This is a genomic window from Mycolicibacterium elephantis DSM 44368 (assembly GCF_004014805.1).
GTDB classification, from domain to species: domain Bacteria; phylum Actinomycetota; class Actinomycetes; order Mycobacteriales; family Mycobacteriaceae; genus Mycobacterium; species Mycobacterium elephantis.
Window position 1 is genome coordinate 230,687 of the sequence record NZ_ATDN01000001.1, and the last position, 112,639, is coordinate 343,325.

General features: G+C 68.6%; 111 protein-coding genes, 1 tRNA gene, 1 other RNA gene and 2 pseudogenes (2 of these 115 cut by a window edge). 54 read left to right on the plus strand and 61 right to left on the minus strand.

Going from position 1 to position 112,639, the window contains the following annotated elements:
* From MELE44368_RS01050 to MELE44368_RS01065, 4 genes are all read right to left on the minus strand, one after another.
* Positions 1-374, minus strand: partial view of a hypothetical protein gene (locus MELE44368_RS01050; RefSeq protein WP_128106763.1) — the 5' portion only. It extends 10 nt beyond the left edge of the window; the window shows 374 of its 384 coding nt (coding positions 1-374); its start codon is at positions 372-374; its stop codon lies off the left edge, out of view.
* A complete protein-coding gene (locus tag MELE44368_RS01055) occupies positions 371-1,645 on the minus strand; it encodes an ArsA family ATPase (RefSeq protein WP_206613648.1) in 1,275 nt (424 codons plus the stop codon). The genes MELE44368_RS01050 and MELE44368_RS01055 overlap by 4 nt, the downstream gene beginning before the upstream one ends.
* 1 nt (position 1,646) lies before the next feature.
* A complete protein-coding gene (locus MELE44368_RS01060) occupies positions 1,647-2,084 on the minus strand; it encodes an SRPBCC family protein (RefSeq protein WP_064919655.1) in 438 nt (145 codons plus the stop codon).
* Between the two features lie 69 nt (positions 2,085-2,153).
* Positions 2,154-2,543, minus strand: a complete 390-nt coding sequence (locus tag MELE44368_RS01065; protein ID WP_128106765.1) for a polyketide cyclase / dehydrase and lipid transport — start codon at positions 2,541-2,543, stop codon at positions 2,154-2,156.
* Between the two features lie 93 nt (positions 2,544-2,636).
* Here MELE44368_RS01065 and MELE44368_RS01070 point away from each other — a divergent pair, with 93 nt between their 5' ends.
* A complete protein-coding gene (locus MELE44368_RS01070; RefSeq protein ID WP_128106766.1) occupies positions 2,637-4,436 on the plus strand; it encodes an AMP-dependent synthetase/ligase in 1,800 nt (599 codons plus the stop codon).
* 50 nt (positions 4,437-4,486) lie between these two features.
* Here the strand turns inward: MELE44368_RS01070 and MELE44368_RS01075 are convergent, their stop codons facing one another.
* The 4 genes from MELE44368_RS01075 to MELE44368_RS01090 all read right to left on the minus strand — a co-directional run bounded on the left by MELE44368_RS01075 (position 4,487) and on the right by MELE44368_RS01090 (position 7,903).
* Positions 4,487-5,623 (minus strand): glycosyltransferase family 4 protein, encoded by a 1,137-nt coding sequence (locus tag MELE44368_RS01075; RefSeq protein ID WP_128106767.1) that lies wholly within the window; start codon positions 5,621-5,623, stop codon positions 4,487-4,489.
* Positions 5,624-5,627: 4 nt separating this feature from the next.
* Entirely contained in the window at positions 5,628-6,455 is an 828-nt protein-coding gene (locus tag MELE44368_RS01080; protein ID WP_128106768.1) for a peptidase, read from the minus strand.
* Positions 6,424-7,545, minus strand: a complete 1,122-nt coding sequence (ripC, locus tag MELE44368_RS01085; protein ID WP_409366087.1) for a peptidoglycan hydrolase RipC — start codon at positions 7,543-7,545, stop codon at positions 6,424-6,426. Before ripC ends, MELE44368_RS01080 begins: the two co-directional genes overlap by 32 nt.
* Before the next feature lie 154 nt (positions 7,546-7,699).
* Positions 7,700-7,903, minus strand: coding sequence for a hypothetical protein (locus MELE44368_RS01090; RefSeq protein ID WP_046753969.1), 204 nt, complete (start codon positions 7,901-7,903; stop codon positions 7,700-7,702).
* Positions 7,904-8,091: 188 nt separating this feature from the next.
* Between MELE44368_RS01090 and MELE44368_RS01095 the strand changes: the two are divergent.
* Positions 8,092-9,888: pseudogene (locus MELE44368_RS01095) on the plus strand (DEDD exonuclease domain-containing protein); the annotation flags it as partial.
* Here MELE44368_RS01095 and trpD read toward each other — a convergent pair.
* Positions 9,826-10,908 (minus strand): anthranilate phosphoribosyltransferase, encoded by a 1,083-nt coding sequence (gene trpD, locus MELE44368_RS01100; RefSeq protein ID WP_164889995.1) that lies wholly within the window; start codon positions 10,906-10,908, stop codon positions 9,826-9,828. The pseudogene MELE44368_RS01095 and the gene trpD overlap by 63 nt on opposite strands.
* A gap of 68 nt (positions 10,909-10,976) precedes the next feature.
* On the opposite strand from trpD, the gene ctaE reads away from it, so the two are divergent.
* From ctaE to qcrB, 4 genes are all read left to right on the plus strand, one after another.
* Complete coding sequence (gene ctaE / locus MELE44368_RS01105; RefSeq protein ID WP_128106771.1) at positions 10,977-11,588, plus strand: aa3-type cytochrome oxidase subunit III; 612 nt, start codon at positions 10,977-10,979, stop codon at positions 11,586-11,588.
* A gap of 64 nt (positions 11,589-11,652) precedes the next feature.
* Positions 11,653-12,459 carry a cytochrome bc1 complex diheme cytochrome c subunit gene (gene qcrC, locus MELE44368_RS01110; protein ID WP_128106772.1) on the plus strand — a complete coding sequence of 269 codons (807 nt, stop codon included), beginning with the start codon at positions 11,653-11,655 and terminating at the stop codon, positions 12,457-12,459.
* Positions 12,456-13,667 carry a cytochrome bc1 complex Rieske iron-sulfur subunit gene (gene qcrA / locus MELE44368_RS01115; RefSeq protein ID WP_128106773.1) on the plus strand — a complete coding sequence of 404 codons (1,212 nt, stop codon included), beginning with the start codon at positions 12,456-12,458 and terminating at the stop codon, positions 13,665-13,667. Before qcrC ends, qcrA begins: the two co-directional genes overlap by 4 nt.
* On the plus strand, positions 13,664-15,358 hold the full coding sequence (gene qcrB / locus MELE44368_RS01120) for a cytochrome bc1 complex cytochrome b subunit (RefSeq protein ID WP_128106774.1): 1,695 nt from the start codon (positions 13,664-13,666) through the stop codon (positions 15,356-15,358). The genes qcrA and qcrB overlap by 4 nt, the downstream gene beginning before the upstream one ends.
* A 254-nt stretch (positions 15,359-15,612) precedes the next feature.
* On the opposite strand, the gene MELE44368_RS01125 is transcribed toward qcrB, so the two are convergent.
* The 4 genes from MELE44368_RS01125 to ctaC all read right to left on the minus strand — a co-directional run bounded on the left by MELE44368_RS01125 (position 15,613) and on the right by ctaC (position 18,799).
* On the minus strand, positions 15,613-16,296 hold the full coding sequence (locus MELE44368_RS01125) for a DUF2561 family protein (protein WP_128106775.1): 684 nt from the start codon (positions 16,294-16,296) through the stop codon (positions 15,613-15,615).
* Positions 16,296-17,150, minus strand: a complete 855-nt coding sequence (locus MELE44368_RS01130) for an MmpS family transport accessory protein (protein ID WP_128106776.1) — start codon at positions 17,148-17,150, stop codon at positions 16,296-16,298. Before MELE44368_RS01130 ends, MELE44368_RS01125 begins: the two co-directional genes overlap by 1 nt.
* A gap of 177 nt (positions 17,151-17,327) precedes the next feature.
* Positions 17,328-17,747 carry a cytochrome c oxidase subunit 4 gene (locus tag MELE44368_RS01135; RefSeq protein ID WP_128106777.1) on the minus strand — a complete coding sequence of 140 codons (420 nt, stop codon included), beginning with the start codon at positions 17,745-17,747 and terminating at the stop codon, positions 17,328-17,330.
* 14 nt (positions 17,748-17,761) lie between these two features.
* Entirely contained in the window at positions 17,762-18,799 is a 1,038-nt protein-coding gene (gene ctaC / locus MELE44368_RS01140; RefSeq protein ID WP_128106778.1) for an aa3-type cytochrome oxidase subunit II, read from the minus strand.
* Between the two features lie 104 nt (positions 18,800-18,903).
* Here ctaC and asnB point away from each other — a divergent pair, with 104 nt between their 5' ends.
* Entirely contained in the window at positions 18,904-20,847 is a 1,944-nt protein-coding gene (asnB, locus tag MELE44368_RS01145; RefSeq protein ID WP_128106779.1) for an asparagine synthase (glutamine-hydrolyzing), read from the plus strand.
* A 6-nt stretch (positions 20,848-20,853) separates the two neighbouring features.
* Here the strand turns inward: asnB and MELE44368_RS01150 are convergent, their stop codons facing one another.
* Complete coding sequence (locus MELE44368_RS01150; protein WP_128106780.1) at positions 20,854-21,831, minus strand: carbohydrate kinase family protein; 978 nt, start codon at positions 21,829-21,831, stop codon at positions 20,854-20,856.
* 166 nt (positions 21,832-21,997) lie between these two features.
* Between MELE44368_RS01150 and MELE44368_RS01155 the strand changes: the two genes are divergently transcribed.
* Positions 21,998-22,669: an Rv0361 family membrane protein gene (locus MELE44368_RS01155; protein ID WP_128106781.1), complete on the plus strand. Its 672-nt coding sequence runs from the start codon at positions 21,998-22,000 to the stop codon at positions 22,667-22,669.
* Between the two features lie 20 nt (positions 22,670-22,689).
* On the opposite strand, the gene MELE44368_RS01160 is transcribed toward MELE44368_RS01155, so the two are convergent.
* Complete coding sequence (locus tag MELE44368_RS01160) at positions 22,690-23,052, minus strand: HesB/IscA family protein (protein WP_128106782.1); 363 nt, start codon at positions 23,050-23,052, stop codon at positions 22,690-22,692.
* Between the two features lie 177 nt (positions 23,053-23,229).
* Here MELE44368_RS01160 and MELE44368_RS01165 point away from each other — a divergent pair, with 177 nt between their 5' ends.
* From MELE44368_RS01165 to MELE44368_RS01180, 4 genes are read left to right on the plus strand one after another with little or no spacing between them, the layout of a single operon-like run.
* Positions 23,230-23,865 (plus strand): DUF3043 domain-containing protein, encoded by a 636-nt coding sequence (locus MELE44368_RS01165; RefSeq protein ID WP_241566443.1) that lies wholly within the window; start codon positions 23,230-23,232, stop codon positions 23,863-23,865.
* 5 nt (positions 23,866-23,870) lie between these two features.
* On the plus strand, positions 23,871-24,422 hold the full coding sequence (locus MELE44368_RS01170) for a bifunctional adenosylcobinamide kinase/adenosylcobinamide-phosphate guanylyltransferase (RefSeq protein ID WP_128106783.1): 552 nt from the start codon (positions 23,871-23,873) through the stop codon (positions 24,420-24,422).
* Positions 24,419-25,471 (plus strand): nicotinate-nucleotide--dimethylbenzimidazole phosphoribosyltransferase, encoded by a 1,053-nt coding sequence (cobT, locus tag MELE44368_RS01175; protein WP_128106784.1) that lies wholly within the window; start codon positions 24,419-24,421, stop codon positions 25,469-25,471. The genes MELE44368_RS01170 and cobT overlap by 4 nt, the downstream gene beginning before the upstream one ends.
* Positions 25,472-25,479: 8 nt before the next feature.
* On the plus strand, positions 25,480-26,205 hold the full coding sequence (locus MELE44368_RS01180) for an adenosylcobinamide-GDP ribazoletransferase (RefSeq protein ID WP_128106785.1): 726 nt from the start codon (positions 25,480-25,482) through the stop codon (positions 26,203-26,205).
* A 1-nt stretch (position 26,206) separates the two neighbouring features.
* Here MELE44368_RS01180 and MELE44368_RS01185 read toward each other — a convergent pair whose 3' ends face one another.
* On the minus strand, positions 26,207-27,313 hold the full coding sequence (locus MELE44368_RS01185; RefSeq protein WP_128106786.1) for a branched-chain amino acid aminotransferase: 1,107 nt from the start codon (positions 27,311-27,313) through the stop codon (positions 26,207-26,209).
* Positions 27,314-27,335: 22 nt separating this feature from the next.
* Positions 27,336-28,430, minus strand: a complete 1,095-nt coding sequence (gene gcvT, locus MELE44368_RS01190) for a glycine cleavage system aminomethyltransferase GcvT (protein ID WP_128106787.1) — start codon at positions 28,428-28,430, stop codon at positions 27,336-27,338.
* A 14-nt stretch (positions 28,431-28,444) separates the two neighbouring features.
* Here gcvT and MELE44368_RS01195 point away from each other — a divergent pair, with 14 nt between their 5' ends.
* Both MELE44368_RS01195 and MELE44368_RS01200 read left to right on the plus strand, forming a co-directional pair.
* Positions 28,445-29,560, plus strand: a complete 1,116-nt coding sequence (locus MELE44368_RS01195; RefSeq protein ID WP_128106788.1) for an adenylate/guanylate cyclase domain-containing protein — start codon at positions 28,445-28,447, stop codon at positions 29,558-29,560.
* A gap of 17 nt (positions 29,561-29,577) precedes the next feature.
* Positions 29,578-31,092, plus strand: a complete 1,515-nt coding sequence (locus MELE44368_RS01200) for a leucyl aminopeptidase (RefSeq protein ID WP_128106789.1) — start codon at positions 29,578-29,580, stop codon at positions 31,090-31,092.
* An 87-nt stretch (positions 31,093-31,179) separates the two neighbouring features.
* On the opposite strand, the gene MELE44368_RS01205 is transcribed toward MELE44368_RS01200, so the two are convergent.
* Together MELE44368_RS01205 and MELE44368_RS01210 are read right to left on the minus strand one after the other, a co-directional pair.
* A complete protein-coding gene (locus MELE44368_RS01205) occupies positions 31,180-32,946 on the minus strand; it encodes an SDR family oxidoreductase (RefSeq protein WP_128106790.1) in 1,767 nt (588 codons plus the stop codon).
* Between the two features lie 68 nt (positions 32,947-33,014).
* Entirely contained in the window at positions 33,015-33,371 is a 357-nt protein-coding gene (locus tag MELE44368_RS01210; protein WP_128106791.1) for an oxidoreductase, read from the minus strand.
* Between the two features lie 154 nt (positions 33,372-33,525).
* Here MELE44368_RS01210 and sucB point away from each other — a divergent pair, with 154 nt between their 5' ends.
* From sucB to MELE44368_RS01235, 5 genes are read left to right on the plus strand one after another with little or no spacing between them, the layout of a single operon-like run.
* Positions 33,526-35,274: a 2-oxoglutarate dehydrogenase, E2 component, dihydrolipoamide succinyltransferase gene (sucB, locus tag MELE44368_RS01215; protein WP_128106792.1), complete on the plus strand. Its 1,749-nt coding sequence runs from the start codon at positions 33,526-33,528 to the stop codon at positions 35,272-35,274.
* Positions 35,275-35,293: 19 nt separating this feature from the next.
* Positions 35,294-36,202, plus strand: coding sequence for a TIGR01777 family oxidoreductase (locus tag MELE44368_RS01220; protein WP_128106793.1), 909 nt, complete (start codon positions 35,294-35,296; stop codon positions 36,200-36,202).
* A gap of 10 nt (positions 36,203-36,212) precedes the next feature.
* A complete protein-coding gene (gene lipB, locus MELE44368_RS01225) occupies positions 36,213-36,890 on the plus strand; it encodes a lipoyl(octanoyl) transferase LipB (RefSeq protein ID WP_128106794.1) in 678 nt (225 codons plus the stop codon).
* A complete protein-coding gene (gene lipA, locus MELE44368_RS01230; RefSeq protein ID WP_046754005.1) occupies positions 36,887-37,813 on the plus strand; it encodes a lipoyl synthase in 927 nt (308 codons plus the stop codon). The genes lipB and lipA overlap by 4 nt, the downstream gene beginning before the upstream one ends.
* Before the next feature lie 4 nt (positions 37,814-37,817).
* Positions 37,818-38,570 carry a DUF4191 domain-containing protein gene (locus MELE44368_RS01235; protein ID WP_128106795.1) on the plus strand — a complete coding sequence of 251 codons (753 nt, stop codon included), beginning with the start codon at positions 37,818-37,820 and terminating at the stop codon, positions 38,568-38,570.
* A gap of 104 nt (positions 38,571-38,674) precedes the next feature.
* Here the strand turns inward: MELE44368_RS01235 and MELE44368_RS01240 are convergent, their stop codons facing one another.
* Entirely contained in the window at positions 38,675-39,154 is a 480-nt protein-coding gene (locus MELE44368_RS01240) for an RDD family protein (RefSeq protein ID WP_128106796.1), read from the minus strand.
* A 160-nt stretch (positions 39,155-39,314) separates the two neighbouring features.
* On the opposite strand from MELE44368_RS01240, the gene glnA (MELE44368_RS01245) reads away from it, so the two are divergent.
* Positions 39,315-40,751: a type I glutamate--ammonia ligase gene (glnA, locus tag MELE44368_RS01245; RefSeq protein WP_128106797.1), complete on the plus strand. Its 1,437-nt coding sequence runs from the start codon at positions 39,315-39,317 to the stop codon at positions 40,749-40,751.
* Between the two features lie 68 nt (positions 40,752-40,819).
* Positions 40,820-41,302 carry a DoxX family protein gene (locus MELE44368_RS01250; RefSeq protein WP_128106798.1) on the plus strand — a complete coding sequence of 161 codons (483 nt, stop codon included), beginning with the start codon at positions 40,820-40,822 and terminating at the stop codon, positions 41,300-41,302.
* On the opposite strand, the gene MELE44368_RS01255 is transcribed toward MELE44368_RS01250, so the two are convergent.
* The 7 genes from MELE44368_RS01255 to MELE44368_RS01285 all read right to left on the minus strand — a co-directional run bounded on the left by MELE44368_RS01255 (position 41,299) and on the right by MELE44368_RS01285 (position 51,486).
* Complete coding sequence (locus MELE44368_RS01255) at positions 41,299-42,156, minus strand: TIGR03619 family F420-dependent LLM class oxidoreductase (RefSeq protein ID WP_128107002.1); 858 nt, start codon at positions 42,154-42,156, stop codon at positions 41,299-41,301. The genes MELE44368_RS01250 and MELE44368_RS01255 overlap by 4 nt on opposite strands.
* Positions 42,153-42,500, minus strand: a complete 348-nt coding sequence (locus MELE44368_RS01260) for a hypothetical protein (RefSeq protein WP_409366088.1) — start codon at positions 42,498-42,500, stop codon at positions 42,153-42,155. Before MELE44368_RS01260 ends, MELE44368_RS01255 begins: the two co-directional genes overlap by 4 nt.
* Positions 42,501-42,509: 9 nt before the next feature.
* Positions 42,510-45,485: a bifunctional [glutamine synthetase] adenylyltransferase/[glutamine synthetase]-adenylyl-L-tyrosine phosphorylase gene (locus MELE44368_RS01265; protein ID WP_128106799.1), complete on the minus strand. Its 2,976-nt coding sequence runs from the start codon at positions 45,483-45,485 to the stop codon at positions 42,510-42,512.
* 28 nt (positions 45,486-45,513) lie between these two features.
* Complete coding sequence (gene glnA, locus MELE44368_RS01270) at positions 45,514-46,854, minus strand: type I glutamate--ammonia ligase (protein ID WP_128106800.1); 1,341 nt, start codon at positions 46,852-46,854, stop codon at positions 45,514-45,516.
* A gap of 61 nt (positions 46,855-46,915) precedes the next feature.
* Positions 46,916-48,406, minus strand: a complete 1,491-nt coding sequence (locus MELE44368_RS01275; protein ID WP_276050702.1) for an alpha/beta hydrolase — start codon at positions 48,404-48,406, stop codon at positions 46,916-46,918.
* A 128-nt stretch (positions 48,407-48,534) separates the two neighbouring features.
* Positions 48,535-50,049, minus strand: a complete 1,515-nt coding sequence (locus MELE44368_RS01280; RefSeq protein ID WP_128106802.1) for an alpha/beta hydrolase — start codon at positions 50,047-50,049, stop codon at positions 48,535-48,537.
* A 45-nt stretch (positions 50,050-50,094) separates the two neighbouring features.
* Positions 50,095-51,486, minus strand: a complete 1,392-nt coding sequence (locus tag MELE44368_RS01285; RefSeq protein ID WP_046751497.1) for a WS/DGAT/MGAT family O-acyltransferase — start codon at positions 51,484-51,486, stop codon at positions 50,095-50,097.
* Positions 51,487-51,644: 158 nt separating this feature from the next.
* On the opposite strand from MELE44368_RS01285, the gene panB reads away from it, so the two are divergent.
* Positions 51,645-52,478 (plus strand): 3-methyl-2-oxobutanoate hydroxymethyltransferase, encoded by an 834-nt coding sequence (gene panB / locus MELE44368_RS01290; protein ID WP_046751496.1) that lies wholly within the window; start codon positions 51,645-51,647, stop codon positions 52,476-52,478.
* Between the two features lie 72 nt (positions 52,479-52,550).
* On the opposite strand, the gene MELE44368_RS01295 is transcribed toward panB, so the two are convergent.
* Together MELE44368_RS01295 and MELE44368_RS01300 are read right to left on the minus strand one after the other, a co-directional pair.
* Positions 52,551-53,330 (minus strand): enoyl-CoA hydratase/isomerase family protein, encoded by a 780-nt coding sequence (locus tag MELE44368_RS01295; RefSeq protein ID WP_128106803.1) that lies wholly within the window; start codon positions 53,328-53,330, stop codon positions 52,551-52,553.
* 9 nt (positions 53,331-53,339) lie between these two features.
* Positions 53,340-55,151, minus strand: coding sequence for a fatty acyl-AMP ligase (locus MELE44368_RS01300; RefSeq protein ID WP_128106804.1), 1,812 nt, complete (start codon positions 55,149-55,151; stop codon positions 53,340-53,342).
* 80 nt (positions 55,152-55,231) lie between these two features.
* Here MELE44368_RS01300 and MELE44368_RS01305 point away from each other — a divergent pair, with 80 nt between their 5' ends.
* Positions 55,232-56,770 carry a CYTH and CHAD domain-containing protein gene (locus MELE44368_RS01305; protein ID WP_128106805.1) on the plus strand — a complete coding sequence of 513 codons (1,539 nt, stop codon included), beginning with the start codon at positions 55,232-55,234 and terminating at the stop codon, positions 56,768-56,770.
* 9 nt (positions 56,771-56,779) lie between these two features.
* On the opposite strand, the gene rnpB is transcribed toward MELE44368_RS01305, so the two are convergent.
* An RNA gene (gene rnpB / locus MELE44368_RS01310) (RNase P RNA component class A) lies at positions 56,780-57,184 on the minus strand.
* Positions 57,185-57,253: 69 nt separating this feature from the next.
* Between rnpB and MELE44368_RS01315 the strand changes: the two genes are divergently transcribed.
* From MELE44368_RS01315 to MELE44368_RS01325, 3 genes are read left to right on the plus strand one after another with little or no spacing between them, the layout of a single operon-like run.
* Positions 57,254-57,700: a helix-turn-helix domain-containing protein gene (locus MELE44368_RS01315; protein ID WP_046751493.1), complete on the plus strand. Its 447-nt coding sequence runs from the start codon at positions 57,254-57,256 to the stop codon at positions 57,698-57,700.
* 16 nt (positions 57,701-57,716) lie between these two features.
* Complete coding sequence (locus MELE44368_RS01320) at positions 57,717-58,148, plus strand: VOC family protein (RefSeq protein ID WP_128106806.1); 432 nt, start codon at positions 57,717-57,719, stop codon at positions 58,146-58,148.
* Positions 58,149-58,640 (plus strand): methyltransferase family protein, encoded by a 492-nt coding sequence (locus MELE44368_RS01325; RefSeq protein ID WP_128106807.1) that lies wholly within the window; start codon positions 58,149-58,151, stop codon positions 58,638-58,640.
* A gap of 9 nt (positions 58,641-58,649) precedes the next feature.
* On the opposite strand, the gene MELE44368_RS01330 is transcribed toward MELE44368_RS01325, so the two are convergent.
* From MELE44368_RS01330 to MELE44368_RS01340, 3 genes are all read right to left on the minus strand, one after another.
* On the minus strand, positions 58,650-58,964 hold the full coding sequence (locus tag MELE44368_RS01330) for a hypothetical protein (RefSeq protein ID WP_128106808.1): 315 nt from the start codon (positions 58,962-58,964) through the stop codon (positions 58,650-58,652).
* A 56-nt stretch (positions 58,965-59,020) separates the two neighbouring features.
* Positions 59,021-59,671 (minus strand): envelope biogenesis lipoprotein LpqN, encoded by a 651-nt coding sequence (gene lpqN / locus MELE44368_RS01335; RefSeq protein ID WP_306439130.1) that lies wholly within the window; start codon positions 59,669-59,671, stop codon positions 59,021-59,023.
* A 166-nt stretch (positions 59,672-59,837) separates the two neighbouring features.
* The gene (locus MELE44368_RS01340; RefSeq protein ID WP_128106809.1) at positions 59,838-60,104 is read right to left on the minus strand and encodes a helix-turn-helix domain-containing protein; all 267 of its coding nucleotides are present in this window, start codon (positions 60,102-60,104) and stop codon (positions 59,838-59,840) included.
* Positions 60,105-60,201: 97 nt separating this feature from the next.
* Between MELE44368_RS01340 and map the strand changes: the two genes are divergently transcribed.
* Positions 60,202-60,987 carry a type I methionyl aminopeptidase gene (gene map, locus MELE44368_RS01345; RefSeq protein WP_128106810.1) on the plus strand — a complete coding sequence of 262 codons (786 nt, stop codon included), beginning with the start codon at positions 60,202-60,204 and terminating at the stop codon, positions 60,985-60,987.
* Here the strand turns inward: map and MELE44368_RS01350 are convergent.
* A complete protein-coding gene (locus MELE44368_RS01350) occupies positions 60,953-61,588 on the minus strand; it encodes a class I SAM-dependent methyltransferase (protein WP_128106811.1) in 636 nt (211 codons plus the stop codon). The two genes, map and MELE44368_RS01350, sit on opposite strands and share 35 nt — an antisense overlap.
* A 128-nt stretch (positions 61,589-61,716) precedes the next feature.
* Here MELE44368_RS01350 and MELE44368_RS01355 point away from each other — a divergent pair, with 128 nt between their 5' ends.
* Positions 61,717-62,289 carry a type II toxin-antitoxin system RelB family anti-toxin gene (locus MELE44368_RS01355; protein WP_128106812.1) on the plus strand — a complete coding sequence of 191 codons (573 nt, stop codon included), beginning with the start codon at positions 61,717-61,719 and terminating at the stop codon, positions 62,287-62,289.
* On the opposite strand, the gene MELE44368_RS01360 is transcribed toward MELE44368_RS01355, so the two are convergent.
* From MELE44368_RS01360 to cobC, 4 genes are read right to left on the minus strand one after another with little or no spacing between them, the layout of a single operon-like run.
* On the minus strand, positions 62,278-63,384 hold the full coding sequence (locus tag MELE44368_RS01360; protein WP_128106813.1) for a bifunctional RNase H/acid phosphatase: 1,107 nt from the start codon (positions 63,382-63,384) through the stop codon (positions 62,278-62,280). The two genes, MELE44368_RS01355 and MELE44368_RS01360, sit on opposite strands and share 12 nt — an antisense overlap.
* Positions 63,381-64,118: a zinc ribbon domain-containing protein gene (locus MELE44368_RS01365; RefSeq protein ID WP_128106814.1), complete on the minus strand. Its 738-nt coding sequence runs from the start codon at positions 64,116-64,118 to the stop codon at positions 63,381-63,383. Before MELE44368_RS01365 ends, MELE44368_RS01360 begins: the two co-directional genes overlap by 4 nt.
* Positions 64,108-65,241 carry a Nif3-like dinuclear metal center hexameric protein gene (locus MELE44368_RS01370; RefSeq protein WP_064890390.1) on the minus strand — a complete coding sequence of 378 codons (1,134 nt, stop codon included), beginning with the start codon at positions 65,239-65,241 and terminating at the stop codon, positions 64,108-64,110. The genes MELE44368_RS01365 and MELE44368_RS01370 overlap by 11 nt, the downstream gene beginning before the upstream one ends.
* A complete protein-coding gene (cobC, locus tag MELE44368_RS01375) occupies positions 65,238-66,272 on the minus strand; it encodes an Rv2231c family histidinol phosphate aminotransferase CobC (protein ID WP_064890396.1) in 1,035 nt (344 codons plus the stop codon). Before cobC ends, MELE44368_RS01370 begins: the two co-directional genes overlap by 4 nt.
* A 64-nt stretch (positions 66,273-66,336) precedes the next feature.
* Here cobC and MELE44368_RS01380 point away from each other — a divergent pair, with 64 nt between their 5' ends.
* From MELE44368_RS01380 to MELE44368_RS01390, 3 genes are read left to right on the plus strand one after another with little or no spacing between them, the layout of a single operon-like run.
* Positions 66,337-67,008: an HAD-IA family hydrolase gene (locus MELE44368_RS01380; RefSeq protein WP_128107003.1), complete on the plus strand. Its 672-nt coding sequence runs from the start codon at positions 66,337-66,339 to the stop codon at positions 67,006-67,008.
* The gene (locus tag MELE44368_RS01385) at positions 67,001-67,495 is read left to right on the plus strand and encodes a low molecular weight protein-tyrosine-phosphatase (RefSeq protein ID WP_046751479.1); all 495 of its coding nucleotides are present in this window, start codon (positions 67,001-67,003) and stop codon (positions 67,493-67,495) included. Before MELE44368_RS01380 ends, MELE44368_RS01385 begins: the two co-directional genes overlap by 8 nt.
* Positions 67,495-68,322, plus strand: a complete 828-nt coding sequence (locus MELE44368_RS01390) for an SURF1 family cytochrome oxidase biogenesis protein (protein WP_128106815.1) — start codon at positions 67,495-67,497, stop codon at positions 68,320-68,322. Before MELE44368_RS01385 ends, MELE44368_RS01390 begins: the two co-directional genes overlap by 1 nt.
* On the opposite strand, the gene MELE44368_RS01395 is transcribed toward MELE44368_RS01390, so the two are convergent.
* Positions 68,276-69,247: a cobalamin biosynthesis protein gene (locus tag MELE44368_RS01395; protein WP_128106816.1), complete on the minus strand. Its 972-nt coding sequence runs from the start codon at positions 69,245-69,247 to the stop codon at positions 68,276-68,278. The two genes, MELE44368_RS01390 and MELE44368_RS01395, sit on opposite strands and share 47 nt — an antisense overlap.
* 36 nt (positions 69,248-69,283) lie before the next feature.
* On the opposite strand from MELE44368_RS01395, the gene MELE44368_RS01400 reads away from it, so the two are divergent.
* The 3 genes from MELE44368_RS01400 to MELE44368_RS01410 all read left to right on the plus strand — a co-directional run bounded on the left by MELE44368_RS01400 (position 69,284) and on the right by MELE44368_RS01410 (position 72,702).
* Entirely contained in the window at positions 69,284-70,111 is an 828-nt protein-coding gene (locus MELE44368_RS01400) for an oxygenase MpaB family protein (protein ID WP_128106817.1), read from the plus strand.
* Between the two features lie 147 nt (positions 70,112-70,258).
* Entirely contained in the window at positions 70,259-72,076 is a 1,818-nt protein-coding gene (locus tag MELE44368_RS01405; RefSeq protein WP_128106818.1) for a M4 family metallopeptidase, read from the plus strand.
* 26 nt (positions 72,077-72,102) lie between these two features.
* Complete coding sequence (locus MELE44368_RS01410) at positions 72,103-72,702, plus strand: PaaX family transcriptional regulator (protein WP_409366089.1); 600 nt, start codon at positions 72,103-72,105, stop codon at positions 72,700-72,702.
* A 143-nt stretch (positions 72,703-72,845) separates the two neighbouring features.
* On the opposite strand, the gene putP is transcribed toward MELE44368_RS01410, so the two are convergent.
* From putP to MELE44368_RS01425, 3 genes are all read right to left on the minus strand, one after another.
* Positions 72,846-74,366: a sodium/proline symporter PutP gene (gene putP, locus MELE44368_RS01415; RefSeq protein WP_128106820.1), complete on the minus strand. Its 1,521-nt coding sequence runs from the start codon at positions 74,364-74,366 to the stop codon at positions 72,846-72,848.
* A gap of 109 nt (positions 74,367-74,475) precedes the next feature.
* The gene (locus MELE44368_RS01420; protein WP_128106821.1) at positions 74,476-74,970 is read right to left on the minus strand and encodes a hypothetical protein; all 495 of its coding nucleotides are present in this window, start codon (positions 74,968-74,970) and stop codon (positions 74,476-74,478) included.
* Positions 74,971-75,049: 79 nt separating this feature from the next.
* Positions 75,050-75,409 carry an Rv2640c family ArsR-like transcriptional regulator gene (locus MELE44368_RS01425; RefSeq protein WP_128106822.1) on the minus strand — a complete coding sequence of 120 codons (360 nt, stop codon included), beginning with the start codon at positions 75,407-75,409 and terminating at the stop codon, positions 75,050-75,052.
* A 95-nt stretch (positions 75,410-75,504) separates the two neighbouring features.
* On the opposite strand from MELE44368_RS01425, the gene MELE44368_RS01430 reads away from it, so the two are divergent.
* From MELE44368_RS01430 to MELE44368_RS01440, 3 genes are read left to right on the plus strand one after another with little or no spacing between them, the layout of a single operon-like run.
* A complete protein-coding gene (locus MELE44368_RS01430) occupies positions 75,505-75,981 on the plus strand; it encodes an ArsI/CadI family heavy metal resistance metalloenzyme (protein ID WP_128106823.1) in 477 nt (158 codons plus the stop codon).
* Between the two features lie 4 nt (positions 75,982-75,985).
* Positions 75,986-76,729 carry an aquaporin gene (locus MELE44368_RS01435; protein WP_128106824.1) on the plus strand — a complete coding sequence of 248 codons (744 nt, stop codon included), beginning with the start codon at positions 75,986-75,988 and terminating at the stop codon, positions 76,727-76,729.
* Positions 76,726-77,136: an arsenate reductase ArsC gene (locus MELE44368_RS01440; RefSeq protein WP_128106825.1), complete on the plus strand. Its 411-nt coding sequence runs from the start codon at positions 76,726-76,728 to the stop codon at positions 77,134-77,136. The genes MELE44368_RS01435 and MELE44368_RS01440 overlap by 4 nt, the downstream gene beginning before the upstream one ends.
* Here MELE44368_RS01440 and MELE44368_RS26945 read toward each other — a convergent pair.
* From MELE44368_RS26945 to MELE44368_RS01455, 3 genes are all read right to left on the minus strand, one after another.
* The gene (locus MELE44368_RS26945; protein ID WP_306439131.1) at positions 77,133-77,318 is read right to left on the minus strand and encodes a recombinase family protein; all 186 of its coding nucleotides are present in this window, start codon (positions 77,316-77,318) and stop codon (positions 77,133-77,135) included. The two genes, MELE44368_RS01440 and MELE44368_RS26945, sit on opposite strands and share 4 nt — an antisense overlap.
* 180 nt (positions 77,319-77,498) lie before the next feature.
* A complete protein-coding gene (locus tag MELE44368_RS01450) occupies positions 77,499-77,996 on the minus strand; it encodes a hypothetical protein (protein WP_128106827.1) in 498 nt (165 codons plus the stop codon).
* Entirely contained in the window at positions 77,905-78,672 is a 768-nt protein-coding gene (locus MELE44368_RS01455) for an AAA family ATPase (RefSeq protein ID WP_128106828.1), read from the minus strand. Before MELE44368_RS01455 ends, MELE44368_RS01450 begins: the two co-directional genes overlap by 92 nt.
* An 87-nt stretch (positions 78,673-78,759) precedes the next feature.
* Here MELE44368_RS01455 and MELE44368_RS01460 point away from each other — a divergent pair, with 87 nt between their 5' ends.
* Together MELE44368_RS01460 and MELE44368_RS01465 are read left to right on the plus strand one after the other, a co-directional pair.
* The gene (locus MELE44368_RS01460) at positions 78,760-79,794 is read left to right on the plus strand and encodes a tyrosine-type recombinase/integrase (protein WP_241566429.1); all 1,035 of its coding nucleotides are present in this window, start codon (positions 78,760-78,762) and stop codon (positions 79,792-79,794) included.
* A gap of 30 nt (positions 79,795-79,824) precedes the next feature.
* Positions 79,825-80,478 (plus strand): hypothetical protein, encoded by a 654-nt coding sequence (locus MELE44368_RS01465; protein WP_128106830.1) that lies wholly within the window; start codon positions 79,825-79,827, stop codon positions 80,476-80,478.
* A gap of 86 nt (positions 80,479-80,564) precedes the next feature.
* Here the strand turns inward: MELE44368_RS01465 and MELE44368_RS01470 are convergent.
* The 4 genes from MELE44368_RS01470 to MELE44368_RS01485 form a co-directional block, all read right to left on the minus strand.
* Positions 80,565-80,639 (minus strand) — tRNA-Val (locus MELE44368_RS01470).
* A 42-nt stretch (positions 80,640-80,681) separates the two neighbouring features.
* Positions 80,682-81,146, minus strand: a complete 465-nt coding sequence (locus MELE44368_RS01475; RefSeq protein ID WP_128106831.1) for a peroxiredoxin — start codon at positions 81,144-81,146, stop codon at positions 80,682-80,684.
* Complete coding sequence (locus MELE44368_RS01480) at positions 81,146-81,571, minus strand: DUF3052 domain-containing protein (protein WP_128106832.1); 426 nt, start codon at positions 81,569-81,571, stop codon at positions 81,146-81,148. The genes MELE44368_RS01475 and MELE44368_RS01480 overlap by 1 nt, the downstream gene beginning before the upstream one ends.
* 106 nt (positions 81,572-81,677) lie before the next feature.
* Positions 81,678-82,178, minus strand: a complete 501-nt coding sequence (locus MELE44368_RS01485; RefSeq protein ID WP_128107004.1) for an Rv2240c family protein — start codon at positions 82,176-82,178, stop codon at positions 81,678-81,680.
* Positions 82,179-82,410: 232 nt separating this feature from the next.
* Between MELE44368_RS01485 and aceE the strand changes: the two genes are divergently transcribed.
* The 7 genes from aceE to MELE44368_RS01520 all read left to right on the plus strand — a co-directional run bounded on the left by aceE (position 82,411) and on the right by MELE44368_RS01520 (position 92,092).
* A complete protein-coding gene (aceE, locus tag MELE44368_RS01490) occupies positions 82,411-85,200 on the plus strand; it encodes a pyruvate dehydrogenase (acetyl-transferring), homodimeric type (RefSeq protein ID WP_128106833.1) in 2,790 nt (929 codons plus the stop codon).
* 141 nt (positions 85,201-85,341) lie between these two features.
* Entirely contained in the window at positions 85,342-86,619 is a 1,278-nt protein-coding gene (locus tag MELE44368_RS01495; RefSeq protein ID WP_128106834.1) for a PucR family transcriptional regulator, read from the plus strand.
* Positions 86,620-86,779: 160 nt separating this feature from the next.
* Positions 86,780-87,679, plus strand: a complete 900-nt coding sequence (locus MELE44368_RS01500; RefSeq protein WP_206613650.1) for an ACP S-malonyltransferase — start codon at positions 86,780-86,782, stop codon at positions 87,677-87,679.
* Between the two features lie 91 nt (positions 87,680-87,770).
* Positions 87,771-88,070, plus strand: a complete 300-nt coding sequence (acpM, locus tag MELE44368_RS01505; protein ID WP_046754639.1) for a meromycolate extension acyl carrier protein AcpM — start codon at positions 87,771-87,773, stop codon at positions 88,068-88,070.
* A complete protein-coding gene (gene kasA, locus MELE44368_RS01510; protein ID WP_128106836.1) occupies positions 88,067-89,317 on the plus strand; it encodes a 3-oxoacyl-ACP synthase KasA in 1,251 nt (416 codons plus the stop codon). Before acpM ends, kasA begins: the two co-directional genes overlap by 4 nt.
* A 27-nt stretch (positions 89,318-89,344) precedes the next feature.
* Positions 89,345-90,616 (plus strand): 3-oxoacyl-ACP synthase KasB, encoded by a 1,272-nt coding sequence (gene kasB / locus MELE44368_RS01515; RefSeq protein ID WP_128106837.1) that lies wholly within the window; start codon positions 89,345-89,347, stop codon positions 90,614-90,616.
* A 54-nt stretch (positions 90,617-90,670) separates the two neighbouring features.
* Positions 90,671-92,092, plus strand: a complete 1,422-nt coding sequence (locus MELE44368_RS01520; protein ID WP_128106838.1) for an acyl-CoA carboxylase subunit beta — start codon at positions 90,671-90,673, stop codon at positions 92,090-92,092.
* 108 nt (positions 92,093-92,200) lie between these two features.
* On the opposite strand, the gene MELE44368_RS01525 is transcribed toward MELE44368_RS01520, so the two are convergent.
* Together MELE44368_RS01525 and MELE44368_RS01530 are read right to left on the minus strand one after the other, a co-directional pair.
* Positions 92,201-93,739 (minus strand): glycerol-3-phosphate dehydrogenase/oxidase, encoded by a 1,539-nt coding sequence (locus MELE44368_RS01525; protein ID WP_128106839.1) that lies wholly within the window; start codon positions 93,737-93,739, stop codon positions 92,201-92,203.
* The gene (locus MELE44368_RS01530; protein ID WP_128106840.1) at positions 93,736-94,314 is read right to left on the minus strand and encodes a TetR/AcrR family transcriptional regulator; all 579 of its coding nucleotides are present in this window, start codon (positions 94,312-94,314) and stop codon (positions 93,736-93,738) included. The genes MELE44368_RS01525 and MELE44368_RS01530 overlap by 4 nt, the downstream gene beginning before the upstream one ends.
* A gap of 59 nt (positions 94,315-94,373) precedes the next feature.
* On the opposite strand from MELE44368_RS01530, the gene MELE44368_RS01535 reads away from it, so the two are divergent.
* Positions 94,374-95,954: an FAD-binding oxidoreductase gene (locus MELE44368_RS01535; RefSeq protein WP_206613651.1), complete on the plus strand. Its 1,581-nt coding sequence runs from the start codon at positions 94,374-94,376 to the stop codon at positions 95,952-95,954.
* Positions 95,951-96,853, plus strand: coding sequence for a diacylglycerol kinase (locus MELE44368_RS01540; RefSeq protein WP_128106842.1), 903 nt, complete (start codon positions 95,951-95,953; stop codon positions 96,851-96,853). Before MELE44368_RS01535 ends, MELE44368_RS01540 begins: the two co-directional genes overlap by 4 nt.
* A gap of 31 nt (positions 96,854-96,884) precedes the next feature.
* Here MELE44368_RS01540 and MELE44368_RS01545 read toward each other — a convergent pair whose 3' ends face one another.
* The 5 genes from MELE44368_RS01545 to MELE44368_RS01565 form a co-directional block, all read right to left on the minus strand.
* Complete coding sequence (locus MELE44368_RS01545; protein WP_046754068.1) at positions 96,885-97,397, minus strand: DUF3145 domain-containing protein; 513 nt, start codon at positions 97,395-97,397, stop codon at positions 96,885-96,887.
* 118 nt (positions 97,398-97,515) lie between these two features.
* Positions 97,516-98,340 (minus strand): serine hydrolase domain-containing protein, encoded by an 825-nt coding sequence (locus tag MELE44368_RS01550; RefSeq protein ID WP_128106843.1) that lies wholly within the window; start codon positions 98,338-98,340, stop codon positions 97,516-97,518.
* Between the two features lie 10 nt (positions 98,341-98,350).
* Positions 98,351-99,427 carry a class I SAM-dependent methyltransferase gene (locus MELE44368_RS01555; protein ID WP_128106844.1) on the minus strand — a complete coding sequence of 359 codons (1,077 nt, stop codon included), beginning with the start codon at positions 99,425-99,427 and terminating at the stop codon, positions 98,351-98,353.
* A 91-nt stretch (positions 99,428-99,518) separates the two neighbouring features.
* Entirely contained in the window at positions 99,519-100,961 is a 1,443-nt protein-coding gene (locus MELE44368_RS01560) for a tetratricopeptide repeat protein (RefSeq protein ID WP_128106845.1), read from the minus strand.
* A 27-nt stretch (positions 100,962-100,988) separates the two neighbouring features.
* Entirely contained in the window at positions 100,989-101,759 is a 771-nt protein-coding gene (locus MELE44368_RS01565; RefSeq protein WP_409366090.1) for a dioxygenase family protein, read from the minus strand.
* Positions 101,760-101,812: 53 nt separating this feature from the next.
* On the opposite strand from MELE44368_RS01565, the gene MELE44368_RS01570 reads away from it, so the two are divergent.
* Positions 101,813-102,904, plus strand: coding sequence for an S-(hydroxymethyl)mycothiol dehydrogenase (locus tag MELE44368_RS01570; RefSeq protein WP_128106847.1), 1,092 nt, complete (start codon positions 101,813-101,815; stop codon positions 102,902-102,904).
* Positions 102,905-102,961: 57 nt separating this feature from the next.
* Complete coding sequence (locus MELE44368_RS01575) at positions 102,962-103,591, plus strand: MBL fold metallo-hydrolase (RefSeq protein WP_128106848.1); 630 nt, start codon at positions 102,962-102,964, stop codon at positions 103,589-103,591.
* Here MELE44368_RS01575 and MELE44368_RS01580 read toward each other — a convergent pair.
* Positions 103,588-104,307 (minus strand): SHOCT domain-containing protein, encoded by a 720-nt coding sequence (locus MELE44368_RS01580; RefSeq protein ID WP_128106849.1) that lies wholly within the window; start codon positions 104,305-104,307, stop codon positions 103,588-103,590. The two genes, MELE44368_RS01575 and MELE44368_RS01580, sit on opposite strands and share 4 nt — an antisense overlap.
* 76 nt (positions 104,308-104,383) lie before the next feature.
* Between MELE44368_RS01580 and MELE44368_RS01585 the strand changes: the two genes are divergently transcribed.
* Entirely contained in the window at positions 104,384-105,472 is a 1,089-nt protein-coding gene (locus MELE44368_RS01585) for a class I SAM-dependent methyltransferase (RefSeq protein ID WP_128107005.1), read from the plus strand.
* A 19-nt stretch (positions 105,473-105,491) separates the two neighbouring features.
* Here MELE44368_RS01585 and MELE44368_RS01590 read toward each other — a convergent pair whose 3' ends face one another.
* From MELE44368_RS01590 to MELE44368_RS01605, 4 genes and pseudogenes are all read right to left on the minus strand, one after another.
* Positions 105,492-107,255 carry an Hsp70 family protein gene (locus tag MELE44368_RS01590; protein WP_128106850.1) on the minus strand — a complete coding sequence of 588 codons (1,764 nt, stop codon included), beginning with the start codon at positions 107,253-107,255 and terminating at the stop codon, positions 105,492-105,494.
* A gap of 63 nt (positions 107,256-107,318) precedes the next feature.
* A pseudogene (locus MELE44368_RS01595) lies at positions 107,319-108,173 on the minus strand (dihydrodipicolinate reductase); the annotation flags it as partial.
* A gap of 96 nt (positions 108,174-108,269) precedes the next feature.
* On the minus strand, positions 108,270-109,337 hold the full coding sequence (locus tag MELE44368_RS01600) for a glycoside hydrolase family 183 protein (protein WP_128107006.1): 1,068 nt from the start codon (positions 109,335-109,337) through the stop codon (positions 108,270-108,272).
* Positions 109,338-109,418: 81 nt separating this feature from the next.
* Positions 109,419-109,955: a hypothetical protein gene (locus MELE44368_RS01605; RefSeq protein WP_128106851.1), complete on the minus strand. Its 537-nt coding sequence runs from the start codon at positions 109,953-109,955 to the stop codon at positions 109,419-109,421.
* A gap of 156 nt (positions 109,956-110,111) precedes the next feature.
* On the opposite strand from MELE44368_RS01605, the gene MELE44368_RS01610 reads away from it, so the two are divergent.
* The 3 genes in view from MELE44368_RS01610 to MELE44368_RS01620 are tightly spaced (each overlapping or abutting the next) and all read left to right on the plus strand, a layout consistent with a single transcriptional unit that may run on beyond the window.
* Positions 110,112-111,644: an ABC transporter substrate-binding protein gene (locus tag MELE44368_RS01610; protein ID WP_128106852.1), complete on the plus strand. Its 1,533-nt coding sequence runs from the start codon at positions 110,112-110,114 to the stop codon at positions 111,642-111,644.
* Positions 111,641-112,609: an ABC transporter permease gene (locus MELE44368_RS01615; protein WP_128106853.1), complete on the plus strand. Its 969-nt coding sequence runs from the start codon at positions 111,641-111,643 to the stop codon at positions 112,607-112,609. Before MELE44368_RS01610 ends, MELE44368_RS01615 begins: the two co-directional genes overlap by 4 nt.
* A protein-coding gene (locus MELE44368_RS01620; RefSeq protein ID WP_128106854.1) for an ABC transporter permease crosses the window boundary here: on the plus strand, positions 112,606-112,639 show its start. The gene runs 848 nt beyond the window's last position; the window shows 34 of its 882 coding nt (coding positions 1-34); its start codon is at positions 112,606-112,608; the stop codon falls past the right edge of the window. The genes MELE44368_RS01615 and MELE44368_RS01620 overlap by 4 nt, the downstream gene beginning before the upstream one ends.

Below are 112,639 nucleotides of genomic sequence, written 5' to 3' on the forward strand. Positions count from 1 at the left end.
ACGGTGACGGGAATGTGCTGATAGTGGCCGGGTCCGGCACCGTTGGGCCCGCCGTCGGGGCCGTCGGGGCTGTCCGGTGGCGGCGGGCCCTGCGGCGGCGGTTCGCCCGGCCCTTCCGGGGTGTTCTCCAGGATGGCCCTGATCACCGCCAACAGCGCCACGCTGTGCTCGGCGATGACGGTCAGCAGCGGGTGCTGTTCGCCGGCGACCAGCGCCGCGAGCGCACAGACCGGGCACCACGCCTGCTGGCACTTGCCCGGGCCCGCACTGGCCGCCCGCGCGGCGGCCAGCTTCACGGCGGGGTCAAGCCGGTCCAGGATGGTCTGGGCCAACTGCCGAAGTTCCGGACCGAGGTCGGGATGTGCCCCACTCACTTCGGCCACACCTCCGGGTTCGGGCGAAACCGCACTGTCAGTTCACTCCCGCGCAGCTGCGCGTCCATCACGATGCACCGGCGCAGGACGGATGCCAGCCGGACCCGGCGGCGCAGACCGCCGGCGCCGATGATCAAGTCGTCGTCGACCCGGCCCAGCGCCAAGGCCGCCGGATCGACCTGCGGCAACTCTAGCCGCAACCGGTAGATGGCTTCGAGACCCGAGCCCGATTCCCGATCCACGATCGGGCGCAGCGGCCCCGGCGGTGGCGCGCCGTCCCTGCGGCGGGCGCTGTCGAGGAGCTCGCCCAGCGCCTTGGCTCCGATCGGTTCGCCGGCGAGGTGGGGCACCAGCACCAGTTGCACATCACCGACCGCGGAGTCGAGCTCATCGAGCACCGCCTGCTGCTCGGAGATCCGCTCGGCGTACCAGTCGAACGCGGGATGCTCGGGGAGGTTGCGGTATTCGTAGGAATCGTCCTGCACGAGAAGCTGATTGACGATCAGCTCGTCGACCCGAACACCCATCAGCGCCAGCGAGCCCAGCGTGCGCACCGCCTCGGCGGCCACCACCCGCTCGGCCGTCATCACCAGGTGCGCGCTGACCCTGGACCCGTCGGTGATCATGGCGCTGAGCCGGTCGGTCGCTGCGCCGATGCGCTCGAGCAACGCGACGACCGCCGTGGTCGCGGGGTCGTCGGCGGCGCCGGAGAGTCGCCGGTGCCGCGGCCACGCCCGCTCCAAATACAGGCCGAACGTCGCGGGCAGCGTGAGCATGCGCAGCGCGTCGGCGGTGGACGCGCAGTCGACCACCACCCGGTCCCAGTTTCCCGAGGCAGCCAGCTCGCCGACCTCATGCAGGCCGAGCACCTCCTGAATGCCCGGTAACGCCGAAAGTTCTTCTGGCGCAACACTGCCCAGATCAGATTCGGGAAACCTGGCGGACACCAGCCCGGCGACGTCGCGCCACCGGGCCTCCAGCAGCGCCAACGTGTCCAGCGCCAGCGCGTCGAGGAATCCGCCGTCATCGCCGGCTGTCCCGGTGCCCAGATCGGCCAGCACCCGGGTCGGCTCGCACAGCCCGGTGGGCGTGACGACCGTACCCAGCACGTCGCCGATGGAGTGCGCCTGGTCGGTCGAGACGATGAGCACCCGAAAACCCGCACGCGCGTCGCGCACGGCGGTGGCGGTCGCCAGCGTGGACTTGCCCACCCCGCCCTTTCCGACGAAAAGACTGATACTGGCGCCGCCCGCTTCGGCGGTATCCCTCAGCTCACTCAGCCTCGACTCGTTTCTTCAGGTCCTTCAACGCGGTGTCCGTCAGCCGCCGTTCGGCCTTCCGTTTGAGCAGACCGATCATCGGGATGATCAAGTCGACCGACAGTTCGTAGGTCACCTCTGTCCCGGATCCCTTCGGCGCCAACCGATAAGCTCCGTTCAGCGACTTCAGCAGGGAACTCGACACCAGGCTCCACGTCACCGAACGGCGGTCGGCCGGCCAGTCGTAGGACAACACCATGGTGTCTTTGAGGACGGCGGCGTCGAGCACCAGCCGAGCGGTCTTGGGATAGCCGTCCTCATCGGTCTCGAGGACCTCGGTTTCCTTGTACTCGGCGACCCAGTCCGGGTAGGAACCGATATCGGCGATGACGTCCATCACCGTCGAGGGGTCGGCATCGATGTAGATCGTCTGCGCCGTTTTGTCCGCCACTGCTTCTTTCCTGCTGAATCTTGTCGCTGGCCAAAAACTTACCCTCCCCGTCCGGGGATGGCCGAAATCTCAGGCCAGCCGCGATACGCCTACCGGACGGGTGGCCTCGAGCCGCTGCTTGACCTCGAACGCCATGTTCTTGCCCGCCACCCGGCGGGCGTGGTTCATCTTGGCAAGGTTCATCTTGGCCAGCTGCCACGCCGCGACGCCCGACGGTTCGGCGTGCAGGAAATAATGCAGGATGACGCCGTCGAGGACCGGCTCCAACCAGACCTCCATCGTGCCGGTGAGCGCGCCGGTAACGGTCCAGCGATGCCCCAGCTCGCCGCGGTCCTCCACCACGGTCAGCCGTAGGTCGGGCCACCAGCGCCGCCAACTCGCCGGATCCCCGATGTATCGACCCACCTCTACGGGGTCGGCGGCCACGAAGGTCTCGTCTGCGACCTGGATGCTGTTCATGACCTACCAGCTTCACATATGCACCCGCCCCGGCCGAGCGTGGCCGACTAGGCTGGGTACGGCAGAGTCGCCGGATTTCGAAAGGCCAGGACCGTGCGTGAGTTCAGCAGTCCCGCTACATTCACCGTAGGCGAGCACGACAATGTCGTCAGCTGTGTCTTCGAGCACGAGCGCAACGACCCCGACCACGTGATCTTCCAGCGTCTGATCGACGGGGTCTGGACCGATGTGACCTGCAAGCAGGCGGCCGAACAGATTCGTTCGGCGGCACTGGGTTTGATCGCGCGCGGGGTCAAAGCCGGTGACCGGGTGGCGTTGCTGTCGGCGACCCGCTACGAGTGGCCGATCATCGACTTCGCGATTCAGGCCGTCGGCGCGTGGACCGTGCCGATCTATGAGACCAGCTCCGCCGAGCAGGTGAAGTTCGTGCTGGAGAACTCCGGCGCGGTGCTCCTGTTCGCCGAGACCGACGCGCACGCCGACAAGCTCAGCCATCTGACCGACGAACTGCCCGAGCTGCGCGAGGTACTGCGCATCGAGACCTCGGGCACGCCCGCGCTGGAGGCGCTGGGCGAGGCGGGAAAGTCGGTGGACGCCAGGGAACTCGAAGACCGGCTGGCCGGGATCAGATCGGCCGACCCGGCGACGCTGATCTACACCTCCGGGACGACGGGCACCCCGAAGGGCTGTCAGATCACCCACTCCAACCTGGTCTACGAGATTCGCGGCGCCAAGGAGTGCTTCCCGGAGCTGCTGGACAAGGGCGAGAAGATGCTGGTCTTCCTGCCGCTGGCGCACGTGCTGGCGCGCGCGATCACGATGGGCGCATTCGCCAACAAGGTCACGCTCGGCTTCACCAGCGACATCAAGAACCTGCTGCCCACCTTCGCGGTGTTCAAGCCGACGCTGGTGGTCTCGGTGCCGCGGGTGTTCGAGAAGGTGTACAACACCGCCTTGCAGAACGCCCGCAACGACGGCAAGGGCAAGATCTTCGAGATGGCCGCCCACACCGCCATCGAGTACAGCGAGTCACTGGACACCGGCGGTCCGGGCTTGCTGCTGCGCGCCAAGCACGCGGTGTTCGACCGGTTGGTCTACGGCAAACTGCGAGCCGCGCTCGGCGGGGAATGCCGCGCCTCGATCTCAGGCGGCGCACCGCTCGGCGCGCGACTCGGCCACTTCTACCGCGGTGTCGGGCTGACCGTCTACGAGGGTTACGGCCTCACCGAGACCTGCGCCGCGATCACGGTGAACCGGGTCGACGATCTCAAGATCGGATCGGTCGGAAAATTGTTGCCCGGCAACAGCATGCGTCTCAACGAAGACAAAGAGGTGTTGGTCAAGGGCGGCGTGGTGTTCAGCGGCTACTGGCGCAACGAGGAAGAGACCAAGGCGGTGTTCTCCGACGGCTGGTTCCACACCGGCGACCTCGGCGACATCGACGACGACGGGTTCCTGACCATCATCGGCCGCAAGAAGGAGATCATCGTCACCGCCGGTGGAAAGAACGTCGCCCCGGCGATGCTCGAGGATCGGTTGCGCGCGCATCCGCTGATCAGCCAGGCGATGGCGGTCGGCGACGCCAAGCCGTTCATCGGCGCGCTGATCACCATCGACACCGAGGCCATCGAGGGCTGGAAGGATCGAAACGCCAAGAACGCCAACGCATCGGTCGCTGATCTGGCCACCGATCCCGACCTGGTCGCCGAGATCGATCTGGCCGTCAAGGAAGCCAACGAGGCGGTGTCGAAGGCCGAGGCGATCCGCAAGTTCCGCATCCTGCCCGTCGACTTCACCGAGGACACCGGTGAGCTGACGCCGACGCTGAAGGTCAAGCGCAAAGTGGTGGCCGAGAAGTTCGCCGCCGACATCGAGGCGATCTACGACACGTAGTGGTTTGGGCGTGGTTTGTCACGCTCAGCGTGACCAACCAGCCGAAACCGCTAGAGCAACGCGGCAAGCCGGCGGGCCTGGGTGCGCCACTGCCAGTTGTCCAGCACCCAGCGGCGCCCGGCGGCGCCCATGCGGGCCGCGCGGTCCGGCTCGGCCAACAGGTCGCCGACGGCCGCGGCGATGGCGCCGACGTCCCAGCCGTCGACCACGACCCCGGTTTCGCCGTCGCGCACGGTTTCGGGCGCGCCGCCCGATCGGCCCGCCACCACCGGAACTCCCGTCGCCGACGCCTCCAGGTACACGATGCCCAGGCCCTCGACGTCCAGCCCCGCGCCACGGGTGCGACACGGCATCGCGAACACGTCGGCCATCGCATGGTGGGCGGGCAGTTCGTCGTCGGGCACGCCGTCGGTGAAGATCACGTGCTGGGCGACACCGAAGCTGTGCGCCAAGCGGCGCAGCGACGACCCGTAGGGGCCGCCGCCCACGATGACCAACGCGGCGCCGTGCACCCGCTGCCGGATGGCGGGCAGCGCCCGGATCAGCATGTCCTGGCCCTTGCGCGGCACCAGCCGCGACACGCACACCACCACCGGGCGATCGCCGAGCCGGTAGCGGGCGCGCAGCTCGGCACGCGCCACCTCGTCGGGCGCGAACCGGTCGGTGTCCACGCCCGGCGGCAGGTGTTCGAGCGCGGCGTCCGGCCCGAACGCCGATGCGAACCGGTTCCTGGTGTAACCGCTGACATAGGTCACGACGTCAACGCTGGATCCGATGCGGCGCAACGCGGTTCGCGCCAGCGGCAGCATCGACCACCCGACTTCGTGGCCGTGGGTGCTGGCCAGTATCCGGGTGGCGCCGCTGTGGCGGGCCAGCGGAGCCATCAGCGCCAGCGGCGCCGCCGCACCGAACCAGACCGTGTCCGCCCGGTGACGTTCGATGAGCTTTCGCATGCGCGCCATCACGGTGGGCTCCGGAAGCATCAGGGTGCCGGGATGACGCACCACCGTGTAGCCGGTCACCGCGGCCGCCCGGTCGAACGCGTCGCTGCCCTTCCACTTCGGCGCGTACACGGTCAGCGTGTGCTCCCCCGCCGCCACCAGGTGGGTGACCAGCTCATGCAGGTACGACTGGATGCCACCCCGCCGCGGTGGAAAGTCGTTGGTGACCAACAAGACCCGGCTCACGCCGTCACATCCATTGTCGCCATCGCACCATGACCGATTGCGGGTCCTCACCCAGGACCTCACGCAGCGCCGTCGCCGTGTCGGTGTGGCCGTGGCCGCACGCGCGCAGATAGAGCTCGCGCAGTGTGGCGACGCCGTACTCGTCGGCGACGAACCGGCTGAACAGCCACGCCCGGTCATAAGCCGCGGAGCGCTGCGGACCCGCCAGTTCAGCGTCGGTGGGCAGCGTCGCGTTCACGGCGCGAGACGGCGCGCCGGCTGGGCGCGCGACGAAGTCCGCGACACCTTCGGTGAGCCACTGCGGCGCGTCAGCCGCCGTCTGCGCCCGTGCCGCATAGTGAAACAGCTCGTGGCGCAACACGATTCGCAGTGCCTCGTCGCTCATGCCACCGGCGTCCGGGGCGAACATGATCCGCTCGGCGGTGGTGGTGGCGGCGGTGTGGGAGTCCCCGCCTCCCACGGCCGCGAACTGCTCGGCGCTTCCGGCGGCCACCACGACGATCTCGCGCGGCCAGCCGTCGCCCCAGAACGTGCTGACCGCCGCCGCGGCCTCGTCCATCTCGGCGGCGACACGCGACAACAACGGCTCGGTGTTCCCGCCGAGGCCGATCAGCCGCACGGTGCGGCCGTCGCGCAGAGGCCGGCTGGTCGCCGTCGCGCTCGGGGTGGTCAGCGACGCCGGCGCGGCCACCACCGGGCCCGACGCGCTGTCGACACGGCCCACCAGCAGCAGGGCGCAGAGCAGTTCGGCGACGAGAAGGGCGCCCAGGGTTTTTCTGCTCCTGGCGTGCGCCCGACGATCAGTACCGGCGGACGTTGTAGATCGGCGCATTGTTCACCGGGGCGACTCGCACCGGCGTGCCGTAGGTGGAGGCGTGCACCATCATGCCGTCTCCGATGTAGATCGCCGAGTGCGACGCGTCGGAGTAGTAGTTGACCACGTCGCCCGGCTGCATCTGGTCCACCGACACCGGTTGACCGCCTCGGGCCAGCGCCTGGCTGGAGTGCGGCAACGAGATGCCGGCCTGCTGGAACGCCCACATCACCAGCCCGGAGCAGTCGAAGGCGTTGGGTCCGGAGCCGCCCCACGAGTACGGCGAGCCGATGCGGCTCAGCGCCGCCTGGATGACGGTTCCGGAGTGCCCGCCGACCGGCGGGGCCATGTCACCGGGCGGGATAGCGCCCGGCGCGGGCGGTGCGGCCACGATCGCGGGATCGCCACCCGGCGCGGGTGCGCGCACCGGAGGCGCCGGCGGTATCGCGGCGAGCTCCTCGCGCTGGCGCGGGGTGAGGGCCTCGTACTGAGACTTGACGATCGCGATCTGGACCTGCAGTTGGCTCTGCTTGGACTGCAGATCCGCGCGCACCGCGGCGGCCTGTTCTGCCGCGGTCTTGGCCTCCGCGGCCGATTTCGCCGACGCCTGCTCGGCGAGCGCGGCCTTCTGGCCGGTCTCGCGGAAGTTCTTCATCTGAGCCGACATCTCGGCGGCCATCACCCGCTGCACCGAGAGCTGATCGATCAGTCCCTGCGGCGAGGAAGCGGTCAGCATGGCGTCCATACCGTCGGTCCTGCCGCCCATGTACTCGGCTGCAGCGACCTTGTTGACCGCCGTTTGGAAGGTTGCCAGCCGGGCTCTGGCCGACTCGAGCATGGCGGCGTCGGCGGCGTGCTTGGCCTCGGCCGCATGCTGGGCTGCCAGCTTGTTGTCCAGGTCCAGCTGCGCCGAATGCATTGCCTCGGTTGTGCGTTCGGCCTCGCGGGAAAGTTCCTGAAGCTTCGCCAGCGCATCCTCTGCGGGGTCGGCGTGCACAACGCCGGCGAGCATGCCGAAAGCGATTGCCAGACTCGCTATCGCGCCTACGACCGGTCTACGCAATCGCGACAAGACACGCGCGGGCACCTGGATGCGATCGAGCCTCAAGATTGTGCGTCCTCAAACTTCCGTAACGAAGCCGCTTCGAACTGCGTTTAGGTCTCAGTCAGGTTACGAAACGGCATCGGCGTTGTCCAACGAAGACGCCAAATTTAACAGTTCCGACGGTCTTGTTTTCCACGCCCGTCGTCCGCGCGTGTCCTCAAGCCACCCCCGAATCACCGCGACGGTGAATCGGTACCAGCCGCAGACGCGGCGCCAGCCCCGCATCGGCAAGCACCTCCAGCGCTCGGCGCTCGTCATCGAGCAACGTCTCGGGTGCGCCGAGCAAGACGCTGACCACGCAGTCCTGACAACCTGGCCCGCGTACCGCGCAGTCGTCGCAGTCGATCCTCACCGTGCCCATGAACACTCCTCTCGGTCGGTGTTGGGCCGACGGTATCGGCAGGCACCGACAACTTCCCCGCGCCGGGGACGCGCGAGGTGGCCGCGAGGTGGCAAAGCGCCGGGAATGCGCTGGCAACGCATGTGGCAACGGGTAGTGATGCGCGTGGCAACCCGCCGCTGTCGGTGCCCTTGCCTACCGTCAGCGCCATGGGCCAGCTCAGCTTCGCTGATGTCGATCCGCTGGCGGAGCTGTCGTTGCGGGAAACCACCTTCGTGGTCGTCGACCTCGAAACCACCGGCGGGCGCGCCAGCGGCGACGGGTGCGACGCGATCACCGAGATCGGGGCCGTCAAGGTCCGCGGCGGCGCGGTGCTCGGCGAGTTGGCCACCCTGGTGGATCCGGGTCGCAGCATTCCGCCGCAGATCGTGGCGCTGACCGGGATCACCACCGCGATGGTGTGCGACGCTCCCCGGATCGAGACGGTGCTGCCGGCGTTTCTCGAGTTCGCCCGCGGCGCCGTGCTGGTCGCCCACAATGCGGGCTTCGACATCGGGTTTCTGCGGGCGGCCGCCGAACGCTGCGACATCGTGTGGCCGAGGCCTCCCGTGTTGTGCACGGTGAGGCTGGCGCGCCGGGTGCTGACGCGCGAAGAGGCGCCCAGCGTGCGGCTGTCGGCGCTGGCGCGGCTGTTCGGCGCGTCGACCACCCCGACACACCGCGCCCTCGACGATGCCCGCGCCACCGTCGACGTCCTGCACGGGCTGATCGAACGCGTCGGCAACCAGGGCGTGCAGACCTACCCCGAGTTGCGCGCCTACCGTCCCGACGTGACCCCGGCGCAGCGCCGCAACCGACACCTGGCCGCGGCGCTGCCGCACCGGCCCGGGGTGTACCTGTTCCGTGGGCCGGGCGGCGAGGTGCTCTATGTCGGCACCGCCAAGAACCTGCGTCGCCGCGTCGGCCAGTACTTCAACGGGGCGGACCCACGCACCCGGATCAAGGAGATGGCGTCGCTGGCCACCGCGGTCGACCACGTCGAGTGCGCGCACGACCTGGAGGCCGGCGTGCGCGAACTCCGACTGCTCGCCGCGCACGCACCGCCGTACAACCGGCGGTCGAAGTTTCCGCACCGGTGGTGGTGGGTGGTGCTCACCGACGAGCCGTTTCCCCGCTTCTCGGCGGTGCGTGTGCCCAAACACGACCGGGCGGTGGGCCCGTTTCGGACCCGCGCCGACGCCGTCGACACCGCGGCCCTGCTGGCCCGCTTCACCGGGGTGCGCACCTGCACCAAACGGCTGGGCCGCACCGCGCTGCACGGCCCGCACTGTCCTGACCGCGAGGTGTCCCCGTGTCCCGCGCCGCGGGATGTCGATGCCGCCGAGTACGCCGACGCCGTGCGGCGCGCCGCCGATCTCATCGAGGGCCGCGACAGCAGCACGCTGGCGAAAGTGGTGGCCCACATCGGTGATCTGGCCGAACGGAACCGGTACGAAACCGCCGCGCGGCTGCGCGATCACGCCGCCACCGCCATCGAGGTGTTGTGGCGCGGCCAACGGTTGCGCGCGCTGGCCGCCGTCCGCGAAATGGTGGCCGCGCGCCCCGACGGCTCCGGCGGATGGCAGCTGGCGGTGCTGCGCAGCGGCCAGTTGGCCGCGGCGGGCAATGCGCCGCGCGGTGTTCCGCCGATGCCGGTGATCGACGCGATCTGCGCGGGCGCGCAGACCGTCATCGCGACGCCCGCGCCGTTGGGCGGGGCGCTGGTCGAGGAGGTGGGGCTGATCGCGCGCTGGCTGGGCTCACCCGGGGTGCGCATCGTGCGGGCCGAGCCGGGCTACTGCTCACCGCTGGGGGCGGCAGGCCAGTGGGCGGGCTGGTCGGCGACGGCCCGGTCGGCGCGGCTGGCCGCCGAGCAGACCGTGGCGGCCGAATTCGAGGACGCCTCAGAGCTTTTGGGAGAACCGCACCCAACGCGCGAGCAGCTGTTCGGCCGCCCCCGAGTCGATCGCCTCGGCGGCCCTGGCGAGCCCCGACTCCCACGCAGGCACCCATTTGGCGTCGCTGGCTAGTCCGGCATGGGCCACCAACGCGCCGGCGGCGTTGAGCACCACGGCATCTCGCACCGCACCCTTGGCGCCGCCGAGCACCGCGCGCACCTCGGCGGCGTTGGTCTCCGCGTCGCCGCCGACCAACTCGGAGATCTCCGCACGGGCGAACCCGAACGCGGCGGGGTCGAACGTCAGCCGCTCCACGGTGCCTGCCTGCACCCGCCAGATGGTGCTCGTCGTCGTGGTGGTCAGCTCGTCGAGGCCGTCGTCGCCGTGCACGACGAGCGCGCTGGCGCCCCGAGTGGCGAACACGCCCGCCATCACCTCCGCCAGGTCACCCCATGCGCAACCGATCAGCCCCGCGCGGGGTGAGGCCGGGTTGGTCAGCGGCCCAAGCAGGTTGAAGACCGTCGGCACGCCCAGTTCGCGGCGCACCGCCCCGGCGTGCCGGTACGACGGATGGAACTGGGGCGCGAACGCGAACCCGATCCCGACCTCGGCGACGCTGCGCGCCACATCGTCGGGTCCGAGGTCGATGCGCACGCCGAGCGCTTCGAGCGTGTCGGCCCCGCCGGACAACGACGACGCCGCCCGGTTGCCGTGCTTGATCACCTTGACGCCCGCCGCGGCCACCACGATCGACGCCATGGTGGACAGGTTGACGGTGTTGGCGCCGTCGCCGCCGGTGCCGACCACGTCGACGGTGTCGGTGCCGATCACGTCCGTGGGCACCCGGCGCGCGTGTTTGAGCATGGTGTCGGCCAGCTCGGTCACCTCCGCGGCCGTCGGGCGCTTCATCCGCATCGACACGCCGAAGGCGGCGATCTGTGCCGGAGTGGCCACGCCGGTCATGATCTGGTCCATCGCCCAAGCGGCCTGACCGGGCGCGAGCGCTTGACCAGTGGTCAACCGGCCGAGGATCAGCGGCCACGTCGGGGTCTCGGCGGACCCGGACGGCTGGGCTCTTGAAGACGTCACCGCCAGATTATGCCCAATACGTCGACCCGGGTGGAGTTCGACAACTACAAAGCGTCATACTTGCTCTTGTGACGAGTGCTGTAGGTGCTTCCGGAACCGCTATCACGTCGCGAGTACATTCGCTGAACCGGCCGAACATGGTCAGTGTCGGCACCATTGTGTGGCTTTCCAGTGAGCTGATGTTCTTTGCTGGGCTGTTCGCAATGTACTTCACGGCACGTTCGCAGGCGGGCGGTGAGTGGCCACCGCCGCCCACCGAGCTGAACCTGGTGCAGGCCGTGCCGGTCACCTTGGTGCTGATCGCGTCGTCGTTCACCTGTCAGATGGGCGTGTTCGCCGCCGAGCGCGGCGACGTGTTCGGGCTGCGCAGGTGGTACGTCGTCACCTTCCTGATGGGCTTGTTCTTCGTCCTGGGGCAGGGCTACGAGTACATCCACCTGGTCCAGCACGGCACCACCATCTCCAGCAGCGCATACGGCTCGGTGTTCTACCTGGCCACCGGATTCCACGGCCTGCACGTGATCGGCGGTTTGGTCGCCTTCATCTTCCTGCTCGCCCGAACCCGGATGAGCAAGTTCACCCCGGCGCAGGCCACCGCGTCGATCGTCGTGTCCTACTACTGGCACTTCGTCGACATCGTGTGGATCGCCCTGTTCGCGACTATTTACTTCGTCCGATGATCGGCTCAGCCGATATGTCCGTTGATCGGCCCGGCCGACGTGGACCGATAAGAAAAGGGGTTCGATGACCGACAAGTCGCGCCGTCGGCTGCGCCGGCGTCTGTCCGGAGCCGTGCTGCTGCTTCTTGGACTGGCCGTCGCGGGTGGCCTCGCCGCAACTCTGACGCCACAGCCTCAGGTGGCCGTCGCCGACGAGTCGCAGTCGGCCCTGCTGCGCACCGGCAAGCAGTTGTTCGACACGTCGTGTGTCACCTGCCACGGCGCCAACCTCCAGGGGGTGCCCGACCGCGGGCCGAGCCTTATCGGCGTCGGCGAGGCGGCGGTGTACTTCCAGGTGTCCACCGGGCGCATGCCCGCGATGCGCGGTGAGGCCCAGGCCCCGAAGAAGCCCCCGCTGTTCGACGAGGCCCAGATCGACGCGCTCGGCGCCTACGTGCAGGCCAACGGCGGCGGGCCGCTGGTGCCTCGCGACGAGAACGGCCAGATCGCTGACGCGTCGCTGATCGGTGACAACGTCGCGCGCGGCGGCACCCTGTTCCGGCTGAACTGCGCGTCGTGCCACAACTTCACCGGCAAGGGCGGTGCGCTGTCGTCGGGCAAGTACGCCCCCGATCTGGGTAGCGCGAACCCGGCGCAGATCTACACGGCGATGGTGACCGGTCCGCAGAACATGCCCAAGTTCTCCGACCGGCAGCTGAGCCCTGAGGAGAAGCGCGACATCGTCGCCTACGTCCGCGAATCGGCGGAAGCCCCCAGCTACGGCGGCTACGGGCTGGGCGGTTTCGGTCCGGCGCCGGAGGGCATGGCGGCATGGATTATCGGCATGGTGGCCGTCATCGCTGCGGCCCTCTGGATCGGAGCACGAGCATGACCGACTCAGAAGATCAGCCCAAGGGCACCGACGTCCCCGGTCACAGGGGCGAACCCGGCCAGCCCAGCGCCGCCGAACTCGCGGCGATGTCGCGCGAGGAGCTGGTCGCGCTCGGCGGCAGGCTCGACGGGGTCGAGGCGGTCTTCAAAGAGGACCGCTGGCCGGTCAAGGGCACCAGGGCCGAAAAACGCGCCGAACGTCTGGTCGCGTATTGGCTTATGCTGGGCGGCGTTTCGGGGCTGGCGCTGCTGCTGGTGTTCCTGTTCTGGCCGTGGGAGTGGAAGCCGACCGGCTCCGAGGGCGTTTTCGTCTACAGCCTGACCACCCCGCTCTACGGGTTGACGTTCGGGCTGTCGATCCTGTCCATCGGCGTCGGCGCGGTGCTGTACCAGAAAAAGTTCATCCCGCAGGAGATCTCCATCCAGGAGCGCCACGACGGCGCCTCCCCCGAACTGCACCGCAAGACCGTGGCGGCCAACCTCACGGATGCGCTCGAGGGCTCAACCATCAAGCGGCGCAAGCTGATCGGCATGTCGCTGGGTGTCGGGCTCGGCGCGTTCGGCCTCGGAACGCTGGTGGCGTTCGCCGGTGGCTTGATCAAGAACCCGTGGAAACCGGTGGTGGACACCGCCGAAGGCAAGAAGGCGGTGCTGTGGACGTCGGGGTGGACGCCGCGCTTCAAGGGCGAGACCATCTATCTGGCCCGCGCCGTCGGAGATGACGGATTGGGACCGTTCATCAAGATGCGCCCGGAGGACATCGACGCCGGCGGCATGGAGACGGTGTTCCCGTGGCGTGAATCCGACGGCGACGGCACCACCGTCGAGTCGGCACACCGCCTCGCCGAGATCTCCATGGGCGTGCGCAACCCGGTGATGCTGATCAGGATCAAGCCGCAGGACCTGCCCAGGGTCGTCAAGCGCAAGAACCAGGAGAGCTTCAACTTCGGCGACCTGTTCGCCTACACCAAGGTCTGTTCGCACTTGGGTTGTCCCTCTTCGCTATACGAGCAGCAGACCTACCGCATCCTGTGCCCGTGTCACCAGTCGCAGTTCGACGCGCTGCACTTTGCGAAGCCCATCTTCGGTCCGGCCGCGCGGGCGTTGGCGCAGCTGCCGATCACCATCGACTCCGAGGGGTACCTCGTCGCCAACGGTGACTTCATCGAGCCCGTCGGTCCGGCCTTTTGGGAACGGAGGACAGAATGAGTCCGAGATTGCCGAAACCTCCGAGCATGGCCGAGTTGGCCGCCAAACAGGGCGACGACATCGACTCGCGCTACCACCCTTCGGCGGCGGTGCGGCGGCAGCTGAACAAGGTCTTCCCCACCCACTGGTCGTTCCTGCTGGGCGAGATCGCGCTGTACAGCTTCATCATCCTGCTGATCACCGGCGTGTACCTGACCCTGTTCTTCGACCCGTCGATGGCCGAGGTCACCTACAACGGCGTCTACCAACCGCTGCGCGGCATCCAGATGTCGAAGGCCTACGAATCGACGCTCGACATCAGCTTCGAGGTGCGCGGCGGCTTGTTCGTGCGGCAGGTTCACCACTGGGCCGCACTGCTTTTCGCCGCGGCGATCATGGTGCACCTGGCCCGCATCTTCTTCACCGGCGCGTTCCGGCGCCCGCGTGAGGCGAACTGGGTGATCGGCGCACTGTTGCTGATCCTGGCCATGTTCGAGGGCTACTTCGGCTACTCGCTGCCCGACGACCTGCTGTCGGGCATCGGCCTGCGGGCGGCGCTATCGTCGATCACGCTCGGCATGCCGGTCATCGGCACCTGGCTGCACTGGGCGCTGTTCGGCGGCGACTACCCTTGCGGCGGGGTGGGATACCTGTGTACCCAGGACGGTTACTGGATCCCGCGGATGTATGCCCTGCATATCCTGCTGATCCCGGGCATCATGCTGGCGCTCATCGGTTTGCACCTCGCGCTGGTGTGGTTCCAGAAGCACACCCAGTTCCCGGGCCCCGGCCGCACCGAGACGAATGTCGTTGGCGTGCGGGTGATGCCGGTGTTCGCGGTGAAGTCGGGCGCGTTCTTCGCGATGACCACCGGCATTCTGGGCCTGATGGGTGGGTTACTGACCATCAACCCGGTCTGGAACCTCGGGCCCTACAAGCCATCCCAGATCTCGGCGGGCAGCCAGCCGGACTTCTACATGATGTGGACGGAAGGGCTGGCGCGTATCTGGCCCGCGTGGGAGTTCTACATCGGCAACTACACGATCCCGGCGTCGGTGTGGGTGGCCGTGATCATGGGGCTGATCTTCGTGCTGCTGATCATCTATCCGTTCATCGAGAAGAAACTCACCGGCGACGACGCGCACCACAACCTGCTGCAGCGCCCGCGGGACGTTCCTGTGCGTACCGCGGTCGGCTCGGCGGCCGTCGCGTTCTACATGCTGCTGACGCTGTGCGCGATGAACGACATCATCGCGTTCAAGTTCCACATCTCGCTCAACGCGACGACGTGGATCGGGCGCATCGGCATGGTGGTGCTGCCTGCGATCGTCTACTACATCGCCTACCGGTGGGCCGTGGGTCTGCAGCGCAGCGACCGCGAGGTGCTCGAGCACGGCATCGAGACCGGCATCATCAAGCGGCTGCCGCACGGTGCCTACATCGAGTTGCACCAGCCGCTCGGCCCGGTCGACGAGCACGGTCATCCGATTCCGTTGGAGTACCAGGGCGCTGCGGTGCCCAAGCGGATGAACAAGCTCGGCTCGGGCGGCGAGCCCGGCAGCGGCAGCTTCCTGTTCCCGGATCCGATCTCCGAACACGAGGCCCTGGAGGCGGCCGCACACGCCGCGGAACGCAGAGCGCTCACCGCGCTGCGCGAACACCAGGAGAGTCTCGACGGTTCCTCCGGCAACGGGCAGAACGGGCACCACTGACGCCCGGCCACTGACTGCGCGAAACGCGAAAGTCCCCAACACATTCGGTGTGTTGGGGACTTTCGCGTCAGCGCACCTGTGGGTCAGAGGCCAGGCTTATGCGCTGGCTTATGCGCCGGCCTATGCGCCCTTATGCACTGAATTCTGCACCACGGTCGTGCCGCGGTGTGTCATCACAGCCCTGAGGTAGAAACTCGCGCACACCTCGCGCGCACCACGGGCATCGCCGCGTGGACACCCGGCGCACCGCGACGCTATGCGGCCTCGGCCACCGTGTGCAGCTCACGCAGGAAGTACCACGGCGCGACGGGCATCGCGACCGTGACGAGGCCGGCCAGCACGTAGAACACCCATGCGGCCACGTTGCTGTCGACGGCCATCAGATAGGTGGCCACCCCGATCGCCACCATCGCGACGCCGATCGCACAGGCCATCACCAGCGCGTAGCGCAGCCAGAGCTGGTCGACGGCCGCCTCCATCGGGGTCGGGGTCGCCGTGCGCTGCATGCGTGGGGCGGCGTAGTCGGCGGTGGCGGCCGCGCTGAGCGACTGAAGCTTCTCGGTCGGCGCCTCCGCGCCGCGGGCGGGCGGCGCGGCCTCGCTCGGGCCGGACGGCTCGTCGGCGGGCGCGGCGGGCCGGGCGTCGGCCGACGCCTCGCGGCGGGCCCGCATCAGCAGCGGAACGGCGCCGGCGATCACCAGGGCGGACACCGCGATGATGAGGTACAGCACCCAGGGCGTGCCGGAGTCGCCGGTGGGCTCGGCGTGCCCGCGGCCCAGGTTGACCAGGGCCACCGTGGCGGCGACCCCGGTCCCCAGCGCGATGAGCCAGATGGCCGCGCACGCGCCCAGCAGGATGCGGTCGATTTGGTCGAGCTCGGCGGGGTCCAGCCCTGCGGTCAGCCGGGATCGGCCCGCCGAATCGGTGTCATATGTCATCAGCAGCTCGTCTGTGCAGCGTTGTTGGTGTTGGAGGACAGCACCGTGCCGTCGCTCGTGGTGATCGAGCAGTTGAGCCTGCTGACCAAGAAGAGGCTGGATGCCTGCACCGAGCCGACCTCGGACTGCGAGATCGGTGTCACGGTCAGCGACCACGGGATGTAGACGTTGCGCTGGGTGCGGCTGCGGCCGGCGGCATCGATGTAGGTCACGGTGATGATGTCGCCGGGCGCCTTGGTGCCCGTCACCGAATACGTCACCTGCCGCGGACCCGCCTGCGTGGTCGTTGGCGGGGCTGGCGGCGGCGTGGTCTCCGGCGCCGGCGGCGGCGCTTCGGGGGTGGGTTCCGGGGCCGGCGGCGGTGGCGGTGGCGGCTCCTGCGTCACCGTCACGGTCTCCGGCGGCGGTGGTGGCGGCGGCTCCGTCGTCGGCGGTGGCGGCGGCGGGGTGGTCGTGGTGATCTCGTCCTGTATCGGCGGTGGCGGCGTCTTGGTGGACGTCTCGGGGGTGGCCATGTTGCTGGTGTCGGTGCGGGTTACCAGGACCGACACGGACACGACGAGCGCGATGGCGGCGATGATGGCCGCAACACCCACCACCCAGGGCCACCGGGGCGGCGGAGGCGGTTCGACCAGGTCGGTCTGCTCGTAGCTGTCGTAGTCGTACAGCGACGCGTCAGGGGGTACGTAGGGGCCGCTGGTGAACTGCTCGGACTCTGGCGCGGAGTACGCCTGCGAGTAGAAATCCGTCTGATCGGTATCGGAAGCGCCGGGCTGGTCGGAGGCCGGTTGGCTGCCCGGCTCTTGACCTCCGAAATCCGAACCTTCGTTATCCGGGGGATTCGGCCCGCTCATGTACGCCTATCCTTCTCGACTACTCAATCGGCGCGGGGTTCTTCCTGGCCGTAAGCGGCTCGACCGTGCCTCGGCAACATTACCCAAACGCGAAACGTCGATGAGCCCGACCGCGCGGTAAGCCGACAAAGTGGTGGCCCGATTGTGACCTTTTGGGTGCCGTCGACCCGACGTCGATCAGTGCTTTTCCGGGCCGGTGTAGTACTCGAACACCAGGCCGGCCACGGACGTGATCACGAAGCAGACCCCGGCCACGATCAGCCACGGCAGCCACAGGGCCAGCCCGACGGCGGCGACCGAGGCCGACAGCGCGATCATCACCGGCCACCAGCTGTGCGGGGCGTAGAAGCCCAACTCCCCCGCACCGTCGCTGATCTCGGCGTCCTCGTAATCCTCGGGGCGGGTGTCCAGGCGCCGCGCCACGAACCGGAAGAAGGTGCCGGTGATCAGGGTCAGCCCGGCGGTCATCACCAGCGCCGTCGTGCCTGCCCACTCCACGCCGCCGGGGCCGAACAGATGGGTCAGGGTCCCGTAGACGATCGCGGACAGCACGAAGAACGCGGTCAGGAACTCGAACAACCTGGCTTCGAGATGCATCTCTGGCCCTACCCCTACTTGTTGCTGGCGTCGGCGATCGGCGGTGCCTGCTCGCCGCGGCGGACGTCGAACGGCCTCGTGGTGATCGCCGTCGGTGGCTGGTTGATCGCCCTGAGCGCCTCGGCGTTGGTCGCGCCGTCGATGCGCTGCTGCAGGTACGCCTTGAAGTCGTTGGGCTCCACCACCCGCAGTTCGAAGTTCATCATCGCGTGGTAGGTGCCGCACATCTCCGCGCAACGGCCCACGAACGCGCCGGTCTTGTTGATCTCGCTGACCTGGAACGTGTAGTCGGAGTTGTTGGCCTCCGGGTTGGGCATCACGTCGCGTTTGAACAGGAACTCGGGGATCCAGAACGCGTGGATGACGTCGGCGGAGGCGATCTGGAACTCGACGCGCTTGCCGACGGGCAACACCAGCACCGGGATCTCGTGGGAGGTACCCAGGGTCTCGACCTTGTCGAAGTTCAGGTAGGTGCGGTCCTCGGGGTTCTTACCCGCGATCGTGCCGTACTCGCCGCCGTGCGGGCCCTCCAGGCCCTCGGGACCCGACGCCACCGCGGCCTTGCGCTCCGGGTCGGCGCCGTCGTAGGTGAAGGTGCCGTCGGCGAAATCGACCTTCTGGTAGCCGAACTTCCAGTTCCACTGGAACGCCGTGACGTCGACGATGACCTCGGGGTTGGGCTCCTCGTGCAGCATCTTCTCCTGCACCACCACGGTGAAGTAGAACAACACCGAGATGATCAGGAACGGCACGACCGTCAGCACCAGCTCCAGCGGCATGTTGTAGCCGAACTGGCGCGGCAACTCCGTGTCGGTCTTCTTCTTCCGGTGGAACGCGGCGCTCCAGAAGACCAGGCCCCACACGATCGAACCGACCACCAGAGACGCGATCACCGAACCGATCCACAGCTCCCGGTTCAGGTGCGCCTCCGGGGTGATGCCCTTAGGCCAGCCGAGGCCTAAAACGTCAGACCAGCTGCAGCCGCTGAGCAGCAGTGCCGTGCCACCCAGGACGACCGACAACGCCGCCACCCGGAACACGCGAGGTGTCACGCTGGAGCCTCCCTAGAAGTCGTGAGCCAGGCCGAATACTACGCAGCGTAGACCACGACCGGGTGCTGGTCTCGACGCACCTCGGTATTCGGCATACTGGCGCCGTGTGCGGACTGTTGGCCGTGGTGCGTAATCCGTCCGCAGATGTGCCATCTGGCCTGGTCGACGAGGTTTCTGCGGCCGCTCACCTGATGCGCCACCGTGGGCCGGACGAGCCGGGCGCGTGGGTCGACGACCCGCGGCGCCCCGTGAGCGTGCTCGGATTCAACCGGTTGTCGATCATCGACATCGCGCACAGCCACCAGCCGTTGCGCTGGGGCCCGCCGGAGTCCCCTGACCGCTACGTCCTGGTGTTCAACGGGGAGATCTACAACTACCTGGAACTCCGGGAGGCGCTGCGCGCCGAGTTCGGCGTGGTGTTCGCCACAGACGGCGACAGCGAGGTCATCATCGCCGCCTATCACCATTGGGGCACCGGGGCGCTGAACCGGCTGCGGGGCATGTTCGCGTTCGCGCTGTGGGACACGGTGCAAAACGAGATGTTCTGCGCCAGAGACCCGTTCGGCATCAAACCCCTGTTCATGGCGACCGGCCCGGGCGGCACCGTGGTGGGCAGCGAGAAGAAGTGCCTGCTGGAACTCGCCGACACGCTCGGCGTCGACCAGACCCTGGATCCGCGTGCGCTGCAGCACTACACCGTGCTGCAGTACGTGCCCGAGCCCGAGACGCTGCAGCGCGGGGTGCGCAGGCTGGAGTCGGGCAGCTACGCGCGGGTGCGGCCCGGCGGGACGCCGCAGGTGACGCGCTACTTCACGCCGCGGTTCACCCCGGTGCCGTTCCGCGCCGGCGAGGAGCAGGCCCGCTACGACGAGATCACGGCGGTACTCGAGGATTCGGTCGCCAAGCACATGCGGGCCGATGTCACGGTGGGCGCATTCCTGTCCGGCGGTATCGATTCCACCGCCATCGCCGCGCTGGCCATGCGCCACAACCCGCGGCTGATCACCTTCACCACCGGCTTCGAACGCGAGGGGTTCTCCGAGGTCGACGTGGCGGTCGCGTCGGCCGAGGCGATCGGCGCCCGGCACGTCACCAAGGTGGTGAGCCAGACCGAGTTCGTCCACGCGCTTCCCGAAATCGTGTGGTACCTCGACGAACCCGTGGCCGACCCGGCGCTGGTGCCGTTGTTCTTCATCGCCCGCGAAGCCCGCAAGCACGTGAAGGTGGTGCTGTCCGGCGAAGGCGCCGACGAGCTGTTCGGCGGCTACACCATCTACCGGGAACCTTTGTCGCTGCGCGCTTTTGACTACCTCCCCCGGCCGGTGCGACGGTCGCTCGGCAGGGCGTCGCGCCCGCTGCCCGAAGGGATGCGCGGCAAGAGCCTGCTGCACCGCGGATCGCTCACGCTCGAGGAGCGCTACTACGGCAACGCCCGCAGTTTCTCCGACGAGCAGTTGCGCGCCGTGCTGCCGGGTTTCCGCGAGGAGTGGACGCACACCGACATCACCGCACCGCTCTACGCCGCGTCGAAGGGCGCCGACCCGGTGGCGCGCATGCAGCACATCGACCTGTTCACCTGGCTGCGCGGCGACATCCTGGTCAAGGCCGACAAGATGACCATGGCCAATTCGCTGGAGCTGCGGGTGCCGTTCCTGGACCCCGAGGTGTTCGCGGTGGCCTCACGACTGCCGTTCGACCAGAAGATCACCCGTGCCACCACAAAGTACGCGCTGCGACGCGCGTTGGAACCGATCGTGCCTGCGCACGTGCTCAACCGGCCGAAACTGGGCTTTCCCGTACCGATCAGGCACTGGCTGCGGGCCGGAGACCTGCTGGACTGGGCGCACGCGATGGTGGGCTCGTCGCAGGCCGGTGAGCTCATCGACCTGGCCGCCGTGCGCACCATGCTCGACGAACACCGCAGCGGCACAAGCGATCACAGCCGCCGGCTGTGGACGGTGCTGATCTTTTTACTGTGGCACGCGATCTTCGTCGAGCGCAGCATCACCCCACAGATCAGCGAGCCGACCTACCCGGTCCAGCTGTGAGACCGGCTACTTGGCGAGCGCCTTGTTGATCTCCTGGGCCGCCTCGGCGCCGTAGGCGTCGGTGAGGCGCTGCACCGCCTCGTCGCGGTTCCATGTCCACTCCTGCGGCCCCGGCGCCTCGAACACCAGCACCGCGACCAACGACGCCAGCTGCGCGGAGCGCTCCAGGCCCAGGCCCGCGCTGCGCCCGGTGAGGAAACCCGCCCGGAACGCGTCGCCGATCCCGGTCGGATCGGCCTGACACTTCTCGGGTACGACGTCGACGTGGATGAACTGCCCGTCCGAGCTGACCAGGTCGACCCCTTTGGGCCCCAAAGTCGTGACGCGCAAACCGATCTGGCTCATCACCTGGGCCTCGCTCCAGCCGCTCTTCTGCAGCAGGAGGTCCCACTCGTAGTCGTTGGTGAACAGGTAGGTGGCGCCGTTGATCAACCGGCGGATCTCCTCCCCGTTCAGCCTGGCCAGCTGCTGCGACGGATCGGCGGCGAACGCCAACCCCAGCTTGCGGCACTCCTCGGTGTGCAAGAACATCGCGTCGGGGTCGTTGGCGCCGATGATGACCAGTTCCGGTGTGCCTACCCGCTTCACGACGTCGGCCAGCGAGATGTTGCGGGCCTCCGACATCGCGCCCGGGTAGAACGACGCGATCTGCGCCATGTCGTCGTCGGTCGTGCACACGAACCGGGCGGTGTAGGCGGAGTCGGAGATCAGCACGCTGTCGCAGTCGACCCCCACCTGCTGGAGCCAGACGCGATAGTCGTCGAAGTCCTGACCGGCCGCGCCGATCAGCGCCACGTCCCCGCCGAGCACACCGACCGCGTAGGCCATGTTCCCGGCGACGCCGCCGCGGTGGATCACCAGATCGTCGACCAGAAAGCTCAGCGACACCTTCTGCAGGTGATCGGCCAGCAGCTGTTCAGAGAACCGGCCGGGGAACCTCATCAGATGGTCGGTCGCAATGGATCCGGTCACCGCAATGGTCACGAATCGTCACCCTTCATCAGTTAAGCCGCCTAGATAACTTCATCCAGCCCGGGGTTCACCCTTGTTGCCGTGGGACCCCGTGACAAGTGCGCTAACCTGCCTACAAGTGTCCGCCCGGTCACTGTAGACAGGCACATTCCGACGCACACCCCCGGGGAGCAAATCTATGGCCGGTCCGTATCCGCCCGAATACGGTGCCGGTCCGGCAGGTCCGCAAACGTACCCACAGCCCTTTCCCCAGCAGCCTTTTCCGCCATCGGGAACCGGTGCGCAGCCATATCCCGATGATGCGGGTGCGGCGTATCCGGGCATGCTGCCGCCGCCGGTGCAGTACCGGAAGAGGCGCCGCTGGCCGGTGATCGTCGGCGCCGTGCTGGCGCTGGTGGTGATCGGCGGCCTGGTGGCCGCGCTCGTGCTGGCCGACCGCGGCGGCGACAGCGCACCGGCGTCCGGGGCGCTCACCGAGGCGTCGGCGAAGGCGGCCATCCAGGAGTACCTGGACGCCCTGTCGAACGGCGACGACGAGACCGTCGCCCGGCACACGCTGTGCGGGCTGTTCGACGCGGTCAAGGAACGACGCTCCGATCTGGCCCTGGCCGGCCTGTCCAGCGACGCGTTCCGCAAGCAGTACAGCCAGGCGCAGGTGGCGTCGATCGACAAGATGGTGAGGTCCTCACCGCATCAGGCGCAGGTGTTGTTCACGATGAGCGTCACGCCGGCCAGCACCGGCAGGCGGGGCCAACCACGCCCACAAGAGCAGCAGGCCGTCGCGCAGCTACTGGCCTACGACAACGAGGTGCTGGTGTGCTCGTACCTGCCCCGCACCGGCCAGTACTGAGGGCTCAGGTCAGTTGAAGGTCAGTTGAACGAGTCGCCGCAGGCGCACGAGCCGGTGGCGTTCGGGTTGTCGATCGTGAAGCCCTGCTTCTCGATGGTGTCGACGAAGTCGATGACGGCGCCCTGGACGTAGGGTGCGCTCATCCGGTCCACGGTCAGGCTGACGCCGCCGAACTCCGCGGTCAGGTCACCGTCGAGGGTCCGGTCGTCGAAGAAGAGGTTGTAGCGCAGCCCGGCGCAGCCGCCCGGCTGTACAGCGATGCGCAGCGCGAGGTCGTCGCGTCCCTCCTGGTCGAGCAACGCCTTGGCCTTGGCTGCGGCAGCGTCGCTGAGGGTGACGCCATGGGTGGCGGTTCCGGTTGACGACTCGTCCTGAACTGTCATTACGTCTCCTGTAAAGCCTCAGCATGTGCGGCGTACCTAAACAACGGTACCTCCTCTCGCTGCTATTCCCGAGTTTGTCCACAGCTCACCGCAGCGTCGCGACACCGCGGAAGTAACCTGGCAGGCGTGAACCTGCTGGGCCGCAAGAAGCGCGACGACGAAACACCGGAAACAGATGTGTCCGAAGACACCACCGAGGCTTCGGGCGCCGACACCTCCGCCGGCGCCCCATCGCGCACCACCCCGCCCAAAGGTCGGCCGACGCCCAAGCGCAGCCAGGCCAGCCGCAGACGTGGTCCGGTGGCGCCGGCCCCGATGACCACCGCCGAGGCGCGCCGGCGCCGCAAGGAGATGCGCAAGACGCTGACCCGCGAGGAACGCAAGGCCGAGAAACTCACACGCCGCGCCGAGATGGCCGAACGCCGCGAGAAGATGATGGCCGGCGAGGACGCCTACCTGCTGCCGCGGGACAAGGGCCCGGTCCGCAAGTTCGTGCGCGACGTGGTCGACGCGCGCCGCAACGTGCTCGGCCTGTTCATGCCCAGCGCGCTCGCGCTGATCTTCGTCATGCTGTCGGTGCCGTCGGTGGAGGTGCAGCGCCTGATCTCCCCCGCGATGCTGCTGCTCGTGCTGATCATGGTGATCGACGGGTTCGTACTGGGCCGCAAGGTGAACCGCCTTGTCGACGCGAAGTTCCCCGGCAACAACGAAACCGGTTGGCGGCTGGGCTTTTACGCGGCCAGCCGCGCTTCGCAACTACGTCGTATGCGCGCGCCTCGCCCGCAGGTCAACCGCGGCGACAAGGTCATCTGAGACCGGTGCGCACCCTGGTGCTCGGCGGCATCCGGTCGGGCAAGTCCCGATGGGCCGAGTCGGCGATCGCGGCGACCGTCACCGGCTCGCAGCCGGTCTGCTATCTGGCCACCGGGCCGGACCCCGCCGGGGACGCCGAGTGGGAGGCCCGGCTGGCCGCGCACCGCGACCGCAGGCCGAGGTCCTGGTCGACGGTCGAAACGACCGATGTGGCAACGCAACTGCGCTCGGCCGCAGGCACCGCCACGCTCGTCGACGACATCGGGTCCTGGCTGACCGCGGCGATGGACCGCGCGGGCGCATGGAGCGGGGGGTCGGTGTCCGACGCCGTCGATGACCTGCTCGACGCGGTGCGTGGGTTCGCGTCGCCGCTGGCGCTGGTCAGCCCCGAGGTCGGGTTGACCGTGGTGCCGCCCACCGAGGCGGGACGGCGCTTCGCCGACGAACTGGGCCTGCTCAACCAGCGGCTGGCCGCCGCGTGCGAGCGGGTGGTGCTCGTCGTCGCCGGTCAGCCCGTCACCGTCAAGGACGCCGCGCGGGCGGAGGCGCGCCGGTGACCGACTTTCCCGCCGTCGCCGCACCCGACGAGGAAGCCGCCGCGGCCGCGCGCGCCCGGCAGAACCGGCTGATCAAACCGCCGGGTTCCCTGGGCCGGCTGGAGGACCTGTCGGTGTGGGTGGCCGCGTGTCAGGGCAGCTGCCCGCCGCGACCGTTCCAAAGAGCCCGGGTGGTGGTGTTCGCCGGTGACCACGGCGTGGCGGCGGCCGGGGTGTCGGCGTATCCGACCGAGGTGACCGCGCAGATGCTGACCAACTTCGAAGCCGGTGGCGCGGCGATCAACGTGATCGCCGAGGTCGCCGGGGCGACGGTGCGGGTGGCCGATATCGCCGTCGACGTCGAGCAGTCACCGTCGGCGTCGATCGGTAAGCACAAGGTGCGTCGCGGCAGCGGCAACATCGCCGTCGAGGACGCGTTGAGCGCGCAGGAGGTGCTCGCCGCGCTGCAGGCCGGTCGCCAGATCGCCGACAACGAGGTGGATTCCGGCGCGGACCTGCTGATCGCCGGCGACATGGGAATCGGGAACACCACGCCGGCAACGACTTTGATCGCGGCGCTGACCGATTCCGAACCCGTCGCCGTGGTGGGCCGAGGCACCGGCGTCGACGACACCGGGTGGGCGCGCAAGACCGCCGCGATCCGTGACGCGCTGTATCGCTCACGCGCGTCCGGCGGGGATCCCGTTGCGCTGCTGCGGATGTGCGGCGGCGCCGATGTGGCGGCGATGGCGGGGTTTTGCGCGCAGGCCGCCGTGCGCCGCACCCCGGTGCTGCTGGACGGGCTGGTGGTGAGCGCCGCCGCGCTGGTAGCCGAGCAGCTGGCGCCGGGTGCCCGGCAGTGGTGGCAGGCCGGCCACCGCTCCGCCGAGCCCGCGCACGCGGTCGCGCTGCAGCACCTGGGGCTGGACCCGATCGTCGACATGGGAATGCGGCTGGGCGAGGGCACCGGCGCCGCGGTCGCGCTGCCGATTCTGCGGGCCGCGGTGGCCGCGCTGGCGTCGATGGCGACGTTCGACGAAGCCGGCATCAGCCGCGCCGCCGAGGAGTGAGAGTCCAGGTGATCGGCTCGCTCACCGCGGCGTTCGCGTTCGCCAGCATCGCGCCGGTGCGCGGCTCCGCGCCCGTCGGGCGGGGCGCGTTGACCGCGCTGCCGCTCGTGGGCCTGGCGCTGGGCGCCCTGGCCGCGGGCACGCTGTGGGTGGCCGGCGTGGCGTTCGGTCCCGGCAGCGCGTTGGGCGGTGTGGCGGCGGTGGCCGTGCTGCTGATCGCGACGCGCGGGCTGCACATCGACGGGCTGGCCGACACCGCCGACGGGCTGGGCAGTTACGGATCCCCGCAGCGGGCGCTGGCGGGGATGCGCGACGGCTCGGCGGGCCCGTTCGGCGTCGCTGCGGTGGTCGTGGTGATTCTGGCCCAGGCGTTCGCGCTGGCCGAACTCGGCGCGGTCGGCGTGGTGGTCGCGGTGACGGCCGGCCGGGTGGCCGCGGTCGCGGCGTGTCGCAGGTCGGTACCCGCCGCGGCGGGCAGCTCCCTCGGCGCCCGGGTGGCGGGCACCCAGCCGCCGGCCGTGGTGGCGCTGTGGGTGCTGGCGGTGGCGGGCTTGGCGGTGCTGGCCGGGCCGCGCCCGTGGCAGGGCCCGGTGGCGGTCCTCGTCGCGCTGGGGTGCGCCGCGCTGCTGGTCGCGCACTGCGTGCGCCGGTTCGGCGGCATCACCGGTGACGTGCTGGGCGCGGCGGTCGAGATCACGACGACGTTGACCGCCGTCGGCCTGGCGATCGGCTGACTCAGTTCAGCCGGGCCATCCAGCCGTGGGTGTCGGCGAACGTGCCGCGCTGGATGCCGGTGAGCGTGTCCCGCAGCGCCATCGTGATCTCCCCCGGGCCGCCGTCGGCGATGGTGAACTCGCCCTCGGCGTGCTTGACCCGCGCGACCGGGGTGATGACGGCGGCGGTGCCGCAGGCGAACACCTCGGTGATCTCGCCCGCGGCGGCCTTCTTCTGCCACTCCTCGACGTCGATCTTGCGTTCCTCGATGGCGAAACCGGCGTCAGTTGCCAACTGCAGCAAGGAATCTCGAGTGACGCCGGGCAGAATGGAACCGCTGAGCTCGGGGGTGACCAGCCGGGCCGATCCGCCGCTGCCGAACACGAAGAACAGGTTCATCCCGCCCATCTCCTCGATGAAGCGGCGTTCGGCGGCGTCGAGCCACACGACCTGATCGCAGTCGTTCTCGGTGGCCTGCGCCTGGGCCAGCAGCGACGCGGCGTAGTTGCCGCCGAATTTGGCCGCGCCGGTGCCGCCCGGGCAGGCCCGCACGTATTCAGTCGACAGCCACACGCTGACCGGTTTGACCCCGCCCTTGAAGTAGGCGCCCGCGGGTGAGGCGATCACCATGTAGCGGTACTCGTTGGCCGGGCGCACCCCGAGGCCGGCTTCGGTGGCGAAGATGAACGGCCGCAGATACAGCGACTCCTCGCCGCCCGCTGGCGGAACCCAGGCCTGGTCGAGGGCGATCAGTTGGCGCAGGGAGTCGATGAACATGCCTTCGGGCAGTTCGGGTATGGCCAGCCTGCGTGCCGACGTGCCGAGCCGGCGCGCGTTGGCCTCCGGCCGGAACGACACGATGGACCCGTCGGCCCACCGGTAGGCCTTCAGGCCCTCGAACACCTCTTGGGCGTAGTGCAGCACGATCGCCGACGGGTCCAGTTCGATGGGGCCGTACGGAACCACGCGGGCGTTGTGCCAGCCCTTGCCCTCGACGTAGTCGATCGAGACCATGTGGTCGGTGTGGTACTGGCCGAACCCGGGGTTGGCCAGAATCGATGCCCGTACCTCGTCGCTCGCCGGAGTCGCGTTGCGCTCAACCGTGAACTCGAGGGGGCCGTCAGTCATGCAGCGATTGTATATGCGCTGACTACCGAGTTTTCGCCTCCACGAACGGGGGCTTGACGACCTCGCATTCGATGGGCCTGCCGCGCACGTCGACCGTGACGCGCTGGCCGTCGGCGACGTCGGCGGCCGCGTCGATCAGCGCCAGGGCGATCCCGACTTTCAAAGTCGGAGAGAACGTTCCCGACGTCGTCACCCCGACCACGCGGTCCCCGTCGAGCACGGTGAGGTCGGCGCGCAGCACCCCGCGCCCGACCGCCTTGAGCCCGCGCAACAACCGCGCGGGCCCGGCTTCCTTTTCAGCCAGCAGCGCGTCGCGGCCCCAGAACTCGTCCTTGCGCCAGCCGATCGCCCAACCGCAGCGTGCTTGCAGCGGCGAGAACTCCGGCGAGAGTTCGTGGCCGTGCAGCGGATAGCCCATCTCGGTGCGCAGCGTGTCGCGCGCGCCGAGGCCGGCCAATTCGCCGTCGGCGGCTCGTACCTCCTCGACCAGCGCGTCGAAGACCACCTGCGCCTGGTCCCACGGCGGCAGCAGTTCGTAACCGTGCTCACCGGTGTAGCCGGTGCGGCACACGCGCACGGGGACGCCTTCGAACTCGGCGTCGACGTAGCCCATGTAGTCCATGTCGGTCGGCAGCTTCAGCGCGTCGACCACATCGGTGGACTTGGGCCCCTGCACAGCGAGCACGGCGTAGGACCGGTGCTCGTCGGTGACCGTGATGCCTGCCGGCGCACGCTGCTGCAACGCGGCCACCACGGCGGCGGTGTTGGCGGCGTTGGGCACCAGGAAGATCTCCTCGTCGGAGACGTAGTAGACGATCAGATCGTCGATCACCCCGCCGGATGCGTTGCAGCACAACGTGTATTGCGCCTTGCCGGGCCCGATCCGGCGCAGGTCGTTGGTGAACGCGGAGTTGACGTACTCGGCGGCGCCCGGTCCGCGCACCAGCGCCTTGCCCAGATGGCTGACGTCGAACAGGCCGACGGTGGTGCGCGTCGCGGTGTGCTCGGTGACCGTTCCCGCATAGGAGACCGGCATCAGCCAACCGCCGAACTCGGCGAAACTGGCCCCGAGTTCGCGGTGCCGGTCTTCCAGCGGGCCCTTCGATATGTCGCTCACGCCGATCCACCCTAATGTGGCGGTGCGCTTGTCACACTTGTGCCGTGGTTGATCTCGACGCGCTGCAGGCCGCGGGCATCGCCGACGCGCACCGCCGGGCCGCCCTGCTGGAATACCTCGACGGGCTCGGGTTCACCGCGGAAGAGATGGTCGCGGCCGAGCGACGCGGACGGCTTTTCGGCCTCGCCGGTGACGTGCTGCAGTGGTCGGGGCCCCCGCGGTTCAGCCTGCGCAGCGCCGCCGAGGAGCTCGGCGTGTCGCTCGACGAGCTGTTCCACGCGTGGGCCGCGCTCGGGCTGAGCATCGCCGATCCCGACGACGTGACGCTGAGCCGGACCGACGTCGACGGGCTGACGGTCTGGGTGCGGGTGAAAGCGGCGGTCGGCGACGACGCCGCGCTGGCGTTTCTGCGGGTGCTGGGCGCGTCGATGGCGCGGCTCGCCGAGGCCGGCTCGTCGATGATCCGCGTCGCGCAGCCCGACATCCAGATGACCCACACGCAGGACGAGCTCACCACCGCGCGGGCGTACCGCGCGGTGTCGGAGGTCACGCAGCGCCTCAGCGAGCTGATCGACGCGGTGTTCCGCCAGCACATCACCAGTGCCCGCGCCCATTTCGAGGGCGTCATCCGCGACGATTCCGCCATCGTCATGTGCGGTGTCGGGTTCGCCGACCTGACCGGCTTCACCGCGCTGACCCAACGGCTCTCCCCTGCCGAGTTGTCCGATCTGCTGCTGGATTTCGGCGGGGTCGTCAGCGATCTGGTGCACGTCGACGGTGGCCGGGTGGTGAAGTTCATCGGCGACGAGGTGATGTGGGTGACGTCGACCCCCGAACTGCTGGTGAAGGTCGCCGTCGACCTGGTCGAACACCCGCGCGCACGCGAGGCCGGCCTGCAGGTCCGGGCGGGCCTGGGCTACGGCTCGGTGCTGGCCGTGGGCGGCGACTACTTCGGCAATCCGGTCAACCTGGCGGCGCGGCTGGTCGCGGCCGCCGCGCCCGGGCAGATCCTCGCCGCCGCCGACGTCTTCGACCAGTTGGCGAACCGGCCAACGGCGCCCCAGGAAGACTTGGTGCTCAAGGGTTTCGACGCCCCGGTGCGGGCCTACGATCTACGGGCGCGCCGCTGACGGCTAGGGTAGGGCCCGTGAGCCCTGCAAACGTCGGTTACCAGGCCCCCAGCGTCTCCGTCAGTTCCTCGCTGCCCAAGCGCAAGGTCGATTCGTCGGTGCTGATCGTGCCGGTGGTCAACGGCGACGACAACTCCGCGCCGAAAGTGCTGACCAGCCCGTTCCTCGACACCAAGGCCGTGGTCGAGATCGAGGCCGCGCTCGAGTCGCTGGACGCGAAGGGCGGCGCCGAGCAGGTCACCCGCGTCGTGGTGCCGTCGCTGCCGGTGAGCAGCGTGTTGGCGGTCGGGCTGGGCAAGCAGCGGGACGAGTACGACGCCGACGTCATCCGCCGCGCCGCCGGGGCGGCCGCGCGCTCGCTCAACGGCGCCGAGACCGCGCTGACCACACTGTCGGACACCGACCTGAGCGCGACGGTGGAGGGGCTGATCCTCGGCGCCTACCGGTTCGCCGACTTCCGCAGCGAGAAGACCGCGCCCAAAGACGCCGGGTTGCGGACGATCACCGCGCTGACGTCGGCCAAGGGCCAGAACGACGTCGCGCAGCGCGCCGCCGACATCGCCACCGCAGTGGCGACCGCACGCGATCTGGTCAACACGCCGCCGAGTCACCTGTTTCCCGACGAATTCGCCAAGCGCGCAAAGGCTTTGGGCGAAGCCGCGGGACTGCAGGTCGAAATCCTCGACGAGAAGTCGCTCGAGAAGGCGGGCTACGGCGGGATCATCGGCGTTGGCAAGGGTTCGTCGCGACCGCCGCGCCTGGTGCGGCTGACGCACAAGGGCGCCAAACGCAAGGGCAAGAAGGTCGCGCTGGTCGGCAAGGGCATCACGTTCGACACCGGCGGCATCTCGATCAAGCCGGCGGCCAACATGCACCACATGACCTCGGACATGGGCGGCGCGGCGGCCGTCGTCGCCACGGTGGTGCTGGCCGCCAAGCAGAAGCTGCCGATCGACGTCATCGCCACGGTGCCGATGGCCGAGAACATGCCGTCGGCGACCGCGCAGCGCCCCGGTGACGTGCTCACCCAGTACGGCGGGGTCACGGTCGAGGTGCTCAACACCGACGCCGAGGGCCGGCTGGTGCTGGCCGACGCGATCGTGCGCGCGGGCGAGGACCAGCCCGACTACCTGATCGAGACCTCGACGCTGACCGGCGCGCAGACCGTCGCGTTGGGGGCGCGCACGCCCGGAGTGATGGGCAGCGACGAGTTCCGCGACCGGGTCGCCGACCTCTCGCAGCGCGTGGGCGAGAACGGCTGGCCGATGCCGCTGCCCGAGGAGCTCAAGGAGGACCTCAAGTCCACGGTCGCCGACCTGGCCAACGTCAGCGGGTCGCGCTATGCGGGCATGCTGGTCGCGGGCACATATCTGCGCGAGTTCGTTCCCGAGGGTGTGCAGTGGGCGCACATCGACATCGCCGGCCCGGCGTACAACTCCGGTGGGCCGTGGGGGTACACCGGCAAGGGCGGCACCGGGGTGCCGACGCGCACGATGTTCGCGGTCTTGGAGGACATCGCCGCGAACGGCTAGCCCCCCTGTTCTCCGCCGAGACCGACGCTATGGCGGTTTCAAGGCTCGCAAATCCACCATAGCGTCCGTTTCGGTGTTCGAGAGCGGTTACAAGACGCGGGCGCGGGCGGTGCTTCGCATCGCCTGCGGGAACAGGTGCGCCGCGCCGTAGACGAAGTAGGCCTCCGGCGCGACCGGTCTGATCGGCTTGTTCTTCTTGACCGCCGAGACGATGGCCTTGGCGACCTTCTCCGGACCGTATCGCCGTGCGGCGAACAGTTTTTCCAGCTGCGCCCGCCGCGCCTCCACGTTTCCGTGCTTGCCTGCGGGCGCGTCGAAGCGGGTGGTGTACACGATGTTGGTGTTGATCACCCCCGGACACACGGTGGTGAGCCCGACACCGGCCTGGTCCAGCTCGGCGCGCAGGCAGTCGCCGAACATGAACACCGCGGCCTTGCTGGTGGCATAGGCGTTCATCGCCTGCTGCGGGGCGTAGGCGGCCATCGACGAGATGTTGACGATGTGACCACCGGTCCCGCGGTCGACGAGCCGGCGGCCAAAGGACCTGCAGCAGTTGACGACCCCGCCGAAGTTGACGCCCAGCACGCGCTCGTATTCGTCGCGCGGGGTGTCCAGGAACAGCCCGGAGTGCCCGACGCCGGCGTTGTTGACGACGATGTCAGGCACGCCGTGCTCGGTGCAGACCTTCTCGGCGAAGGCTTCCACCGCGCCGGCGTCGGCGACGTCGAGGCGGTACGCGTGCGCCACCCCGCCGCGCGCGACGATCTTTTCGGCGGTGCCTTTCGCGCCGGCCTCGTCGATATCGCTGACCACGACTTCAGCGCCCTCGCGGGCGAACGCCAGTGCGGTCTCGCGGCCGATGCCGCTCCCGGCGCCCGTCACGGAAACCAGTGTGTCGCCGAAGTATTCGCGTGACCTGCCGACCTGGGCCCGGCGCAGGGCGCGGCCGGCCGGTTCGCCGTCGAGATGGTCGACGAGCTCGCGTACCGACTGCGCGAGCAGCTGCGGGTGCGACATCGGCGCCCAGTGCCCAGCGTGCAGATCACGGCGCCACAGCCGCGCCACCCACTTGTCGGTGTCGTCGTAGACGTAGGGTCGCACGTGCGGGTCGGCGGTGTTGACGATGAGCTGCACCGGGACGTCGACGTAGTGGTCGGTTCTCGCGGTGCCCAGCGACCGGAAGTAGTTGGCCGGATACACCCTGAGGCTGTTGACGGCGTCGGCGGCCACCGTGTCGGAATGCAGGATCCGCTCCGCCGTGATGCCCTCGCGCTGCAACCGCCGTGTCGTCACCCCGGTCCGAAAGCCCCGCCGGACCACCGCCGGGCCAATGACCGGTAGGGAGAACAACCCCATGTACCAGAACGCCAGCAGCTGCCGCAGCGCCCGGATGAACCGCCGCGGACGGTATGGGCGTCTGAGGTTGCCGATGACGTAGCGGTTGAGGTGATCGGCGCTCGGGCCGGAGACCGAGGTGAACGACGCGACCCGGTCGCGCGCCCCGGCGCGGGCCAGGTATTCCCACACCGCCGTCGAACCCCAGTCGTGGGCGAGCACGTGCACCGGCTCACCGGGGCTCATCTCGGCGATGACGGCCGCGAAATCGTCGGCATAGCAAGACATCCGGTAAGCGGAGACCCGCGTGGGAACCGAGCTCCTGCCGACTCCGCGGTTGTCGTAGCGCAGGATCCGGAACCGGTCGGCCAACAACGGCACCACGCCGTCCCATAGAACATGGGAATCCGGCCAGCCGTGCACCAGCACCAGTGCGGGCCCGTCGGAGTTGCCTTGCTCGTATACCGCGATGCGGACACCGTCGGCGCTGTCGACGAACCGCTCGGTGACGTCGCCCATCACACCTCCACCCGAAGTTAGTGGGACCGCGGGTAACGTATCAGGACCGTCGCTTGGCCGGCACGCACTCAGGACTCCTCGAGTTCCCTGCGGACGGCGCGCCGGCGTTCGATGCGGCGACGTTCGTCGAAGTCACGCATCCGCTGGGGATAGCCGACCTTCTGCACGTCGTAGACCGGGATGTTGAGGCGCTGCGAGAGCCGCCGCGCGCCGGCCTCTCCCCCGGCCGGCCGTCGCGTCCACTCGCCGTCGGCGGCCACCAGCACGACGGTGACGTCGGTGACGGTGGTCTTGGGTTCGACGAAGGCCTCGACACCGGTGTGCTCGGCGACCCACTGGCGCAGGTACTGCAGGTCGGCGGCCGGGTCGTCACCGGTGGCTTTGCCGCCGCGGGCGCCGCGCCGGAACTTGCCGAACAGTCGCACGTGGGTCGGACTCCCTTCTCCTAGCTCCCAAGATAGTGCCAGAGCAAATCATCGCGAGGTCTGAAGCGAACCAGATGGGTAGACGTGAAAGGATGGGTTGCGACGATCGACCCGGCAAGAGACCGACCGTTCGAGGGAGCGAGGGAGTCGATACATGGCCATCTCCGTTCAGATGCCCGCACTCGGTGAAAGCGTCACCGAAGGGACTGTCACCCGTTGGCTCAAGCAAGAGGGCGACACGGTCGAACAGGATGAGCCGCTGCTCGAGGTGTCCACCGACAAGGTTGACACCGAGATCCCTTCTCCCGCTTCGGGTGTGGTGAAGAAGATCATCGCCCAGGAGGACGACACCGTCGAGGTGGGTGGCGAGTTGGCCGTGATCGGTGACGCCGACGAGGACGGCGGCGACGGTGGCGGCGAGGAACAGGACCAGCCCGCCGAGGAAGAGAAGCCGGCCGAAGAGCCGGCAGCGCAGCCCGAACCCGCCGCCGAAGAGCAGGAGGAGCCGGCCGAGACTCCGGCGCCACCTGCGCGGAGCGGCGACGGCGGCGGCGAAGCGACGCCGGTGTTGATGCCCGAACTCGGCGAGTCGGTGACCGAGGGCACCGTGACCCGATGGCTGAAGAAGGTCGGCGACACCGTCGAGGTCGACGAGCCGCTGCTCGAGGTCTCCACCGACAAGGTCGACACCGAGATTCCCTCGCCGGTGGCGGGCACGCTGCTGTCGATCACCGCCGAAGAGGACGACACCGTAGAGGTCGGCGGCGAGCTGGCCAAGGTCGGTCCGGCCGGTGCGGCTCCCGCGGCCGAACCCGAATCGAAGCCCGAACCCGAACCCGAACCGGAGCCCGAGCCGGAGCCGGAACCCGAGCCCGAGCCCAAGCCCGAGCCGAAGGCCGAACCCAAGCCCGAGCCGAAACCCGAACCCAAGCCGCAACCCAAGTCGCAACCCACCGGCGATTCGGCGCCCTACGTCACCCCGCTGGTGCGAAAACTGGCCGCCGAGAACGACATCGACCTCACCACGGTGAAGGGCACCGGTGTCGGCGGGCGCATCCGCAAGCAGGATGTGCTCGCGGCGGCCGAAGCCAAGAAGGCCCCGGCGGCCGAAGCGGCTCCGCAGCCCTCGGCGGCGGCGCCCGCCAAATCAGAGCCTACGCCGGCGCCGGCCTTGGCGCATCTACGCGGCACCACGCAGAAGGCCAGCCGCATCCGGCAGCTCACCGCCAAGAAGACACGCGAATCCCTGCAGGCCACAGCGCAATTGACGCAGACCCACGAGGTTGACATGACCAAGATCGTGGCGCTGCGGGCACGTGCGAAGGCCAGCTTCGCCGAACGGGAAGGCGTCAACCTGACGTACCTGCCGTTCATCGCGGTCGCGGTGGTCGACGCGCTCAAGGCGCACCCGAACGTCAACGCCAGCTACAACGAGGAAACCAAGGAGATCACCTACTACGACGCCGAGCACCTCGGCATCGCGGTCGACACCGAGCAGGGCCTGCTGTCCCCGGTGATCAAGAACGCGGGCGACCTGTCGCTGGCCGGGCTGGCCCGCGCGATCGCCGACATCGCCGCGCGCGCCAGGTCGGCCGATCTCAAACCCGACGAGTTGTCCGGCGGCACGTTCACCATCACCAACATCGGCAGCCAGGGCGCGCTGTTCGACACCCCGATCCTGGTGCCGCCGCAAGCGGCGATGCTGGGTACCGGAGCGATCGTCAAACGGCCGCGGGTGATCACCGACGAGTTCGGCAACGAGTCGATCGGCATCCGGTCGGTGTGCTACCTGCCGCTGACCTACGACCACCGGTTGATCGACGGCGCCGACGCCGGCCGGTTCCTGACCACCATCAAGCGCCGGCTCGAAGAGGCTGCCTTCGAGGCCGACCTGGGCCTGTAGAGAAGGGCTTTCGCCTGTCGTGTCCGAAGCCGTCATCGCAATCGCGGGGTCGTCCGGCCTGATCGGCACGGCGCTGGTGTACGCACTGCGCGCCACCGACCACCGGGTGGTGCGGATCGTGCGCCGGGCCCCGTCGAACGCCGACGAGGTGTTCTGGAACCCCGACACCGGTGAGTTCGATCCCGGCGCGCTGGCGGGCGTGGACGCCGTGGTGAACCTGTGCGGTGTCAGCCTCGGCGCCAAGCGCTGGTCGGGAGCGTTCAAACAGAGCCTGCGCGACAGCCGCATCGGGCCGACCGAGGTGCTGGCCGCCCGGGTGGCCGCGGCCGGGGTGCCGACGCTGATCAACGCCAGCGCGGTCGGCTACTACGGCGACACCGGCAGCCGCATCACCGACGAATCCGCCCCCTCCGGCACCGGGTTCCTCGCGCAGCTGTGCCGGGACTGGGAGGCGGCGACCGAGCCTGCTGCAGAGTCGGGGGCGCGGGTGGTGCTGGCGCGCTCGGGGCTGGTGCTCGCGCCGTCCGGCGGGATCCTGGGCCAGTTGAAGCCGTTGTTCTCGCTGGGGCTGGGGGCCCGGCTGGGCGACGGCCGCCAGTACATGCCGTGGATCAGCATCGAGGACGAGGTCCGGGCGCTGATGTTCGCGATCAACAACCGCCAACTCTCCGGCCCGATCAACGTGACGGGGCCCGCACCCGTCACGAACGCCGAGTTCACCGCGGCGCTGGGCAGGGCGCTCAACCGGCCGACCCCGCTGATGGTGCCCGGCTTCGCGGCCCGCGCCCTGCTCGGCGAGTTCGCCGACGAGGGGCTGCTGTGCGGTCAGCGCGCCATCCCCGCGGCGCTGGAGAACGCGGGTTTCCAGTTCCACCACAACACCATCGGCGAGGCACTGGCGTTCGCCATCGGCCCCAAGGGCAACTAGATTCAAACGCATGGCGGCAAGCTCGATCCGGTCGGTGTCCACGCCGGTTGACGTGCGCCGATTGGGCAGCCTTGACTACCGCACCGCCTGGCAGCTGCAGCGCGAGCTCGCCGAGGCCCGCATCGCCGGCGGACCGGACACACTGCTGCTGCTCGAGCATCCGTCGGTGTACACCGCGGGCCGGCGCACCCAGCCCGAGGAGCGTCCCGTCGACGACATCCCGGTGATCGACACCGACCGGGGCGGCAAGATCACCTGGCACGGGCCGGGACAGCTGGTGGGCTACCCCATCGTCGGGCTCGCCGAACCGATCGATGTGGTGAATTTCGTTCGCCGCCTTGAGGAGTCGCTGATCAAGGTGTGCGCCGACCTCGGGCTGGCGACGGGCCGGGTCGACGGCCGCTCCGGGGTGTGGGTGCCTGCCGATGGGGCGCGGCCGGCCCGCAAGGTCGCCGCGGTCGGCATCCGGGTGTCGCGGGCGACCACGCTGCACGGCTTCGCGCTGAACTGCGACTGCGACCTGGACGCCTTCTCCGCGATCGTGCCGTGCGGCATCTCCGACGCCGGGGTCACCTCGCTCAGCGCCGAACTGGGCCGACGCGTCGGCGTCGACGAGGTGATCGGACCCGTGGCCGAGGCCGTCTGCGACGCCCTCGACGGGCGCCTGTCAGTAGCATTGACGACGTGACCGTATCCCCGGAGGGCCGCAAGCTCCTGCGCCTCGAGGTGCGCAACGCCGAGACGCCCATCGAGCGCAAGCCGCCGTGGATCAAGACCCGCGCCAAGATGGGCCCGGAATACCAGGAGCTGAAGTCCCTGGTGCGCCGCGAGGGTCTGCACACCGTCTGCGAGGAAGCCGGCTGCCCGAACATCTTCGAGTGCTGGGAGGACCGCGAGGCCACCTTCCTCATCGGCGGCGAGCAGTGCACCCGACGGTGCGACTTCTGCCAGATCGACACCGGCAAGCCGGCCGAACTCGACCGCGACGAGCCGCGCCGCGTCGCCGAGAGCGTGCACACGATGGGGCTGCGCTACTCGACGGTCACCGGGGTGGCCCGCGACGACCTGCCCGACGGCGGCGCATGGCTGTACGCCGAGACGGTGCGCGCGATCAAGGAGCTCAACCCCGACACCGGCGTCGAGTTGCTGATCCCTGACTTCAACGGTTCCGCCCCGCTGCTCGAGCAGGTCTTCGAGTCGCGTCCGGAAGTGTTGGCGCACAACATCGAAACGGTGCCGCGGATCTTCAAACGGATCCGGCCCGCATTCCGTTATGACCGCAGCCTGCAGGTGCTGACGGCGGCCCGCGCGTACGGGCTGGTGACCAAGTCCAACCTCATCCTCGGGATGGGCGAGACGCCCGAGGAGGTGCGCGCCGCGCTGACCGATCTGCGCGACGCAGGCTGCGACATCGTCACCATCACCCAGTACCTGCGGCCCTCGGTGCGCCATCACCCGGTGGAACGCTGGGTGCACCCGGATGAGTTCGTCGAGCACGAGCGGTTCGCCACAGACCTCGGGTTCGCCGGGGTGCTGTCCGGGCCGCTAGTGCGCTCGTCGTATCGGGCGGGGCGGCTGTATGCCCAGGCCAAATCCGCGTCCGTATCCTGAGTGAATGGCGAAGAAGCGCACTCCCGCTGAGGTCAAGGCCGCGAAGGCCGAGGCGAAGGCGGCCCGAAAAGCGGCGTCCAAGCAGCGCCGCACGCAGCTGTGGCAGGCGTTCCAGATCCAGCGCAAAGAGGACAAGCGGCTGCTGCCCTACATGATCGGCGCGTTCGTGCTGATCGTGGGCGCCTCGGTGGCGCTGGGCCTGATATCCGGCGGGTTCAGCACCTACATGATGATTCCGCTCGGCATCGTGCTCGGCGCGCTGGTGGCGTTCATCATCTTCGGCAGGCGCGCCCAGAAGTCGGTCTACCGAAAGGCCGAAGGACAGACCGGGGCGGCGGCATGGGCGCTGGAGAACATGCGCGGCAAGTGGCGCGTCACACCGGGCGTCGCGGCCACCGGTCACTTCGACGCGGTGCACCGGGTGATCGGGCGACCCGGCGTCATCTTCGTCGGCGAGGGCTCCCCCACCCGCGTCAAGCCGCTGCTCGCCCAGGAGAAGAAGCGCACCGCCCGGATCATCGGCGACGTGCCGATCTACGACATCATCATCGGCAAGGGCGAGGGCGAGGTGCCGCTGGCCAAGCTCGAACGGCACCTCAACAAGCTGCCCGCCAACATCACCGTCAAGCAGATGGACTCGCTGGAGTCCCGGTTGGCCGCGCTGGGCACCAAGGCCGGGCCCGCCGCCATGCCGAAGGGCCCGCTGCCGGCCCAGGCCAAGATGCGCGGCGTGCAGCGCACCGTCCGGCGTCGCTGACCCTCTCGCCTTCTTCGCCGAAACTGAGCTTGTGTTCGCAAAATCGCCGGTTTTGTGAGCACAAGCTCAGGTTCGACGGAACCGGCCGGGCCGCGGCCCGGACGTCAGGTGCGGCGCACGACGGCGGTGTTGGTGAAGCGGTCCTGGTAACCGCGCAGGTCGCCGTCGGTGAACAACGCGGGCACGATGAAGAACACCAGCAGCCCGCGCACCGTGGCCCGGCCGAGGCCGACATGCATACGGTTGTCGATCGAGGCCACGCGCAACCCGAGCGCGAACTGGCCGGGGGTGAAGCCGTACAGCCGCACCGAGATGATGCCCAGCAGCAGCCAGACCAGCGCGATCGAGGTCGACCCCATCGGCGTGTACAGAAAATCGTCCCGGCTGACCAGCCCGACCCCGACGACCAGCCCCACCAGCCCGTAGGCGATGAACCAGTCGATCAGCAGTGCGGCGATGCGCCTGCCGAACCGGGCGATCGAGCCCGGGCCGGTCTCGGGCAAGCCGAGACGCTGTCCCGGGTAGTCGCTGGGTCCCAGGTCACTGCTCGGTCCCGACAACCAGGACCCCATTGCGCGGGCCATGGTGACAGGATATGTGTGGACCCGTCCAGGGCCATCGGCCGCCAGCATCCAGCCACCGAGGCGACATTGCGTAACTTCGGCGCAACATACGGTTGACGACCGTGCAACATCGTGTCCTTAGCGTCAACGCGCGGGTTACGAAATATAAGGAGAGAACTCAGTGGCAGAAAAGACCGCCGACGACATTCTCAAGCTGATCAAGGACGAAGACGTAGAGTACGTCGACATTCGGTTCTGCGATCTGCCCGGCGTCGTTCAACACTTCTCGATCCCGGCTACGGCCTTCACGCAGGATGTCTTCGAAGATGGCCTGGCCTTCGACGGCTCGTCGGTGCGGGGATTCCAGTCGATCCACGAATCCGACATGATGCTGCTGCCGGATCCCGAGACCGCACGCATCGACCCGTTCCGCGCCGCCAAGACGCTGAACGTCAACTTCTTCGTGCACGATCCGTTCACCCGTGAGGCGTACTCGCGTGACCCGCGCAACGTGGCCCGCAAGGCGGAGAACTACCTGGCCAGCACCGGCATCGCGGACACCGCCTACTTCGGCGCCGAAGCCGAGTTCTACATCTTCGACTCGGTGTCGTTCGACTCGCAGATGAACAGCACGTTCTACGAGATCGACTCGGAGGCTGGGTGGTGGAACACCGGCGAGGCGGTCGAGTCCGATGGCAGCGTCAACCGCGGCTACAAGGTCCGCCCCAAGGGCGGCTACTTCCCCGTCGCGCCGTATGACCACTTCGTCGACCTGCGCGACCAGATGTGCACCAACCTGCAGAACGCCGGCTTCGTCCTGGAGCGCGGTCACCACGAGGTCGGCACCGCCGGTCAGGCCGAGATCAACTACAAGTTCAACACGATGCTGCACGCGGCCGATGACCTGCTGCTGTTCAAGTACATCATCAAGAACACCGCATGGCAGGCCGGCAAGACTGTGACGTTCATGCCCAAGCCGCTGTTCGGCGACAACGGCTCCGGTATGCACGCACACCAGTCGCTGTGGAAGGACGGTCAGCCGCTGTTCCACGACGAGTCGGGCTACGCGGGCCTGTCCGACACCGCGCGCCACTACATCGGCGGCATCCTGCACCACGCGCCGTCACTGCTGGCGTTCACCAACCCGACGGTGAACTCCTACAAGCGGCTGGTGCCCGGCTACGAGGCGCCGATCAACCTGGTGTACAGCCAGCGGAACCGCAGCGCATGCGTGCGCATCCCGATCACCGGCAACAACCCGAAGGCCAAGCGCCTGGAGTTCCGCTGCCCGGACAGTTCGGGCAACCCGTACCTGGCGTTCGCGGCGATGCTGATGGCCGGCCTGGACGGCATCAAGAAGAAGATGGAGCCGTTGGCACCCGTCGACAAGGATCTCTACGAGTTGCCGCCCGACGAGGCCGCCAACATCCCGCAGGCGCCGACCTCGCTGTCGGCGGTCATCGACCGGCTCGAGGAGGATCACGAATACCTCACCGAGGGCGGGGTTTTCACCGAGGATCTGATCGAGACCTGGATCGCCTACAAGCGGGAGAACGAGATCCTGCCGGTGCAGGTCCGGCCGCACCCGTATGAGATCGCGCTGTACTACGACGTGTAACCACAACTGACCGATTCGGGCCGGGCGACTTCGACGCGCCCGGCCCGAATCGGCGTTAGGGTCTGTCAATGACGACCCTGAACAATCGCCTGAACTCCTACTCCCCCGCGGCGTTGCTCGCCTTCCGCGTCTTCTTCGGTCTGCTGTTCGCCGTCCACGGCTCGGCAAAGTTGTTCGGCTGGCCGCTGGGCTCCTCGGTGCCGGTCGGTAGCTGGCCGATGTGGTGGGCGGGGGTGATCGAACTGGTCGCCGGTCTTCTGATCACCGTCGGACTGTTCACCCGCGTCGCGGCGGTCATCGCCTCCGGTGAGATGGCCGTGGCGTACTTCTGGCAGCACTGGCCGCCGCTGGAGGGCGAGCCGCCGAGCTTCTGGCCGATGGCCAACGGCGGCGAGCCGGCGGTGCTGTTCTGCATCGGGTTCCTGTTGTTGGCCGCCATCGGCCCCGGTGTCTATTCCGTCGACGGTAGGCGCCGGCCCGTCGGCGCCGCGACCACCACCGCGGCGCCGCCGGCGCGCGGCGGCCTGCTGAGCAGGTTCCGCCGCCGTTAATCCAGCGCCATATCCTTGCGGAACTTACGCATTCCGTCGATCTTCTCGGCCAGCGACGCCTGCGGCCCGCTGTAGAACATCCACGGCATCGTGATGATCCCGGTGATGCCGCCGGCCTGTGCGCGGTCGTAATGCTCGGGGGTGAACGCGTCGGTCAGCGGGGTGAGCACGGTGAAATCGTCCATCGACAACCCGCTTTCGGCGCGCAGTTGCCTCAACCGCTCGACACGTTCGAGCGCGCGCTCGGTGGTGATCAGATCGCCGATCCACCCGTCGTGGCGCGCGGCGCGGCGCAACGCGATGTCAGACAACCCGCCGACATAGATGGGAATGTGCGGCGGGGTGGGTTCCATCTCCAGCCGCGGGGTCTGATAGAACTCGCCGTCGAACTCCGTCCAGCCGGGCCGCCACAGTTCCTTCATCAACTCGAGCATCTCGTCGGTGCGCTTACCACGGCGGTCGAACCGCTGGCCCATCAACGTGAACTCTTCTTTGCACCAGCCGACCCCGATGCCGAGTTCGAGCCGCCCTCCGGCCAGGTATGCGGCGGTGCCAATGGATTTCGCCGCCGAGTATGGATCACGCATCGCGGGCAGATACACCGTGGTGACGAACCTCAGCCGGGTGGTCGCCAGAGCGATCGCGCCGATCATCACCCACGGATCGGGCCAGTCGGTGAACGCCTCCCAGCGGCGTTTGCCGTCCTTGGTGTAGGGATACGGCGTCGCCAGTGTCTCGAGGTTCACCACGTGGTCGGGGATGCCGATCCCGTCATAGCCGAGATCATCTGCGGCCTTGGCGACTTCCACGGCCTCACCGGTGTCGAGAAAGGCGGTGCTGACATAGAACTTCAGAGCCACGTCAGCCCGCATCCCTTGCCCACGCCGGCACGATGAACACGCCTTCGGCCTCCACGGTGGCGCCGTCGGCGTCGCTGAGGTAGCCCCGCGCATAGGTTTTCGCGCCTTCGGGCCCTGTCGCCTCGTGGATTGCCGGTGGCGGTGCGCTGTTCGCGTTCGAGCACCTCGGTGACCGCGTCGATGGACGCTTGCGCCTCGCGCACGGTGTCCTCGTCCACGTCGGTGTGCAGAGCCGCCGCGATGAGCCTGTGCAGCGACTCGGTCAGCGGCCCGTACAGCAACCGCTGACGCTCATACTCGTCCGCCGTGACGATGTCATAGCCGAAATCCATGCTCATTGGCGCTGTCTATCCATCAAAGACCTTTCGTACCACCGCTTTTGCCCGACGGGTCACCCTCAGGTAGTTGTCGAGGAACTCGCCGCCGTCGCCACTCTCCCACCCTGCGGCCACCGCGACGGCGTTGAGTTGCCGACCGGGGCCCGGCAGCTGGTCGGTCGGTTTACCACGCACCAGCACCAGCGCGTTGCGGGCGGCGGTGGCGGTCAACCACGCCTGCCGCAGCAACTCCACATCACCCTCGGCGATCAGCTCGGCCGCGGCGATCGCGTCGAGCGCCTCCAGCGTCGACGTGGTGTGCAGCGCCGCCACCTCGTGAGCGTGCCGCAGCTGCAGAAGCTGCACGGTCCATTCGATGTCGGCCAGCCCGCCGCGTCCCAGCTTCGTATGCGTGTTGGGGTCCGCGCCGCGCGGCAGCCGCTCGGCGTCCACCCGCGCCTTGATCCGCCGGATCTCGCGGATACCCTCGGCCGACATGCCGCCGGGCCGATACCGGATCTTGTCCACCATCAACAGGAACCGCTCCCCCAGGTCGAGATCGCCGGCGACCCGATGGGCCCGCAGCAGCGCCTGGACCTCCCACGGCTGCACCCACTGCGTGTAGTACGCCTCATACGACGCCAGCGTGCGCACCAGCGGCCCGTTGCGGCCCTCGGGCCGCAACGTCGCGTCTATCTCCAGCGGCGGGTCGGGGCTGGGCGCACCGAGCAACGTGCCCACCTGCTCGGCGACCGTCGTCGCCCAGCGAACGGCGACCGACTCGTCGACCCCTTCGTCGGGTTCGCACACGAACATCACGTCGGCGTCCGAGCCGTAGCCCAGCTCGGCGCCGCCCAACCTGCCCATCCCGATCACCGCGATGCGGGCGGGAACCGCGTCCTCGCCGGTGTTGGCGCGGATCACCGATTCCAGCGCGGCCTGCAGCACCGCCACCCACACCGACGTCAACGCCGCACAGACATCGGTCACCTCGAGCATGCCGAGCAGGTCCGCGGACGCGATCCTGGCCAGCTCGCGGCGGCGCAGAGTGCGTGCGGCGGCGATGGCCCGCTCCGGCTCGGGATGCCTTCCGGCGGAGGCGATCAGCGCGCGGGCCACCCCGTCGGGATCGACGTCGCACAGCTTGGGGCCGTCGGGTCCGTCGGCGTAGAGCTGGATCACCTCGGGTGCGCGCATCAGGAGTTCGGGGATGTAGGCCGACGTGCCCAACACCGTCATCAGCCGTTTGGCCACCGCACCCTCGTCGCGCAGCGTCGACAGATACCACCGGTGCTCGACGAGCGCCTCGCTGATGCGTCGGTAGGCCAGCAGCCCGCCGTCGGGATCCGGCGTGTCGGACAACCAGTCCAGCAGCGTCGGCAGCAGCACCCGCTGCACCCGGCTGCGTCTGACGCTGCCCGCGGTCAGCGCCGCCAGGTGCGTCAACGCGCTCTGCGGACCTTCGTAGCCGAGCGCTGCCAGCTGCCGTTCGGCGGCCTCCTGCGTCATCCCTACCGAGATTCCAAGCGCGGCTTGACCGACTGACTCCAGCAGCGGTTGGTAGAACAGCTTGGCGTGCAGGCGTGACACCCGCATGCTTTGACGCTTGAGTTCTTCGCGCAGCACCCCCAGGGCGTCGTGGGTGCCGTCGGGGCGGATATGCGCGGCCCGCGCCAGCCAGCGCAGCGCCTCGTCGTCGTCCTCGTCGGGAAGCATGTGGGTGCGCTTGAGCCGCTGCAGCTGCAGCCGGTGCTCGAGCAGCCGCAGGAACTCGTATGAGGCGGTGAGGTTGGCAGCGTCGTCACGACCGACGTATCCGGCCGCCCCGAGCGCCGCCAGCGCGTCGACCGTGGAGGCCACCCGCAGCGACTCGTCGTTGCGGCCGTGCACCAATTGCAGCAGCTGCACCGCGAACTCGACGTCGCGCAGGCCGCCGGTGCCGAGCTTGATCTCACGGCTGCGCACCCCGGCGGGCACGAGTTCCTCGACGCGCCGGCGCATGGCCTGCACCTCGGACACGAAATCCTCACGCTCGCAGGCGGTCCACACCATCGGCATCAGCGCGTCGACGTAGGCCTGCCCCAGTTCGGCGTCGCCCGCGGCGGGTCTGGCCTTCATCAGCGCCTGGAACTCCCACGTCTTGGCCCACCGCTGGTAGTAGGCGATGTGGGAATCCAAGGTGCGCACCAGCTGACCGCGTTTTCCCTCCGGCCGCAACGCGGCATCGACCTCGAAGAAGGCGTCGGCGGCGAACCGCATCATCTCGCCGGCCACCCGGGTCGCCAGTGCCAGATCGGTTTCGTCGTTGGCGGCCACAAAGATCACGTCGACGTCGCTGACGTAGTTGAGTTCTCGCGCACCGCATTTGCCCATCGCGATCATCGCGAGCCGCGGGGCCTCTTCGGGCTTCAGCCCTATCGAGGTGATCGCCACCGTCAACGCGGCGGTCAGCGCGGCGTCCGCCAGATCCGACAGGTGCGCCGCGACCGTCTTGAACGGTAGAACGGGTTCGTTCTCCACGGTGGAGGCCAGGTCCAGTCCGGCCAGCACCATCAGCCGGTCGCGGTACAGCGTGCGCAACGGCTGCAGCGCAGCGTTTGCGGCGGTGAATTCCCCGGCCAGCGACCCGAACATGTCCTTCAGTTCCTCGGCCGTCGGCAAGGCCACCTCGCCGGACAGCAGACGCCAGGAGTCCGGGTGAGCGATCAGGTGGTCGGCCAGCGCCAGCGACGACCCGAGGATGCTGAACAGCCGGCCGCGCAGCGGGCGGTCGGTCATCAACTGCTCGTTGAGCTCGGCCCAGTCGGCCCCGACCGCGTCGGCCAGCCGCACCACTGCCTTCAGCGCCGTGTCGGCGTCGGGCGCGCGCGACAGCGACCACAGCAGATCGGTGTGGTCGTCGGTGTTCCAGCCGAGCCGATCCAGATCGGCGGGCGCGGACGGTTCGACCAGTCCCAGCCGGCCTACGCTGGGCAGCTTCGGACGCTGCGTCGCAGGTTTGGCCACATCTGGACGGTAGCGCAAGGGCCCGCGGCTACAGCGACAAGTACGACTTCAGCTCGTACGGCGTGACGTGGCTGCGGTAGTTCTCCCACTCGGCGTACTTGTTGCGCAGGAAGTAGTCGAAGACGTGCTCGCCCAACGCTTCCGCGACCAGTTCGGAGTTCTCCATTTCGGTCAGCGCCATGCCCAGGCTCGACGGCAGCTCCTTGTAGCCCATGGCGTTGCGTTCCTCGGGGGTGAGGTTCCAGACGTTGTCCTCGGCCTCCGGGCCCAGCACGTAGTCCTTCTCGATGCCGCGCAGGCCCGCGGCCAGCAGCACCGCGAAGGTCAGGTACGGGTTGCAGGCCGAGTCGGGGCTGCGCACTTCGACGCGCCGCGACGACGCCTTGCGCGGCGTGTACATCGGCACCCGCACCAGCGCCGAGCGGTTGGCCGCGCCCCACGACGCCGCGGTCGGCGCCTCCCCGCCGTGTATCAGCCGCTTGTAGGAGTTCACCCACTGGTTGGTGACCGCGCTGATCTCGTTGGCGTGCTCGAGGATGCCCGCGATGAACGACTTGGCGACCTTGGACAGTTGCAGCGGGTCTTCCGGGCTGTGGAACGCGTTGACCTCGCCCTCGAACAGGCTCATGTGGGTGTGCATCGCCGATCCGGGGTGTTCGGCGAACGGCTTGGGCATGAAGGTGGCGCGCACGCCCTCGCCGAGCGCCACCTCCTTGACCACGTAGCGGAACGTCATGACGTTGTCGGCCATCGACAGCGCGTCGGCGTAACGCAGGTCGATCTCCTGCTGGCCCGGCGCGCCCTCGTGGTGGCTGAACTCCACGGAGATGCCCATCTGTTCGAGCGCATCGATGGCGTGGCGGCGAAAGTTGGGGGCGGCGTCGTGCACGGCCTGATCGAAGTAGCCGCCGTTGTCGGCGGGCACCGGCGGGGTTCCGTCATTCTCGCCGGGCTTGAGCAGAAAGAACTCGATCTCCGGATGCACGTAGCAGGAGAACCCCAGGTCGCCGGCCTTGGACAGCTGCCGGCGCAGCACGTGACGCGAGTCCGCCCATGACGGTGAGCCGTCGGGCATGGTGATGTCGCAGAACATCCGCGCCGAATGGTGCCCGCCCCCGCTGGACATCCACGGCAGCACCTGGAAGGTGGACGGATCGGGCCTGGCGATCATGTCGGCCTCCGAGACGCGGGCGAAACCCTCGATCGCCGAACCGTCGAAGCCGATCCCCTCCTCGAACGCCCCCTCGAGCTCGGCGGGCGCGATCGCGACCGACTTGAGGTATCCGAGCACATCGGTGAACCACAGCCGGACGAAGTGGATGTCGCGTTCTTCCAGCGTGCGCAGCACGAATTCCTTCTGCCGATCCATGTCCGCAGCGTAGGTCCGGGCTGTTAAATCGGTGTTACACGGCGGCTGCGACCGGTGACGATCAGCACCGCAGGCCGTCGGGCGGCACGGTCAGATCGACCATGAAGTTCACCACCGCGGTGTCCACGCAGGCGTCGCCGTTGAAGACGACGGTGTGCTGGCGGCCCTCGAAGGTGATCAGCGAGGCCTGCATCTGACGGGCCAGGTCGACACCGGCTTGGTGGGGCGTGGCCGGATCGCCGGTGGTCGACACCACCAGGACCTTGCCCGGTCCGGGTGACGATGCGGGGCCTGGTGACGACGTCGGCGGCACCGGCCACATCGCACACAGGTCACGCGGGGCGAGCCCGGTGAAGCCGCCGTAGGCGATGAACGGCGCCACCTGGCGGACCTGCGCGTCCACCGCCACCCACGACGCGGTGTCGGCCGGATACGGCGCGTCGACGCAGCGGATGGCCAGAAACGCGTCCTGCTGGTTGGTGTAGTGCCCGGACTCGTCGCGACGCTGGTAGTCGTCGGCCAACAGCAGCAGATCGCCGGCGTCGGTGCCGCGCTGCAGGCCGAGCAGCCCGCTGGTGAGGTACTTCCAGTAGCGCTGGGAGTAGAGCGCGTTGACCGTCCCGGTGATGGCGTCGGCGTAGCTCAGCCCACGCGGATCGGAGGTGTAGGCGGGCCGCTGCACCAACGGGTCCACCAGCTGGCGGTAGCGGGCGACGAACTGCGCCGGATCGGTGCCCAGCGGGCAGTCCGGGGACGACGCGCAGTCTGTCGCGTATTCCTCGAAAGCCCTTTGGAAGCCCACCATTTGGCGGATCCTGGCGGCGATCGGATCCAGTCCGGGGTCGATGGCACCGTCGAGCACCATCGCCCGCACCCGCTCGCCGAAGTGTTCGGCGTAGGCCGCGCCGAGTTGGGTGCCGTAGGAGAAGCCCAGGTAGTTGATCTGGTTCTCACCGAGCGCGGCGCGTACCACGTCCATGTCGCGTACCGCCGACGCGGTGCCGATGTTGGCCAGGAACTCGGCGCCCATTCTGTCGACGCAACTCCGGGCGAGCTGCGCGTACAGCTGCTCGATGCGTGCGACCCCGGCCGGGCTGTAATCGACCATCGGTTCGCGACGGTAGGCGTCGAACTCCGCGTCGGTGCGGCAGCGCAGTTCCGGGGTGGAGAACCCGACACCGCGCGGGTCGAAGCCGACCAGATCGAAGCGACGACCGATCTCGGTGTCGGCCAGCGCTGCGCCCATCCCCGCGACGGTCTTGACCGCCGACGCACCAGGGCCGCCGGGGTTCACCATCAGCACCCCGATCCGGTCGCCGGTGGCGGGCACCCGGATCACCGCCAAGTGGGCATGTGCGGCTTGAGGATTGGCGGCGTCATTCCAGTCGACGGGTACCGCGACGGTGGCGCACTCTGCGGTGGGGATCTTGCTGGTGTCGGCGATCCACTGTTGGCAACCACCCCACGCCGGTGGCTGCCCGTAGAGCGCGACGGACTGCCCGTCGGGTGCGGCCGACGCGTTCGGAAGCGCCGTCGGCACGGCAAGCGTCATCGCCAGCAAGACGATGTACACCAGCCGACCCGCCCGCCACATGGCAGCAATCGTGGCATGCCGGGGGGACAGCGATCGCGGCCGCGATCCAACGGTGACCGGGATGTGATCTGGCGGTGCGCCGCAGATCAGCTGCAGCGGGTGTCCGGCGGTGGCACGGTCAGGTCGATCAGGTAGCGCGACGCGATGTCGTCGATGCACTGGTTGCCCTGAAACACGACGGTGTGCTGGGTGCCCTCGTAGGTGAGCAGGGTGCCGCCGAGTTGTTGGGCCAACTCCTCGCCCGCCTCATACGGCGTGGCCGGGTCATTGGTCGTGGACACCACCAGCACCGGCGGCAGCCCGCTGACCTCGATCTCGTGGGGTTCGCTCGTCGGCGGCACCGGCCAGAACGCGCAGGTGTTCAGCGGTGCGTGGCCGGTGAACTCGCCGTAGCTCAAGAACGGCGCCGCTTCGCGGACCCGGCGGTCCTCCTCGGCGACCTTCGCCCGGTCGGTCACCGCGGGTTTGTCGACGCAGTTGACGGCCACCCGGGCGTCGGTCGAGTTGTTGTAGTGGCCGTTCTGGTCGCGGCCCATGTAGAGGTCCGCCAGCGCCAGCATGGTGTCGCCGGTACCGTCTTTGAGTTCACTGAGCGCCTGGGTCAGATGACGCCACAGGTTCGGCGAATACAGCGGCAGGATCGTGCCCACGATCGCGTCGGAGTAGCTCAAGCCACGCGGGTCCCTGGTCCGCGCCGGCTTCTCCACCAGCGGGTCGACCAGGCTGTGGTAGACGTCGTTGGCCTTCGCGGGGTCGTCGCCGAGCGGGCAGTCCGGGTGGGTGGCCGCGCAGTCGGCGGCGTAGTCGTTGAACGCGGTCTGGAATGCCGCGGCCTGGCGGACGTTGGCCTCGATCGGGTCGGCGTTGGGGTCGACGGCGCCGTCGAGGACCATCGCCCGCACCTTGTCCGGGTAGTTCTCGGCGTAGGTGGAGCCGATCCGGGTGCCGTACGAGTAGCCCAGATAGGTCAGCTTCTCGTCGCCGACCGCCTCACGGATCGCATCGAGATCCCTGGCCACGTTGGCGGTGCCGATGTTGGCCAGGAACTCCTCGCCCATCTTGTCGACACAGCGCTGCACGAACGCCTTGGTCTCCTCCTCGATCTCGGCGACGCCTTCCTCCGAGTAGTCGACCTGCGGGTCGGCCCGCAGCCGGTCGTTGTCGGCGTCGGAGTTGCACCACAGCGCCGGGGTGGAGTTCGCGACGCCGCGGGGGTCGAACCCGACGAGGTCGAAGCGCTCGCGCACCGACTCCGGCAGCGACGAAACGACGTTGGCGGCGGCCTCCACGCCGGACTCGCCCGGTCCGCCGGGGTTGATGATCAGCGAACCGATCTTCTCGCCGGTCGCCCTGAACCGGATCAGCGCGATCCGCGCGACGTCGCCGTCAGGCTCGTCGTAGTTGACCGGCACCGACAACATGCCGCATTCGGCGCCCTCGGGCACACGCGCCTCCGCGCCGCCCTCGAGTTGGCACGGCGCCCACTGCACCGGGGTACCGGGCCGCGGCACCGCAACGACGGCGCGCCCGTCGACCGTCGTGCTGCAACCGGCGACGAGCAGCAGCGTGGCGGTCGCGAGGACCCCGATCTTGAGGTTCATGGCACCACATGCTGCCATGACCCCGGATATGTGCTGGCGAGGCGGTTATCGGGAGGCCGCGAGCAACTCATCGAGCGCGGCCTGAAAGTCGTCGGCCATATCCCACAGATCGGGCAGTAGGTCCGGGCACGACACGATGCCGACGTCGAGTTTTCCGTTCAGCGACATCACGGTGATGTTCAACCCCGAACCGTGGAAGATCGGGCCCAGCGGATACATCGACTTGGCTTCGCAACCCAGGTAGTACAGCGGGACCTGCGGGCCGGGCACGTTGGAGATGACGAGGTTGTGCACCGGCCTGGCGCCGCTGAGCCGGCTCGCGGCGTACACGCGCATCGCGACCCCGAACACCGCCGGCGCGGCGAACTGCGTCCAGTCCTGCAGCAGCGTCGCCCCGATCGCCGAACTATGTTGTTTGGCAACCGAATTGGCTTCGGCGATTGACTTCAGCCGCTCGACGGGGTCCTTGATGTGGGTCTCCAGCCGGGAGAACATGCCCGACACCTGGTTTCGCCCCGGCCGGTCGGACCTGTCGTGCACCGACACGGGCACCATCGCGACCAGCGAGCCGTCCGGCAGCGCGCCGCGGTCATCCAGAAACTTGCGCAGCACCCCGGAGACCAGTGCCATCACCACGTCGTTGACCTTGACCCCGAAGCGGTTCTTCACCGTCTTGATGTCCTCGAGGTCGAGCTCGGTGAACGCGACGTTGCGGTGCGCGGTGACGTTGGCGTTGAAGACGGTCTGCGGGGCGGAGAACGGTGTCGCCATGGTCAGCCCGGTGCGCGCGCGTCGGACGGTGTCCACGACCGAGGTCACCGTCGTCGGCAGCGCGTTGACGAGCTTGAGCGGGCGGGTGGCGAACCGCAGCGCACCGCTGACGGCGATCTCGAGCGAGCTGGCGTCGCCGGATCCCTCGACCGGCGCCGGCGGAGGCGCGTCGGGTTCGGTGCTGCACAGCTGCGACATCATGCTGGCGCCCGTCACCCCGTCCACCCCGGCGTGGTGCACCTTGGTCATCACCACGAGGCGACCGCCCTCGTACGGATTGGTGCCGTCGATGTTCTCGATGACCCACTTCTCCCACAGCGGACGGCTGCGGTCCAGCGGCAAAGACGCGATGTGCCCGCAGATCTCGGCGAGTTCGCGGGGCCCGCCCGGCCCGGGCAGGCCGATGCGGTGCAAATGATGGTCGACGACGAAATCGGGGTCTTCCACCCACACCGGATGATCGAGGTTGAACCGGCTGTCGGCCAGCTTCTCGCGGAACTGCGGCATCGCCTTGATCCGCTCGCTCAACGCCTCGCGGAACCGGTCGAACGTGTACCCGCCCGGCATGGTCGACGTGTCGAGTTCGAGGATCGAGCACACGTGCAGGGGCTGTTTGGTGGTCTCGAGGTAGAGGAAGCTGGCGTCGAGTCCGCTGAGCCGCTGCATGCCGCGATGGTATGCCGGTCGACGGCGAGTGTGAGGAAATCCACTCAACACGCCTTTTAACTTTCCGCGGCCGTGGTGGCAGACTGACGAGGTCAGACGAAACCCGGGGACCGTTCCGGCCTCGAGGATTCGACCCGACCCACCCATAGGGGACAACGATGTCTGAGCAGACCGTCTACGGCGCTGCCTCCGCACCGCGGACCAAAACGCGCGTCCATCACCTTCAGAAGTGGAAGGCCGAGGGGCACAAGTGGGCCATGTTGACGGCCTACGACTACTCCACCGCCCGGATTTTCGACGACGCCGGCATCCCGGTGCTGCTCGTCGGCGATTCGGCGGCCAACGTGGTCTACGGCTATGACACCACCGTGCCGGTGACCATCGACGAGCTCATCCCGCTGGTGCGCGGGGTGGTGCGCGGCGCCCCGCACGCGCTGGTTGTCGCCGACATGCCGTTCGGCAGCTACGAGTCCGGCGCCACCCACGCCCTGCAGACGGCCACCCGGTTCCTGAAGGAGACCGGCGCGCACGCGGTCAAGCTCGAGGGCGGCGAACGCGTCGCCGACCAGATCGCGACGATCAGCGCCGCGGGCATCCCGGTGATGGCGCACATCGGGTTCACCCCGCAGAGCGTCAACGGGTTGGGCGGATTCCGCGTCCAGGGCCGCGGCGACGCCGCCGAGCAGACCATCCACGACGCGATCGCCGTCCAGGAGGCCGGTGCGTTCTGCGTGGTCATGGAGATGGTGCCCGCCGAACTGGCCACCCAGATCACCGGCAAGCTGACGATCCCCACCATCGGTATCGGCGCCGGGCCCAACTGCGACGCCCAGGTGCTGGTCTGGCAGGACATGGCCGGGCTCACCAGCGGCAAGACGGCCAAGTTCGTCAAGCGGTTCGGCGACGTCGGTGCCGAATTGCACCGTGCTGCAACGCAATACGCCGAAGAGGTGGCCGGCGGGGTGTTTCCCGCCGACGAGCACTCGTTCTGATCCAGCCGAGCAGACGCGAAAACCCTCAAAATCGGCGAGTTTTGGGGGTTTTCGCGTCTGTTCGCGCTACCGCTACCGAAACTCGGCTTTGCGCTTGGCCAAGAACGCGTCGACGCCCTCGCGACCGTCGGCCGATCCGGCGCGCTCGGCGATCAGGCGGCTCTCGTGCTCCATCTGCTCTTCCAGCCCGTTCTTGAACGTGCCGAGCAGAAGCGCCTTGACCCCTCCGTTGGACCCGGCTGACGTAGCGGCCATCCGGTCGGCGAGTTGCGCGGTCCGGTCGGCCAGCTCGGCGTCGGCCACGACCTCGGTGACCAGTCCCCACTGCGACGCTTCCTGCGCGGACAGCGTGCGGTTGGTCAGCATGAGTTCCTTGGTCTTCGTGACACCGATCAGCCGCGGCAGAAAGTAGGACGCGCTGCCGTCGGGGCTCAGCCCGACCCGGGTGTAGGCCATCGTGAACGACGCGGACTCCGCGGCCAGCACCAAGTCGCCGGTGACCGCGACGGAGAAGCCCGCACCGGCTGCGGTGCCGTTGACGGAGGTGATCAGCACGGCGTTCATCCGCGCGAAACTCGAGATCGCGCGGTGCAGATCGTCGGCGACGCCCTTGACGTGCTGACCGCGGTCAGGCGCGGAGGCGAAGTCCTTCAAGTCGCCCCCGGCGCAGAAGAAGCGGCCGGACCCGGTGAGGACCACCACCTTGGTGGCGTCGGTGTCGCAGCGTTTCGCGGCGTGGGCCAGCTCGCGAGTCATGGTGGCGTTCATGCCATTTGCCGCGTCGGGCCGGTTCAACGTGATCTGGGTGACGGCCCCGGACTGCTCGAACTTGATGGTCTCGTATTCGCTCACCCCTGGACCTTAACCGGCAACGGGTCCCAACTCGCCGGCCAGGTATTCCGCCCGGCATGCGCGGCGGGCCAGCTTGCCGCTGGTGGTCCGCGGGATGGTGCCTGCCGCAACCAGTTTCACGTCGGCGACCGGCAGCGCGTGGTGACGGGACACGGCGGCGCGGATGCCCTCGACCACCGGCTGCGGATCGGCCTTGCCGGCACCGGGGGCACGCTCGGCCACGATCACCAACCGCTCACCGCCCTCACTCGGCACCCCGAACGCGACCACGAACCCGGCCCGTACCGCGGGTGAAACCCCCGCCGCGGTGGCCTCGATGTCCTGCGGATAGTGGTTGCGGCCGTCGACGATGATCATGTCCTTGATCCGGCCGACGATGTAGAGCTCGTTGTCGAGGTACATACCCAGGTCACCGGTGCGCATCCAGTAACCGCCGGGGGGCGCGCCCTCGGCGTGGCTGTCGGCCTCCAGCCGCGACTGCAGCTTGTTCTGGAACACCGATTCGGTCTGGTCGGTGCGGCCCCAGTAGCCGCGCCCGATGTTGATGCCGTGCAGCCAGATCTCGCCCACCTGCCCGTCGGGCAGCTCGCTGCCCGTGTTCGGGTCGACGATGACCGCCCACTGGTCGCGGGCCACCCGGCCACACGACACCTGCGGCACCGCGTTCTCGGCGTCGGGCGCCACCTCGACCGCACGCCCCGCGCCGAGTGCCTCGCGGTCCAGGTACACGGCCTTGGGCTGGGCATCGGGGTCGATCGTGGAGACGAAAAGGGTGGCCTCGGCCATCCCATAGGACGGCTTGATGGTGGTCGGCGGCAGACCGTAGGGGCCGAAGGCGTCGGTGAAGTTCTTGATCGACGCGATGCTGACCGGTTCGGAGCCGTTGATCAGCCCGCCGACGTTGCTCAGGTCGAGGTCCTCGCCCTTGGGCGGCAGGCCGCGCTGCGCGGCGAGGTCGAACGCGAAGTTGGGCGCCGCGGCGAAGGTGCGGCCGTACTTCGACTCGGCCGCGAGCTCGCGGATCCAGCGATACGGCCGACGGACGAACGCCATCGGCGACATCAGCGTGAGCTGTCCGCCGCACAGCGCGGGGAACATCACCATCAGCAGGCCCATGTCGTGAAACAGCGGGAGCCAGCTGACGCTGCGGATGTTGCGGTCCAGGCCGACCGAAAGGATCATCTGCGCGACGTTGGTGCACACCGCGCGGTGCGTGATCTCCACGCCCGCCGGGGTGCGGGTGGAGCCGGACGTGTACTGCAGGTAGGCGATGTCGTCGGTGGCGGCCTCGTACGGCTGGAACAACTCGCCGACGCTGTCGGGCATGGCGTCGACCGCGATGACGCGGGGCCGGCGGACGCGGGGAACCGTCTCGAGCGACTCGTGCACGGCTTGCGCGCCCTCGGTGGTGGTCAGCACCACCGACGGTTCGGAGTCGCCGATCACCGCCCGCAGGCGTTCGGCGTGTCCGGGCAGTTCGGGGGCGAACAACGGCACGGCGATGTTGCCTGCGGCGATCGCCGCGAACAGGCCGATGACGTAGTCGACACCCTGGGGCGCAAGGATCGCGACCCGGTCCCGCGGCGAGGTGACCTGCTGAAGCCGGGCCCCGACCGCACGCATCCGGGCGCCGAGGCGGTTCCAGCTCAGCTCGACGGGCATGCCGTCGGGGTCACCCCGGTAGTCCAGGAACCGGAAGGCCACCGAATCGCCCAGTTCGGCGATGTTGCTCTGGAGATATGACGTCAGCGTGGTGCCCTCCGGGCAGACGATATGTCCCTCGGAGTCCAGGTAATCGCCGATCGATCCCCCAAGCTTCATAAGCACATTTTAAGACTGCTAAGCAAGCTCTAAGGTCCACATGTCTGTGAATGCTGTCACGGGTACGCCCGCGGACGCCGATGCCCAGGTCACACGGATATGGCACGCTGAGCGGTGTGACCGCCAACACCGCCCGTCACACCGAGGTCGAGCGCAAGTTTGACGTGCTGGAATTCACTGTTTCGCCCTCCTTCGAGGGCCTCACGATGGTCGCGCGGGTAGAGCGCTCTCCGTCGTACGTCCTCGACGCCGTGTACTACGACACGCCGGGATTTGATCTCGCGGCCCGGCGTGTCACCCTGCGGCGCCGGACGGGTGGTCCCGACGAGGGATGGCACCTCAAGCTGCCCGCCGGGCCGGGCGCTCGAACCGAGGTGCGCGCGCCGCTGGGCGCCGCCGTCGACGAGGTGCCCGCCGAGTTGCGCGACATCGTGTTGGCGATCGTGCGCAACCGGCCGCTGGCGCCGGTCGCGCGGATCACGACGAACCGCACCGTCGACCACCTCTACGACGCCGACGGCGTCGTCATCGCCGAGTTCTGCGACGACGACGTGCGCGCCTGGGCGCAGGGCGGCGAGGACGAGCAGCGCTGGCGGGAGTGGGAGATCGAACTCGCGGAAGGCGCCGGGGATGACGGCCCGGCCCTGCTCGACCGGCTCGCCAACCGGCTGCTCGACGCCGGCGCGGTGCCTGCCGGGCACGGGTCGAAGCTGGCGCGGGTGCTCGCCGGCGCGCAACCCGAAGCCGCCGGGGACGGCGACGACGGCACCGCCGAGCGCGATCCCCTGCACCAGGCGGTGGCCGAGCAGTTCGAGCAGCTGCTGGTGTGGGACCGCGCGGTGCGCGAGGACGCGGATGACTCCGTACACCAGATGCGGGTGGCGACCCGCAAGATCCGCAGCCTGTTGCGGTCGGCCGAGCACGCGTTCGGGGTGGCCGAGGACGCGGAGAACGCGTGGATTCTCGATGAGCTCAAAGCGCTCGCCGGCGTGCTGGGTGTCGCCCGCGACGCCGAGGTGTTGGCCGAACGCTATGAGCGCGCGCTCGACGAGCTGCCCAAGGAGTTGGTGCGCGGGCCGGTGCGTGAACGGCTGGTGGACGGTGCCCGACGGCAGTACGCGGCGGGTCTGCGCCGTTGCCTGCTGGCGATGCGCTCACCGCGCTACTTCAGGCTGCTCGACGGGCTGGAGCGGCTGGTGGCCGCCGAACCGCCGGCGCGGCCGGAGGGGCGTGAACCCGACACGACGACCATCGCGTCGTTGCACAAGCGGCTCCGCAAGGCGGCCAAGGCTGCCGGGGAGGCAGACGAGGACGAAAAGAACGAGGCGCTGCACCGAATCCGCAAGCGGGCCAAGCGTCTTCGCTACACCGCGGCCGCCGTCAGCGCCGACAAGGTTTCCGAGCGCGCCAAGGCCATCCAGACCCTGCTGGGCGAGCACCAGGACAGCGTCGTCAGCCGCGAGCATCTCAGCCGGCAGGCCGAAGCCGCCCACGCCGCCGGCGAGGACACCTTCACCTACGGGCTGCTGTACCAGCGCGAGGACGAACTGGCGCGTCGCTCCCGCGCGCAGCTCGACGACGCGCTCGAGAAGCTGCACAAGGCGATACGCAAGGGCTGACCCCGGGGGCGGATGAGTTGGCCTGTAAGCCGGATTCTGTCCCTCACTGCCGCGTGTGACCACGGCGGTGAGGTGGCGACCATCCATCTGGACACACCGTCACCGGGTGCCTCAAGCGGCCTACCCGCAGGCTCGGGCGAGCAACCCTCGGGCGCCTGCGCGGCCGCAACCAGGTTGCGGCCTTCTTGGCCTTGCTTCGGGTGGGGTTTGCCTAGCCACTCCGGTCACCCGGAGTGCTGGTGCGCTCTTACCGCACCGTTTCACCCTTACCACCGCGATGGTGGCGGTCTGTTTTCTGTGGCACTTTCCCGCGAGTCACCTCGGATTGCCGTTAGCAATCACCCTGCTCTGTGAAGTCCGGACTTTCCTCGAAACCCGGGTCGCCCCGGATCCCGCGGCCGCCCGGCCAACTCATCCGCATGAATAACGTACTGTGCCCCGTGCGGATTCCTCCAGTATGTGAACGGGTTCATACTTGACGGCATGTCGCGGCTGCCTCCGTCCCGCTATCTGATGCGGGCCAAGGATCTGGTCGACGCGCGCTACGCCGAGCCGATCACGGTGGCCGATCTGGCTGCCGCCGCGGGGTTGTCGCGCGCGCACTTCACCCGCATGTTCACCCGCACGTTCGGTGAATCGCCGCGCGCGTACCTGCAGACCCGACGGCTGGAGCGCGCCGCGGCGCTGCTGCGTTACACCGACCGCTCCGTCGCCGAGATCTGCGTCATGGTCGGGTTGCAGAGCGTCGGATCGTTCACGACCAGTTTCGCCCGGGTGTACGGGTTGCCGCCCGCGGCGTACCGGGCCAGCCTGCCGCCGGCCGCGATCCACGCCCGGGTGCCGAACTGCATCCTCAAACGGGACACCCGGCCGCGCGCGGACAGCCGCGTCAAGACAGCACACGGGGAGAAGACGCCCGACGGCGGCTGACCGTACCGTCGAAGCCATGTTGAAGATCGCATGTGCCCACCTTTGGGTTCACGACCAGGATGCCGCGCTGAAGTTCTGGACCGAGAAGGTCGGAATGGAAGTGCGCGAGGATGTTTCGCTGCCCGAAGCCGACTTCCGTTGGCTGACGGTTGGACCGCCCGGCCAGGATGACGTGTCGGTCGTGCTGATGGCCGTGCCAGGGGAACCGCTGATGGACGACGCCACCCGCGCGCAGGTCTTGGACCTGACCGCGAAAGGCTTTGCGGGAACCGTCTTCCTCACCACCGATGACTGCCAGGCGAGCTACGAGAAGATGAAGGCACGCGGCGTCGAGTTCACCGAGGAGCCACACCAGATGCCGTACGGCATCGACTGCGGGTTCCGCGACCCGTCGGGCAACAGCGTGCGTTTGACCCAACGGACCGAGGTCCCCGCCAATACTGGCTAGATGCGCAGGAGCACGGCCGCACTGGGTTCGGCGGCGTTCTTCGTCGTCGCCCCCGGGACGTTCGTCGGGCTGGGCCCGTGGCTGATCACCCGCTGGGAGATCCCTGGGCCCAGCCCGACCGTGCGGGTGATCGTCGGTGCGACGTTGGTCGTGGCCGGTTTGATTCCGCCGATCCACGCCTTCGTCCAATTCGCCAAGGCCGGCGGCACACCGATGCCGGCCGCGCCGACCGAGCGGCTGGTGGTCGAGGGCTTCAACCGCTTCGTGCGCAACCCGATGTACCTCGGGCTGCTCGTGGCGATACTCGGGCAGGCCGTGATGTTCGACAGCCTGTGGTTGGTGCTGTACGCGGCGCTCGGATGGGTCGCCACAGCCTCGTTCGTGCGTTGGTATGAAGAACCGACGCTGGTGCGCACCTACGGCGAACAGTACGAGGAGTACCGCAGCAACGTGCCGGCGTGGACGCCGCGGCTCACGCCGTGGACGCCCTGATACCGGATGTCAGCCGCGGGGCCAGGTCTGGCGCGGTGCGGGCCCGGCCGGAGGAGCGGGCTGAAGCGCGGCGCCCGGAACGGGCGAGTTCTGCCACGCCGCAATGCACAGTCCGAGCCGACCGGGCTTACACCAGCCGCCGGGGCCAGAAACCCCGAGGCTGGTCTGCGCCTGCGACCAGCACACTCCGCTGCGCTGGTCCCACACTTCGCCGGCCGTGCACTGCGCGTCCGCCGCTGGCGCGTTCACCAGCGACGCCGACACCAGCGCGGCGCCGCACACCGAGGCCACCAGGAAGCCTGGCACCATGGTTCGGATTCTCATGTCGATGCTTCTCCGTCGGTTAAGCGATGTTGGTGGATGTCGGAAAGGTGCGGCTGTCACGACGGCGGGGTGATGGTTGTCTGTTCGTCGATCACCTTGGCGGCATCCAGCACCACGTTCTGTTCGTCCTCCAGGCTGTCGCCGTTCAACTGATAGACGAACAGGCCGTCCGCTGCGGGCACGACGACCGTCTTCTGGGCGATGAAGCGCCTCTTGCCGTCGTGCTCGTAGGTGCCGGCGAACTCGACAGCGTCAAAGCCGCTCAACGTGCTCCTGTTCGGTTCTCCCAACGGCTTGAAATCCGCCAGCTCCTCGAGTTGCTGCGGGGCGTACTCGAGGATCTTTTCCGCGTCGACGTTGCCGGTGAGTTTGGAGGCGATCGCGTACATATCGGGCGGATCGTTGGGGTCTTTGGGGTGGTTGTAGCCGATGGCGCCGTAGGCCCAGTCCGGCGTCGCATCGCCGGAGTCGCTCCAGTCGGGCGGCAGCGGGAAATCGACTGTGGGGGTTCCCGGCTCGCCCGGTTTGATCGGCGTCTCGGCGATGTCGTTGTTGACGATGTAGTCGTTGATCGTCTCTTCCTCGCCGGCCTGGGGAGCCGGCGCGGCCGTCGTCGCGGTCTCGGTCGACGTCGAAGTCGTTGTCGTGGAGGCTGTGTCGGTGCTGGAACCACAGCCCCCGAGCCCGAGGCTCAGAGCGACGGCCACAAGTCCCGCCGTTGTCCCTACGGGGAGTTTCTTCATCGGCTTGCTATCTCCTACGGTCGTCTGTCAGAACACGAAAGCAAGATCATCTCGGCGATGAGACTAGGGCCTGCGCGCCGTTTCCGCGCCACATCGCGTCCTCGACACGGAAATCCGCTGCCTCCGCGGCTCATCCGGTGTGCGGGAGATCGACGCGGCTGAGATAGACGTCGGCGAGCTCGTCGAGCGACAGGGGAAGCACGCGCGCCAGCGCCGCGATCGTGGCGAACGCCGGCGTCGGCAACCGGCCGGTCTCGATCTTGCGCAACGTCTCCGGCGAAATCGCCGCCGCTTCAGCCACTTCGGCGAGGGTGCGGCCGCCGCGGGCCTGCCGTAGCTGCTCGCCGATGCGCTTGCCTGCAGCGACTTGTTCTGCGGTCAGGGGAATACGGACCATACGGTCAGCCTACCGCCACCCGGTATGAAAATACCGCTGATTCGCGCTAGGCTGGTATTTTCATACCGATTTGGTTGTTCAGAGGAGGTCAGGGCTGGTGGTCGAGTTGAAGACGCCGCGCGAGATCGCGGCGATGGACGTCACCGGCACGTTCCTGGCCGAACTGCTCGACGATCTCACCGAGCGCGCCCGCCCCGGCGTGAACCTTCTCGACCTCGAGGCCCGCGCCCGCCAGCTGATCGCCGAACGTGGCGCCGAGTCCTGTTATTGGGATTACGCACCGTCGTTCGGGCGCGGGCCGTTTCGCAACGTGATCTGCCTGTCGGTCAACGACGCTGTGCTGCACGGGCTGCCGCACGACTACGTGCTGGCCGACGGCGATCTGCTCAGCATGGACATCGCGGTGTCCATCGACGGCTGGGTCGCCGACTGCGCCCGCAGCATCATCGTCGGAACCCCGCGACCCGAAGACCAACGCCTCATCGAGGCCACCGAGGGGGCCCTCTCGGCGGGTATCGCGGCGGCAGTGCCGGGAAACCGGCTGGGCGACATCTCCGCGGCCATCGGCGCGGTGGCCGCCGATTACGGATACCGGGTGAACACCGATTTCGGCGGCCATGGGCTCGGCCGCACCATGCACGAAGACCCGCACGTGCCCAACGTCGGCCGTCCGGGACGCGGGCTCAGGTTGCGCCCCGGGCTCACCCTCGCGCTCGAGCCGTGGTTCGCCGCGGGCACCGACCGGATCGTCTACGACCCGGACGGCTGGACCCTGCGCTCGGCAGACGGATCCCGTACCGCCCACAGCGAACACACCATCGCGATCACCGACGGTCCGCCGCTGGTCCTCACGAGCCGGGAGCTCGTCGCCGCAGCACGATGATGTTGTCGACCAGGTGTCCCACCTGGCCGTCGGGCCCGGTCGCCTCTCGCTCGGCGGATTCCACCCGCACCCTTTCCCACTGCGTCTCAGGCAGATTCAGCGACGCCACGACCTCGTCCGCGCTGGGGAACTCGTGGTGATGGTGCAACTTCGACGCCCACGGCGGCGGCTCGCCGTGGTCGACGATCAGTAGCAGCCCGCCGGGACGGATCGCCTCGGCGGCCCGCTGGAAGACACGCGTGCGATCGAGCGGCAGCGTGGAGTGCAGGAACTGTGCCGACACCAGATCGAACGTGCCGTCGGGGAACTGCCCGGGCAGATCGGCTTGCCGAAACTCGATCCGATCGCTCAGCCCGCGCTTTTCGGCGTCGGCTGCCGCGCGCTGCAGCGCGGTGTCGGAGATGTCGACACCCACCACCTGCCAACCCCGTTCGGCCAGCCACAGCGCATCGGCCCCTTCTCCGCAGCCCAGATCCAGCGCCCGGCCCGGTGGCAAGCCTGCGGCGACCTCGGCGAGCCGCGCGTTGACCCGTCCACTCCAGACCCGGTCGCGTTCGCCGTAGCGCTCCTCCCAATGTGCTTTGGCGTCAAGCGTTGACATGTCGGCTCCCTCCAGGAACGGCCAGACCGTATTCGTCGGCGACGAGGCTCGAGTGAACGGCTCGTTCCCATGTCGTATCCATGACACCACCTTGCAGACCGGCTGCCAGAATGCCAAGCTGATTTACCATGCAGGCAAACCATGAGGACAGCGTCGATGCCCGGGTGCGGCGCAGGTTGCGCGAACTACGCAATCAGCACGGGCTGACGCTGGAAGAGGTGGCCCGCAGGTCCAACATCGATGTGTCGACGCTGAGCCGGCTCGAATCCGGGAAGCGGCGCCTGGCCCTGGACCATCTCCCCCGCCTGGCCGCCGCGCTGTCGGTGAGCACCGACGAGCTGCTCCGCGAGCCCGAGGCGCCGGATCCGCGCGTTCGGGCCAACTCCCACACTCATCACGGCATCACCTACTGGCCGCTGACCCGACAGCCCGCCGGTGGCCTGCACGCGTACAAGATCCGGATCAGCGCGCGGCGCAAGACCCCGCCCGCCGAACTTCCCGTGCACGAGGGCCAGGACTGGATGTACGTCCTGTCCGGCCGGCTGCGGTTGATACTGGGCGACCGGGATTTCACGGTCGATCCCGGTGAGGCGGTGGAGTTTTCGACGTGGACGCCGCACTGGTTCGGCGCTGTCGACGGTCCCGTCGAGGCCATTACGATCTTCGGCCCGCACGGCGAGCGCCTGCATCTACATGCCTGAGGTGAGATAGTCCGTCTGGTTGACCAGCCGCACGGCCGCCGCGCCGTCGGGATAGAACTCGGCCATCGACAACGAGGCCAGGTCGAGATGCAACCGGTAGAGGATGCCCGGTCCGGCGTCCAGCGCCATGCGCAGCATCGTCTTGATCGGCGTCACGTGCGACACCACCAGCACGGTCTGCCCGCCGCGATCTGCGACGAGCCGGTTCTGCGCGCGACGCACGCGTTGTGCGACGTCGTCGAAACTCTCCCCTCCTGGCGGCAACACCGAGGTGTCGCGCAGCCAGCGGCGGTGGATCTCCGGATCCCGTTCGGACGCCTCGGCGAAGGTCAGCCCTTCCCATGCACCGAAGTCGGTTTCGATCAAATCGTCGTCGACGGCGACGTCGAGGCCGAGGGCTTTGGCCGACACCGCCGCGGTGTCGTAGGCCCGCTGCAGCGGCGAGGTGACGACGGCGTCGATGCCGCCCTTGTCGGCCAGGTACCGCGCGGCAAGTTCGGCCTGCCGGCGACCGGCCTCGGTGAGCCCGGGGTTGCCGCGGCCGGAATAGCGGCGCTGCGTGGACAAATCGGTCTGACCGTGGCGAAGCAACAGAAACCGCGTCGGCTCGCCACGCGCACCGGTCCAGCCGGCCGGCGACCCCTGAGCAGCGACGTTGGACGGGTTGGAAGGGTTGGAGGGGTTGTCGGTGCGCGCGGCGGCGTCCATCGCCTCATTGGCCAACCGGTCGGCGTGTGAGTTCTCCGACCGGGCAATCCACTCGAAGCTGACCTGGTCGAATCGGTCCGACAGCGCCTTGGCCCGCTGGTACAGCAGCGCCAGATCAGGATGCTTGACTCGCCAGCGGCCCGACATCTGTTCCACCACCAGCTTGGAGTCCATGCGCACCGTGACCTCGGAGGCGCCCAGCTCTGCGGCCTTCTCCAAACCTGCGATCAGGCCGCGGTATTCGGCGACGTTGTTGGTGGCGTGGCCGATCGCCTGCTTGATCTCGGCGAGCTTCGCGGTGTGGTCCGCAGACCAGACAACCGCGCCGTAGCCCGCGGGCCCGGGGTTGCCGCGGGATCCGCCGTCGGCCTCGACTATGACTTTCATGCGCCGGTTCCGTTGAGCCGCAACAGGATCGCCCCACACTCCGGGCAGCGCAGCAGATCGTCGTCGGCGGCCGCCGAGATGCGGGCCAGCTCGCCCTTGTCGATCTCGATCCGGCAGGCGCCGCAACGTCGGCCCTGCAGCAGGCCCGCACCCGCGCCGCTGCGTTCACGCTGGCGCTCGTACAAGGCGACCAGATCGGGATTCAGCCCGGAGATGAGTTCGTCTCGGCGCGAGACGCTTTGGTGGCGCTGCTGGTCGAGTTCGGCCCTGGCGTCGTCGCAGGCCCTCTGGGCGTCGCTGAGCGTGCTTTGCAGGTCGTCGATCTCGGCCAATGCGGACTCCTGGTCGCGCTGTAGTTCTTCGCGCCGTTCCATCACCTCCAGCAGGGAGTCCTCCAGCGCGGCCTGACGGCGCTCCAGGGTCTGCAACTCGTGTTGTAGTTCGGTGAGCTGTTTGGCGTCCACGCTGCCGTCGGCGAGCAGGCGCCGGTCGCGGTCCTCGCGCTGCCGGACGCCGTCGATCTCGGTCTCGAACTTGGCGATCTGCTCGTCGAGATCGTCGATCGCGATCTGCAGCGCCGCCAGCCTGTCGTTGGCCTCGCGCAGCGTGGCCTGGACCTCTTCGAGACGCTGTTGCTCGGCCAGGTTCTTGGCCCGGTGCTCGAGCCGGGTCAGCGCGGCGTCGAGCTCGGCCAGTTCGAGCAACGAACGTTGTTGGGCTACTTCAGCTTTCATGACTCGTTCTCTCGACATTCCACGGATCGGTTCGGATCGCCGATACCCGCACGGTGAGCGCCTCACCGAAATGGTCACGCAGCAGCCCTGCGGCCTGGTGACACCACGGATACTCACTGGCCCAGTGCGCCACGTCGATCAGCGCCACGTCGGATGCACGCCGGTGCTCGTCGGCGGGGTGATGACGCAGATCGGCGGTGACGTACGCCTGCACGCCGGCGCCCGCGACGACGTCGAGCAGGGAGTCGCCCGCTCCACCGCACACCGCCACCCGCGACACCCGGGTGTCGGCGTCTCCACACGCCCGCACCCCCCACGACGTGGCCGGTAGCGCGTCGTGCACGCGAGAAACGAACGCCGACAACGGCTCCGGCCGCGACAACACACCGACCCGGCCGAGACCGACATTTCCCGGCACGGGCGCCAGGGTGAAGATGTCGAACGCCGGTTCCTCGTAGGGGTGCGCCGAGCGCAGCGCGGCGAGCACATGAGGGCGCCGCCCGGCGGGCGCGATCACCTCCACCCGATCCTCGCGCACGCGTTCGACGCTGCCCACGCTGCCGATCGCCGGTGTGGCGCCGTCGTGGGGCAGGAACTGTCCGGTGCCGGTCACGCTCCAACTGCAGTGCGAATAGTCGCCGATCTGTCCGGCGCCGGCGTCGAACATCGCCGTGCGCACCGCATCGGCGTCGTCGACGGGGACGAACACCACCCACTTGTCCAGGTCGGGACCGGTGGGGGTCGGCGCGAGGACCTCTTCCACGGTGAGGTTCAGCGCCTGCGCGAGCGCGTCGGACACCCCCGGGGAGGCCGCGTCGGCGTTGGTGTGTGCGGTGAACAGGGACCGCCGGGTCCGGATCATCTGATGGATCAGGGCGCCTTTGGCCGTGTCGGCGGCCACGGTGTCGACACCGCGCAGCAGCAGCGGGTGGTGCGCGAGCAGCAGGCCGCCCTCGGGCACCTCGGCGACGACGGCCGCGGTCGCGTCGACCGCGACCGTGACGGCCTCGACCGTCTCCGCGGGGTCGCCGCACACCAGGCCCACCGAATCCCAGTCCTGCGCCAGCCCGGGCGGATAGGCCGTTTCGAGCACGTCGATGATGTCGGCCAACCGCACGCTCATCCCAGCACCTCCGCAATCGCGGCGACCAGCGCCGGCCACTCCGGGCGCACCGCCACGCGCAGGTACTGGCCTTCCAGGCCGACGAACGTGTCGCAGCGACGCACGGCAATTCCTCTGCTGTACAGATGTTTTCGCATCAACGCTGCATCTCCGACCGAGATCAGGACGAACGGGGCGCAGCCGTCGACGACATTGACGCCGATGCTAGCCAAACCGGCGACCATCTCGGCGCGCAGCTCGACGAGCCGGCGGGCCCCGCGCTCGGCCTCCGCGACCGCCTCGGCCGAGCTGCACGCGGCGATCGCCTCCAGCTGCAGCGTGCCCAGCGGCCAATGCGCACGTCGTGCCGTCATCCGGTCCAGCACCTCGGCCGGGCCCAGCGCGTAGCCGACCCGCAGCCCGGCCAGCGCCCACGTCTTGGTCAGGCTGCGCAGCACCACCACGTCCGGCAGCGACCGGCCCGCCAGCGACTCGGACTCCCCCGGCACCGCATCGGCGAACGCCTCGTCGACCACCACGATGCGGCCCGGCCGCCGCAGCGCCAGCACCTGCTCGCGGGGATGCAGCACCGATGTGGGGTTGGTGGGGTTCGCGACGACGACCAGGTCGGCCTCCTCGGGCACCGACGCGTCGGCCAGGCCGAACGGTGGCGGGAGCACGACGTGCTCGAAGGGCACCGCCGCCGCGCCCAGCGCGGCCTCGGGTTCGGTGAACGACGGCTGGATCAGCGCGGCCAGCCGGGGCCGCAGGTCGGCCAGCAGCGCGAACCCTTCCGCCGCCCCGGCGAGCAGCGCGACCTCGTCGATGCTGCGCCCGTGCCTGGCCGCGACCGCCGCGACCGCCCGCTGCTCGTCGGCGGTGCCGGGATAGCGGGCGAGATCGGGCAGCCGGCCCGCCAGGCGGTCGACGAGCCAGGTGGGGGGCTCGTCGGTGCGGACGTTCACGGCGAAGTCGAGCATGCCGGGGGCCGCGGCCTGATCGCCGTGATAGCGGGCGCCCGCACGCGTCGCACCGAGGAAAGGACTCGCCACAACACGACCCTAGTGCGCCGGACCACGCGGTTCTGCGATCGGGGAGAATGGTGCCGTGACCGACATGTTGGCCCGCACCGCTGCGGGAACTCGCCCGCATCTGGTGATCTTCGACCTCGACGGCACCCTGACCGATTCGGCTCAGGGCATCGTCTCGAGCTTTCGCCATGCGCTGACCTCGGTCGGCGCCGATGTCCCCGATGGGGACCTGGCCGGCATGGTGGTGGGCCCGCCGATGCATCACACGCTTCAGGAACTGGGGCTGGGTGAGCGTACCGACGCCGCGATCGCCGCCTACCGGTCCGACTACCGGGCGCGCGGCTGGGCGATCAACCGGCTGTTCGACGGCATCCCCGCGCTGCTTGCCGACCTGCGGGCCGCCGGCGCGCGGCTGGCGGTGGCCACCTCCAAGGCCGAGCCGACGGCGCAGCGCATCCTGGCCCATTTCGGTCTCGACGACCACTTCGAGGTGATCGCCGGCGCCAGCGTCGACGGCTCACGGGCGTTGAAGGCCGATGTGGTCGCGCACGCGGTGGCTCAGCTGGCGCCGCTGCCCGAACGCGTCCTGATGGTCGGCGACCGCTCCCACGACGTCGAGGGCGCGGCCGAACACGGCATCGACACCGTCGTGGTCGGATGGGGTTACGGCCGCGGGGATTTCGACGACCCCGACAGCCCTGCCGCGCTGGCCCACGTGTCGACCGTCGAAGAGTTGCGTGAGGTGCTGGGTGTCTGACCTGCTGCACGTGACGTTCGTCTGCTCCGGCAACATCTGCCGGTCGCCGATGGCGGAGAAGATGTTCGCCCACCAGATCAGCGAGCGCGGCCTGTCCGAAGCGGTTCTGGTGACCAGCGCGGGAACCGGCGGCTGGCATGCCGGTGCGCCCGCCGACCGGCGGGCCACCCACGTGCTGCGCGCGCACGGCTACCCCACCACGCACCGTGCCGCTCAGGTCGACGACCACCATATGTCCGCCGACCTCGTCGTCGCGCTGGGCCGCAACCACGTCCGGATCCTGCGCGAACTCGGGGTGCCCGACGAGCGGATCCGGATGCTGCGGTCGTTCGATCCGCGGTCGGGCGCCTACGCACTCGACGTGGAAGACCCCTACTACGGCGATCACGACGACTTCGAAGAGGTGTTCCGCGTCATCGAGACGGCGCTGCCCGGCCTGCACGCGTGGGTCGACGAACAGCTGACCGCGAGGGGGATCGCAAGCTGATGCGACGCTGGGCGTTCCTGCTGCGGCCATCGTGGCTGGCCCTGTTCGTCGTGGTGCTGGCGTTCACCTACCTGTGCTTCACGGTGCTCGCACCGTGGCAGCTCGGCAAGAACACCAAGACATCTCGCGAGAACGCCCAGATCGCGCAGTCGCTGAAGGCCGACCCGGTGCCCGTCACATCGCTTCTGCCGAACCAGGATTCGGCGGCCCCGGATGCGCAGTGGCGCCTTGTCACGGCCACCGGACGCTACCTGCCCGAAGGCCAGGTGCTGGCGCGGTTGCGGGTGGTCGAAGGGGAACCGGCGTTCGAGGTGCTGGTGCCGTTCGCCGTCGACGACGGTCCGACCGTGCTGGTCAACCGCGGCTACGTGCGACCGGTCGAGGGTTCGCGGGTACCGGAGATCGCGCCTGTGCCGGACGGCGAGGTGACGGTCGTCGCCAGGTTGCGCGACTCGGAGGGCCTGGCCCGCGGCAAGGAGCCCATGCCCCAGGACGGGGTGCAGCAGGTGTATTCGATCAACACCGAGCAGATCTCGCAGCTCACGGGCGTCCCGCTGACCGGCTCGTACCTGCAGCTCATCGGTGATCAGCCGGGCGGGTTGGGCGAACTCGCGCTGCCGCATCTGGATGCCGGGCCGTTCCTGTCCTACGGCATCCAGTGGATCGCGTTCGGCATCATCGCCCCGCTGGGCCTCGGGTACTTCGTGTACGCCGAAATACGTCAACGCCGACGGGACAAAGCCGCAAAGGACGCCGCGGCGGCCGCGCCGGATGCGCCGGTCAGCACCGAGGACAAGCTCGCCGACCGTTACGGCCGGCGGCGGTGACCGCGCAGGCGATGACCGCGGCGGCCACCTGTACGGCACGCGACAGCCGCACCGCCCGCGCGAGGTCGTGAACCCGCGGCGACGGGCCCTCCCCGAGCGTCGGCCGGATCTCGAGTTGGTGCGCGTACTGGGTGGGTCCGCCCAGCCGTACCCCGAGCGCTCCGGCGAAGGCGGCTTCGACCACGCCCGCGTTCGGGCTGGGATGACGGCCCGCGTCGCGGCGCCACGCCCGCAACGCCGCAACCGGTGATCCCCCGACCAGCGGTGCGCACACCGCCACCAGCACCGCCGTCACACGCGCCGGCACGTAATTGATGACGTCATCGAATCGCGCTGCCGCCCAACCGAATCGGACGTATCGCGGAGACCGGTTGCCGATCATGGCGTCGAGCGTGTTGGCCCCGCGGTACACCAGCACCGCGGGCACGCCGCCGACGGCGGCCCACCACAGCGGCGCCACCTGCGCGTCGGAGGTGTTCTCGGCGACCGACTCCACCGCTGCCCGGGTCAGCCCGGAGCTGTCGAGCACGGCGGGATCGCGCCCGCACAGCGAGGGCAGCACGCGCCGGGCGGCGTCCAGGTCGCCGGCACGCAGATGGTCGGCCATCACGGTGCCGGTCCTGCTCAACGACGTGCCTCCGAGCGCGACGAACACCGCGGCCGCCGTCGCCGCCGCGCGGCCGGCCGGGCCCCGGCGCGTACCGACGCGGTCGGCCGCCAGGCCCAACGCGCCGAGCACGGCCAGCACTCCGGTGTGAAGTGCGCCGGCAGCCCGCGAGTCCCGGTACGTCACGCGCTCCAAAGCCGCTGCACCGCGGCCGAACAGCGCCACCGGATGCCCACGACGCGGATCACCCAGTAACCCGTCGGCGATGGCGCCGGCCGCGAGCCCCGCTGCGCGCTCGCAAGTTGTCGACGCAAACACTTCGGGAGCGTCTCACATAGTGGTCTACTAGAAGTCATGAGGCTGGGACCACCGCGACACCCGCGCAAAGTCGTCGATCTGATCAACCCCGCGGCGGCGTTGCTGCCCGCCGCGAACGTGATCATGCAGTTGTCGCTGCCCGGCGTGGGGTACGGCGTGCTGGAGAGCCCGGTGGACAGCGGCAACGTCTACAAGCGCCCGTTCAAACGCGCCCGCACCACCGGCACGTACCTGGCCGTCGCGACGATGGGCACTCGGGCCGACCGCGAGCTGATCCGCCGCGAGGTCGACCGGGTGCATGCGATGGTTCGGTCGACCGACTCAAGTCCGGTGTCATACAGGGCGTTTGACCCGCGGCTGCAGCTCTGGGTCGCCGCCTGCCTGTATCGCTACTACGTCGATCAGCACGAGTTCCTGTACGGCCCCCTCGATGACGAGGCCGCCGATGCGGTGTACCGGGACGCCAGGAGGCTCGGCACCACGCTGCAGGTCCGCGCGGAGACGTGGCCGCCCGACCGGGCCGCGTTCGACGAGTACTGGAAGCGGTCGTTGGACGAACTGCGCATCGACGAGCCGGTGCGCGAACACCTGCACGGCGTCGCCGCGATGGCGATGCTGCCTGCGCCGCTGCGGTTGCTCGCCGGCCGGTTCAACCTGTTCGCGACGACGGGGTTTCTCCCGCCTGAGTTTCGCGAACACATGCGGCTGCGGTGGGGCGCCGGCCAACAGCGCCTGTTCGATCGGCTGCTGACCGTGCTGCGCATCACCGATCGGGTGGTGCCGCGGGAGGTGTGGCTGTTGGGCTACCAGCTGTACCTGTGGGACATGCGGATGCGCGCACGCCGCGGCAAGCGCGTCGTCTAGCGGTCCGCCCGCACGCTGCACAGCAAATTAACGTCTACGTCATCCTAATCACCCCGCGAGGCCGTACCCGGTGTTACCGTCTTTGCCGGCGGACCTTCGTGACGTTCGCTTCACCAGATCGCCGGTGGAATCAGGGCAAGGAGCAAGATGGCCGACGAGCGAACCCATGGGCAGCACCGCGGGTGGGTCCGCATCGGCGCGGCAACCGCGGGGCTGAGCGTAGCGCTGGTGTTCGGGCCGGGCGTCGCGCTGGCCGCGCCGGGCACCTCGACCGACACCTCGACCGAGACCGCCAGCACGGACAGCTTCGCAGGAGCCGGCCGCCCGAGTTCCGGTGAGGCGGCCACGACCCCGGACGCCGAGACGCCCGACGCGGAGTCCCTCACCGAAACCTCCGCCGTTGACGACGACACCAGCGAGCCCGTCGACGCGATCGATTCACCGCTCGACACCGCGGAGGACGAGGCGGACGTCGACACCGAGACCGACACGGCGGCCGAGGCCGACACCGCGAGTGCGCCGACTGAGGCCGTCGATCCGGCGGGTTCGTTGCCGGCCGAATCGGTCACAGCAGAGCGTCGCGACTCCGCGCTTCCGCCGGCCGCCGCATCGACGACGCCTGCGCCGGTGGTGTCGTCGTCCACCATGGCCGACGAAAACGGCGAGGCACGGCCGTCGACCGAATTCGACTCGGCTGTCATCGCCGCGGCTGCGATCGTCACGGGTCCCGAGCCCGCCGCGCAGGCCGCCCCCGAGCCTGTCACGGTGGTCCTGGACGTCATCACCGTGCAAGAGGTGCGGCCCAACCTGTTCCGGACCGTGACCCTGGGCGTGTTGGGTCTGCTGGGTTTCAACCCGGACGCCACCGGTCCCTCGCCCAACCCGTTGGTCCCGGTGCTGGACGCGATCTGGGGTCTGTACCGGCGCATCGAGACGGGCGTCGCCAATGTCCTTGAGAGGTTCGGCTTTCCGGCCACTCAGGTCACCACGACGTACGTGACCACGCTGGTCATCCCGACGATCTACACCGCCGACGACCTGCTCGGCGTGCCCCGCGAGTTCGCCGGGGCATACAGCTCCGAGCTCGACCAGCACTTCCTGATCGACACGGCGCGCGACATCACCACCTACACCGCGGTCACCTACGTGTCCGGCGCCATGCACTATCCGGTCGACGCGCCCGGGGACATCGTCGTGTTCACCTCCGGGTGGGATCCGTCGACGGTGTCCGCGCACGCGAATGCGGCCGTGGTGTATGACTTCTATGTCACCACGCTCGCGCACGACTCGTTCGACGACGCCGGCGCACCGATCGCCGTCACGGTCATCTCCCACGACTTCAACAATGCGTACTGGTATCGGACGTACCAGGTGTTCGTGTTCGGGCACGACTTCGAAAGCGCGCTGGACATCGTCGCGCACGAGTACACCCACGCCGTCATCGACAGCGTCGTCAAGGGCCGGCACGGCGAGATCCTCGGGCAGGACGACCAGTCAACAGCGTTGGAGGAGGCCTACTCCGACATCCTGGGCAGCCTGATCGAGGGCAAGGCCGGACCGGATCGATGGCTGATCGCCGAGGACTACGGTTGCGCGTCGCCGCGGGCCCACGGGTGCGCGATCCGCAACCTCGCCGATCCGGGATCGTTGGGTACCTACGCGCATTACAACCAGTTCGTTCCGGGCGGCAGCGCGCACCGCAACAGCACGATCTTCAGCCACGCGGCGTACCGGATGATGACCGACGCCGACACCGCAGGCGTGTCGGACGAGACCTGGGCTCGGGTGTTCTACGGCTCGCTGTACCGGCTCACCCCGGGCGCGTCGTTCACCGACGCGGCGACGGCCGTGTTCGCCGAAGCCGAAGCGCTCGGGTTCGACGCCGACGAACTAGCCGCGGTTCGGCGGGCCTACAGCGATGTCGGTATCGCCGTGCCCGACACCGCAGGGGCGATCGCGGTCTGACCCTTTGGGTCGGACGCCCGGTAGCGGTGGGTTATCTAGGCCGCGGAGTCGGAAGAGTCGCTGTCGCTCGAGCCGGTGCCGCGAGAGACACGCCCGCATGGGATGGCGAGTGGCTCGTCCTTTCGGTCGGGATCCCGGAGAAGCAACGGCAACTGCGCCACCGACTGCGCACGCGGCTGACCTGGTTGGGGATGGGTTCCCCCAGCCCCGGCATCTGGATACTTCCTGACGTCAGCAAGGGCGGCGAGGTCGCGACGATCATCGACGACCTCGGTCTCCAGGGGCGCGCTTTCGCCTGGACGGGCCAGCTCGCCTCCATCGGCAAGACCGAGTCGCTGATCGCCGATGCGTGGAACCTGGCCGAAGTCGAGAAGTGCTACGCGGACTTCCTCCGCACGTTCGGCAAGCTGCGCGCCTCCACCCCGGTCAAGGCGTTCCAAGCGCAAGTGCGGTTGGTTCACGCGTGGCGCCGATTTCCCTTCCTCGATCCCGCGCTTCCGCGCGAACTGCTCGATCACGACTGGCCCGGTCCTCAGGCCGCGGCGCTGTTTCATCGACGTCACGACGAGTGGCACGGCCCGGCCCAGAAGTACTGGACCGAACTGGAGAAGCAGTCGGTGTCATGACCGGGTCACGGTGCACACCGACGGCGACGCGCCTGGGACCCCGGGGTCGTCGCCGAACGTGAAGTTGTGCGCGAGATTTCCCGCAAAATTCGAGCACGAGTTCACGTTCGGCGGTGGCGCCCCGCGCGGCGCTGGTGTCACCGTCAGGCAGACGCCGCGAGTTCGTGAGTCTTCTCGGCCATCTCGGAGAACTCGCGCTGGATTTCGTCGTCATGGCGCGCGGTCATGAGGGATACGACCACAGCGACGACGAGACACGCGATGAAGCCGGGCACGATCTCGTACATCACGTTCGACAACGCCTCGGTCTGACCCCAGATACCGACCACCACGGCACCGGCGATCATGCCGGCGATCGCGCCGGCCGAGGTGAGCTTGCGCCAGAACAGCGACAGGATGATCAAGGGGCCGAACGCGGCGCCGAAGCCGGCCCACGCGAAGCCGACGAGGTCCAGGATCGTCCCATCCGGGTTGAGCGCCAACAGGACCGCCACCACCGCGACTGTCAGCACCCCGAGCCGTCCGTAGGTGACCAGCCTCGTCGGACTGGCCTCTCTGCCGAACGCGCGGTAGATGTCTTCGACCAAAGCCGATGAGCACACGATGAGTTGCGACGAGACCGTCGACATGATCGCGGCCAGCACCGCGGCGAGCACGATTCCGGCGACGAAGGGATGGAACATCACCTGCGCGAGCCGCAAGAACACGGTCTCGGGGTTGTCCAGCGTAACGCCTTCGCGAAAGAAGTAGGCCAGGCCCGCGAAGCCGGTGGTGATCGCACCCGCGGAGGTGAGGATCATCCAGCTGATACCGATACGACGACCGGCCTTGGCGTCGGCCGAGGAGCGCATCGCCATGAACCGGACGATGATGTGCGGCTGGCCGAAGTAACCGAGCCCCCAGGCCGCTGCCGACACGATGGCGAGAAAGCTTCCGCCGAAGAACAGTGACGTGCGGTGGATCTCGTCACCGGGGTCGGCGGCGTTGTGCGCGGCGTCGGCGGCCTGGACCAGGTTGACCATCTCGCCCGGTCCGCCGGTGGCGATGATCGTGACGACCGGGATCGTGACCAGTGCGGCGAACATCAGCAACGCCTGCGCGACGTCGGTGAGCGAGGCACCCAGGAAACCGCCGAACAGCGTGTAGCACAGGGTGACTCCGGCGACCAGCAGCATGCCGGTCCGATACGACGAGCCGAACGACGACTCGAAGAACACGCCGCCGGCGACCATGCCGGACGACACGTAGAACGTGAAGAAGACCAGGATGATCGCGCCGGCTGAGATCCGCAGGACGTGCGAGTTGTCGCGCAGCCGGTTCTCGAAGAAGCTCGGCACGGTGATCGAGTTGTTGGCGATCTCGGTGTAGGCCCGCAGCCGCGGCGCGACGAACTTCCAGTTGAGCCACGCGCCGATCACCAGGCCGATCACGATCCACGACTCGAGCAGACCGGAGGCGTAGATGGCGCCGGGAACGCCGAGCAGCAGCCATCCGGACATGTCCGATGCGCCCGCCGACAGCGCGGCGACAGGCGGGGTGAGCCTGCGGCCGGCGAGCATGTAGTCGTCGAGGTCGCTGGTCCGGCGGAAGGCGTAGAAGCCGATCGCGAGCATCAGGACGAAGTACAGCCCGATCGCCAACATCTGAAACACGCTGCCGGACATAGAGTTCTCGTTCCGCCGAAGATTCCCGTGATGTGCCCGTGGTCTCGGTCATGAAACCAGGACGGCCATCTGAACATCTTGGCCGCTCAGATGGGAATGGGTTCGCCTTTTAGCCGCCAGAACCACACAGGAGCGGCGCGAAGCAGCGCTGCGGGCGACCACGCAGCGCGGGCGCGCCGGGCGGGAACGCCGAGGACAGCAGGTCACGCAGCGCGCCGTCGATCGGGGTGACCATCTCGACCAGCGCCGCAACCCACGAACCATCGGTGATCATCTCGTCGGCGATCTCCGGCAGCGCCGGGCGCGGCGCGAGGTCGCAGATTGTGGTGACGGCGTGCTTGCGCCTGCCGGGATCATCGGCCAGATGCTCGGTGCGACGACGCGCATCGCGTTCCGCGAGCCAGCGGGTCATTGTGCCCGCCGCCTCATGGGCCGCATCGGCGTAGGCGAGCACGTGCCGCCGCACCTGCACCGGACTGGACAGCGCGGCGACCTGAGCGGCGAGCGGCCCGGCCACGTCGGCGATCTCGCGGCGCACCGAGAAGCCCCGGTAGTCGTCCACCGACAGGTTGCCGCGACGTCGGCGGATTTCGGCCTGATCCATGAGTCGTCCTCTCGACTGGCCCCCGGCCTGCGGGAGACCGGGGTTGCGGCGTGTCGGCGTGTCGGACCCGGCTATCGGATCATGTGCAGCAGTTCGGATCGAGCACGGCGCACAGCGCGACGAGAGCGTCTCGCTGCGGGCGGTGGTAGACGTTCATGCCGCGCCGCTCCGACTCGACCAGGCCCGCCTTGCGCAGCTGCGACAGGTGATGGCTCACCGTCGATTCGGTCAGGCCGACCGCCGCCGCCAGGTCGCAGCTGCACACCTCGCCCTCGGTCGAGCTGAACAGCAATGACACCAGCTTGACGCGCACCGGGTCAGCTAAAGCCTTGAGCCGCAGCGCAATGGCCAGCGCCGAGTCGTCATCGAGCGGCCCGGCGGCCACGGGTGAGCAGCAGACCGGCGCGGAGATGTCGATGGTGGGCAGCGTCTTCGGCATACCTCGATCATGCCAGAAGATTGACATATATCAAAAAGGTGGCACTATCGTGTTCGCTATAGTTCGATATATGTCACACAGGTAGGAGGCTCGCCATGTCCCGCGTCCAACTCGCCCTCAACGTCGACAACCTCGCCGAAGGGGTCGCGTTCTACTCGAAGCTGTTCAACGCCGAGCCCGCCAAGCTCAAGGACGGCTACGCGAACTTCGCCATCGCCGAGCCGCCGCTGAAGCTGGTGCTCATCGAGAACCCCGGCCAGGGCGGCTCCATCAACCACCTCGGCGTCGAGGTCGAGACGAGCGAGAAGGTGCACGACGAAATCGGCCGGCTCGCGGGCGAGGGGCTGTTCACCGACGAGGAGATCGGCACCACGTGCTGCTTCGCCACCCAGGACAAGGTGTGGGTCACCGGCCCAGGCGGTGAGAAGTGGGAGGTCTACACCGTGCTCGCCGACTCGGAGACCTTCGGCACCAGCCCGCAGCACCTCGACCCCGCCGCCGAGGGTGGCGTGTGCTGCGGCGGGTCGGCGGCGCAGGGCGAACAGCCCAGCACCACGGCGGCGTGCTGCTGACCGGATGACCACCAGGATCAGCACCGCCCGGCGACCGCTGCTCGCCGAGTTCGTCGGCACCGCGCTGCTGGTGACGGTCGTCATCGGCTCCGGCATCGCCGCCGCGCAACTGTCAACCCACGACGTCGGGTTGCAATTGCTGGAGAACTCCATCGCGACGGCGCTCGGGCTGGCGGTGCTGATCCTGCTATTCGGTCCGGTATCAGGCGCCCATTTCAACCCGGTGGTCACCGCTGCCGACTGGCTGCTGGGGCGGCGCGCCCAAACCGGGATCAGCGGCGCGGGGGTGCTGACCTACACCGCTGCCCAGACCCTCGGCGGCATCGCCGGGGCGGTGCTGGCCAACGTAATGTTCGACCGCGCCGCTGTCGAGATCGCCACCAAGGACCGCCTCACGACCGGGCATGTGGTCGGCGAGGTCGTCGCGACGGCGGGGCTGATCGCGCTGATATTCGCCCTGTCGCGGTCGGGGCGCGCCGCCCTGTCGGCGGCGGCGGTCGGCGCGTATATCGGCGCGGCGTATTGGTTCACCAGCTCGACGTCGTTCGCCAATCCGGCGGTCACCATCGGTCGCATGTTCTCCGACACCTTCGCCGGGATCGCGCCGGGCTCAGCGCCGGGTTTCATCGCCGCGCAGATCGTCGGCGGGCTGCTCGGGCTGGTGCTGTTCGTTGCGTTGTATCCCGACGCGCCCGAGACCGCCGACCAGGCCGTCGTCCCCCATCACCGAGATCGGAGTCAGCCATGACCAAACCTGCGGTGCTGTTCCTGTGCACACACAACGCCGGGCGCTCGCAGATGGCGCTGGGCTTCTTCAATCACCTGGCCGAGGGTCGCGCCACCGCCTACTCCGGCGGCTCGCAGCCCGCCGACCAGATCAACCCGGCAGCCGTCGCCGTCATGGCCGAGCGCGGGATCGACATCACCGCCGAGACCCCGCAGCGGTGGACCGACCAGATGATCGAGACCGCCGATGTGGTCGTGACGATGGGGTGCGGCGACACCTGTCCGTTCGTGCCGGGGCGGCGCTACGTCGATTGGGCGCTACCCGACCCGGCGGGCCAGCCGGTCGAGCTGGTGCGCCCGATCCGCGACGAGATCGAGGACCGCGTTCGGCAACTGCTGGGCGAACTCGGCATCGATACCGCCGACTAACTGCTGACCGGCTTCGGCTGGCGGGCCAGAATGCGGCTGACGGTCGCTGACGCCCATCGCCCGCCGCGCTTGGTCGGGTGCCCCTCGGCGGTAAGCGTGTCGGCGATCTGGTGCGTGCTTGCTCCGGCGTCACGCAACTCGCAGATGCGCCTCATCGCAGCCTGCTCCGACGGCACTGGCACCAACGCGCCGTTGGGGTTGTCGGCGCTTCGCTTGCCCGAGCGCCACCCGCAGCGGGTTCGGGTTCGTCGGCGCAGACGTCGGCCTCCGTATCACCGGAATCATGGCTAGGCGCAACGCTCGCCAACGAAACCGCCGGGAAAGGGTCATCGTGTGGCTCAGGTGGTTTCACGACTGTCCCGTTACCCCTGCTTCTGGTCGGTCTCGCCGTCCTCGGCTTTGGGGTCCAGATGCACCGCGACCGGCTCATCGGCGGGCTTGAGCAGCTTGGAGTTGCGCGGGCCAGGCACCACCTCGATCTGGCCCTCCTTGATCGCATACGCGATCGCGTCACGCGCCAGCCGCTGCGTGATGCCGTGCTCGTCCTTCAACCGCATTTCGACGGCGTTCTTCGACAGCTCGCCGGGCTCGGCGCGCACCAGCGCCAGCAGCTCCGGCACCGCCGCACGGGCAGCGGAGTCCTTACGGCTGCCGCCCGCGTAGGCCAGGTGCCGGGTCTGGTCGCAGTAGGTCAGTTCACCCTCGCCCACGGCGACATCGCGGCCCAGTGCCGAGAAGTACCGAGGGCGGCGACCCTCGTCGTCGCTGTCATCGTCGCCGCCACGAACGATCTTCCACAGCGCGTCGGGCCAGTCGAGCAGCCGCGAGTCGCCGCGTGCCCGCTCGTTCTGGTGGCCCATGTGCCAGCAGCGCGTCAAACCCCACCAGCACCCGGCCAGCGTCCTTGTCCTCGGACAGCCCGAGGGCGTCGAGCACCGGACGCAGGCAGTCCAAGATCACCACGTCAGCCCCGGCGATGCTCTGCGCCCACTCCGATCGCGTTGTGGGGTCGGTGATATCGAACGACGACACCGCCCCGCGCAGCGGCATCACCGTGACGGCGGCGGCATTGCGGATGCCCTGCGCCCGCAGCCAGCGGCGCAGCGTCCTGCGGTCCAGCTCGGTGTCGATCAACACGACCTTGCCGACAGACCTCACCTCGAAGCGATCGAGGAACTGCCCGCCGTCGACCAGCACGCGAATCAGGTTGCCGATCAGCGTCGACTTGCCCGACTTGAACGGCGCGGCCAGCAACACCCGTCCCGCCGTCGGCCACAGCTGTCCAACGCGGTAGGTCGCGCCTTCATCGGGCTCGTCCAGCAGCGCCGCCAGGCTCACCGGGTCGGGCGCAGGCACAGCGGCGTCGCGCTCTGCGGCGATGCGACGGCCCATCTCGCGTACCCGCGTCTTCGTGCCCTCCAACATCGCAGCGGCGCGGATCGTGAGGGCCTGAATCTCGTCGGCCGACAGCGCGGTCAGGGCCTTGATATGGGCGTCGCTTGCGCCCGCGTTGACCGCATCCGCCCCGCTGAACATCAGCTCGGGCGCTGCAGTCGTCGGGTTCAGCGCGGCGTTCTTGGCGGCGATCTTCGCAGCCAGCTGGGCGCGATCCCGTTGCAGCAGTTGCGAACCGCCGACATCGACGCCCTGATCACGCTGCGGATGGCGGGTGCCCCGGTCGCTCAGTGCGACAAGCGGGGGCGGCGCAGTGCCGAGGTGCTGGCGTGGCTGCGGGCGCGTCCCGACGGTGCCAGCTACGGCGAGATGTACGCCGAGTTCGGCAACGCTGGTGAGAAGGCCTTGGCCCGGCTGATGTCCTCGGGTGAGGTGGTCCGCCCCGCACGCGGGCGCTATGCCGCCGCCCGGCCCGCCGACCCCAAGCGCCCCAAGGTGGCCGGAGGCATCAGCGCCCGCACGATCGTCTCGATGCTGGTGGTGTTGTCCTCGGCACTCGATGACGCGATGGCTCAAGGCCTGGTGGCTCGCAACGTCGCCCGGCTGGTCAAGCGCCCCAAGGTCACCGCTGCCGAGATGGCGACATGGACGCCCGAGCAGGCGGCGACGTTCCGCGCACATATAAGTAGTGACCGGCTGGCGGCGTGCTGGCTGCTGACGCTGGCCGGGCTGCGCCGGTCGGAGGTGCTGGGGCTGCGGTGGGCTGACGTCGACCTCGACGCCGGAACTATCACCGTCGCTCAGGGCCGGGTGGTCGTCGGCGGCGGCACGGTGACCGGCGCACCAAAGTCGACGCGCTCGGCGCGGACACTGCCGATGCCGCGTGACGTGCTTGGCGCACTGCGGGCGTTCAAGACGCGCCAAGCCGAGGAGCACCTGGCCCTCGGCGAGGGCTGGCCCGATACCGGGCTGGTGGCGGTCAACGGCGACGGCTCCCCCATCCGGCCCGAGACCTACTCGAAGGCCTTCGCCGCTCACTGCGCTGCAGCTGGGGTGCCGGTGATCCGGTTGCACGACGTCCGGCACACCGCCGCCACGATGCTGCTCGATGGCGGCACCACCCCGTCGGCGACGGCGAAGTGGCTGGGGCATGACCCGGCGATCACGCTGCGGGTATACGGCCACGTCTACGACGACGCGCTGGCCTCAGCGGGCGACGCGCTGCTCGGTCGGTCGCGCAGCGTCGGCGACACCTCCCCCTGAGTGTCGCCAGCGAGGCCAAGGCTGCCCGACGTGGCAGACCAACGACGCCGATACGACGAACGCGAGATATTGCAGCCATCGGAGAACCTTGAGCGGACGGTGCTCACGGTGATCGGCGGGTGGGAACTGGTGCGGGCGCAGGTTAACTTCAACAGCTTCACTGACGCCGGGCCGGATGCCGAGTGGGCCGGGTCGGACAAGTTGGCAAAGACACTGCGCGAGTTGGCGGTCAGCCTCCGCATTCGGCACCCGCACGACCAATGGTCTCGCCTTGCAAGAGAGGTGAGCAACGTCCGCCACAAGTTCGGGCACATGCTGTACCTCGAAGACGTCGAGGGCGAGATACCCAACCGAACGTTGCACTTCATGCGGCTCGGTGCCGAGGGCGAACAACGCCGGGGTCGGGGTGACTCGCTGGGCTTGAGCTGGCGCGATGAGGAATGGTCGCAGCAGTCTCGACACCGTGACTCCGTTACCGAGCAAGAACTATGGCAGACGCTCAACAAGGAATACTGGCTGATTCAGGTGGTGCGAGCGGTGCGCCATGGCGGTGGGATTCTGCAGGAGAGCCCAGACATACCCGACGACCACCCCATCACAGGCTGGTACGTCCCCTGGCAGCTCCCCGAGTGGGGCGACCGGGAGGACTTGACGGTGGGCGATCTGCGCTTGCCGCCGCCGTGACCTCGTAGGCCTATTTTCGGCCTAGCGGGGGTTTCCGCGAGAGTGACGATCGAGTCGCAAAACCACTGTCTAGCAGCGGCTTTCATTGGTGGGCGCGGACGGTATCGAACCGCCGACCGCTGGTGTGTAAAACCAGAGCTCTACCACTGAGCTACGCGCCCCTGCGAAGGCAAGGTACACGCCGACTCCGCGCGACCGGAAATTCAGCCGTTCCGTAACGCGGCCAACGCCTGCTTCCACACCGACTGGTCGCGCGGCTCCCCCGGCTCCTTCATCTCGGCGAACCGGATGATGCCGGAGCGGTCCACGACGAAGGTGCCCCGGTTGGGGAACCCGGCGTCGTCGTTGAAGACGCCGTAGGCCTGCGCCACCCCGCCGTGCGGCCAGAAGTCCGAGAGCACGGGAAACAGGAACCCGCTCTGCGTCGCCCAGATCTTGTGGGTGGGCGGCGGGCCGACCGAGATGGCCAGGGTCGCGGTGTCGTCGTTCTCGTAGTCAGGCAGGTGGTCGCGGATCTCGTCGAGTTCGCCCTGGCAGATACCGGTGAAGGCCAACGGGAAGAACACCAGCAGCACGTTCTTCTCGCCCCGGTAGCTGCTGAGGGTGACGGGCCGGCCGTTCTGGTCCTTCAGGGTGAAGTCCGGGGCCTCGGTGCCGACCTCGAGCATCAGTGCCTCCCGGCAGCTTTGGACTTCGGCTGCACCAACCGGGTGGCAATCCAGTCCCCCAGGTTGGCCGACGAAGTCTGCATCAAGCCCGCGGTCGGGGCGGCCTCGGCGATCTCGGCCGGCTGCACGTGGCCCGGCTTGCCCGTCTTGGGCGTGATCACCCAGATGACGCCGTCGTCGGCCAGCGGGGTGATGGCGTCCATCAACCGGTCGACGAGGTCGCCGTCGTCATTGCGCCACCACAGCAGCACCACGTCGATGACCTCGTCGGCGTCCTCGTCGAGCAGCTCGGCACCGCACGCTTCTTCGATGTCGGCCCGGATGTCGTCGTCGGTGTCCTCGTCCCAGCCCAACTCCTGTACAACCTGATCTCTTTGGATGCCCAGTCTTCGGGCGTAGTTCGGGGCGTCGTCCGCCGCGACCACCGTGGTCCTCCTTCAGCCAGCTCGGGCGCACCATGCGCATTCGAGACCTATCGTCGCATGACGGCTTGCTCTTGCAGGCGCCTGGCGGCAAGTTCGTCAAACCGGGTCAGTATGCGGCATCGCAGAGATTCAGCGCCGTGGTCTTCGTATCGTTCAGGCGGGTGATCGCCGCGTTGAACTCCACTGGCCCGTAGTTGCCGGCAATTGCGGTGGCCACGCCCCTTGCGGCGTCCACCCAGGCGTGCAGCGCGTCCTTCAACTCCGGGCTCAGCGGGTCCGACACGCTGCGCGCGACCAGGTCGGCGCTGTGGTTGAGGGCGTCGATCGCCGGCTGCGACTTGATGACCACGTCGGCGGAGTTCTCGTTGAACGCATCGACGTAGTCGTTCACCGCGGTGATCGCGTCGACGCTGCTCGAACTGAGCGCTTCGCAGGAGGAATGGATGGCCTCCCGGGTGATCGACGACTGGCGCTCCGATTCCCGCGCACGCGAGCTGGACACCGACTCTTCGATGGAGGCCGACACCGACGCCCGGTAGACCGGCGCTTCACCAGCGTCGACCCGCGCAGTGCCATCGGTGACGCTGCTGCAGCCCACGATGATCATCGCCACGGCAGCCAGGCTGCCCACCACGAGGGCGGCGATCCGCAGCCGCTTTTGCAACAGCCCACCGATCTGCACGGTCTGCAGACGTTACCGGTTCATATCTGTGATCGCCGGTTCATTGGGTCGCCACCCCAGCGGTGCGCCTGGGGCAGGATGGGACAAAGATGGACAACACGCAGAAAACATCTGTGCACATCGGTAAACACCTATACCGCCTAACAAGGAGCGGAAGTTGACCACCGAGTTCGCGCGCCAGGACCTGGCCCAAAACTCCAGCACCACATCAGAACCCGACCGGGTGCGGGTGATCCGCGAAGGGGTCGCGTCCTATCTGCCCGATATCGATCCCGAAGAGACCAGCGAATGGCTCGAGTCGTTCGATCAGATGGTGGAACGGTCCGGGCCGGCGCGGGCACGCTACCTGATGCTGCGGTTGTTGGAGCGCTCCCGTGAGAAGCGCGTCGCCATCCCGGCGCTGACCTCCACGGACTACGTCAACACGATCCCCACCGAGTCCGAGCCGTGGTTCCCCGGTGACGAGGAGGTCGAGCGGCGCTACCGGACCTGGATCCGGTGGAACGCCGCGATCATGGTGCACCGCGCGCAGCGGCCGGGAGTCGGTGTGGGAGGACACATTTCGACATACGCCTCGTCAGCGGCGCTGTACGAGGTGGGCTTCAACCACTTCTTCCGCGGCAAGTCCCATCCCGGCGGCGGGGACCACGTGTTCATCCAGGGTCACGCCTCGCCGGGGATCTACGCCCGGGCGTTCCTGGAGGGTCGGCTCACCGCCGACGACCTCGACGGTTTCCGCCAGGAACACAGTCACCCCGGCGGCGGGCTGCCGTCGTATCCGCATCCGCGGCTGATGCCGGACTTCTGGGAGTTCCCCACCGTGTCGATGGGGCTGGGCCCGATGAACGCCATCTACCAGGCCCGGTTCAACCGTTACCTGCACAATCGCGGCATCAAGGACACCTCCGACCAACACGTGTGGGCGTTTCTGGGCGACGGGGAGATGGACGAGCCGGAAAGCCGGGGGCTGGCCCACGTGGCGGCACTGGAGGGCCTCGACAACCTGACGTTCGTCGTGAACTGCAACCTGCAGCGCCTGGACGGGCCGGTGCGCGGCAACGGCAAGATCATCCAGGAACTGGAGTCGTTCTTCCGCGGCGCGGGCTGGAACGTCATCAAGGTCGTGTGGGGCCGCGAGTGGGATGCGCTGCTGCAGGCCGACAAGGACGGCGCCCTGGTCAACCTGATGAACGTCACGCCCGACGGGGACTACCAGACCTACAAGGCCAACGACGGCGGATACGTGCGTGAGCACTTCTTCAACCGCGATCCGCGCACCAAGCAGTTGGTGCAGCACCTGTCCGATCAGGAGATCTGGAACCTCAAGCGCGGCGGGCACGACTACCGCAAGGTGTATGCCGCCTACCGCGCGGCCATGGAGCACAAGGGCCAGCCGACGGTCGTCCTGGCCAAGACCATCAAGGGCTATTCGTTGGGCGCTCACTTCCAGGGCCGCAACGCCACCCACCAGATGAAAAAGCTTGCGCTGGAAGACCTCAAGTACTTCCGCGACGCGATGCGGATCCCGATCAGCGACGCCCAGCTCGACGAGGACCCCTATCTGCCGCCGTACTACCACCCCGGCCCGGAGGCCCCCGAGATTCGCTATCTGCTCGAACGCCGGCGCGCGCTGGGCGGCTTCATCCCGGAACGACGTACCAAGGGCAAGGTGCTGGCGCTGCCCGGACACGACACCTACAAGTCCCTGAAGAAGGGGTCGGGCAACCAAGAGGTGGCCACCACCATGGCGACCGTGCGCACGTTCAAAGAACTGTTGCGCGACAAGGAGATCGGCTGGCGCATCGTGCCGATCATCCCCGACGAGGCCCGCACGTTCGGGATGGACTCCTGGTTCCCGAACCTCAAGATCTACAACCCCAACGGGCAGCTGTACACCTCTGTCGATGCCGATTTGATGCTGGCCTACAAGGAAAGCGAAGTCGGGCAGATCCTGCACGAGGGCATCAACGAAGCGGGCTCCTCGGCCAGCTTCATCGCGGTCGGCACGTCGTACTCGACGCACAACGAGCCGATGATCCCGGTCTACATCTTCTACTCGATGTTCGGCTTCCAGCGCACCGGCGACAACCTGTGGGCCGCCGGCGACCAGATGACCCGCGGGTTCCTGCTGGGCGCGACGGCAGGGCGCACCACCCTGGTCGGTGAGGGCCTGCAGCACGCCGACGGGCATTCGCACCTGCTGGCCGCGACCAACCCGGCGGTGGTCTCCTACGACCCGGCGTTCGCCTACGAGATCGCCTACATCATCGAAAGCGGCCTGGAGCGGATGTACGGCGAGAGCCAGGAGAATGTCTTCTTCTACATCACCGTCTACAACGAGCCCTACAAGCAGCCCGCCGAACCGGAGAACCTCGACGTCGACGGGCTGCTGCGCGGCATCTACCGGTATCGCCCGGCCTCGGAGAAGCGGTCCAACGTCGCACAGATCCTGGCCTCGGGTGTGGCGATGCCGGAGGCCCTGCGAGCCGCCGAACTGCTGGCCGCCGACTGGGATGTGGCCGCCGACGTGTGGTCGGTCACCAGCTGGGGCGAGCTCAACCGCGACGGTGTGCGCATCGAGAAGGAACGGCTGCGCCACCCCGGCCGGCCCGCCGGGACGGCTTACGTGACCAAGGCGCTTTCCGATGCGGCCGGCCCGGTGGTCGCGGTCAGCGACTGGATGCGCGCGGTGCCCGAGCAGATCCGGCCCTGGGTGCCGGGCACCTTCATCACGTTGGGCACCGACGGCTTCGGGTTCTCCGACACCCGCCCCGCCGCCCGCCGGTTCTTCAACACCGACGCCGAGTCGATCGCCGTCGCCGTGCTCGAAGGGCTCGCCCGCGACGGCAACATCGACCAGTCGGTGGCCGTCGACGCCGCGAACCGGTACCAGATCGACGACGTGCTGGCCGCGCCCGAGCAGACATCGGACCCCGGGGTGGCCTGACGGGCCGCCCCTTCTCCCGGCGAGCAGACGTGAACACCCCCTTTTTGGGGCCGTAATGGGGGTTTTCACGTCTGCTCGCCGAAAAAGGGCCTGACGGGCCGTTTGGAGGAATCCTCCATAGGCTTGGCGTAGCCTTTATCCGTGGCCGACAATCGGTACGTTCCGCCGAAGTCCACCGTCGAAGTGCTGCAGACGGTGCCGGACCCGGTGCTGCGCCGGCTGCAGCAGTACTCGGGCCGATTGTCCACGCAGGCGGTGCGCGCGCTGGAGGAACGGCTGCCGTTCTTCGCCGAGCTCGACGCCTCGCAGCGGGCGAGCGTGCAGCTGGTGGTGCAGACCGCGATCGTGAACTTCGTCGAGTGGATGCGCGATCCGCGGAGCAATGTCAGCTACACGGCCGAGGCGTTCGACGTGGTCCCCCAGGATCTGCGGCGCCGGATCGCGCTGCGGCAGTCGGTGGAGATGGTGCGCACCACCATGGAGTTCTTCGAAGAGGTGGTGCCGCTGCTGGCCCGCTCGGAGGAGCAGCTGACCGCGTTGACCGCCGGAATTCTGCGCTACAGCCGCGACCTGGCGTTCGCCGCGGCCACCGCCTACGCCGACCAGGCCGAGGCCCGCGGCGCGTGGGACACCTGGATGGAGGCCAATGTCGTCGACGCCGTCGTCCGGGGGGACACCGGCCCGGAGTTGCAGTCCCAGGCGGCCGCGCTGAACTGGGACGCCACCGCGCCGGCCACCGTCATCGTGGGCCTACCCCAACCCGAGCGCATCGACCTGGCCGGCGACGACATCCGCGACGTCGGCAACCGCAACGGCCGCGCGACGCTGTCGGATGTGCACGGCGCCTGGCTCGTCGCCATCGTCTCGGGCACGCTGTCGCCGACCGACCGGTTCCTCACCGAGGTGTTGACGGTGTTCGCCGACGGGCCCGTCGTGGTCGGGCCGACCGCGCCCACCCTGACCGCCGCCCACCGCAGCGCCACCGAGGCGATGGCCGGGATGAACGCGGTCGCGGGCTGGCCCGGGGCGCCGCGGCCCGTCGCCGCCCGCGAGCTGCTGCCGGAGCGGGCGTTGCTCGGCGACGCGACCGCGATCGCGGCGCTGGACTCGGAGGTGATGCGGCCGCTGGCGGACGCGGGGCCCGCCCTGACCGAGACCCTGGACGCGTATCTGGACTCCGGTGGCGCCATCGAGGCGTGCGCCCGCAAATTGTTCGTTCATCCAAATACCGTCCGCTACCGGCTCAAACGGATCGCCGACTTCACGGGACGAGATCCCACGGTCCCCCGCGATGCGTACGTGCTTCGGGTGGCCTCCAGCGTGGGCCGGCTCACCCGCCCGGCATATCAATCAAGCACGCCAAATACGGCTGCGGTGGTACGTCCGGCACTGCGCAGGACCACCGCGGGTGGCCAGTAAACGAAGCGGTAGGTCGCGAACTGATCTCGATGAAGTCGCATCACATGCGTTTTTGTGGACCTTCCACAAAAACATAAGACGAGGTTCATAATCTCTTACACCGCGCGAAACCGTCTTCACAGTGTTTTCTTAATCCGTGCCTCATAAAACTGCGCTTGCCTTGCTTGCGCCCGGACAGGGTTCCCAGACCCCCGGCATGCTCGCCGCCTGGCTCGAGCTGCCCGGCGCGGCCGAGCGGCTCGCGACGTGGTCGGAGATCAGCGGGCTCGACCTGGCCCGGCTGGGCACCACCGCGACGGCCGAGGAGATCACCGACACCGCGGTGACCCAGCCGCTGGTCGTCGCCGCGACCCTGCTGGCACACGAGGAACTGACCCGGCGCGGTCTCGTCGAAGGCAAGGACACCATCGTCGCGGGCCATTCGGTCGGGGAAATCGCCGCATACGCGATCGCCGGCGTGATCTCCGCCGATGACGCGGTGAAGCTGGCCGCCACCCGGGGTGCCGAGATGGCCAAGGCCTGTGCCGTGGAACCGACCGGCATGGCCGCCGTGCTCGGCGGGGACGAAGCCGACGTGCTCGCCCGCCTCGAGGCGCTGGATCTGGTGCCGGCCAACCGCAACGCCGCGGGACAGATCGTCGCCGCCGGTGCGGTCGCCGCGCTGGACAAGCTCGTCGAGGATCCGCCGGAGAAGGCGCGGGTGCGCAAGCTGGCCACCGCGGGCGCCTTCCACACCCACTACATGGCCTCGGCTCTCGACGGGTACGCCGCCGCGGCCGAAGGTGTAACGACCGCCGAGCCGAATACGACGCTATTGTCGAACGCCGACGGTCAGCCGGTGGCCTCTGCCGCCGACGCCATGACCAAGTTGGTGGCGCAGATGACCCGCCCGGTGCGCTGGGACCTGTGCACCGCGAGCATGAGGGAACGCAACGTCACCGCGATTGTCGAGTTCCCGCCCGCAGGGACGCTGACCGGCATCGCCAAACGAGAACTTCGGGGAGTGCCGACGCACGCCGTCAAGTCCCCCGCTGACCTGGACGGGCTTGCAGAGCTCTGACGGGCACCCCGTTCCCGGCTTGCCGGGAAGTACAACCGCATAACGCACGTCAACCAAAAGAAGCAGTACCAACCAACTAGAAGGAGCCATCGTGCCCGCCACTCAGGAAGAAATCATCGCCGGTCTCGCCGAGATCATCGAAGAGGTCACCGGTATCGAGCCCTCCGAGGTCACCCCGGAGAAGAGCTTCGTCGACGACCTGGACATCGACTCGCTGTCGATGGTCGAGATCGCCGTTCAGACCGAGGACAAGTACGGCGTGAAGATCCCCGACGAGGACCTCGCCGGGCTGCGCACCGTCGGTGACGTCGTCGCCTACATCCAGAAGCTCGAGGAAGAGAACCCCGAGGCCGCTGCTGCCATTCGGGCGCAGATCGCGGAGAACAAGTGACCAGACCTTCCACTGCTAACGGCGGTTTCCCCAGCGTTGTGGTAACCGCCGTAACGGCGACGACGTCGATCGCGGCGGACATCGAGAGCACTTGGAAGGGCCTGCTGGCAGGCGAGAGCGGAATCCGGGAACTCACCGACGATTTCGTCACCAAGTGGGATCTGCCCGTGCGTATCGGCGGGCATCTCGTCGACTCGGTGGACGACCACATGACGCGGCTCGACATGCGCCGGATGTCCTACGTCCAGCGGATGGCCAAGCTGCTCAGCGGCCAGCTCTGGGAGGCGGCGGGTACCCCCGAGGTCGACCCGGACCGCTTCGCCGTCGTCATCGGCACCGGTCTGGGCGGCGGCGAGAAGATCGTCGAGACCTACGACGCGATGAACGAGGGCGGCCCCCGCAAGGTGTCGCCGCTGGCCGTGCAGATGATCATGCCGAACGGTGCGGCCGCGGTCGTCGGGCTGCAGCTGGGAGCCCGCGCAGGCGTGCTCACCCCGGTGTCGGCCTGCTCGTCGGGCTCGGAGGCCATCGCCCACGCGTGGCGTCAGATCGTCATGGGTGACGCCGACATCGCGGTGTGCGGAGGCGTCGAGGGCGGCATCGAGGCGCTGCCGATCGCGGCGTTCTCGATGATGCGCGCCATGTCGACCAACAACGACAATCCCGCGGGCGCGTCGAGACCGTTCGACAAGAACCGGGACGGCTTCGTGTTCGGCGAGGCCGGCGCGATGTTGGTCATCGAGACCGAAGAGCACGCGAAGGCCCGCGGTGCCAAGCCGCTGGCTCGGCTGCTCGGCGCGGGCATCACCTCGGACGCCTATCACATGGTCGCGCCCGACCCCAACGGTCAGCGCGCGGGCCACGCGATGAAGCGTGCGATGGAGACGGCGGGCTTGGAGCCCAAGGACATTCAGCATGTCAACGCGCACGCCACGGCCACGTCGATCGGTGACATCGCCGAGGCCAACGCGATTCGCGTCGCCGGCGTCGAACATGCTGCGGTGTACGCGCCGAAGTCGGCGCTGGGCCACTCCATCGGCGCGGTCGGCGCGCTGGAGTCCGTGCTGACGGTGCTCACGCTGCGCGACGGCGTCATCCCGCCGACGCTCAACTATGAAACCCCGGACCCCGAGATCGATCTCGATGTCGTTGCGGGCGAGCCTCGATATGGCGACTACCAGTACGCCATCAACAACTCGTTCGGGTTCGGTGGACACAATGTCGCCCTGGCATTCGGGCGTTACTGAGCTACGGAAGGAAGCATCGGAGCTGTAATGGCAGGGCAGGAACCGTTGACTCGGCTCGCTACGGGGGCTGGGTTCCCCGACGTTGTCGTCACTGGAATCGCGATGACGACCTCCGTGGCGACCGATGCCGAGGGCACCTGGAAAGCGTTGCTGGAGGGGCGCAGCGGGATCCGTAGGCTCGAGGATCCGTTCGTCGAACAGTACGACCTCCCGGTGCGTATCGGCGGCCACCTGCTCGAGGACTTCGACTCCGAACTCACGCGCGTCGAACTTCGACGGCTGTCATACCTGCAGAAGATGTCGACGGTGCTGAGCCGGCGGGTGTGGGAACACGCCGGCTCACCCGAGGTCGACACCAGGCGGCTGATGGTGTCGATCGGGACGGGCATGGGTTCGGCCGAAGAACTCGTCTTCGCCTACGACGACATGCGCGCCAAGGGCATGAAAGCGGTGTCGCCGTTGGCGGTGCAGAAGTACATGCCCAACTCCCCTGCCGCTGCGGTGGGTCTGGAGCGTGGCGCCAAAGCCGGTGTGATCACCCCGGTCTCGGCGTGCGCTTCGGGGTCCGAAGGCATCGCCCACGCCTGGCGCAACATCGTGCTCGGTGAGGCCGACATCGCGATCTGCGGTGGCGTCGAGTCCAAGATCGAAGCGGTGCCGATCGCCGGCTTCGCGCAGATGCGCATCGTGCTGTCCAACACCAACGACGACCCGCCGGGTGCGTGTCGCCCGTTCGACAAGGACCGCAACGGTTTCGTGTTCGGCGAGGGCGGCGCGCTGATGGTCATCGAGACCGAGGAACACGCCAAGGCGCGCGGGGCCAGGATCCTGGCCCGCATCATGGGTGCCAGCATCACCTCGGACGGCTACCACATGGTGGCCCCCGACCCCAACGGTGAACAGGCCGCACACGCGATGACCCGCGCGATCCAGCTGGCCGGCCTTTCGCCGACCGACATCGACCACGTCAACGCGCACGCCACCGGCACCTCGGTCGGTGACGTCGCCGAAGGCGTGGCGATCAACAATGCGCTCGGCTCACACCGGCCCGCGGTCTATGCGCCCAAGTCGGCGCTTGGCCACTCGGTCGGGGCGGTCGGCGCGGTGGAGTCCATCCTCACCGTGTTGGCGCTGCGCGACGGCATCGTGCCGCCGACGCTGAACCTGAAGAATCAAGACCCCGAGATCGACCTGGATGTCGTTGCAGGTGGAGCTCGGCCTGGAAATTACCGGTACGCGATCAACAACTCGTTCGGATTCGGTGGGCACAACGTCGCGCTCGCCTTCGGGAAGTACTGACACACTACAGCTCGAGGGCGCACGCCGACATCCGCTGCGCTACAGGAGGTTTCGATGACGATCATGGCGCCTGAGGCGGTCGGCGAATCGTTGGATCCCCGCGATCCGCTGCTTCGTTTGAGCACCTTCTTCGACGACGGCAGCGTCGAGTTGCTCCACGAACGCGACCGCTCCGGTGTCCTCGCCGCGGCGGGCACCGTCAACGGCGTGCGCACCATCGCCTTCTGCACCGACGGCACCGTCATGGGTGGCGCCATGGGGATGGAGGGGTGCACCCATATCGTCAACGCCTACGACCAAGCGATTGAGGAGCAGAGCCCGATCGTCGGCATCTGGCACTCGGGCGGGGCGCGGCTCGCCGAGGGGGTCAAGGCCCTGCACGCGGTCGGCCTGGTCTTCGAGGCGATGATCCGGGCGTCGGGCTACATCCCGCAGATCTCGGTCGTCGTCGGCTTCGCGGCGGGCGGCGCGGCGTACGGACCCGCGCTGACCGACGTCATCGTGATGGCCCCGGAGAGCCGGGTCTTCGTCACCGGCCCCGACGTGGTGCGCAGTGTGACCGGCGAGGACGTCGACATGGCGTCGCTGGGTGGACCCGACACCCACCACAAGAAGTCCGGCGTGTGCCACATCGTCGCCGATGACGAACTCGACGCCTACGAGCGCGGCCGCCGGCTTGTCGGATTGTTCTGGCAGCAGGGCCATTTCGACCGGGCCAAGGCGGAAGCCGGCGACACCGACCTGCACGCGCTGCTGCCCGAGTCCCCGCGGCGCGCCTACGACGTGCACCCGATCGTCGAGGCGTTGTTGGATGACGACGCGCCGTTCGACGAGTTCCAGGGCAAGTGGGCGCCGTCGATCGTGATCGGCCTCGGCCGGCTGTCGGGCCGCACCGTCGGCGTCATCGCCAACAACCCGCTGCGCCTCGGTGGCTGCCTGAACTCCGAGAGCGCCGAGAAGGCAGCACGGTTCGTGCGCCTGTGCGACGCGTTCGGCATCCCGATCATCAACGTCGTCGACGTGCCCGGCTACCTGCCCGGGGTGGACCAGGAATGGGGCGGCGTGGTGCGCCGCGGCGCGAAGCTGTTGCACGCGTTCGGCGAATGCTCGGTCCCCCGAGTCACGTTGGTGACGCGCAAGATCTACGGCGGTGCCTATATCGCGATGAACTCGCGGTCGCTGGGCGCGACGAAGGTGTTCGCGTGGCCCGACGCGGAGGTCGCGGTGATGGGCGCCAAGGCCGCGGTCGGCATCCTGCACAAGAAGAAGCTGGCCGCCGCGCCCGAGCACGAACGCGAGGCGCTGCACGAGGAACTGGCCGCCGAGCACGAACGGATCGCCGGCGGGGTGGATTCCGCGATCGAGATCGGCGTGGTCGACGAGAAGATCGACCCGGCGCACACCCGCAGCAAGCTGACGCAGGCGCTGGCCGAAGCGCCCGCCCGCCGCGGCCGCCACAAGAACATCCCGCTGTAAGTGTGTTTTCTCGCCGAAAGGGACATTTAGGCGGGAAAGTGCGAGTGAAATCCGCCATTTCGTCGATCCCGGCGGGTCCCGGAGCGGGTTCCGGGTTAGCGCGGGGCGTCAGCGCGCCGAGATCACGAACTCCTCGGCGACCGCTTCGGCGCGGTCGCGGTCGGCCTTGACCAACCCGATGCGGGTGCGACGGTCGAGGATGTCGTCGGCGGTCAACGCCCCTTCGTGCGTCACCGCGTATTCGAACTCCGCCCGGATCACGTCGATCCCGTCGGCCACCGGGTCGGTCGGCCGGTCGCAACTGGCCGCCGCGATGACGTTGGGCGCCTCCGCGCCGTAGCGGGCGGCCAGCGAACTCGGTATCTCGACCGGCGTGCGCAGCGTCGCAACGGGATTCGACGGGGCGCCGACAAGCGGGAGGTTACGGGTGCGGCACCGCGACGCCGTCAACCCCCGCAGCGCGACCGCGCGGTCGAGGACGTCCTCGGCCATGTAGCGGTATTCGGTCAGCTTGCCGCCGATGATGCTGATGGCACCCGACGGCGACTCGCTCACCGCATGCTCACGCGACACGTCTGCCGTGCGGCCCGCACCCGTGTCGATCAATGGCCGCAGACCGGCGTACGCCCCGATCACGTCGGCGGGCCCCACCGAGATCTCCAACGCCGTGTTCACCGTGTCGAGCAGGAACGAGATCTCCTGCGGAGTCGGTTCGGGCACATCGGGAATCGGGCCCGGCGCATCCTCGTCGGTGAGCCCGAGATAGATACGGCCCAACTGCTCGGGCATCGCGAACACGAAACGGTTGATCTCGCCGGGGATCGGAACCGTCAGCGCCGCAGTCGGATTGCCGAACGTCGCGGCGTCGAACACCAGATGCGTTCCGCGGCTGGGCCTTAACTTGATCGACGGGTCCACCTCGCCGGCCCATACCCCGGAGGCGTTGATGACGGCTCGGGCGGTGACATCGAAGGACTCCCCGGTCAGTTGATCGGTCAGTGTCGCCGTCGTGCCCGTGGCGTTGGACGCCTCCACCCGGGTCAGGATCCGCGCGCCGTGCTGCGCGGCCGTGCGGACCACCGCGGTCACCAGTCGCGCGTCGTCGATCAACTGCCCGTCGTAGGCGAGCAACCCGCCGTCGAGGCCGTCGCGGCGCACGGTCGGGGAAAGCTCGATCGCGCGCTGCGCGTCGATCCGGCGCGACCGCGGCAACACCGACCCCGGGGTCCCCGCCAGCTTGCGCAACCCGTCCCCGGCGAGAAACCCGATCCGCACCAAAGCTCGCGACGCGGTGTTCATCGACGGCAACAGCGGAACCAGTTGCGGCATGGCGCTGACGAGATGTGGGGCGTTGCGGGTCATCAGGATTCCGCGTTCGAGCGCGCTGCGCCGCGCGATGCCCACGTTGCCGGTGGCCAGGTAGCGCAGGCCGCCGTGCACCAGCTTCGAACTCCAGCGACTGGTGCCGAAGGCCAGGTCGTGCTTTTCGACCAGCGCGACGCTCAGGCCGCGCGTCGCCGCGTCCAGCGCGATGCCCGCTCCGGTGATGCCGCCACCGATCACCAGCACGTCGAGTGCCTCCCCATCGGCCAGCGCGGTGAGTTCGGCGGTGCGCCGGGCGGCGTTGAGAGCCGTTGAGCCGGTCACGGTTTGAGGTATCCGTTCAGGCAACGGGCCAGCTCTTCGGCCAGCGTGTCGGCATCGAGGATGGGTGCGACAATGCGTCCGGACTGAATCGTCGACTGGGTGATCAGCAGGCACATCGCGGCGAGTTGGCGCGGATCACCGTCGCGGACGCTGCCCTCTTCCTGGGCCAGCTTGATCTCGCCCGCGACCGCGTCGAGCAGGATCTGCTGGCTGGTGCCCAGTCGTTCGGCGATGTAGACCATGGCCAGTTCCGGTGCGCTGTGCAGCACCGACATCACCACGTCGTCCTGGCGCAGGCGCTGCGCGACGGCCACGATGCGGTCGACCAGCGCCTGCCGCCCGACACCCTCGGCGGGCACGTCGTCGAGCACGGCGACAATCCGGGAGGTCAGCAGCGCGGCCAGGATCGAATTCGTGTCGGGCCAACGTCGATACACCGTCGGCCTGCTCACCCGCGCCCGCCTGGCGATCTCGGCCAAGGTCACCCGGTCGATTCCGTACGCCCTTACGCAGTACGCCGCCGCTTCGAGGATCCGGTCCCCGATCGACGACATATCGTTACTGCTTGACATCATATGTAATACTGTAACGCATGACGCGTCGCGATGACCACCCGGCCGCACTGCTCCCCCCGATGAAGTGGAACGCCTGGGGGGATCCCGCCGCAGCCAAACCGTTGTCCGACGGGATTCGGTCACTGTTGGAGCAGGCCCTCGGGGTGACCCCGTCGACGGTGCCCGAACCGACAGCCGACGAGGTGCGGTTGCGTCCGTCGACGCTCTCCGACGCCGACCGCGCCGGGCTCTCTTCGATCGTCGGCGCCGAATACTGCAGCGTCGACGACCGCGGACGGCTGCTGCGCGCCGGCGGCAAATCTACGCTGGACCTGTTGCGGCGCAAGGATTCCGGCGAGCAGGATGCCCCCGACGCCGTGGTCATCCCCGGCTCCGAGGACGAGATCACCTCGATACTGCGGTTCTGCGCCGAACGCGGCATCGCGATCGTGCCGTTCGGCGGCGGCACCAGCGTGGTCGGCGGCCTCGACCCCCTCCGCGGCGACTTCGCCGCCGTCGTCTCCCTGGATCTGCAGCGGCTGAACCAGCTGCATTTCCTCGACGAGATCTCCGGTGAGGCCGAACTCGGGGCGGGCACCACCGGACCCGACGCCGAACGCCTGCTCGGCGAACGCGGCTTCTCGCTCGGTCACTTTCCGCAGAGCTTCGAATACGCCACCATCGGCGGATTCGCGGCCACCCGCTCGTCCGGGCAGGGCTCGGCAGGCTACGGCCGGTTCAACGACATGGTGCGCGGGCTGCGCATGGCCACCCCTGCCGGCACGCTCGAACTGGGCCGCGCCCCCGAGTCGGCGGCCGGCCCCGACCTGCGCCAGCTGATGATCGGGTCCGAGGGCGTGTTCGGCATCATCACCCGGGTGCGGGTGCGTGTTCACCCCGTGCCGACCGCCACCCGCTACGAAGCGTGGTCGTTTCCCGACTTCGCGACGGGCGCCGACGCGTTGCGCGCCGTCGTGCAGACCGGTACCGGACCGACCGTGATCCGGCTGTCCGACGAGGCCGAAACCGGCGTCAACCTCGCGACCACCGAGAAGATCGGCGAACAGCAGATCACCGGCGGATGTCTGGCCATCACGATGTTCGAAGGCACCGAGGCCCACGTCGAAAGCCGTCATGCCGAAACCCGCGCGGTGCTGAAGGCCGCCGGCGGCACGTCGTTGGGCGAGGAGCCCGCCAGGGCCTGGGAGCACGGCCGGTTCAGCGCGCCGTATCTGCGGGACTCGCTGCTATCCGCTGGTGCACTGTGCGAGACGCTGGAGACCGCCACGAACTGGTCGAATGTGCTGGCGCTCAAGGCCGCGGTGACCGAGGCGTTGACGGCCTCACTCGCCGAATCCGGCACACCCGCGCTCGTGCTGTGCCACATTTCGCATGTGTATCCCACCGGCGCGTCGCTGTACTTCACCGTCGTCGCCGCGCAGCGCGGCAACCCGATCGAACAGTGGCGCAAGGCCAAAGCGGCCGCCTCGGATGCGATGATGCGCACCGGCGGCACGATCACGCATCACCACGCGGTCGGCGCGGACCACCGGCCCTGGATGCGTGACGAAATCGGCGACCTCGGCGTCGCGGTGCTGCGGGCCGTCAAGGCCACGCTGGATCCGGCGGGAATCCTCAACCCGGGCAAGCTGATTCCATGACGGTGGGCAGCCGCGTCACGATGCTGACCAACCCGGCGTCCGGGCATGGCAGCGCACCGCATGCCGCCGAACGCGCGGTCGCACGGCTCCACAAGCGCGGGGTGGACGTCGTCGCGATCGCCGGCACCGACGCCGAGCACGCCCGCCGCCTCGTCGAAGGCGCGCTCGAGCGCGGCATGGATGCGCTCGTGGTGGTCGGCGGCGACGGCATCATCTCGCTGGCGCTGCAAGTGCTCGCCCAGACCGACATCCCGCTCGGCATCATCCCCGCCGGCACCGGCAACGACCACGCCCGCGAATTCGGCATCCCCACAAAGGATCCGGAGGCTGCCGCCGACGTCATCGTCGACGGTGTCGCCAAGACCATCGACCTGGGACGCATCAAGGGCGCCGACGGCACCGACAAGTGGTTCGGCACGGTCATGGCCGCCGGGTTCGACTCCCTGGTCACCGACCGGACCAACCGGATGAAATGGCCGCACGGCCGCATGCGCTACAACCTCGCGATCGTCGCCGAACTGTCCAAGCTGCGGCTGCTGCCGTTCCGGATCACGCTGGACGGGCGCGAGGTGGACACCGAGCTGACGCTGGCGGCCTTCGGCAACACCCGAAGCTACGGCGGCGGCATGCTGATCTGCCCGGACGCCGATCCGACCGACGGGCTGCTCGACGTCACGATGGTCGCGTCGGCGTCGCGCACGAAGCTGATCCGGCTGTTCCCCACCGTGTTCAAGGGCACCCACGTGGACCTGGACGAGGTGCAGACCGCGCGGGCCCGCACCATCACGGTGGACTCACCGGGGATCAACGCCTACGCCGACGGCGAGTACGTCTGCCCGCTGCCGGTCGAGGTCACGGCGGTGCCACAGGCGCTACGAATTCTGACGCCGCCGCGGTGACCAGCGCCCCACCGCTGGCCAGGAAGAGGAACTACCCGACGCCGCGGCTGAGCCAGCTGACCTCGGCGCCCTCGCCGCCGTCGCGGAACGGCTCGAGCGCCTCGTCCCACGCGGTGCCCAGCACCGAATCGAGTTCGGCGGCGAGCATGTCGGCGCCCTCGGCCATCAACGCGCGCAGCCGCATCTCCCCGACCATGACGTCGCCGTTGGCGCTCATCGGCCCGCTCCACATGCCCAACTGCGGGGTGTGACACCAGCGGTGCCCGTCCACGCCGGCGCTCGGATCCTCGGTCACCTCGAACCGCAGCACCGACCACGAGCGCAGTGCACTTGCCAGCGCAGCCCCGGTCCCGACCGGGCCGATCCAGTTGGTCACCGCGCGCAGCTGGCCGGGCATGGCCGGCTGCGGGGTCCACTTGAGATTCGCCCGGGCTTGAAGGGTCGACGACAACGCCCACTCGACATGCGGGCACACCGCCGCGGGTGAGGCATGGATGTACACCACGCCGGTCGTCGCGTCGGCGAACTGATTCGCTGCACGCATCTGCTGCTCCTTCGGCTCCACGAGGGACGTCTTCCCCAACGACCTGGCAGAAACCGAATGACTTGCAGATATGTATGTGTCGTGCGTGTCTATTGTGCCTTGTGTGACCCCTGTTGCGCTAGTCTGCGCGGAATTCTCTCAGCACTTCATCAGACAGCGCCGGCCACAGCGAATACGCCCACTCGCCGAAGTCGCGGTCGGTGAGCACCACGAGGGCGAGATCGGCCTCGGGATCGACCCACAAAAACGTCCCTGACTGGCCGAAATGGCCGAACGTGCGGGGCGAGTTGGCCGACCCGGTCCAGTGCGGCGACTTGGTGCCGAGAATCTCGACACCCAGCCCCCAGTCGTTGGGCCGCTGCACCCCGAACCCGGGCAACACGCCGGGCAGGCCGGGAAACTGCACGCTGGTGGCCTCGGCGTGCATCTGCGCGGACACAGTCACCGGGCGCAGCAGGTCGACGGCGAAAGCGGTGAGGTCGGCCACCGTGGACGTCGCCCCGAACCCGGCCGCCGACGCGCCGCCGGTCAGCGCCGTGGCGCTCATGCCGAGCGGCTCGAACACCGCCTCGGTGAGGTACTGCCCGAACTCGATGCCGGAGGCCCGCTCGATCGTCTCGGCGAGCACCTTGAAGCCGTAATTGGAGTACACCCGGCGGGTGCCCGGCTCGGCCATCAGCTCCGCGGAGTTCATCGAGTAACCGCTCGCATGCGCCAGCAGATGGCGCACGGTCGAGCCTGGCGGGCCCGCCTCGATGTCGAGTTCGACGGCGCCCTCTTCGACCGCGACGTGCGCCGCGCGCGCGACCAACGGCTTGGTGACCGACGCCAACCGGAACTGCTGCCCGCCGTCGCCGTGCTCGGCGAGCACCCCGGAGGGGCCGACCACCGCGGCGGCCACCGTGGCCACCGGCCAGTCGGCAAGAGCAGTCAGCGCGGCCATCGCGCGCAGCTTACTTGCGGGCGAGGTAATACAGGTTGATCGGGTCGGATTCGATCTCGCGCACCTGCACGTCGGTGAACCCGGCGTCGGCGAGCATCGACTCGGCGAGCTGACGGCCCCAGCAGGTGCCCAGCCCAGCGCCGTCGAGTCCCAGCGACACGCTCATACAGTGCATCGTCGACACCGTGTACATATAGGTGGCGAACGGGGCACCGACGTTGTCCTCCAGCCGGCTCGACGCCTTGATGTCGACCATCAGCAGATGGCCGCCGGGGCGCAGCGCACGGTGAATGTTCTCCAGCACCTTGGCGGGCTGGGCCTGATCATGGATCGCGTCGAAAACGGTGATGACGTCGTAGCTTTCGGTGTGATCCAGTTCGGCGACGTCGGCGGCGAGGAAGGTCGCGTTCGACAGGCCCAGTTGCTGGGCCTCGGCGCGGCCGACCCCGAGTCCCTCTTCGGAGAAGTCGATTCCGGTGAACCGGCTGGCCGGGAACGCACGCGCCATCACGTTGATGGCATGGCCGCTGCCGCAACCGATGTCGGCCACGTCGGCGCCCGCACGCACCAGCTCGGGGAGTCCGTCGGCCATCGGCAGGATGACGTCGACGAGCGCCGCGTCGAACACCTCACCGCTCTCCTCGGCCATCAGCTGGTGAAAGCGCGGGTATTCGCTGTAGGACAGCCCGCCGCCGGTGTGGAAGCACCCGATGATCTTCTGTTCCACCTCGGCGAGAAGCGGAATGAACTGTGCGACGCGGGCGAGGTTGTCGGGTCCCGCGGCGCGGGTCAACACCGCCGCGCGGTGCCGGGGCAGCGTGAACGTGTCAGTGGCCGCGTCATAGTCGACGACCTGCGCCGCCACCACCCCGCCGAGCCACTCGCGGACATAGCGTTCGTTGAGCCCTGCGGCGTCGGCGATCTGCGCGCTGGTGGCCGGAGGCAGCTGAGCCAACGTGTCCCACAGCTTGGTCTGATGGCCGATCGACAACAGGATGGCCAGGCTGGCGCTGTCGATCGCGCCCACGATGCGCTCTGCGAACTGTTCGGCGGTGTCGGCGGCCGACCTGTCGGGCATTGTCGTCATGCGCAAACAGTAGGCCGCATGGCCGGTCGAACGCATGGGAAAACCATGCGAAACCGCGTTGCACGATCATGCGAATGATGTCGGCGGGTTCCTACAACGGGTTGTTGTCGTGCGCCCACGCCAGCGCGGCGGTGCGCGACGATACTCCGAGTTTGGCGTAGATGTCGGCCGCGGTGGCGGTATCCGCGGCGGCCGTCTCGTGGTCGCCGAGCGCCTGATGCGCCAGCGCCATCCATTCATAGACCTGCGCGATCTCGTAGCGGCACTGCTGGGTCCGGTACTCCCGCAGCGCGTCCTCGAGCACGTCGAGCGCCGCCGCGTGCTCACCGCGTCGCACCAGCACGGCGCCCCGCGCATGCGCCGCCCATGCCCGAAAGCCTGGTGTGCCGAACGCGGCTGCCCCCGATTCCAACTCCTCACAATGCATTTCGGCCTCGTCGACGTCGCCACGGGCCAGGGCCACCTCTACCGCGCCGCGCAGCATCGACATGCGGTCCAACCGGTTCAGGCCGGCAAGCGCCACCCGAAGATCCGTCCATGCGGTGTCGCCGTCGCCGGTGCGGCAGCGCAGCAGCGCCTCCCCCGGCTGCGGCTCGACGCCGAGCATGCGTGCCCTGCCGAACGCCGCGAAGGCGCCGTCGTCGTCGCCGCGGCGGCGACGCACCTCACCGAGTTGGTAGTAGCCCTCTCCCGCCGCCCAGCTGTTGACCTCCTCCAGAGCTCGGCTCGCCATGACGAGCCGGCTCTCGAGCAGGCGAAGGTCCTCGGTGGCAGCCTCAACCTGTAGCCGGTGGACGTCGCAGACCCCGCCGTACGTGGCCGATCCGGCGAACTCGTTGCACCACCGCTCCATGGACTGCGTCCAGGCCCGCATGCGAGGCAGATCGGCCAGCCGATGGCAGTGATGCAGCACGGTGCGGTAGATGTCGCCGGCCCACTCCAGCGGCACCTCGTCGGCCAGCACGGGCAGCATCGCCTCGTCGATGAGCCCGTACGCCTCGGTCATCCTGCCGTCCAGCATCGCCTCCAGCCCCTCGGCGACGTGACACAGCGCGGCCAGCGCGGGCGAATCGACCTGCGCGCACAACCTCCGCAGTTCGGTAACCCGCGGCCCGATCAAGGCGGTGTCGCGGTTCATCACGGCGACGACGGCGTCCAGATAGGCCAGGTATCCGTGGGTCGGGCCGACGGGTTCGCCGTCGAGTAGACGCCGGGCGCGGTTCATCCAGCCCTGGCCGATGTTGACGTCGCCGCGGGTGAGCCAGGCCAGCGCGACGTCGACGGCTTTCATCGCCGCCGACGGCGGGTCGGTGCGGGCCAGCTGGGTGAACACCCTCTCGGCCACCCGCAACGACTCCTTGCCGCGCCCGAGACGCCAGGCCGCCGACGCCATCGCCTCCAGGTCGTCGACGCCCAGCGACGTGTCCTCGGCCACCTGCGCGAACGCTTCGTAGGCCGCGCGCCAGTCGCGGCGGACATGTGCGGTCCTGGCCGCGATCAGAAGTTCACTTGCAACGTCGAGTCGGCTGACCATGTCTGTTCGGACCTACGGTATCGCGCCTCAGACCAGTTCGACGGACCGTTTGGCCAGGCCCATCCAGTAGCCGTCGATCATCTGGTGCGCGGGCCGGCCGGGGTCGGAGGAGGCGCCCAGCGCGACGAACAGCGGCGAGAAGTGCTCGATCGTCGGATGTGCGTACGGCATGCCCGGCGCGCGGTGGCGGAAGTCGATCAGCGCGTCGACGTCGCCGGAGGCGAACGACTCGGCGGCCCACGCGTCGAACTCGGTCGACCAATCCGGCGGCACCGCGTCCGACGACCAGTCGTCGAGGAACGGCAGCCCGTGCGTGGTGAAGCCGGAACCGATCAGCAGCACGCCGTCGTCACGCAGCGGGCGCAGCCGTTCGCCGAGTGTCATCAACCGTTGCGGATCCAGCGTCGGCATCGAGATCTGCACGACGGGGACGTCGGCGTCGGGATACATCACCGTCAACGGCACGTAGGCGCCGTGGTCGAGCCGGCGGCGCGGATCGTGGCGCACTGGTTCGTCGGCGGGCATCGCGGCTTCCACCCGCGCCGCCACGTCGGCGGCGCCCGGTGCGTCGTAGGTGACCTCGTAGTAGCGCGGCGGGAATCCCCAGAAGTCGTAGGTCAACGGCGTCTGCGGCGACGTCGACCCGATGGTCAGCGGCGCGGACTCCCAGTGCGCGGAGACGACGAGGATCGCCGTCGGACGCGGCAGCTCACCGGACCAGGCACGCAATTGCGACACCCACAACTCGTCGTCGACGAGCGGAGGTGCGCCGTGCGACAGATACAGCGCGGGAAGCATGCTCCCCAGCCTCGCACTTCGGCATCGCCACCGCCGCCCGATAGGTTGGATGCATGAGTCAAACGGTTCGTGGTGTGGTTTCGCGGAAGAAGGGTGCGCCGGTCGAGTTGGTGGATGTGGTCATCCCCGATCCCGGCCCGGGCGAGGTGGTGGTCGACGTCACCGCCTGCGGTGTGTGCCATACCGACCTGACGTACCGGGAGGGCGGTATCAACGACGAGTTCCCGTTCCTGCTCGGTCACGAGGCCGCCGGCACGGTGGAGTCGGTCGGTGAGGGCGTCACGAACGTCGCCCCAGGCGATTTCGTGGTGCTGAACTGGCGCGCGGTCTGCGGGCAGTGCCGGGCCTGCAAGCGCGGCCGCCCGCACCTGTGCTTCGACACCCACAACGCGGCGCAGAAGATGACGTTGGCCGACGGCACCGAGTTGACGCCCGCGTTGGGCATCGGTGCGTTCGCCGACAAGACGCTGGTGCACGAAGGTCAGTGCACCAAGGTCGATTCCGCCGCCGATCCGGCGGTGGCCGGGCTGCTCGGCTGCGGTGTGATGGCCGGCATCGGCGCGGCGATCAACACCGGCGGGGTCAGCCGCGACGACACGGTGGCCGTGATCGGGTGCGGCGGTGTCGGTGACGCCGCGATCGCCGGTGCGGCGCTGGTCGGCGCCAAGCGGATCATCGCGGTGGACACCGACGCCAAGAAGCTCGACTGGGCGCGCGAGTTCGGCGCCACCCACACGATCAACGCGCGCGAACTGGACCCCGTCGAAACGATCCAGGACCTCACCGACGGGTTCGGCGCCGACGTGGTGATCGACGCGGTCGGGCGGCCCGAGACCTGGAAGCAGGCCTTCTTTGCCCGCGATCTGGCGGGCACGGTGGTGCTGGTGGGTGTTCCGACGCCGGAGATGACGTTGGAGATGCCGCTGGTCGACTTCTTCTCCCGCGGCGGCTCGTTGAAGTCGTCGTGGTACGGCGACTGCCTGCCCGAACGGGACTTCCCCAACCTGGTCAGCCTGTATCTGCAGGGCCGGTTGCCACTGGACAAGTTCGTCACCGAACGCATCGGCATCGGCGACATCGAGGAGGCATTCCACAAGATGCACAACGGCGAGGTGCTGAGATCCGTGGTGGTTTTCGACCGATGAGCGCTTGCGCGAAGAGGAGACAAGACCGATGAGCGCTTGCGCGAAGAGGAGACAAGGATGAACGGCGGGCCGATTCAACGGGTGGTCACCAGCGGGACGTTCGAACTCGACGGCGGCAGTTGGGAAGTCGACAACAACATCTGGCTCGTCGGCAACGACAGCGAGGTGCTGGTCTTCGACGCCGCCCACGACGCCGAGCCGATCCGCGCCGCGGTCGGAAACCGGAACGTGGTGGCGATCGTGTGCACGCACGGCCACAACGACCACATCACCGTCGCCCCCGAGCTGTCCGCGGCGCTCGACGCACCGGTGCTGATGCACCCAGCCGACGACATGCTGTGGCGGATGACCCACCCGGACAAGGACTTCCGCACCGTCGCCGACGGCGACACCCTGACCGTCGCCGGCATCGAGCTGCGCGCCCTGCACACCCCGGGTCACTCGCCGGGTTCGGTGTGCTGGCATGCCCCCGAACTCAACGCGGTGTTCAGCGGCGACACGCTGTTTCAGGGCGGTCCCGGCGCGACGGGCCGGTCGTTCTCCGACTTCGGAACGATCCTGGAGTCCATCTCGGGCCGGCTCGGGAAGCTGCCCGGCGAGACCGTCGTCTACACCGGGCACGGCGATTCCACCACGATCGGTGACGAGCTGGTCAACTACGACGACTGGGTGGCGCGCGGGCACTAGTCCCGATTGTCGAGGATACGGCGCTTCTCGGCCTGAAATTCCTCTTCGCTGAGCGCCCCCGAGTCGCGCAGCCCCGCCAGCGTCCTGAGCTGCTCGAGCCGGATGCCCTGGTCGCTCGGCGCTTGGGTGTGCGGCGTGTCGACGGGAGCCACCTGGTCGGGCTCCAGGGGGCGGGCCCGCTTGGCGGCGCGGATCGACCAGATCACCGACGGAATCAGCAGCACCGCCCCGGCCGCGGCGAGGCCGCCGAACACCCACAGCAGCCAACCGTGGCTGCTGCCGTGGCCGAACGCCAGCCGCGGGCTGATGTAGCCGTTGACGTCGCCGTCGGTGGTGACCTGATAGGTGCCGTCCTCGGCGATCCGCGCCGTCCACACCCGCACATGGGTGTCGTTGTTCACAGTGGTTGTGCCGCCGATGCTTTCGATGACCACCGGATCGGGCGCGCCCTCGGGCGGTTTGATGCTCAGGCTGATCTGGGGTACGGGAAAGCCGCTCGTGGGCCGTCCCGTGATCTCGGTGTGAAAACTGACGGTCACGTCACCCTCGGGCAGCCGCATGTCCCCCGAACCCGGGATCGTCACCTCGCCGTATGCGTCGTAATCGTCGAGCACGAAAGTGTTGAGGACCAGCGTCGCGATGACGCCCGCGATGCCGACCACCAGGGCCAGGGACGATGCGACGACAGCGAGGCGCGGGCCGAACCTTCCGCTCATGGGCGAAGTCTGTCACGGCGACGGCGGCGAAGACTACGGTCGTGGTGTGAACCGTGCGCATGTGTCGGACGTCGCGGTGCCTGAGTCCAGCCCCGTCGTGCGTCCCGAACCGATCGAAAGCGAGTCCTACACCGCGAGTTCGCGTCTGCAGGCCGCCGGTTTGCGTCCGGCGATCGCGCTGTTCGAGACGGCCGCCTCGGAGGTGCCGTTGCCCGCCGCGCCGCAACCCATCGTCATCGCCGACTACGGGGCGGCCACGGGCCACAACTCACTGCTGCCCATCTGCTCGGCCGTCCGCGCCATCCGCAAGCGGACCCGGCTTGACCACTCGGTGCTGGTGGCGCACACCGATGTGCCCAACAACGATTTCTCGGCGCTGTTTCGCACGCTGACCGAGGACCCCGACAGCTATCTGCACGAGGACGCCAACACCTTCCCCACCGCGGTCGGCCGATCCTTCTACGAGCAGATCCTGCCGACCAGCAGCGTGCACCTGGGCTGGAGTTCCTGGGCGGTGCAGTGGCTCCGACGCGTTCCGGCGCCCATCCCCGACCACGTGCACATGGCCTACAGCGCCAGCGACGACGTGCGCGCCGCCTACGCCAAGCAGGGCGCCGACGACTGGCTGGCGTTCATCGCGTGCCGGGGCAGGGAGTTGCGCCGCGGCGGCCGGCTGGTGGTCATGACGATGGGCGTCGACGACGCCGGTGAGTTCGGTTACCGCCCGCTGCTACAGGCGTTGGTCGACGCCCTCAACGAGTTGGCGGGCCAGCAGGTGATCTCCGCCGACGAGGTACACCGCATGTGTCTTCCGATCGTCGGGCGCAGCAAGGCCGACTTCGTGGCGCCGTTCGCGCCGAAAGGCCGGTTCGAACAGCTCGAGATCGAACACCTCGAGGTGTTCGACGCCGAGGACCGGTTCTGGAACCAATACCAATCCAACTCCGACTCCGCGCTTTTCGGCAGGCAGTGGGCCGCGTTCCTGCGCGCGGCGGTGCTTCCGACGCTGGCTCGTGCGCTCGACGGCGGCCTGGCCGATCCCCGGGTAACGGACTTTTTGGACCGCATGGAGGCCGGCGTGGCCGAGCGGATCGCCGCGGCGCCCGAGCAGATGCAGATCCCGATGGCACATCTGGTGCTGACCAAGCGGCCGAAGGTGCACTGAGGATCAGCGGAGCGCGCCGTCAGGGACCCGGCGGCGGTTCGGGCAGTTGCGGCGCGGGCACCCACGGCAGCCCCGGGATCGTCGGGTACGGCGGCGTCGGGCTCCACGGCGGCGGCTCCGGCTCCGGCGCGGGTGAGGGCGCGGGCTCCGGCGGCGGCTCGGGTGTGGTGGGTTGCGGTTCCGGGGTCGGCTCCGGGGTCGGCTCTGGGGCCGGCGGCGGCGCGGTGACCGTCTGGGTCACCGGCGGCGGTGCCTGTCGGGTGACGATGCGCGGCGGCGGTGGTGGCGTCGGCGTCGGCGTCGGCGGTGGCTCCGTGGTGGCCGGCCTCGGTGTGACGGTCATTGGTTCGGTAGTCGAGGCGGGCGACGGGGCCGAGTCGCCGCGGATGACGAACAGGACGGCCGCGGTCAGCGCCGCCAGCAGGGCGATCACGCCGAGGCTCGCCGCGACAGCGGGTTTGCGGTACCACGGCAGCGGGGCCGGTGGAAGGTCGTCCCAGGACTCGTGGTCGAACTGCATCGGCGGGCGCGGTTCGGCGGCACGCCCGGGAACGACCGGATAGTCATACTGATCGGCCGTCGGCACCTCCGGAATGTCCTCGGCGTCCGACCAGGCCAGCGCCCCGACGGTGCCCTCCTCGGGGGGCGGCGCCTCGGGCGGCGGCGCCTCGGGCGCCATGGCGGTCGCGGCGGCGGCAGCTGCGACGTCGGGGGCGGCCGACATGGACGTCGCGCCCTCCTCGACCGTCCCGCGCACGGCTGCCAGGCCTCCGCCGATGGCGGCTGCCAGCTCGGGTTGGCCGATGGTGACGACCGGCACCCGGAAGCGTTCGGACAGCGCGGTGGTGACGAACGGAATGCGCGCCCCGCCGCCCACCGACGCCACGGCGGCAAGGTCGGCGTTGTGAATTCCGTTGCGTTCCAACGTCTCCTGTAGCACGGCCGTGAAGTCGTCGACGGGTTGCCGGATGGCTTCGTCGAGTTCGTTGCGGGTGACCCGGACCTCGCTGCGGTGCCCGGGTAGTTCGGCGACCAGGGTGGCGACGGCGGCGGTGGACAGTCGTTCCTTCGCGCCGCGGCACTGCGCACGCAGCCGGGCCAGCGACCCGATCGCCGACGTCGACGTCAGGTCGATGGTGCCTGCCGCGGAGAGGTCCTCGATGACGTGGGTGAGCAGCGCCTGGTCGACGAGATCACCGGACAGGTCGGGATGTCGCACCGTCGCGCCGAGCGGTGCGTAGCCGTTGGCCGCGTCGACCAGGGTGATGCTACTGCCGGAGCCGCCGAAATCGCACAGCGCGATCACCCCGCGGACGGGCACACCGGGATCGTCCTGCAGCGCGGTCAGCGCCGCCGTCGCATCGGAGATCACCGGTGCGGGCTTGGGCTGCCGGAATTCGGGAATCGCGGCCAGCGCGGTGCGCAACGCGTCGACCGAGGCGGCAGGCCAGTGCGCGGGATGCGTCACGGTGACCGGCCCGGAGGGCACCCGACCACCGCCGACGGCGTAGAGCATCGCGCGCAATGCGTCGGCCAGTACGACGTCGGCGCGGTGGGTGGTGCCGTCGGCGGCCACGATCCCCACCGGGTCGCCGACGCGGTCGACGAAGTCGGTGAGGATCAACCCGCGCTCGTTGAGCCGCGGGTTCTGGCTGGGAACCCCGACCTCGGGGGGCCGGTGGGGGTAGCGCGTCAGGACCGGTGACCGCAACACCGCGGTCCGGCCCACTACCACGGCCGCCAGGTTGGTAGCCCCAACCGACAGCCCTACGCCGTCAGACATGGTTTCCCGTCTCGGTGGAAAATCTATCCGGATATCAAGCCGTTGGGGCGAGGTTAACGTTTCTCAGCGGATCGTCCCCACCCCGGGGATCAGCGGCAGGTCCAGCGCGGTCACCCAACCTGGGGAAAGGTTGTTGACCGCGGGTACGGCGTTGAGCGCACGCAGACCGGTGGCCAGACACCCCGCGGCGGCCGCGTCGCGTCCCGATCCGTCGGTGAACCGAAACGCGGTCTCCTGGAAGATGCTGGGTGTGCCGTCGATCTCGACGCGGTAGACGTCGTTCTGGTTGCCCGACGGCCAGTCCGGGGCGGCGTCGTTGCCGATCCGGTTGACGTGTTCGAGCTGAATTCGGGTCTGTCCCTGGTAAACACCGTTGATGGTGAAACGCACCGCCGCGACGTTGCCGGGCTCGATGATGCCCTTGGCGGTCTTGCGTTCGGTCGGCGTCACCCACTTGTCCCATGTCGTGGTGATCTCGTCGAGCATGATGCCCGCGGCGTGAGCGATCATCGGAACCGTTGCGCCCCAAGCGAATACCAAGATATCGGGGTTCTCCAGCAGCGGCCGGTATTCCGGCGGCTTACCGATGCCCATCTCGCGGTCGTAGTCACCGGTGTAGTCGGTGTAGTCGAGCAGTTCGGAGGCGCGCACCTTTCGGACCTCCGAGCACAACCCCATGAGCGTCATCGGAAACAGGTCATTGGCGAACCCGGGGTCGATGCCGGTGGTGAAGCACGACGACTCCCCCAGCTCGCACGCCTGGGTGACGGGTTCGATCCAGTTCGGTGGGTTCAGGTGCATGCTTGGCCACACCCACGGCGTCATCGCCGTCGAGCAGACGTCGAGACCCGCCCGCAAGAACCGGGTGATCAGCGCGATGTTGTCGTCGGCGTGCGCCGCGGTGGGGCCACGCTCTACACCTTAGGCGCCGGCCCACTACACCCGCGAGCAGACGCCAAGACCCCCTGAATCCGGCGGGTTTGGGGGTTTACGCGTCTGCTCGCGCAGGATCGGCTACAGGTCGATCGGATCGAACGGCGTCTCTGTCTCGGTGGTGTCGCGCAGCGCCCCCTTGAACTGCATTGCGCGGTAAGGCCATCCGGCCTCGGTGTGCCACTGCGACACCACCAGGCCGAACCCGCCTTCGACGTCGAACCGCGAGCCGGGCAGCAGGTAGCCGCCGTAGAGTTGCGCGACCTCGTTGTTCCGGTGGTTCTCGCCGGACCACGCCGAGCCGACAACCGGGGTCTGCAGGGGTGTGGTGTGCATGTTGGCGACAGGCGAGTCGACGACGCGGTAGCCGAGCGCGTACGCGGAGGCCAGAAACCCGCCGAGCACCCATTTTCCCTTCGCGAGGCGGCGAAACGTCAGCTCGCCCCATTTCTCGCCGGCCGGTGTGATCGGGGTGGCCGAGGCGCCCCACTGCCAGCGGCCGTCGGTGAATCCCCAACTCACGTAGCGGGTCCTGTCGCCGATGTGCTCGGGCCGCACCCGCATCAGAACGATGCCTTTGTCGCGCTGGAACCCGGTGGCCGTCACGTACACCCAGCCGTCGTCGGGATCGTGGTCCCACGACCAGCACTGGGCGTGACCGGTGTGCAGGTCAGCGGGAAACTTGGCGTTCTCACCCATATGCGTCCAGGACACCCCGCTGTCGTCGGAGCGCCAGATCTCGGTCCAGATCACGTTGCCGAAGCCGTGATTGACGATGGCGTGCAGATAGATCGAGTCGCCGACCCGCAGCAGGTCGGACGGAATGACGGTGCTGATGCCGCCGCGACTCCACCCACTGGAGGCGCTGTCGTGGACGTAGTGCCACAGTTGGCGGGCGTAGTCCGGGTCGTCGCCGCCGGCGCGCTCATAAACGACCTCGTGGTTGGCGTCCCCGGTGCCGATCAGCACGACGGGCGAACGCCAGTCGCCCTGACCGACCGTGGCGCCGGAGAACGTGTCACCGAACACCGAGACCAGCTTGCCGTTGGGCGCCAGCACCGACGCGCCCAAGTCGGTGCCGGTGACGCCCCAGCGGTCGGTGCGGCCTGGTCCCGTCAGGTCGACGACCTTGCCGTTGCGCAGCGGCAGGGCGGGCCGCTCGGTGGTGCGCCGCAGACCATGGCCCGCGGCTCGGCCGATCGACGGTTGGTCCGACAACTCAGCAGCAGCTCAGAAACAACGCCGCAGCCCGCCCGGCTCGCAGATCAGCGGATACTGGTCGACGGGGATGGCCAGCGGCCGGTTGAACGACATCGTCAGCGGCACTACGACCATCGCGGCCTGCTCACCGCACACCGCGCCGTGGATCACCTTCATGGTGCCCACCCAGCTGTAGGGGTCGAAGGAGTAGATCGTCTGCTGCGGCGCCTTGGAGCCGTCCGGGCAGACCTTGCCGTCGATCGTGTCGTAGTCGAACTGCCACCGGCCGCCGACCATGACGGCCTCGGCGCCCGTCTGGCCTTTCGGTGTGATCTTCAGCTTGCATCCGACCGGAAGCAGCAGCGGTTCACGCAGGTCACCCACGACCGGAACGCACAGCGGAAAGATCTCCCATTCGGTGCTGGCTTGACCGTCGATGTCGACGTTGTAGACGCCCTCGGGCACGCCCGGCGCCTTGACGTCGCCCTGCGCCTGGGCGGGCGCGGCCAGTCCGAGAGCCGTCGCAGCGCTGATCAGGGCCACCCCGAGCCCACGGAGAAGTCTCACGATGTGCACCCCTTCAACCCAGCGTCTCGGACGTCGAACCGCGTCGAGTATGTCAGTGTGAACAGGGCCCCGTCACCTGTTTCACCGGCCCCCGTTTGCGGGAGCGGCGACAGCGGGTAGATCCGGCGGGGCAGACGATTCCTGGGGTGATGGCACATGAAACGGCTGGCGGTGGCGGCGGCTGTCGCCACCATCGGCCTGGTGTTGTGCGTCGTCGCGTGCTCGCCCGGCCAGCGGGTCGATCTCGGCGAGGACGTGTCGGGCAATCTGATCGCCGCCATCTCCGGTGAACCCGACCAGCTGGACCCGCACAAGACGACCGCCTACTTCTCGTTCGAGGTGTTGGAGAACGTCTTCGACACGCTGGTGGAGCCCGACGAGAACCTGGAGATGCGGCCTGCGCTCGCCGAGTCGTGGGACGTCAGCCCCGACCAGCTCACCTGGACGTTTCGTCTGCGCCCCGGTGTCACGTTCCACGACGGCAGCCCGTTCACCGCGGACGACGTGGTCTACTCCTACCGCCGGATCATCGACGAGAAACTGGCCAACGTCGACAAGTTCAGCGCCGTCGCCGACGTCACCGCGCCCGACCCGCTGACCGTCGTCGTCCACCTCGACCGGCCGACGCCGAACCTGTTGACCAACCTCGGCGGGTTCAAGGGCATGGCGATCGTGTCGCGCCGCAACGTCGAAAGCGGTCAGATCGCCACCCACCCCGTCGGCACCGGCCCGTTCGAGTTCGTGGGCCAAAAGAGTGGCGACTCGATCACGCTCAAGGCCAACCCGTCGTATTGGGATGGGGCACCGCCCATTTCGGGTGTCACGTTCCGATTCATCGCGGAGCCGTCCACCGCGTTGTCGGCGCTGCAGGCCGGTGAGATCGACTGGACGGACTCGGTGCCCACCCAACGCGTCGCGCAACTGCGTGACGACGACTCGATCACGCTGGCGGTGACCGAAAGCAACGACTACTGGTACCTGGCGCTCAACGAGGCCCGCGCACCCTGGAACGACGTGCGGGCGCGTCAGGCGATCGCCTACGGCATCGACCGCGCCGCGATCGTGGCGGCCACCAGTTACGGCACCGCGACCGCGAACCAGCTGGCGATCCCGGAAGGCAACCCGTGGTACACGCCGTATGACCGGTACCGCTACGACCTGGACGTCGCCCGGTCGCTGATCGACGACGCCGGCGTCGGCGACGTCGACCTCGATCTGCTGGTCACCAGCGAGTATCCGGCGACCGTCACCGCCGCACAGATCATCGCCGATAACCTTGCGCCGCTTGGGATCACGGTGAACATCCGCACCGTCGACTTCGCCACCTGGCTGGACGAGCAGAACACCGGCAACTTCGACATGCTGATGATGGGTTGGCTGGGCAACATCGACCCCGACGACTTCTACTACGCCCAGCACCACTCGCAGGGCACCAGCAACGCGCAGAAGTTCTCCGACCCCGAAGTCGATCGGCTGCTGGACGCCGGGCGCGTGGAGACCGACCGGCGGGCGCGGGGCGCGCTGTACGACAAGGCGGCAACGCTGATCGCCGACAAGGTCAGCTACATCTTCTTGTACAACCCGTCGGTGATCCAGGCGTGGACTCCCGATCTGACCGGGTATCACGCCCGCCGCGACGCGGCGGTCCGTTTCCGCACAGCCGATCTGGCACACGGAGACGACCGGTGACCCGCGTGCTGGCGCATCCGGCGGTCCGGTTTCTCGCGCGCCGGCTGCTGTATTCGGCGGTGGTGATGCTCGGTGTGCTGGTGGTGGTGTTCGCGCTGGTGCATCTGGTGCCCGGTGATCCGGTCCGCATCGCGCTGGGCACCCGTTACACTCCGGAGGCCTATGCGGCGCTGCGCGAGGCCAGTGGGCTGGACAAGCCGATCGTCGAGCAGTTCTTCGGCTACCTCGGCTCGGCGTTGACGGGTGATCTGGGGGTCAGCTTCCGCAACGGCGACCCGGTGACGCTGATCCTGCTCGAACGGCTCCCTGCCACAGTGTCTCTCGCGATGGTCGGCATTCTCATCGCGCTGCTGATCGCGCTGCCCGCGGGCATCTGGTCGGCACTGCACGAAGGCCGGCTCAGCGACGCGATCGTGCGGGTGGCCAGTCAGTTCGGTGTCTCGATTCCGGACTTCTGGATGGGCATTCTGTTGATCGCGCTGTTCGCGACGACGCTGGGCTGGTTGCCGACCTCGGGCTACCGGCCGCTGCTGGAGGACCCGGCGGGCTGGTTGCGTCACATCGTGTTGCCCGCGTTGACGGTCGGTCTGGTGGCCGCGGCGATCATGACGCGGTACGTGCGGTCGGCGGTGCTGGAGGTCGCCGCCACCGGCTACGTCCGCACCGCGAGATCGAAGGGCCTGCCGCCGGCGGTGGTCACGTTCCGCCACACGGTGCGCAACGCGCTCATCCCGGTGTTGACTATCACGGGCATTCAGCTCGCGACGATTCTCGGCGGGGTCATCGTGGTCGAGGTGGTCTTCGCGTGGCCGGGGCTGGGCCGGCTGGTCTACAACGCCGTTGCCGCACGGGATTACCCGGTGATTCAGGGCGCGGTGCTGCTGATCGCCGTCCTGTTTCTGCTCATCAACCTGATCGTGGACGCGTTGTACGCGGTCGTCGACCCGAGGATCCGGCTGTCATGAGCGCCGACGCGGACCGGGGCACGCGGGTGG

Excerpts from the sequence above, each read along its gene's own strand:
- MELE44368_RS01370 (WP_064890390.1), bottom strand. The coding sequence starts at position 65,241 with ATGAGCGTGCGGTTGGCCGACATCATCGACGTGCTCGAAACGGCCTAT.
- MELE44368_RS01360 (WP_128106813.1), bottom strand. The coding sequence starts at position 63,384 with ATGAAAGTCATAGTCGAGGCCGACGGCGGATCCCGCGGCAACCCCGGG.
- MELE44368_RS01320 (WP_128106806.1), top strand. The coding sequence starts at position 57,717 with ATGTTGAAGATCGCATGTGCCCACCTTTGGGTTCACGACCAGGATGCC.
- qcrC (WP_128106772.1), top strand. The coding sequence starts at position 11,653 with ATGACCGACAAGTCGCGCCGTCGGCTGCGCCGGCGTCTGTCCGGAGCC.
- MELE44368_RS01430 (WP_128106823.1), top strand. The coding sequence starts at position 75,505 with ATGTCCCGCGTCCAACTCGCCCTCAACGTCGACAACCTCGCCGAAGGG.
- MELE44368_RS01275 (WP_276050702.1), bottom strand. The coding sequence starts at position 48,406 with ATGACGCTTGCCGTGCCGACGGCGCTTCCGAACGCGTCGGCCGCACCC.
- MELE44368_RS01250 (WP_128106798.1), top strand. The coding sequence starts at position 40,820 with ATGACGACCCTGAACAATCGCCTGAACTCCTACTCCCCCGCGGCGTTG.
- lipB (WP_128106794.1), top strand. The coding sequence starts at position 36,213 with ATGGCGGCAAGCTCGATCCGGTCGGTGTCCACGCCGGTTGACGTGCGC.
- qcrB (WP_128106774.1), top strand. The coding sequence starts at position 13,664 with ATGAGTCCGAGATTGCCGAAACCTCCGAGCATGGCCGAGTTGGCCGCC.
- MELE44368_RS01280 (WP_128106802.1), bottom strand. The coding sequence starts at position 50,049 with ATGAACCTCAAGATCGGGGTCCTCGCGACCGCCACGCTGCTGCTCGTC.
- MELE44368_RS01160 (WP_128106782.1), bottom strand. The coding sequence starts at position 23,052 with ATGACAGTTCAGGACGAGTCGTCAACCGGAACCGCCACCCATGGCGTC.
- MELE44368_RS01300 (WP_128106804.1), bottom strand. The coding sequence starts at position 55,151 with ATGAAGCTTGGGGGATCGATCGGCGATTACCTGGACTCCGAGGGACAT.
- MELE44368_RS01435 (WP_128106824.1), top strand. The coding sequence starts at position 75,986 with ATGACCACCAGGATCAGCACCGCCCGGCGACCGCTGCTCGCCGAGTTC.
- MELE44368_RS01080 (WP_128106768.1), bottom strand. The coding sequence starts at position 6,455 with ATGCGCCGATCTACAACGTCCGCCGGTACTGATCGTCGGGCGCACGCC.
- MELE44368_RS01570 (WP_128106847.1), top strand. The coding sequence starts at position 101,813 with ATGAGTCAAACGGTTCGTGGTGTGGTTTCGCGGAAGAAGGGTGCGCCG.
- MELE44368_RS01315 (WP_046751493.1), top strand. The coding sequence starts at position 57,254 with ATGTCGCGGCTGCCTCCGTCCCGCTATCTGATGCGGGCCAAGGATCTG.
- MELE44368_RS01555 (WP_128106844.1), bottom strand. The coding sequence starts at position 99,427 with ATGACGACAATGCCCGACAGGTCGGCCGCCGACACCGCCGAACAGTTC.
- kasB (WP_128106837.1), top strand. The coding sequence starts at position 89,345 with ATGGCAGGGCAGGAACCGTTGACTCGGCTCGCTACGGGGGCTGGGTTC.
- MELE44368_RS01390 (WP_128106815.1), top strand. The coding sequence starts at position 67,495 with ATGCGACGCTGGGCGTTCCTGCTGCGGCCATCGTGGCTGGCCCTGTTC.
- MELE44368_RS01450 (WP_128106827.1), bottom strand. The coding sequence starts at position 77,996 with ATGGGCCACCAGAACGAGCGGGCACGCGGCGACTCGCGGCTGCTCGAC.
- MELE44368_RS01235 (WP_128106795.1), top strand. The coding sequence starts at position 37,818 with ATGGCGAAGAAGCGCACTCCCGCTGAGGTCAAGGCCGCGAAGGCCGAG.
- MELE44368_RS01155 (WP_128106781.1), top strand. The coding sequence starts at position 21,998 with ATGGCCGGTCCGTATCCGCCCGAATACGGTGCCGGTCCGGCAGGTCCG.
- MELE44368_RS01485 (WP_128107004.1), bottom strand. The coding sequence starts at position 82,178 with ATGATCATCGTGGGCTGCAGCAGCGTCACCGATGGCACTGCGCGGGTC.
- MELE44368_RS01350 (WP_128106811.1), bottom strand. The coding sequence starts at position 61,588 with ATGTCAACGCTTGACGCCAAAGCACATTGGGAGGAGCGCTACGGCGAA.
- putP (WP_128106820.1), bottom strand. The coding sequence starts at position 74,366 with ATGTCCGGCAGCGTGTTTCAGATGTTGGCGATCGGGCTGTACTTCGTC.
- qcrA (WP_128106773.1), top strand. The coding sequence starts at position 12,456 with ATGACCGACTCAGAAGATCAGCCCAAGGGCACCGACGTCCCCGGTCAC.
- MELE44368_RS01285 (WP_046751497.1), bottom strand. The coding sequence starts at position 51,486 with ATGCAGCGGCTCAGCGGACTCGACGCCAGCTTCCTCTACCTCGAGACC.
- MELE44368_RS01545 (WP_046754068.1), bottom strand. The coding sequence starts at position 97,397 with ATGCGTGCAGCGAATCAGTTCGCCGACGCGACGACCGGCGTGGTGTAC.
- MELE44368_RS01185 (WP_128106786.1), bottom strand. The coding sequence starts at position 27,313 with ATGACTGACGGCCCCCTCGAGTTCACGGTTGAGCGCAACGCGACTCCG.
- MELE44368_RS01590 (WP_128106850.1), bottom strand. The coding sequence starts at position 107,255 with ATGTCTGACGGCGTAGGGCTGTCGGTTGGGGCTACCAACCTGGCGGCC.
- MELE44368_RS01405 (WP_128106818.1), top strand. The coding sequence starts at position 70,259 with ATGGCCGACGAGCGAACCCATGGGCAGCACCGCGGGTGGGTCCGCATC.
- MELE44368_RS01065 (WP_128106765.1), bottom strand. The coding sequence starts at position 2,543 with ATGAACAGCATCCAGGTCGCAGACGAGACCTTCGTGGCCGCCGACCCC.
- MELE44368_RS01365 (WP_128106814.1), bottom strand. The coding sequence starts at position 64,118 with ATGAAAGCTGAAGTAGCCCAACAACGTTCGTTGCTCGAACTGGCCGAG.
- panB (WP_046751496.1), top strand. The coding sequence starts at position 51,645 with ATGTCTGAGCAGACCGTCTACGGCGCTGCCTCCGCACCGCGGACCAAA.
- MELE44368_RS01530 (WP_128106840.1), bottom strand. The coding sequence starts at position 94,314 with ATGATGTCAAGCAGTAACGATATGTCGTCGATCGGGGACCGGATCCTC.
- MELE44368_RS01540 (WP_128106842.1), top strand. The coding sequence starts at position 95,951 with ATGACGGTGGGCAGCCGCGTCACGATGCTGACCAACCCGGCGTCCGGG.
- glnA (WP_128106800.1), bottom strand. The coding sequence starts at position 46,854 with ATGGATCGGCAGAAGGAATTCGTGCTGCGCACGCTGGAAGAACGCGAC.
- MELE44368_RS01610 (WP_128106852.1), top strand. The coding sequence starts at position 110,112 with ATGAAACGGCTGGCGGTGGCGGCGGCTGTCGCCACCATCGGCCTGGTG.
- MELE44368_RS01520 (WP_128106838.1), top strand. The coding sequence starts at position 90,671 with ATGACGATCATGGCGCCTGAGGCGGTCGGCGAATCGTTGGATCCCCGC.
- MELE44368_RS01535 (WP_206613651.1), top strand. The coding sequence starts at position 94,374 with ATGAAGTGGAACGCCTGGGGGGATCCCGCCGCAGCCAAACCGTTGTCC.
- MELE44368_RS01355 (WP_128106812.1), top strand. The coding sequence starts at position 61,717 with ATGCAGGCAAACCATGAGGACAGCGTCGATGCCCGGGTGCGGCGCAGG.
- MELE44368_RS01240 (WP_128106796.1), bottom strand. The coding sequence starts at position 39,154 with ATGGCCCGCGCAATGGGGTCCTGGTTGTCGGGACCGAGCAGTGACCTG.
- MELE44368_RS01205 (WP_128106790.1), bottom strand. The coding sequence starts at position 32,946 with ATGGGCGACGTCACCGAGCGGTTCGTCGACAGCGCCGACGGTGTCCGC.
- MELE44368_RS01125 (WP_128106775.1), bottom strand. The coding sequence starts at position 16,296 with ATGACATATGACACCGATTCGGCGGGCCGATCCCGGCTGACCGCAGGG.
- MELE44368_RS01560 (WP_128106845.1), bottom strand. The coding sequence starts at position 100,961 with ATGGTCAGCCGACTCGACGTTGCAAGTGAACTTCTGATCGCGGCCAGG.
- MELE44368_RS01195 (WP_128106788.1), top strand. The coding sequence starts at position 28,445 with ATGTGGCGGTGCGCTTGTCACACTTGTGCCGTGGTTGATCTCGACGCG.
- MELE44368_RS01455 (WP_128106828.1), bottom strand. The coding sequence starts at position 78,672 with ATGTTCAGCGGGGCGGATGCGGTCAACGCGGGCGCAAGCGACGCCCAT.
- MELE44368_RS01330 (WP_128106808.1), bottom strand. The coding sequence starts at position 58,964 with ATGAGAATCCGAACCATGGTGCCAGGCTTCCTGGTGGCCTCGGTGTGC.
- MELE44368_RS01380 (WP_128107003.1), top strand. The coding sequence starts at position 66,337 with ATGTTGGCCCGCACCGCTGCGGGAACTCGCCCGCATCTGGTGATCTTC.
- MELE44368_RS01475 (WP_128106831.1), bottom strand. The coding sequence starts at position 81,146 with ATGCTCGAGGTCGGCACCGAGGCCCCGGACTTCACCCTGAAGGACCAG.
- MELE44368_RS01550 (WP_128106843.1), bottom strand. The coding sequence starts at position 98,340 with ATGGCCGCGCTGACTGCTCTTGCCGACTGGCCGGTGGCCACGGTGGCC.
- MELE44368_RS01565 (WP_409366090.1), bottom strand. The coding sequence starts at position 101,759 with ATGCTTCCCGCGCTGTATCTGTCGCACGGCGCACCTCCGCTCGTCGAC.
- MELE44368_RS01420 (WP_128106821.1), bottom strand. The coding sequence starts at position 74,970 with ATGGATCAGGCCGAAATCCGCCGACGTCGCGGCAACCTGTCGGTGGAC.
- sucB (WP_128106792.1), top strand. The coding sequence starts at position 33,526 with ATGGCCATCTCCGTTCAGATGCCCGCACTCGGTGAAAGCGTCACCGAA.
- MELE44368_RS01425 (WP_128106822.1), bottom strand. The coding sequence starts at position 75,409 with ATGCCGAAGACGCTGCCCACCATCGACATCTCCGCGCCGGTCTGCTGC.
- MELE44368_RS01130 (WP_128106776.1), bottom strand. The coding sequence starts at position 17,150 with ATGAGCGGGCCGAATCCCCCGGATAACGAAGGTTCGGATTTCGGAGGT.
- MELE44368_RS01400 (WP_128106817.1), top strand. The coding sequence starts at position 69,284 with ATGAGGCTGGGACCACCGCGACACCCGCGCAAAGTCGTCGATCTGATC.
- MELE44368_RS01580 (WP_128106849.1), bottom strand. The coding sequence starts at position 104,307 with ATGAGCGGAAGGTTCGGCCCGCGCCTCGCTGTCGTCGCATCGTCCCTG.
- MELE44368_RS01135 (WP_128106777.1), bottom strand. The coding sequence starts at position 17,747 with ATGCATCTCGAAGCCAGGTTGTTCGAGTTCCTGACCGCGTTCTTCGTG.
- MELE44368_RS01305 (WP_128106805.1), top strand. The coding sequence starts at position 55,232 with ATGCCCAGGTCACACGGATATGGCACGCTGAGCGGTGTGACCGCCAAC.
- MELE44368_RS01325 (WP_128106807.1), top strand. The coding sequence starts at position 58,149 with ATGCGCAGGAGCACGGCCGCACTGGGTTCGGCGGCGTTCTTCGTCGTC.
- MELE44368_RS01440 (WP_128106825.1), top strand. The coding sequence starts at position 76,726 with ATGACCAAACCTGCGGTGCTGTTCCTGTGCACACACAACGCCGGGCGC.
- MELE44368_RS01575 (WP_128106848.1), top strand. The coding sequence starts at position 102,962 with ATGAACGGCGGGCCGATTCAACGGGTGGTCACCAGCGGGACGTTCGAA.
- MELE44368_RS01340 (WP_128106809.1), bottom strand. The coding sequence starts at position 60,104 with ATGGTCCGTATTCCCCTGACCGCAGAACAAGTCGCTGCAGGCAAGCGC.
- MELE44368_RS01090 (WP_046753969.1), bottom strand. The coding sequence starts at position 7,903 with ATGGGCACGGTGAGGATCGACTGCGACGACTGCGCGGTACGCGGGCCA.
- MELE44368_RS01260 (WP_409366088.1), bottom strand. The coding sequence starts at position 42,500 with ATGAGCATGGATTTCGGCTATGACATCGTCACGGCGGACGAGTATGAG.